Consider the following 115,343-nt stretch of genomic DNA (forward strand, 5'->3'; position numbering starts at 1 on the left):
TTTTGTGAAAATTTGGGAGATTTTTCCATCCTATGGAGCGGGGGCATGCTCTGCCGCTCTTCCCGTCGATGTCGTTCCGGTGTCGGGTCAGCAGCAGGCCTGACTTCGTGGTTCTGGTGTATCCATGGCTGGAGGGCATGGCGATCGGTTCGGATGGGCAATCGCAGTACTGCCGCTTCCTGCGCGCCAAAGGACTATGCGCAATACCGTCCGATTGGGGATGTTCGCCGCGGGTTTCCGCCCGCATTCATTTATCATACGACGGCGGACAAGTTGGTCTCGGCGGATGGGATCGTGCGGTTTTGCCAAGAACTTGTGGCAGCTGACGTGCCAGTCGCAATGCACATCTTCGCGAACGGGCAACACGGGACCGGTCTTGGTGGTGCCGATCCGGCTCTTTCGCTTTGATACCGGTGCTGTCGACCAGAAGGTGCAACGCTCCCGAACCGGGTTGGCGGGGAACCTCGACAAGCAAGGTCTTCTGCCTACGGCTCAGGGTGCTATGGTCGGATACCGCTCGAGGATCGCACTGGTCACGCCGTTGGTCCAACCGAAACCATCCTGCAGCGGGTATTCCCCGCCGCCGCCCGGCCGCTGTTCTTCCACGTCGTACTTCTCCAGCATCTTGCCGGTTTCGTTGTACGTGACGCTGACCGTCTTGATCCACCGGCCGGCGATATCCCGCGCCAGATCCTGTTCGTCATACCGGCCGAGCCCGTCAACGGCGACCCATTGCAGCGGTGCCCAGCCATTTGGCGCATCCCATTGCTGGCCGGTATGCGTGCCGGTAGTGCGCAGGCCGCCCGGCGCCACCAGTTTGCCACGCGTCGTTGCTGCGACGGCTTTGGCCTGAGCAGGAGAGGCCATGCCTACGAACAAGGGGTAAAGCGCGGCGCTGGAGAGTACGGCCGTCGGCTTGCCGTCATCGCGCGACCAATCGGCGTAACGGCTTTCCTTCGCAAGCCAGAGATAGCGGTCGACCGCCGCCTTGCGGGCGTCGGCGCGCCTGGTGAATTCGCGCTGGCAGGATTGGTCTGCCGCCTCTGCACAGCCCTTGGCGATACGCGTTTCCATCGCCCATATCAGCGCATTGAGATCGATGGGAACGATCGCTGCGGTCCGGATCGTGGCGAGGTCTTGCGGGTCGGTCAGCCAACGCGAACTGAAGTCCCACCCGCTTTCGGCCCCTGCGCGCAGGTCCCGGTAGGTGTCGGCTGCCGGACGGGAGGAGGCCTTCGCGGCGGTTGCACGGTCTTCGGCGAAGGATTCGTCGCGGGGCGTGTCACGATCGTCCCAGTAGCGGTTGAGCAGGCTACCATCCGGCATCGGAACCACCCGCGCGCAAGGCTTCTTGCCGGTTTTGGCGCAGGCCTCACCCGCCATCCAGTAGGCATATTCCTTGCGAAGCGCGGCAAGGCGGCGGGCGCGGACGGCAGGATCGGCCTGTTCGGACAAGTCGAGCATGAGCGCGAAGAACGGCGGCTGCGAACGGCTGAGGTAATAGGTGCGCGCGCCGTTCGGGATATGACCGTAGCGTTCGATGAGGCTGACGAAATCATCGATCATGCTCTCGACGAGGTCGCGGCGGCCGTCGGCCTTCAGGCCCAGCATGGTGAAGTAGGAATCCCAGTAGTAGGGCTCGCGAAAGCGTCCTCCGGGAACGACATAGGCGGCGGGCAGCGGCAGCGCGGAGGAACCGGGGGGCGGCGTCAACGGCGGGCGGGTCAATTGCGGCCAGAGCGCGGCGATATGGGCGCGCAGCCCGAGGCGCTCGTCGGGGCCCGGCGGAACATCGAAGTGGCGCCGGACGAAGGCGCGCAGCGCTTCGGCGCCCTGGGGGCGTTCGCTGCGCCAGGCAGCGAGAATGGCATCGGCATCCTCGCGCGGGACCGCGTCGACGAAGGTCTTGCCATCGGGGAAGATGCGCATGCTCTGCACCGCTTCGAACAGCGGGCCGAACAGGACTTGCGGGCTTTGGGGGGCGTGCTGGCTTTGCGCGTTCGGGGGAGTCTGCCCCTGGGCTGCCGCACCCGGCAGGACGAGGGCCAGCGCCGCCGTCAGGGCAGCGGCAAGCGTGCGCCGACGGCGTCGCGGGATCGGCAGGGGAGCTGGCGGGCAAATGGGCAGGCGAGCAGGCACGGGCGGTGTTCCTTGGTAGCAGGAGGCCTCAGGGGATCGGCGGGATGCGCGCGCAGGACTGGCGCACGGCGGCGCGCACGGCGTCCAGATGGCGCAGGTTTTCAGCCTCCGACATGGCATCGAGCGTCGGGCTGTAGCCACGCGCGCGGATGCCCTGCCCCGTCATCACCGCGAACCAGCTGGCGTCGCGGAACAGATCCTCGCTCGTCAGCATGATCCGCCCCGACCCTTTGTACTGGGCGATCCGGTACGCCAGGGTGTCCGGCGGCGGCGCGGACTGGCAGTGCTGCCACATCGCCTCGTTGCGGCCATTGGTGAAGTGATAGTGCATCACCAGGAAGTCGCGCACGTCTTCCATCTCGCGCGTGAAGATGCGGTTGTACTGTTCGGCCAGCAGCGGATCGCAGCCGGCACGCGGGAACAGGGACAGCAGCTTGCCGATGCCGGTCTGGATCAGGTGGATGCTGGTCGATTCCAGCGGCTCCAGGAAGCCGCTGGAGAGGCCGATGGCGACGACGTTGCCGATCCACGCGCGCTTGCGGCGACCGGGGGTGAAGCGGATAAGGCGCGGCTCGGCCGTCGGCTCGCCGATCGCGGCCAGCAGGGTCTCGCGGGCAGCCTCGGGAGACTGGAAGCGGCTGGAAAAGACATAGCCGTTGCCGACGCGGTGCTGCAGCGGAATGCGCCAGCGCCAGCCGGCCTCTTGCGCGATGGCGCGGGTATAGGGCACCGGCGCGGTATTGGCGGGGGTGGGGGCCGCCCAGGCGCCGTCGCAAGGCAGCCAGTGCGACCAGTCCTCGAAACCGGCTTGCAGATGCTCTTCGATCAACAGCCCGCGCAGGCCCGAGCAATCGATGAACAGGTCCGCGCCGAGGCGTTCGCCCCGGTCGGTGGCGAGACTGCGGACAAAGCCGGTTTCAGCGTCCCGTTCGACCTCGGTGACTTTGCCTTCGTGGCGCCGCACCCCGCGCGCCTCGGCGTGTCGGCGCAGGAACGCGGCATAGAGCCCGGCGTCGAAGTGATAGGCATAGCCGAGCGTGGAAAGCAGCGAGCGCGGATCGCTGACAGGCGCGGTGAAGCGGCGCTGGCGGGCGAGCTGGGTGGTCAGCGAATAGTCTTCGGGACTGGCTTCGAGCCCGCCAAGCCAGGCCCGGTTCAGCCGGTGCGGGAACGTGGTGGCATCGCCGGGGCCGCCGTAAGTACCGAAGGGGTGGAAATAGGCATGGCCATCGCCTTGCCAGCCCTCGAACTCGATGCCGAGCTTGTAGGTCGCCTTGGTGGCGGCCATGAATTCGGCTTCGTCGAGGCCGACCAGCTGGTTGAACCAGTGGATCGTCGGGATCGTCGCCTCGCCCACCCCAACCGTGCCGATGGCGTCGGATTCCACCAGCCGGATCGTGATGCCGTGCGCTTCCAGCGCCTTGGACAGGGCGGCGGCGGTCATCCATCCCGCGGTGCCGCCGCCAAGGATGACGATGGAGCGGATCGGTGCGCGCTCTGCCGCCGCTCCTGTCATTGCCCGCATCCGGTGCCCGGGGCGGGGCGCTGGACCGCGAGGTAGACCGTGCTCCACAGCTGCGCGGCGTTGGATTCGTCGACATCCGCGCCGCTCGCACCGAAGGGCACGATACGGTAGGCTCCGCCGGCATGGTCCCACGACCACAGTTCCGAGCTCTGCACGCTGCGGCCGGCGGCAATCGCGTTCCACAGGGTGTCCTGTGCTTTCAGCAGCCGGCGGCAGACCGCCTCCGGCAGGTCGCGGCGCGCGATCTGGCGGGCGAGCCCGGCAGCGGCAAGCGCCTGTTGCCAGGACCAGACGACGGTGCCGTGATAGGCATTGCGGCCGAACCTGGCCTGTTGCTCAGGCGATGCAAAGACCGGGTTGGCGACCAGCATGCCCGCGCCCGTCATCAATCCGGCAGGGAAGGCATTGTCGATCGTCTGTGCGGCGATGGTCAGCTGGTCGGCGCCGGGATGCGAGAACATCAGCGCAAAACCCTCGTCCGAATTGACGATGGGCACCGGCTGTCCGGCGCGGTCGAGAGCGATGGCGTGATAGCGGATCGGACGGCGGGCCGCCTCCAGCGCGGCGTCGGCCGGCACGTTTTCCCGCTTTGCGTAAGCCGTGATCGCGGCGCGGGCGGCAGCAGGCTGCACCGTCTGCAGGAACAGCGGCGGGGCTTTCTCGCGCCAGATCCGGGCGGTGCGGGCAAGGCCGGCCAGCAGCGCCTTGTCTTCGGCACTGGCATAAGCGTCGAGCAGACCGGCGCGGGCCAGCGCGTCGGCGGCATCGAGCGCGGCGGGGACGAGTACGGCGTTGACGTCGTAGGGATAGCGGCCAAGACCGAGCCCGTCGCTGCTGTCGCGCCATTCGCCGACGTCCATGCCGTCATGCAGCGCGATCAGGTTCTGCCAGCGCGGATCCTGCGCGAAGGCCCGGGCCTGCCGCGCGACGAAGCGGATATTGGTCATCAGCGCGGCCCCCAGCGGGCGCCCCTGGTCCTGCTGCGCGAGGAACGCCGCTGCCCCGGCCATGCCGCGCGGATCCTCCAGCAGCCAGGCCTGGGTGACCGGGGCCAGCATGAAGGCGCTGTCGATCATGGCGTAGTTGTAGGTCGGTGCGGCCGATTGGCCCTCGCCCGTCCGCATGTGATCGAGCACCGCGAATTCGCCGATGTCTTCCTCATGGGCAACGTCGCCATCGGCCGAGAGTCGTTCGAGCACCGCGCGCAGGCCGGTTTCCACCGCCTGCGGCTGCAGCGCCGGCATCAGCATCCGCACCGACATCAGGGTATCGCGACCGAAATAGGTGTTGAACCTCCAGGAACCCGCCATGAACTTCTCATGGTAGCTGAGGAATTGCAACGCGGCGCGGGCGGCGGGATCGGCGGCGGCCTTGCCGGTCAGCAGGGTCTCGGGGGTATAGGGCGTCAGCGGCTGCTCGCCGGTCAGGGCGGTCACGGCAAAGACGATCCGCCCGTCCGCACCGGCGGTGATCCGGTTGCCCGAGACGCTGCCGTGTTCCACGGTCAGGGCAAGCTTGTAGCCGGGGGCGCCGTCGAGGCGGTCGCGGGCCCAGACCAGCGTGTTGGCCTGTGTCTGTCCGGGCACGAGGACCTGGGCCGGAGCGGTGCCGAGACCCTGGTAGTCGCGCAGCACGCGCACGCTCGACAGCACGGCCTGCCGCACGACCAGCTGCGAGGCGCGAATTTCAGCGCGGAAGGTGACGCCGTGCAGTGGGCGGCCTTGCGGATCGGTTTGGGTGACGGCTTGCGGCGAACCCGTCATCGACCATTCGGCGGCCTCGGGGACTTTCTCGAACCAGAGGCCCGTGCCGCTGTTGCCGGCAGGAAACGCGACGATCACGCGCGGCTCGTTGCCGGAACGCAGCAGCACATGCGCCGCGACCGGGCCTTCCTGGACAAAGCTGTTGAGGTTGAGCCCTTCGCGCAGCGTCTCGGCGCAGGCCTGGGAGGAAAGGGCGAGCGGCGCGCAGGTCAGCGCCAGCGCGGCCAGAGTGCGGAACAGGGGAGACATCGCAAAGCTCCATGCAAAAGGGTGAAAGGCCGCGCTCCCGGAGGAGGTGGGGGGGAGAGCGCGGCCTTCCGAAGCCAGCGGATCGACGTTTCTTAGACGGTAACCGCTGGCTTCCTGTCAGGCGAAGCCGGGATCAGAACGCGTACGTGACCGAAGCCAGCGCGTTGCGTCCGGCGATCGCGCGGCCGTAGAAGTAGCCGTTGACGATCGTCTGGGTCTGGCCCTGGCGCGGGTTGCCCTCGGTGAAGCCCTTGGCGTTGGTCAGGTTGTCGACGCTGACACTGACGTTCACCTTGTCGGTGACGTTGAGGTTCGCACCGATCGAGAAGACGTTGTAGCTGGGCAGGGCGACGCCGTTGCCGGAGTCCGCATAGATCTTGCCGATGTATTTCCAGCGGCCATAGATCTCGCCGAGGCCGCCCGGCAGCGTGAAGGCCGGGGTGATGGTCAGCAGCTTCTTGGGCGTGCGTTCGGGCGTATTGCCTTCATACTGCGTCTGCACGACGCCGTCGAAGCGCAAGTTGCTCAGCTTGGGGTCCTGATAGACGCCGGTCGCGGTGATCGCGAGGAAGGGCAGCGGCCGGATCTCGGCATCGAGCTGGATGCCGTTGGTCTTGTTGTTGGCCAGCGCATTGGCCGCCTCGGTGGGATCGCTGGGGTCGATGAACTGGTACGACTGGTTCTTGAACACGGTGCGGAAGCCGACCAGCGAGGCGTTGAACATCCCGGATCGGAAACGCACGCCGCCTTCGTAGAGCGTGAGGTCGGTCGGCTTGTGGGTGCCCCCGGTGTCGCCGCCATTGGTCTGGAAGCCCTTGGCGCCGCGCACGTAGAGCGAGACATTGCCGGTCAGCTCGTAGTTGATGCCGGCCGTATAGGCCCAGTCGTGATAGGTGGCGCTGGAATGCGTGTAGGTGCCGTCGAAGGTGCTGCCCACGGTCTGCGCAAGGCCGGGGGTGCCGGCAGGCACGGCTTCGTTGACGGCGGCGGTATTGCCGATGTTCACGCCGACGTGCTGGTGCTCGTAACGGGCGCCGAAGTCGATGTGGAGCTTGTCGTTGATGACCAGTTCGTCGTTGAAATAGGCCGAGGCGGAAGTGACCTTGTCATTGAAGATGCCCTGGCCCCAGTCGCCGTAGCTGAGCATGCCGTTGTTGGTCAGCTGCCCCACCACGTTGCCGCCGGCATCCAGCGCGACGAGGTCGTAGATGTGCGAGTTGTTGGTCACGTCGTTGATGACCGAGGTGACGGCCGACTGGTTGTTGCGGCGGCGCACGTTGTAGTACATGCCGCCCAGCGTCAGCGAGTTTTCGAAGCCGTTGCCGCTGGCATTCCACTTCAGGCCGAAATCGCTGCCGAAGTCCTTGGTCGACAGGGTCTGGTGGTTCAGCACCGTCTGCTGCAGCAGGCCGTTGCCGTTAAGCGCGTTGAGCGTCGCGGTATCGGCGGCCGAGATCACCTGGCCGGTCTGGACGTCGCGGATGCCGAACTGGGTGGTGCCGGCAAAAGCGGCTTGCCCGGCAGCGAGCAGGCTGGACACCGGCGATACGCCCGGCGTCAGGTAGTCGGCGGCCGAGGCCAGCCCCGACGTGCCCGCGCCGCTGCCCGGGAAGATGCCGTTGAAGTCGTACTTGCCGTCGAGATAGCGCGCGCGGCCGAACAGCTTCAGGTCCTCGCTCAGCGGCTTCTCGAAATCGAGGCGGAAGGTGTTCGAGGTCGTATGGATGCCGTTGTCGCCGCGGAACGGACGGATGGTGCGTCCGGTCGCCGAGGATACCGGCACGCCGACATACTGGAACGCGCTGCCCAGGATGTTGTCGTACTTCATGTCGAGGCCGGGGACCGAGCTGATCTTGCCCGAGGAATCGACCGCGAAGGGCATGTCGGCGTAATAGGGATCGGTCTCGTCGCGGCGCTGGTAGCTGACGCGCACGAAGCCGCCGTCATCGAAGCGCTTTTCCAGCGCGCCCTTGATCTGGAAGCTGTCGTAGCGGAACGGCGACTTGCGCTGGCCCTTCTGGCTCCAGAAATAGCCGGTGGCCGCGAAGGCCAGATTGTCCGCCAGCGGGGCCGAGAAGTAGCCGTCCACGCGGTAGTCGTCATAAGTCGTGCCGGTGGCGCGGATCGCGCCGGTCGGCTTGTCGTAGCTCAGCTTCTTGGAGACGAAGTTGATCGTTGCCCCGGCGCCGTTGGGCGCAAGGATGCCCGAGGTGCCGCCGGCGACCGCTTCCATGCGCTCCACCGAGAGATCCTGCTGGAAATAGAAGTCCGCGCCGCCGCCGCCGTAGAGGATCGGCATGCCGTCCTGCTCGATGGTGATGAAGGTCTGCGCGCCGCCGCGCAGGCCGCGCACCGAATAGTTGTTGGAGGCAGGACCGGCGGTCGCCTCGACGAAGATGCCGGGAACCAGTTCCAGCGATTCCGCCATCGAGCGCGGCGCCTTGCGCTGAAGGTCTTCCTTGCTGGCGAGAGTCACGTTGGAGGAGGAGTTGAACAGCGTGCGGCGACCCGAGGTGCTGCCGGTGACGATGATCTCCTTGAAACTGTCGTCGCTGGCGTCTTCGGAGCCCTGGGTGTCGGCCTGCGCCGTGCCGCCTGGCGCGGCGGTGGGCAGGGCAGAGGCGGGCTGGCCATAGGAGGCGCTGGTCAGGCCGGTTGCGGTGGGGGCGCCCTTGCGCTCGGCCAGCACGGCGGTGCGCCCGTCGAACGAGACCACCCGCAAGTCGGAGGCGCCGATCAGCCGGCGCAGGCCTTCCTGCACGGTATAGCGGCCGCGCACTTCACTGACCTTGCGTCCCTGCGTGGTGGCGCCGGAGGCCAGCACCTGGATTCCGGCCTGCTGGGCGAAGGTGAGGATGCCCTTGCCCGCGTCCTGCGCCGGGATGTTGAACGTGTGGATCTGATCCTGCGCCAGCGCGGGGGCGCTGGCGATCACCGAAACCGCAGCGACGCTTGCCAGCAGCGCGGATTGCACGTGAAAACGACGGACGGATCGCATGGTACCTCCCCTTTTTTCGACCGGACAATTCCGGCCGTTTTCAGGAAAGATGCGCGGCGATCCCGCTTCCGTCAGTGCCGCGAAAATAATTATGGGATGATACGAATGGCCTTGTCGTCGCGAACCACCCGTCCGCCGACCATGGCCGCGCTCGCGGCGGCGAACCCGTTGATGTCGTCGGTGTGGAAGGAGCCGATCACGCGCCGGTCGGCAAAGGCGGGGTCCACCACGATCTGTTCGACATGGTAGCCGTTGAATTCGGCCGCCGCCTCAGACAGCGGCACATCGTCGAAGACGATGCGCCCGTCGCGCCAGGCCAGTTGCCGGTCCGCCGCCTCGCCGTCGAGCGCTGCCACGGTGACCCCGGCATCGGTGATGCGCGCGTGGTGCCCGGCGGTGACGAATTCTCCTTCCGGTGCCCGGTCGGACCAGACCTTGACGGTCCCCTCGGTGACGATCACCTCCGTCGCCAGCGTGCCGCGGCGCACGCTGAAGGCGGTGCCCACGGCCTGCACGTTGACCGGGCCGGCCGTGACGGTGAACGGGCGGTCCGGCATCTTGGCGACCTGGAACCAGGCTTCTCCCCGGGTCAGGGCGACGTCGCGGCGCTGCTCGGTGAACGACAGGCGCAGTTCGCTGCCGGAATTGATGACCGCCAGCGAACCGTCGGCGAGCGGCATGCGCCTGATCTCGCCGGTATCGGTCCCCAGCGTGGTGGCGCGCGGCCAGAGCGAGAAGGACAGCGCCGCAACCAGTGCGGCGGCAATGCCCGAGCCGCCGAGCGCCAGCATCCGGCGGCGGCCCAAGGGCGCGCCCGCGAACGGCGCGGCGTCATCGTCATTGCCGGCGCGGTTCTGCTGCGCGGCGTCGCCGGCGCCATCGGTGCCGGCCAGCACGCGGCACCGGTCGAGCACGCTCATCGCGGCGCGCGCGCGCAGCAGCGCGCCCTGGTGGCGGCGATCCTGCGCCAGCCATGCGTCGAGCCGCGCCTGTTCGTCATTGTCGAGGCCGCGATCGATGGCGGCGGCCCATTGCGAGGCGATGTCGTCGATCATGGCTGCTTGCGGACCTCGCGCCGGAGCCGGGCAGGTTTGCGGCGCAGCGGCATCTCGCTCTGCTCGTCTTCGGTCATCTGCTGCAGGATGCGGCGCAGCCCGCGCGCCACTTCGTTTTCGACGACGTTCTCGCTCAGGCCGAGCCGCGCCGCGATCTCGCGCTGGGGCACGTCCTCGATCTTGCGCAGGCGGAAGATCTGCCGCGCGCGTTCGGGCAGGGCGTCGATCAGCCGCTCCACGCGCTGGAGGGCGCTGCGCCCGGCCGCGATCCTCTCCGGCGAGAATTCATCCACCAGCACGTTTTCCATCTCGACCAGTCCGCTGGCCGCCTCGATCCGCACCACCCGCTCTCGCCGCAGCTGTTCGAGCACGATGTTGCGCGCGGTGCGAAACAGGTATCGCGCCGGGTCGTCGATGTGATCGACACGGTCCAGCTGGGAAATGCGGCAATAGGCCTCCTGTACGACGTCATCGACATCAATGGTCGGGAAGGCCGAACGCAGCCATTTGCGTAACGGCCGCTCATGGGGAAGTATATGACGGCCTACCCATCCGACCAGATGAAGCAGCCGTTCCTCTCCGTCATCCGTCATGCTGAAAAATCCGATTGGCCCGGCGCTGCGCGTGTCGGGCTTGGCGCCGCGTGCTTCCTCTATGCAAGGCAGCGGAGCGGTTCAAGCCCGCTCGGCATGCTTTGCGGGCAAGGACAGCATGCGCACGGGGACGGCATGCGCACGGGGCCGGGCCTACGGGCGGGAGCGGACGGTTGACGGCGCCCGCTCCCCGGTTCGTCACTTGCGCAGCGTGAACGTCAGGCCAAGCGTGCGCGGCCGGAACGTGGTGTAGAGGAGCGGTGAGGTGTACTGCTCGTATGTGGCGCAGGCCGCGCCGCTGCCCGCCGCGCAGCCCGTCCGGCCGTTCGAGCGGCCCAGTACGTCGGAGGAATTGAACAGGTTGTCGGCGAAGACCGACAAGTCCCAGCCATCGCGGCCGAAGCCGGCGCGGGCGGTGACGAAGTCGGTGGCGCCGACCTGCCAGGTGTCGGGGTAGTAGCTCGCCGTCTCGGGCCCGGTGCCGTTCTGGTAGCTCGACGCGTGCTGATAACCGGCGCGCAGATAGGCTTCGAAACCGCCCACTTCGCGGGTGTAGTCGAGGTTGAGGTTGAGCCGGTAACGCGGCACCGGCAGCTTGTCGCCCTTGGCCACGTAGAGCGTGTTGCCCGGCGCATCACCGACAACGGCGCGGTCGTAATAGGCGTCGGTATAGGCGAATTCGCCGCTGAGCGTCAGGCCTTCGAGCGGGCGGACGGCGCCCTGGATGTCGACACCGCGCGAGACGGCCTTGCCGCCGTTGATGACATAGCCGAAACCGCACGTCGGCAGGCCGTAGGAGACCTGGATGCGGCTCCAGTCGATGTAGAAGGCATTGGCGTCGAACGAGACCGCGCCGTTCGCGCTGCGGCCCTTGACGCCCGCTTCATAGCTCCACAGGTGGTCCGACTTGTAGGTGCCGGGCGTCGAAGTGATGCCGAGCATGTCGAGGTCGGCCTCGCAGCGCGCGGCCGGCGGCGGCTGGTTGACGCCGCCGACGCGGAATCCCTTGGAGGCAGTGGCGTAGAACATCGTGCGGCTGTCGAACTGGTATTGCAGGCCGAAGCGCGGGGTGACCGGGGTTTCCTTGACCTTGCCGTCGGTCAGGCCGCCGTTCGCGGTGGTCGGCACGGTATAGCCGGCGAAGAGCCCGGCCGTTTCCTGATGGTAGCTGAAGCTCTCGCGCGAGACGCGGGCGCCGGCGATGACCTTCAGCTTGTCGGTCACCTGATAGTTCACTTCGCCGAAGCCGGCGAGCGACTCTTCCTTGAGGTCCTGATCGCGGTGGTAGGTCACATTGCCGGGTTCGACATCGACGCCGAACACGTCGACCGGATCGATGCCCCAGACCGCCTGCGTGAGATCGGCGACATTGGCGACGATGTGGTAGTTCGAATTGTTCTTGTAGTGCGAGAAGAACCCGCCGACGAGCCAGCCCAGCCGCGATCCGGGCTTGCTGGCCAGGCGCAGCTCCTGGGTGAAGCCGCTGCGGGTGTTCTCGTAGACCGGGGTGGAACTGTAGAGCGCCAGGTTGTGCACGAAGGGATAGCCGCCCTGGAAGTTGGCGGGCTCGACATAGGAATAGTCGGCTTTACCCGTGGTGCGGTCATCGATGGTGGAGGAGATCGAGGTCACATCGGCAAAGCCGAGATCGCCCTCGACCTTGAGCGAGGGCACGAAGAAGCGCTGCTTGCGCGGCTGCTTTACGGAGCAGATCGCATTGGCGGCGTAGTCGTCCCCAACATTGCAGTTGTTGCCGCTCTGATACTTGCCGAACGTCGCGGCAGCATAAGTATAGCCGTCGATGGTAGTCGATGGGATCGAGGACCACTGCGCGTCGGAATCGTCCGAATGGTCGTAGGAGTAATAGAAGCTGGGCGTGATCTTCAGCCCCGCATCGGGTTCGAACAGCAGCGCGGCGCGGTAGGACCCGGCCTGCGCGCTGTTGGTGTTCTTCTCGATCACGTCGCCGGTGAAGCGGCTCACGTGGTCGATATAGCCGGCGGTGTGCTGCACATCGCCGCTGACGCGCAGGGCGAGGGTGCCGGGGATCAGCGGGTAGCTCATGGCCACCCCTTGACCGAAGCTGACCCCGCCCGACTTGGTGCTGGCCACTTCGGAACGGGCGTAGAGCGTGACTTTTTCAAGATCCGGTTCGGGCGTGATGAAGCGGATCGCGCCGCCTAGCGACGAGCCGCCGAACAGCGTGCCCTGCGGGCCGCGCAGGACTTCGACGCGTTCAAGGTCGAACAAGTGGGGGATCGGCGTGCCGCTGCCGGAGATGCCTATGGCATTGCGCTTTTGCAGCGGCACATCGTCCACGTAGATGCCGGTGGTCGCCGCGCCGCTGGACGAGGCGATGCCGCGGATCGAGATGTTGGGAATGCGGTCGGCCGAGGCGTCGCTCTGGATCGACAGACCGGGAACCACGCGCACGATATCGGCAAAGCTGCGGATGTTCGCCTGGTCCATGGTGTCCTGCGACAGCACGGAAATGCTGATCGGCACGCGGCTGAGCGGGGTGCTCTGCTTGGTAGCGGTGACGACGATGTCCATGCCGGTGCTGTCCGGCGCGGATGGCGCATCGGCAGCCTGGGCGAAACAGGGCGTGGAAACGAGGATCGTGGTGGACCCGAGCAGGGTCTGGAGCAGGCGATAACGCAGGCGCATAGCAAATCCCTCATGCAGATGAGCATGCCCGAAGGCGGACGATATGTTCCTGCTGCGCCCGGGAAGCGTTGTGGCCGCTTCTTTCCGGAAATCTCTGGTTTTTATGGATTGGCGACCGCTGTGAGTCGCAGGATTAAGTTAACGCGTTAAATGGTTTGCGCAAGGGGCAAACTGGCGTCGGCAGTGCCGGAAATGGCGTTTGCGCGGGGGGTATCGTCTGCGCTCACTTCCGCCAGGCGGCGGCGATATTCCTTGAGGCCGATGCTCAGGAGCAGGACGGCGAGCGGGCCGACCGCCAGCGCCGATACCGACAGCGACAAGCCCAGCGCGTGCTCGTCGTGCAGCACGAAATCGTTGATGAGCGCGGGCAGCACCGGACCAAGCGTGACACCGACAACGCCTGTCGTGAACAGGAACAGTGCGCCAAGCTGGCCGCGCAGCCGGTCCGGCGCGACGATCTGGATCGCCGCCGGGATCAGCACCGGGGTGAAGCCGCCGAGGAACTTGAGCGGCAGCAGCATGAGCCCCATCGCAAAGCCATTGGGCAGCAGCGGCATGGCGATGGCGGGAACGGTCGCCAGCGCGGCGGACCATGCCGTCAGCCGCAGGCAGGCGTCGCTCCGGCCGCGCGCGATCATCCGGCTCGACAGCCAGCCCGCCGCCAGCATGCCGAGCGGTCCGGCGGTCAGCGAGGTCACGCCGTTGACATGCCCGGTCTGCGCCGCGTCCCAGCCGAGCTTGCGGATGAACAGCTCGGGATACCACGCATCCATGCTGCTCAGCACCGAAAGCACGGCCGAGCCCAGGAACAGCGAGATGGCCATCAGCGGGTAACGCCGCAGCAGGGCCCAGATCGCGGCGGGGGCGGAGCGGTCGCTTTCGCTGAGAGCGGGGCGGCGCGCGGGTTCGCGCAGCGTCAGCATCCACAGCGACACCAGCAAGCCCGGCGCGCCGACGACAAGGAACACCAGATGCCAGGACCGCGTGGCGCCGAGGATCGGCAACACCACGTCGGGAGTGCGATGGATGGCCTCGACGATCGAGCCGCCCAGCATCATCGCCGTGCCCGCGCCGATGTAGATGCCGATGGCATAGAGGCTCATCGCGCGGGGCAGGCGGGAACGGTCGAAACTGTCGGACAGCATAGAGTAGGCGGATGGCGAGAGGGTCGCCTCGCCCACGCCCACGCCGATGCGGGTGAACAGCAGCGCCGGGAAGGTCCGTGCAGTGCCGCAGAGCATCGTCATCAGGCTCCACAAGGCGATGCCGCCTGCGATCAGCTTCTTGCGCGAAACCCGGTCTGCCAGCCAGCCGATCGGCAGGCCCATCACGGTGTAGAAGATGCCGAACGCTCCGCCTGTCAGCATCGCGAACTGGGTGTCGGTGATGGCGAGGTCGGCCTTGATCGGGCCGACCATCAGGTTGAGGATCTGGCGGTCGAGGAACGAGAAAGTATAGGCCACCATCAGGACGGCGGTGACGTACCAGCCGTAGCGGGGCGTAGCGGGGGCGTTCGCGTTCGTCATGATGGACAGTTTCCTTCTCAGACCGTTTCCGGTTCGCCAAGAGGATTGGCGGGCACTTCGAAGCCGATCGGCACGAAATCGTGGATCAGCCCCCATGGACTGGGCATTGCCCCCACGGTAACGGTGATGAGGGCAGGGCCGCCGCGCTTCTGTGCCTCTTCAAGGGCGTTCAGCAGGCCTTCTGGGCTGTCTGTGTTGCACTCGGGAATGCCGTAGGCGCGGGCCAGCAGGGCGAAATCGGGGTTGGTGAGTTCGACCGCGAATTCCTTGCCGAACGTGGCGTTCTGGATGCGGCGGACATTGCCGTAGTGCCCGTCGACAAAAACGACGATGGAAATCGCGCACTGGTCGCGCGCAGCGGTCGCCAGTTCCTGCATGCCCCAGGCGAAACCGCCGTCGCCGTTGATCGAGACGACGCGGTTTTCGGGATTGCCGTGCGCAGCGCCCAGCGCGGTGTTGAAACCATAGCCCAAGGTGCCCTGATAGCCCGGCGTCACATAGCGGCGGGGACCATGGACGGGAAAGCCGATGGTCGAATAGTAGCCGATCTGCGTCAGTTCGCTGACGAGGATGTCCTCGTCCGCCATGCCTGCGCGCAAGGCCTGGGCGAAGCTCCATTGCGGCTGGATTTGCTGCAATTGCTCGGCGGCCCAGCGTTTTACCGGCGCGCCGCGATCGGTTGCAGCTTGGTGCTTGCGTTCGGGCAGGGCGGCCAGCAGGGCTTCGGCAGTCAGCCGCACGTCGGCGGCGATGGAAAGGCCGTCGCTCCGGGGCCCGCTTGCGTGGCCTTCATCGAGATTGACGTAGATGTAGCGCGTTGCCTCAAGGGCGTAGCTGGCCTGCCCCAAAGCATTGACGAAACGGCTTCCGAGCACCAGCACGACGTCGGCATGGGGCATCACCGCGCGCCCGCCGAGCGTTGTCAGCGCCAGCGGATGGCGATCGTCGAGCACGCCGCGACCGCCTTCGGTCATGACCACGGGGGCCTGAAGCTGCTCTGCCAGGGCGCGGATGGCCTCGCTGGCGCCCGCCGCCGCCGCGCCGCCGCCGGCCTGAATGACCGGGAAGCGGGCGTTGGCGAGCAGTGTCGCGGCCTGTTCGATCCTATCGCTGTCCGGAGCCGTGGGGGCTTCCGGCGCGCGCGGATAGGTCAAGCTGGCCGCCACGGCCTGCAGGACGTCCGCCGGAAGTTCGATGGCGACGGGGCGAGGGTGCCCGCTGCGCAGTTCGGCGAAAGCTTCATGTACAAGGCGCGCAACGTCCTCGGGGCGTTCGGCAAGGGCATGCCACTTGCACAGTCCGCGCAGGATCGCGCTCTGGTCGGGCAATTCGTGGAGCAGACCGTGCCCCTTGCCGATCGCGCCGGAATCGATCTGGCCAACGAGGAACAGCACGCGCGAGGAGCAGGCATAAGCCGTGGCGATGCCGGACAGCGCGTTGAGCATGCCGGGTCCCGGCACCACCATGCAGACCCCTTCCTTGCCGGTGGTGCGGGCATAACCATCGGCCATGTAGGAGGCGGCCTGTTCGTGGCGCGGCACGACGAAATCGATGCGATCCGCGTTCGCGCGCAGCGCCTCGACCGCCCAGTCGAGCTGGATTCCGGGAATGCCGAAGACCTTGGTGACGCCTTCCGCGATCAACTGCTCGACCAGCGCCTCACCGCCTGTGCGCATGCGATGGCTGGTGCTATTGCTAGTATCGAAGTCCATTTTCATACCTTTTGCCGGGCTGCTGCGTGCACTTCGTCAAGCGCGGCGAGGAAGCGGTCGGTCTCTGCGGGCAGGCCGATCGACACGCGCAGCCACTCCTGAAGGCCGTAGCCGTCGACCGGGCGGACGATCACGCCCTGTCGCATCAGCCGATCCGCCAATTCCGCCCCGGCGCCGACATGCAGCAGCAGGAAGTTGCCCGCCGAAGGCAGGAAGGCGATGTCGCGGCGGGTGAGTTCGAGTGCGAGGCGTGCCCGTTCCTGGGCATTTTCGATGCGTGAGCGTTCGGCAAAGGCGGTGTCGGCCAGTGCGGCGACGGCAGCGACCTGGGCAGCGGCGCTGACCGAGAACGGCACCTGCAGGCGGCGCAGCACTCCGAGCAGGTCCGGATCCCCCAGCGCATAGCCCACGCGCAGCCCGGCCAGGCCGTGGATCTTCGAGAACGTGCGCATCACCAGCAGGTTGCGGCGGCGCCGGAGCGCCGCGACGGAATCGAAACGCAGCGCGGGCTCGACATATTCGCAGTAGGCATCGTCGATCACCAGCAGCACGTGTTCCGGCAGCGCATCGACGAAACGGTCGAGCGCATCCGGCGCGATCAGGGTGCCGGTCGGGTTGTTGGGCGAGGCGAGGAACAGCACGGTGGTGCGCTCGGTCACGGCATCGAGCAGCGCGTCGAGATCGACGGCGAAATCCTGTGCAGGCACGAACAGGCCTTGCGCGCCCACCGACATGGCCGCGCCGATATAGGCCTGGAAGGAGTACTGCGGGATGATCGCTGCGCGTCCGGGTTCCAGGAAAGCGCGGGCGACGAGCTGGATGATCTCGCTCGATCCGGCCGCGGGCAGGACCTGGGCCGGTTCGACGCCGTTCGCAGCGGCGAGGGCATGAGTCAGTTCGTAGCAGTCGAAATCGGGATAGAGGTTCACGCCCGAGGCCAGCGCGGTCAGCGCCTGGCTCACCTTGGGCGAGCAGCCGAGCGGGTTTTCGTTGGAGGCGATCTTGACGATGGTCGCCGGGGCGAGACCGAACTCGCGCGCGACATCGTCTATCGGGCGGCCCGGCGGGTAGGGCGGGATTGCCCGGACATGCGGCAGGGCCGTGTCGATCTTGGACATTGTGAAGGGCTCCGTGTCATTCGCGGGGCAGGGCCAGTCCCTTCGTGGGGACGCCTGCATGCACCAGATACATTTAACACGTTAATCAAAATGAGGTGGCAGGCAAGGGGAAATTTGGGCCTTGGTTCTCTTCCCGCCGTCCACCTGACCGCCAGCGACAAAATGCCCGGATTGGCTATTGATTAACGCGTTAAATTACATAACAACTACGTGATTCGTATTAAGGAGGGCCGGTCTTGCGTCTCGTTTCGCCGCTCGTTTTCGGGAGCCTGCTTTGGGCGGGGGGCGCTGCTGGAGCGCCCGTTTCAGCCCCGGTTCCGGCCCCGGTTCCGGCCCCGGTTCCGGCATCGTCAGCAGAGATCCGGGACGTCGTGGTCACGCAGCACACGATCCAGCTTCACGGGAAACCCCTGAGCTATCGAGCGGTGGCGGGCAGGCTTCCGGTTCGCCTTGCCGATGGGGCGGCGGCGGACATGTTTCATGTCGACTACATCGCACCCGGACGCGGCGGGGAGCGCCCGGTATTGTTCCTGTTCAATGGCGGCCCCGGTTCGGCCAGTCTCTGGCTCGATCTTGGCTCGTTCGGTCCGCGCCGGGTGGAAACCCGCAGCCCGCAGCCGACACCCGCATGGCCGATCCGCATCGTCGACAATCAGGAAACCTTGCTGGACAGCGCTGATCTCGTCTTCGTGGACGCAGTCGGCACCGGGTTTTCGCGCGTGGCTGAGGGCACTGCGCCGAATGCGTTCTTCGGCGTCGATCCCGATCTTGAATCGTTTGCAGCCTTCGTATCGGAATGGCTGACGCGTAGCGGGCGCTGGTCGTCGCCGCGCTACATCCTTGGCGAGTCCTACGGGGCAACGCGGGCGGCGGGACTGGCCCAGGTCCTTCAGCATCACGGCGCGGCGCCAAGCGGGGTCGTGCTGCTGTCCTCGATCCTCAATTTCTCGGACTATCATCCCGGCATCGATCAGGGTTTCGTCAACGCCCTGCCGAGCATGGCCGCCACCGCCTGGTATCACCACCGCGCCGGACAGGACGCGGCGGATCTGGCCAGTTTCGTCGCCGCCGCGCGCGACTTTGCAGCGGGCCCTTATGCGGATGCGCTGCGACTGGGGGACCGATTGCCGGCGGAGCAGGAGGCTGTGGTGCGGGCAGGGCTCGCGCGGTTCACCGGGCTTTCCGAGGCGCAGTTGCAGCGCACCGGCCTGAGGCTGGATGTCGGCCAGTTCGTGCGGCTGCTGACCGGAGACGGACGGATGGTGGGCATCTACGATACCCGCGTCACCGCCCGGAATACGGACGATGCCGCTTCGGCCCCCTCGTTCGACGCGGCGGATACGGTTGTCGCCACGGTCTTTCCCGCCGCGAACAGCCAGTATCTGGCCAATGAACTGAACTACCATGGCGATGGGCCTTACCTCGCCACGGTGCCGGGCCTTGATAATCGCTGGAACTGGTCGACCCGTGCGCCGGGTTCGGGCGAGCCGCGCAGCTCTCCGGCGATGCAGGACAACCTGTCTGCCGCCATGCATGAGGACCCGACGATGCGGGTGCTGTCGCTGAACGGCTACTACGACCTCGGCACACCGTTCTTCGGCACCGAAAACGATCTGGCGCATATGCTGCTGCCACCGGAAATCCGCGCGAACCTGGCGTTCCGCTATTACCCCGCCGGGCACATGCTCTATCTCGATCAGGGCTCACGCGTGGCAGCCGCTGCAGAGGTCCGCTCCTTCCTTCGCGCCGGTGCAGGAGAAACCAAGTGAAGCTGTCCCGCCGCTTTAAGGCCCTCCTGGTGGCCTCCAGCCTTGCCGTGAGTTGCGGCAACGCCGCGCGCGCGGACGAGGCCGTCGTTGCCGATGCTGCCGAGCGTCAGTCCAGCGCCCGCGAAGTGCTCCGCATCGGCAAGAGCGCCGTGCCTTACCGCGCCGAGGCGGGCACACTGACCATCCGCGATGACGAGGGCAAGCCGACCGCGAGCATGTTCTACGTCGCCTACCTTGCCGATCGGAAGCCGGGCAGCGAGCGGCCGCTCACGTTCCTGTTCAATGGCGGCCCCGGATCGGCGAGTCTGTGGCTCAATGTCGGCGGGTTCGGGCCATGGCATGTGCCGGGCAATGCCCCGCACGCCATGCCTGCCGCGCCCTATCGTTTCGAGCCCAATCAGGCGAGCATCCTCGACAAGACCGACCTCGTGTTCATCGATGCGGTCGGCACCGGCTATTCACGCGCCATGCCGGGGATCGATCCGGCGAAGAGCTTCTGGGGCGTCGATCAGGACGTCGATTCCTTCGCCCGCGCCATCACCCGCTACATCGCCGTGAATGAGCGCTGGAATGCGCCCAAGTTCCTCTTCGGCGAATCCTACGGCACCACCCGCGCCGCGGCATTGGCGCTGCGGCTGCACAATCAGGGCATCGACCTCAACGGCGTCGTCCTGCTTTCGACGATCCTTAACTTCTCGGACGGGCTTTCCGGGCGCGACGAAGGGCCGATCGGCCTCCTGCCGACATGCGCCGCGATCGCCTGGTATCATGGCCGCGTGGCGGACCGACCCGAGCAGCTATCGGCGTTTCTCGACGAAGTCCGTGCCTTCGCCATAGGCCCTTACGCCCGCGCGCTTGCCAAGGGCGACCGGATCGCGCCGGACGAGGAACAGGCCGTCGCGGCACAGCTCGCACGCTATACCGGACTGCCGGTGAGCTATCTCGTGCAGAGCCACCTGCGGATCGACATGGAGCGTTTCCGCAGCGAACTCCTGCGCGACAAGGGCCTCATCACCGGGCGTTTCGACGGCCGCTTCATCGGCGCTGCCTCGCGCATAGACGAGAGCGTGGCCGTCGATCCGGCCACCAACGATCCCGCCACGGCGGGCGTCAGCAGCGCCTTGCTCACGACCTATCGCGATTACCTGTCGCACAAGGTCGGCTTCCACAGCGACCTGCAGTATCGCGCGCTCTACAATTCCGTGATCGAGCCGGCCTGGGACATGCATCACCGCGCGCCGGGGTATGGCCATCCGCTGAGTTCGCCGAATACCGCGCTCGATCTCGCCTCGGCGATGCGGGCAAATCCGACGATGAAGGTCTTCGTGATGAACGGCCTCTTCGATCTCGCGACGCCGTTCTTTGGCACCGAGTACGACTTTGCGCATATGCAACTGGCCGCCGGCCTGCGCGATAACGTACGGTTCGGTTACTATGAGACTGGCCACATGGCCTATGTCGATGCCAGCGCCCTGTCGGCCATGAAGCGCGATCTCGACGGGTTCTACGCAGGTGCCGTCCGGCCCTGAACCATCAGGGCGTTTCGGACAGGATTTCCGCCAGGCGCTCCATCGTGGTGTTCAGGCGCTGGAGATCCTTGATGCCCAGTTCGCGCTCGATCCGTTCGTAAAGCGGATCGAACTGAGGTACGATTTCGCGTACCAGTTTCATGCCATCCGGCGTGATCGAGTGGAGGTAGCGACGCGCGTCCTCCTTGCTGGCACGACGCAGGATCAGGCCGCGCTCGGACAAATCGCGGACAATCCGCGAAAGGCTTGGGCCGAGCAGGAAGGCACGGGTGGCAAGGTCTGCCGCATCGATTTCGTCTTCAATGCTCAGCAGGCGCAGGACCCGCCATTGCGGATCGGTCAGATTGTAAGGATCGAAGATCAAGCGCATGCGTGTGGCCATCGCATCGCGCGCCCGGTGCAGCAGGACCGGAACCTGCCGCGCCTCCGTATGGCCTGCCCCCTGAAAAGGATGGGGGTACGACCGTGCAGTCTGTATCTTGTCGTCCGGGGCCGGGATCGTCGGCTGCATTGCGGTGCTACCTCGCTCTATATCCAGCGTCTATACTGGCTGCATGGTGCCGGGGATAGTCCGGCTTGCGGTATCGCATGATGTTTGGATGGGGCAAAATGTGAGCGCGTCCTTGGGCGCGTCTGGACAAATTCCGCATTGCACGGTTGCCCTGAAATCTGGCGGGCCCTGGCGCGCAAGGCGCTCGACAGGGCCTGCCGTCGGCCGATACCTGAAGTCTGCGGACGTTCAGCGCAGTGGGGCGCGGGCGGCCAGGAATTCCACGAGCAGGCGTGCCGGGCCGCTCAGGCTGGCGGCGTCGGCGGCGAGGAGCATCTGCCGCTGCGCCCAGGGTTCGTCGAGTTCGACCAGCTTGAGGCCCATCGGCACGATGAAGTTCTTGGCCGCCTCGCTTGGCAGGACGCCGATGCCGAAGCCGGCCTGGATCATCCGGCACACGGCGTCGTAGCTGTCGACCGCGGCGCGCAGGCGGAAGGGCCAGCCCTGTTCGTCGGCGGAGCGGGCGAGCAGGCGGGTATTGGCGGTGTCATAACCCATCTGCACGAATTCGTGCTCGGCCAGGTCCTGGAAACGCACCGAATGGGTGCCGAACAGCACATGCGGCGGGGCGACGACGGCGAGGCGGTCGCAGCGGTATTTCCAGGTGTCGAGCCCAAGCGTGCCGGGCTCTTCCATGATGACGCCGACTTGCGCCTCGCCCGCGCGCAGGCGGCCGACGATCTCGGAGGAATAGACTTCCTGGATGTTGAGGCGGATCTTGCCATTGTCCTGGCCGAAGGCGGCAAGGTCGGCGGGCAGGAACTGGGTGATCGCCGCCGTGCAGGCGAGGATGTCGACGCTGCCTTTCAGCCCCTTGGCGTAGTCCGACAGGTCGGAGACCGCGAGGCCGACTTCGCGCATGATCCGGTGGGCATGGACCAGCAGCGCATCACCGGCCGGGGTCAGCGCCACGCCGCGCCCGTTGCGGACCAGCAACTGGACGCCGAGTTCGTGTTCCAGCTGCGAGAGACGGCGGCTGATCGCGCCGATGGCGAGGTTGGCATCGTCCGCCGCGCGCGACAGGCTGCCCAGTTCCGCTACGCGGATGAACAGCTTGAGGGTCGTCAGGTTGAGCATGCAGCGTTGCTTGTATCGGCCATCTCTCGGCTTCCATACGGTGCAATGGTCTCAGCGGCGAGGCTTCAGCGCTTCTTCTTGGTGATCGGCGCGGTGAAGTCGGGATCCTTGTTGGCCACCCAATCGACGAACTTGCGCACGGCCGGATTGTCCAGCAGCCCTTCGACGTTGGTGCCGTGGCGCTGGAGTTCGGAATTGGTGAAATTGGCGATCAGCGTCTGCTGGCAGATCGAGTGCATCGGTACCACATCACGCCCGCCCCGGCTCTTGGGCACCGGATGATGCCACACGATGGTGGTGCCGGTAGGGCGCCCGCAGAGCCAGCAGGGGACGGGCGGCGGCGCCGCTTCCTCTTCGTCATGCAGGTCTTCGAAGGAATCGTGCTTGGAATGCTTGCGGGCCATGGCTCTGCCGGAATTGTCTGTGACTGCGGCGCTCCCCCTATCCGAGAGAGCGCCGCATGACCAGACGCCGTGTTCAGGCGCCGAAGCCACCGTCGATGGTCTGCATCGATCCGGTGATCATCCCGGCATGGGGGCCGGCGAGATAGGCGGCGAGCTCTGCGATTTCCTGGGGGCGGGCATGGCGCTTGATCGCGATGAAGCTGTGCATCGTCGCCGCCATCGGGCCCTCGGCCGGGTTCATGTCGCTGTCGGTCGGTCCCGGCTGGATGCTGTTGACGGTAATGCCCCGGTCGCCGAAATCGCGGGCGAGGCCGCGCACCATGCCCTGCACGGCCGACTTGGTGAGCGCGTAGGCGGCGCCGCCGGTAAATGGCATGCGGTCGCCGTTGACCGAGCCGATGACGATGATGCGGCCGTTGTCGTTCATCGTGCGACCGGCCTCGACGGCGGCATGATAGGGTGCGCGCACGTTGACGTCGATCATATGGTCGACCGCGTCGGCGTCGAGCGTCAGCGGATCGCCCAGCACCAGCGTACCGGCGTTGATGACCAGGACATCGAGCGCGCCGCGGGCCGCGACCGTGGCGACCAGCGCATCGCGCGCGGCGCTGTCGGCCTGGATCGCCTCGGCGCCGGTTTCGGCGGCAAGAGCCTCGGCGGCACCGAGCGACCCGGCGTAGGTGAAGGCGACGTTGGCGCCGCCCTGTGCGAAGCGGCGCACGATGGCGGCGCCGATGCCCCGGCTGCCGCCCAGGACCAGTACGTTCTTTGCGGTGAATTCGTCCATGTCAGATCTCCGTTCTCAATAGGGTGTTGCGTGGGTTGCTGTTGGCACCCGTTCGGTCGGGAGCCTCTGGACGGGAAGATGCTATACGGGCATCGTTCGAACTAGCCGGAAGAATTGGAACCTTGTCGACGGGATTTCCGAACGATGATGAAGCTCGATGGCGTGGTTGCCTTTGTCACCACGGTGGAAGCTGGCTCGATCAGTGCGGCTTCGCGGCGCCTTGGCCTTGCCAAGTCGGTGGTGAGCGAGCGGCTGGCCGAACTGGAGCGCACGCTGGGGGCCACGCTGCTTCAGCGTTCCACGCGGCAACTGTCGCTCACCCATGGCGGGCAGACCTTCCTGCCGCGCGCGCAGCGCATCCTGCGCGAGGCGGAAGAGGCGGCGGCGGAACTCGCCGCGCGCAGCGGCACGCTGGCGGGGCCGCTGCGGCTTTCCGCTCCGGTCGGCTTCGGCATCCTCCATCTGGGCGCGGCGCTGGCGCGGTTCCTTGAGGGTCATCCGCAGATCGAGGTCTCGCTGGAACTCGACGACGGCTTTGTCGATGCGACGTCGGGCGGTTTCGACGCCGTCTTGCGGCACGGCGCGGTGGGTGACGGCAGGCTGATCGCGCGGCGGCTGGCAAGAAGCCGCCGCCTGCTGGTGGCCGCGCCGGCCTATCTGGAAAGCGCTGGGGTTCCGGCATCGCTGGCCGATCTCGAGCGCCATCGTGGCATTCTCTATGCGAACCGGTCGGGCGACTGGCGCTTTGCCGCACCGGGCGGATGGTCGGTCGTGCGGCCGGTCGCCGCACTACGGGTGAACAACGGGATCGTCATGCGGGACGTGGCCGCAGCCGGGCTCGGAATCGCCCTGCTGCCCTCGTTTTTCGTGCACGAGGCGCTGGCGCAAGGGACGCTGGTGGAGATCGATGTCGGGCTCGAGGCCGAGGGCGCCGAATTGTTCCTGGCCTATCCGCGCGATCACGGCGCCTCGGTCAAGATCCGGGCGTTGGCGGACAGCCTGCGCTGCAGCTTTGGCGATCCGCCATATTGGGAGCGCTGATGCGTCAGGCGTGACGGATAGCCGGGGCCAGACCCGAGCGCGAGGCCCGGGTCTGGCTGCTGGGGGGGTATCAACTCACGAGCACTTGGTGAACTGGCCCTTCTTGGGACCGGACGAGAAGCGGCACTTGCCGTCCTTGCCCTTGGCGACATTGGCTGGGGCGGCCTTCTTTTTCACCGGAGCGGTCTGGCACTTGATGAACTTGCCCTGCGCATTGCGACACGTGCTGGCAGCCATGGCCGGCGTTACGCCCATCAGGCTGGCAATGGCGGCAGCAGCAACGATTTTGCGGAACATGTCTGTTTCTCCTTCTGCGTTTGCGCGCACCCGCAGGTTGCCGTTGTGCGCGGAACGCTTTCTGGAGGCTGAACCTTGCCTTGTGTTATTCAGCGGGGGTGGGGGGCTGTGGCGACGGCGGAAGTCCATCACCAGCCACGGCAAAGCCCTCTATCGCTTGGCGGCAGGCGACTGGCTTTGCAGATAGGCGATGATGTCGGCCCGGTCGAGCGCGTCGGGCACTCCGGAAAACTGCATGGCGGTGCCGGGAACGACCGCTTGCGGGTTCTTCATCCAGCGCTCGAGGGTGGGCGCGTCCCATCGGCCACCGGCACTGCGCAAGGCGGCGGTGTAGCCAAAGCGCTGGCTGGTCTGGCCCATTGGCTGGCCGTAGACGCCGTAGAGGTTGGGGCCGCCCAGGTCGGGGGCGCCGGGTGTCGTGCGGTGGCAGGCGGCGCATTGCCCGAGCTTGCGTGCGCCGAGATCGGCGTCGGCGACGGCCAGCAGCCTTGCGAGGGTGGGGCGGGGACCCGCCGCGCGCAGGCGTTCCTCGCGGCGGTCGTCCTTGCACCCGGCGAGCGTGGCGGTCAGGCACAGCGCGGCAAAAGTGATCACGGGAAGGGCGATCGTGGGCAGGGGTCTGTTCGCGGCCATGCCCGGGCGGTTAGCGGGCCGTGGGGACCGTGACCAGCGGACGATTTGTCCAACCGGCCACGGCCCTTTCTGCGCGCCCGCCTATCCGGCGCGCTTGCCGAAGCGGGCGTAGAGCGTCGGCAGCACGAACAGCGTCAGCAGCGTGGCCGAGATCAGTCCGCCGATGCCCGATAGCGCGGTGAAGCCCACTGCCGCGGAGATCGAGAATGGCATGCCGCGCAGGAACAATGCCAGCGCTCCGCCGACGAGGGCCAGCGGCACTCCGGTGAAGACGATGGCGGCATCGCGCAGGCTGCGCAGGGCACCGTAGAGCAGCATGATGAGCGCGAAGCAGGCGGGCACCACCACCATCAGCCGGTCGCGTGCGGAGGCGAGGTTCTCGAACTGGCCGCCCCAGGTCAGCCAGATGCCCGCGGGCAACTCCACCTCGCGGGCGATGGCGCGGCGAGCCTCGGTGACGACGCTCGACACGTCGCGCCCGCGCCCGTTGGTCTGCACCACGACGCGGCGCTTGCCGTTCTCCCGGCTGATCTGGTTGGGGCCGCCGGTTCAAGTGCAACGTGGATGGCGCGCGCGGCGTGAAATGCGGAGAGGTCAGGGTCATGGCTGGCGGGTGCACTCCTCCCGCATCCAGTCGCGGAAGGCGGCGAAGGCCTTCGTCTTGGGGCTGCCTTGCGGGAATGCCAGCCAGTAGCTGCGTGCATCGCCGGGCGGCATCTCGGGGGACGGGGTTTCGAACGGGATCACCAGTTCGCCCGAGGCCAGTTCGGGCTCGATCAGGAAACTGGGGATCAGCGCGGCGCCGCCGCCCGCCTTGACGGCCTGTGCCAGCATCAGGAAGTGGCTGATGCTGGGCATCGTGCCGGCGTCGGGGGCGTCGAGACCGAAAGGCCGGAGCCAGCGCGACCAGGCGTCCTTGCGCTGGGACTGGACGAGCAGCGGAACGCGCAGCAGGTCCTTCGGGCGGCGGACTTCGTGTTGATCGGCCAGCGCGGGGGAGATGACCGGCACGACATGCTCGCGGAACAGCAGGTCGTGCTCGGCGTCCGGCCAGTCCGGATCGCCCACGTGGATGGCGGCGTGGAACGGTTCGCGGGCGAAGTCGAACAGGTCGACGCGCGAGGCGATGTTGATCACCAGATCCGGGTGCTTCTGCGTCAGCCGGGGCAGGCGCGGGGCCAGCCAGCGCATACCGAAACCGGGCAGGACGGCGAGTTCGATGACATGCTCGGGCGCGGGTTCGAGGAAGCGCCCGGTGGCGCGGCGGATCGCGGCAAGGGCGGGGGCAAGGTCGTCGAGATAGTCCTGCCCCTTGTCGTTGAGGGCGACACGGCGCCCATGGCGGTCGAACAGCGCGGTGCCCAGCCATTGCTCGAGATTGGCGACATGACGGCTGACGGCGCTTTGCGTGAGGTTGAGGGCCGCACCTGCGCGGGAGAACGAGCCGAGCCGGGCGGACGCCTCGAAGCAGTGGAGCATCGCCATTGGCGGCAAGCGCCGCCGGTCATCGTAGTTCATTCTAAAAACTCATGAGGACATGCGTATTATCGGTCTATTTAATGCGTTCCGGATCGGAAATCATGTGAAATATGCATGAGGAGATGCCCGTGACCAATTCCGTCCTGCCCGTCTACAATCCCGCACCGATGAAGCTGGAGCGCGGCCGCGGCGTCTGGTTGTTCGACGAGCAGGAGGCTGACTGGCTCGATTGCGTCGCGGGCATTGCCACCAATGCGCTGGGGCACTGCCACCCGCGTCTGGTTGCGGCGCTCACCGAGCAGGCGGGCAAGCTCTGGCACGTGTCGAATGCCCTGGCGATTCCGGGGCAAGTGGCGCTGGCGGACAAGCTGACGGCGGCCTCGTTCGCCGATTATGCGTTCTTCACCAATAGCGGCGCCGAATCGATCGAGGCCGCGATCAAGATCGCCCGCCGCTATCATGCGGTGCGCGGCGAGCCGCAGCGGATCGACGTGATCGGGTTCGCCGGCAGCTTCCACGGGCGCACTTACGCCGGCATCAACGCGAGCGGCAGCACGGCGCTGCTCGACGGGTTCGGGCCGCGTCTGCCGGGCTACCTTCAGCTTTCGCTCGACGATCATGCGGCCTTTGCCGAAGCCGTCGCACGTCCCGGAACGGCGGCGGTCATCGTCGAGCCGGTGCAGGGCGAGGGCGGTGCGCGCGCGCTTTTGCCGGAAGAGCTGCTGCGCCTGCGCGAACTCACCCGCCGTCACGGCGTGCTGCTGATCCATGACGAAGTGCAATGCGGCATGGGCCGCACCGGGCGCCTGTTTGCCCATCAGTGGGTCGAGGGCGCCGAGCCCGACATCATGGCGCTGGCCAAGGCGCTGGGCGGCGGCTTCCCGGTCGGCGCCTGCCTTGCCTCGGCAGAAGCGGCGCGCGGCATGGTGTTCGGTTCGCATGGCAGCACCTTCGGCGGCAATCCGCTGGCCATGGCGGTGGCCCAGGCCGCGTTCGACGAGATCGCACAGCCGCAGCTGATGGCGCACGTGGAGGCGATGTCGGCGCGCCTGCGCGAAGGGCTTGAGGGGCTGCGCCAGCGTCATCCCGGCGTGATCGAGGCCATTCGCGGCAAGGGGCTGCTGGTCGGCGTGCGGTTGGCGACACCGAACAAGGAGTTCATCGTCGCGGCGCGCGAACACCGCTTGCTGCTGGCGGGTGGCGGCGACAATTGCGTGCGCCTGCTGCCGGCACTGGTCATCACGGCCGAGGAAGTGGATGAAGTGATCCGCCGGTTCGAGGCGACCTGCCGCTCGGTCGAGGGCGCAGGCGCCGACGCGGCACTGGTGGCCGGCTGATGCTTACCTCCACTTGCCCCGCCACCGGCGCGCTTGTCTGGGAAGGCCGCAGCGATGATGCCGATGCGGTAAGCCGGGCGATCGGCGCCGCGCGACGTGCGTTTGAGGACTGGTCGCAGACGGACCTCGAACAGCGCATCGCCTGTATGCGCGGTTATGCCGGCAAGCTCGAGGAAGCGGCCGGCGATCTGGCGCGGATGATCGCGCGCGAGACCGGGAAGCCCGTGTGGGAGGCGCGTCAGGAAGTCGCCTCGATGATCGGCAAGGTGGAGATCTCGATCCGCGCCCAGGCCGAGCGCGCGGGCTACCGCGAGGAGCCGCAAGGCTTCGGGCAGGCGGTGCTGCGGCACCGTCCGCATGGTGTCATGGCGGTGCTGGGGCCGTACAATTTTCCCGGCCACCTGCCCAACGGGCATATCGTTCCGGCGCTGCTGGCGGGCAATACCGCGGTGTTCAAGCCCTCGGAAGAGACCCCGGGAACCGGCGCGATGATGGCCGCGCTGCTGCAGGCATCGGGACTGCCTGAAGGCGTCCTCAGCCTGGTCCAGGGTGGGCGCGGGACGGGCGCGGCGCTGATCGCGGGCGACATCGACGGGCTGCTGTTCACCGGCTCCGCTGCGACCGGCACCCTGCTGCGCCAGGCCACCGCCGATCGGCCACATGTGATCTTGGCGCTCGAACTCGGCGGCAACAATCCGATCGTCGCCTGGGACGGCGATGCCGGTGCGGCGGCGTCCATCGTCGCACAGTCGGCCTTCGTCACCGCCGGCCAGCGCTGCTCCTGCGCACGCAGGCTGATCGTGCCGGATGGGGCTGCGGGCGAGCGTATCGTCAAGGCGGTGGCCGCTATCGCGGCGCGGATGCGGATCGGTGCGTGGGACGCGGTGCCGGAGCCGACATTCGGTCCGCTCGTCTCGGTCGCTGCGGCCGAGCGGGCGCGCGAGGATGTGCGCGCGCTTCTGGCCCTCGGCGCGCGGGAGGTGCTGCCGCTGCGCGATCTTCACGGGCTCTCGCCCGCCTTCATGGCGCCGGTCATGCTCGACGTGACCGGGATAGCGGTGCCGGACCGCGAGATCTTTGCGCCGGTGCTGCAGATCCGCAGGGTGGCCGATTTCGACGCCGCGATCGCGGCGGCCAACGACACTGCCTACGGCCTTTCTGCGGGGCTGGTCTCCGAGGATCCGGCGCTGTGGCGCCGCTTTGCCGCGCGAGTGCGGGCAGGCGTGGTGAACTGGAACCGCCCGACCACCGGCGCCAGCGGGGCGATGCCGTTCGGCGGCCTCGGCGCTTCTGGCAATCACCGGCCGAGCGCATACTATGCCGCTGATTACTGCGCCTACCCGGTCGCCAGTTTCGAGGCAGGGGCGGTCGTCGATGTGAGCGGCGAGATTCGCGGGCTGATGCCCGCCCGGCAGGAAAGCGGTGTGAACGAGCATGCGTGAGATCAACTTCGACGGTCTGGTCGGGCCGAGCCACAATTACGCGGGGCTTTCGCTGGGCAACATCGCTTCGGCCACCAATGCCGGCGGGGTTTCCGCCCCGCGCATGGCGGCCTTGCAGGGCATCGCCAAGATGCGGCGGATGCTGGCGCTGGGCCTGCCCCAAGGCCTGCTGCTGCCGCATGGCCGTCCGGATGCGGACTGGCTGCGCACGCTCGGTTTTGCAGGCGATGACGATGCCGTGTGCCGCGCCGCCTGGGCGCAGGAACCGGCGCTTCTGCGCAATGCCTTCTCGGCCTCGGCGATGTGGACCGCCAATGCCGCGACCGTTTCCCCTGCGCCCGATACCGCCGATGGTCGCTGTCATTTCACGGTCGCCAATCTCTCGACGATGCTCCACCGCAGCGTCGAGCACACCGAGACCTTGCGCCAGCTGCGGCTGGCCTTTGCCGACGAGCGCCATTTTGCCGTCCACGCGGCCCTTCCCGCCGGCCTCGGCGACGAGGGTGCGGCCAATTTCATGCGGCTGAGTGCCCGTCACGCCAACCCCGGCCTCGAACTCCTTGTCTATGGCGAGCGTCATGCCGCCTCTCCCTTCCCCGCCCGCCAGCACCGTGCGGCGAGCGCGGCACTCGCGCGCCGTCATGGCCTCGCCGACTTTGCCCTTGTCCGCCAAAGCGATGCCGCCATCGCTGCCGGGGCCTTCCACAACGATGTCGTCGCGGTTGCCAACGAGCATGTCCTGTTCACTCACGAACAGGCCTTTGCCGACCGCGACGGGCTCTATCGCCGCATCCGTGAAAGCCTGCCCGGAGCGGTGATTGTCGAGGCGCCTGCGGCGCGGGTCAGCCTCGATGCGGCGGTGCGCTCCTACCTGTTCAATTCGCAGTTGGTCACCTTGCCAGATGGCGGCATGGCGCTGGTGCTGCCGCAGGAAGCCCGCGAGACGCCAGAGGTTTGGGCCTGGCTGGAGGACGTGCGGGCCGGCGACAATCCGATCCGGCACCTGGAAGTGGTCGATGTGCGCGAATCGATGCGCAACGGCGGCGGCCCGGCCTGCTTGCGCCTGCGCGTGGCGGTGAGCGAGGAGGCCCATGCCGCGATCGACCACCGTTTCCTGCTCGACGAGGGCAAGTGCGACCGCATCGCGGAAGTGGTCGAGCGGACATGGCCCGAGCGCATCGCGCCGGACGACCTTGGCGAGCCGGACCTCTGGCAGCAGTGCCGCACCGCACGTGCCGCGCTGCTCGGTGTCCTCGGCTTTGCGGCGGGCGAACTGTGAGCGCATTGCCTGCAGGGCGGCCCTTTGTCCGTCCCGTGCGCGAAGACGATCTCGATTCCCTGCTGGACCTCGCGGGCCTGACCGGCGGCGGCATGACCAACCTGCCGCCCGACCGCGCGACGCTAGCCGAGAAGATCGCCCGCAGCGAGGCGGCGCTCCGCGCGCAGATCACTGCGCCGCAGGATGAATTCTACCTGCTGGTGCTGGAATCCGCGCAAGGGCAGGTCGTGGGCACGGCCAGCCTGTTCTCGCGGCTGGGCGCGAAGTGGCCATTCTACAGTTACAAGGTCAGCCGTGTCACCCACGTCTCGCGCGATCTGGAGCGCACGTTCTCGACCCGCATCCTTCACCTCGTCAACGACTTCGACGGGGCATCGGAAGTGGGCGGGCTGTTCCTTCATCCCGAGGCGCGCTCGGGCGGGCTGGGCGCGCTGCTGGCGCGCAGCCGCTACATGTTCATCGCCCAGCACCGCCAGCGCTTCGGCGAGGTGGTGATCGCGGACTTGCGCGGTTGGGTGGAGAACGGCACCAGCCCGTTCTGGGACGCGGTGGCCGGGCCCTTCTTTGGCAGCGGCTTCCTCGAGGCGGACCTCCACAATGCGGTCCACGGCAACCAGTTCATCGCCGACCTGATGCCGCGTTATCCGATCTATACCAGCATGTTGCCCGAAGCTGCGCGTAGCGCCATCGGCAGGCCGCACGAAAGCTCGGTGCCCGCGCTGCGGATGCTTCAGGCTGAGGGCTTCGCGCATGAGGGGTACTGCGACATCTTTGATGCCGGGCCGACCGTTCAGGCCCGTACCGACCGAATCCGCACCTTCAGCCTGTGCCGCCCGGTCGCGGCCGCGCTGCCGACCTTGCGTACCGACGAGCCGCGGGCGCTGCTGGCGCAAGGGCAGGGCGCGGGCTTCCGGGTCTGGCAAGAGGCCGATTGACCTGTCGAGGGGCCGTCCCGGACGCTGCACTGCACAAGCGGCGTTGACGCGGTGGTCATGCTGGGCAATGTGCGACAGGGGCTGCCGGTCGAGCGGCCGGTCGGCCAGACGGCCCAGCGGGGTGAAATGAGAATCGTCATCATCGACGACAGCGGCTTGCGCGCGACGGTGCTCGAAGAGGGCCTGCGCGAGGCGGGCTACGACGATATCCATATCGTCCCGCCGCGCGGCGCTTTCGTGGCGCGGCTGGAGCGCATGGCCCCCGATGTCGTGCTGATGGACCTCGGCAGTCCGAGCCGCGACACCCTTGAGGAAATGCTCACCGTCAGCCGCGCGCTGGCACGGCCCATCGCGATGTTCGTCGACCAGTCCGACGAAGCGATGATCGGCGCCGCCATCGATGCCGGGGTTTCTGCCTATGTCGTCGACGGGCTGCGCAAGGAGCGGGTCAAGCCGGTGCTGGAACTGGCGGTGCGCCGGTTCAACACGTTCTCGCGCATGCAGAGCGAGCTGGAGGAAGCGCGCACCGCGCTCGCCGATCGCAAGGTGGTGGACCGGGCCAAGTCGATCCTGATGAACCAGCGCGGGCTGTCGGAGCAGGATGCCTACAACCTCTTGCGCACCAGCGCGATGAACCAGGGCAAGAAGATCGTAGACGTGGCGCAGGCGCTGATTACCGCCAGCGACCTCCTGGGAGGCGGATTATGACAACAAGCCTGCGTATCGCCTTCCTGCCGCTCAACGATGTGGCAGTGCTGGCGGCCGCCCGTGAACGCGGTTTCGCCGAAGACGAAGGAATCGCGCTCGATCTCGTGCGTACGACGAGCTGGGCGACCTTGCGCGACCGGCTGGTCTACGGGCAGGTTCAGGCCGCGCACATGCTGGCGCCGCTGGCGGTGGCGGTGACGCTGGGCCTCAGCCAGCAACCGGCGGCGCTGGCCGCGCCCTTCAAGCTCGGCGTCAACGGCAACATGCTGGTTATGGCCCGCGATTTCGCCGCCGCGCTCGATCCCGATCCGGCCCGGCGCCTGGCCGATCCGCTGGGCACCGCGCACGATTTTGCCGCGGCCATCGGCCTCTGGCGGCGCAAGCCGGTGATCGGCGTCGTCCATCGTTTTTCCAGCCACGCCCTCATGCTGCGCTACTGGCTGGCGAGCGCGGGCATCGACCCCGACCGCGACGTGGTGCTGCGGGTGCTGCCGCCCTCGCTGACGGTCGAGGCGATCCATGCCGGGGAGATCGACGGGTTCATTGCCGGCGAACCGTGGGGCGGGGCGGCGATCGCCTCGGGGCGGGCCGAGGCCGTCGCCATCGGCGAGCGGATCTGGCAGCGCGGGGTCGAGAAGGTGCTGGCCTTCCGCGAGCCCTGGCTTGAGGAAAACCCCGATACGGTCGACCGCCTGCTGCGCGCGCTGGCGCGGGCGGCGGCCTGGTGCGACGAGCCGGACAACCGCGAGGTGCTGGCCGACATCCTGTCGCACGCCGACTATGTGGACCAGCCGGCGGACCTGATCCTGGGCGCGCTGGGCGGGCGGATCGTACCGCGCGCCGGGGATGCGCCGCTCGATTGCCCCAATTTCGTGCTGTTCTCGCGCGAGGCGACGCCGTTCCCCTGGCGCAGCCAGGCGCTGTGGATCTACTCGCAGCTGCTGCGCTGGGGCATGGTCGAGGCCTCGCCGCAAGCCGCCGCGCAGGCCGCTGCGGTGTTTCGTCCCGACGTGTTCCGCCGGGCGCTGGCCGGCAGCGACGTGCCGATGCCCGGCGCCAGCATGAAACTGGAAGGCGCGCTGGAAAGCCCGCTGGCGGTCGGCTCGCGCAAGGGCGACCTCACCCTGGGGCCGGACCGTTTCTTCGACGGGCGTGTCTTCGATCCCGAGCGGATCGAGGACTATCTGACGGGCTTTTCGCAGTTGCGCTGAAAAGATTGCGAATTTTGTGCCTTGCAACATCGGGCGAATCACGGAATTATATGAACACCGTGCGATGAAGCACGACCATACCGGATAGGCCGTTCCAAGGGCGGGACGCCATCCTCACCGATATTCGCAGCAAAGCCGCTGACCGGGCTCACCGCAAGGGTGACGTCCGGCCTGCGGCTTTTTTCGTGTCCGTTTTATGGGGGACGTTCGATGGCATCCGCATACTGGGAACGTGATGGAAAGGCCGATCCGGCCGAAAATGCACCGATGAGCGCAGCGGCGACCAGCTTCTGGAAAGCCGGTCACACGCCGACGCTGATCGCCGCCTTTCTGTACTTCGACCTCGCCTTCATGGTCTGGGTCCTGCTGGGGCCGCTGGCGCCCGAAATTTCCAAGACGCTGGGCCTGACGCCCGCTGAAAAGGGCCTGATGGTGGCCGTGCCGACGCTCGCCGGCGCGCTGCTGCGCGTCGTCAACGGCCTGCTGGTGGACCGCATCGGTCCCAAGCGTTCGGGCGCGATCAGCCAGCTCATCGTCATCGCCGGACTGTTCTTCGCCTGGTTCACGGGCGTCAGCAGCTTTGCCGGTACCCTCGCGCTCGGCGTGATCCTCGGCTTTGCCGGCGCCAGCTTCGCGATCGCCCTGCCGCTCGCCAGCCGCTGGTATCCGGCCGAGCACCAGGGCAAGGCGATGGGCCTTGCCGGCATGGGCAATTCGGGCACCGTGCTCGCCTCGCTCTTTGCCCCGATGCTGGCCAAGATGTTCGGCTGGAACGCGGTGCTGGGCCTTGCCTGCATTCCGCTGAGCGTGGTGTTCGTGGTCTACATGCTGATGGCCAAGGATTCGCCGAACCAGCCCGCCCCGCGCAAGTTGGTCGATTATTTCGAACCGCTCAAGCAGGCCGATGCCTGGTGGCTGATGGGCTTCTATTCGGTGACATTCGGTGGTTTTGTCGGTCTTGCCGCCTCGCTGCCGATCTACTTCACCGACCAGTTCGGCTTGACCACGATCACCGCCGGCTACTGCACCGCGGCCTGCGTCTTCGCCGGTTCGCTGGTGCGCCCGATGGGCGGCGCCCTGGCTGACAGGATCGGCGGCGTGAAGGCGCTGATGATGGTCTACACGGTCGCCGCGATCGCGCTTGCCGGGGTGGCGCAGGCCCACTCCCTGCCGGCCGCGCTCGGCATGTTCGTGCTCGCCATGCTGGCGCTGGGCACCGGCAACGGCTCGGTCTTCCAGCTCGTGCCGCAGCGTTTCCAGGCCGAGATCGGGGTGATGACCGGCCTGGTCGGCATGGCAGGCGGCATCGGCGGGTTCTACCTCGCCAGCTCGCTGGGCCTGGCCAAGCAACTGACCGGCAGCTTCGCCCCCGGGTTCCTGATCTTCGCAGGGCTTGCCGTGGTGGCGCTCGCTGCGGTGGCGCTGGTCAAGAGCCGCTGGCGCGCGACCTGGAAGACCGTCGCCCGCATATAATGGGAGAGCAGCGCGGCGTTCCGGCCTGACGGCCGGGGCGCCGCCATCCTTTGCCCCCCAGGAGATCATTCGAATGCGATACTTGCTTGGAACGGTGGCCGCGCTGGCCGCCGCCGGGTCCGCTCATGCCGAAGAAGTGGACCTCAAACCCATTGTCGAAGCGCGGGCGCGCTACGAACATGTCGATCAGGACGACATCGACAAGGCCGCCGATGCCCTGACCTTGCGCCTGCGCGCCGGTGCTACCGCCACAACCGGCGCTTTCAGCGCCACCGTCGTCGGCCAGGGCACGCTGGCCGCGGTGGATCGCTACTATGACGGCCTGAACGGAGTGGCCGACCGGCCGCTGGTGGCCGATCCCCAGGACATCGCGCTCTACATCGCGCAGCTTCAGTACAAGACGAAGGGCGTGACGCTGACGGCAGGCCGCCAGAAGATCATGCTCGACGATGAGCGGTTCGTCGGCAATGCCGGTTTCCGCGACAATGCGCAGACCTTCGATGCCGTGCGCGCCGAACTGACCCCGCTCAAGGGACTGAAGCTCGACGTTTCCTATGCCTGGAGCGCCCGCACCATCTGGGGCATCGACGGCCACGGCGCCCGCCAGCAGGCGGTGAGCGGCGACAATGTCTTTGCCAACGTTTCCTACGTGACGCCGGTGGGTACTCTTTCGGGCTTTGCCTATCTGGTCGACCAGGACGAGGCGGCGGTGCAGGGCTACCGCCTTTCGAGCCAGACTTACGGTACCCGTCTGGCCGGCAGCCATGCCTTCGGCAAGGCGGCCAAGCTCTCGTGGCAGGCGAGCTATGCGCGCCAGTACGACTGGCACCACAATCCCAACGACTATCACGCCGACTACTGGCTGGCCGACGCCCTGCTCGACGTGAAGGGCTGGAAGCTCAATGGCGGCTATGAAGTGCTCGGCGCCAGCAGCGGCGCGGCGCTGACCAGTTTCCAGGTCCCGCTCGGCACCAATTTCAAGTTCCAGGGCTGGGCCGACAAGTTCCTGACCACGCCGGCCAATGGCGTGCGGGACCTCTATTTCGGCGGCGGCTACGGGATGAAGCAGCTCGGTCCGCTGTCCGCGGTCGCGCTGCAGGGCACCTGACACCGGTTCGACAGCGATCGGCTGGACCAGCACTATGGCAACGAGCTTGATCTTATCGCGAGTGCGAAGGTCAAAAAGACGGCCATTGCGCTGCGTTATGCCCATTATGACGCCCGCCAGATGGCCGTGGACACCGATAAGTACTGGATTCAGCTGGACTGGGCGATCTGATCGCCGCGTGTGACGGAATCGCTTGAGCCTTCGGGCGATTCCGTTTATTGTGCATTGCAAAGGACGACGTTGTCCTTCCTACATCACCGAAGCGACCCACCGGCGGGTCGCGGAGGCCCATACGATGGCAAGGCCGCCATCCAGACTTTCGGTTTAGAACCGAGGGTCCGGATGGCGGCCTTTTTCTTTTTCTCCCTCGAATTTCAGGAGATGCGGGGATGGAATTTCAGGACGGGATCGACGCTTCGGCGGATTACGAGGACAGGCTGATCGTGCCTTCGACCGATGTGAGTGAGCACCTCGTTGTTGTCGGTAACGGCATGGCGGGCTGCCGCGCGGTGGAGGAACTGCTGGCGCGTGACGCCGGGCGCTACCGGGTCACCATCTTCGGCGCCGAACCGCACGTGAACTACAACCGCATCATGCTCTCGCCGGTGCTGGCGGGCGAGAAGACCTTCGACGAGATCGTCATCAACAGCCGCGAATGGTACGACGAGAACGACATCGACCTCATCACCGCTGATCCCGTCACCGCGATCGACCGGGCGGCCAAGACCGTCACTTCGAAGTCGGGCCGCAAGGTCCACTACGACCGGTTGTTGATCGCCACCGGTTCCGATCCCTTCATCATCCCCGTCCCCGGCAAGGACTTGCCTGGCGTCATCTCGTTCCGCGACATGAAGGATGTGGACACCATGCTGGCCGCAGCCGAGGCAGGCAAGGCCGATGGCGCCAGCGAGGCGGCGGCCAGCGCGGTGGTGATCGGCGGCGGCCTGCTCGGCCTCGAAGCGGCGCACGGCCTCACCTTGCGCGGCATGAAGGTCACCGTCATCCACCTGATGCCCACGCTCATGGAACGCCAGCTCGACGAGGCGGCGGGCTACCTGCTCAAGACCGCGCTGGAAGGGCGCGGCCAGACGATCCTCACCGGCGCCGATACCGCCGAGATCTATGGGCAGGACAAGGTCGAGGGCGTGCGCCTCAAGGACGGGCGCGAGATCCCCGCCAGACTGGTGGTCATGGCGGTCGGCATCCGCCCCTCGGTCGCGCTCGCCCGCGAGGCGGGACTTGAGGTGGGCCGCGGCATCAAGGTCGACGATCACATGGTGACGAGCGACCCTGCCGTGCTCGCCGTCGGTGAATGCGTCGAGCATGACGGCAATGTCTACGGCCTTGTCGCGCCGCTCTGGGACATGTGCCGCAGCCTCGCCGATGGCCTGACCGACCGCCACACCGGCTACAAGGGCTCGGTCACCTCGACCAAGCTCAAGGTCGCCGGGCTCGACGTGTTCTCCGCCGGTGACTTTTCGGGCGGCGAGGGCTGCGAGGACATCGTCCTGCGCGACGCCGCGCGCGGGGTCTACAAGCGTGTGGTCGTCAAGGAGGACAAGGTCGTCGGCGCCGTGCTCTACGGCGACACCGCCGATGGCGGCTGGTACTTTGACCTCCTCAAGAAGGGCGAGGACGTTTCGGAAATCCGCGACCTCCTGATCTTCGGCCAGGCCTTTGCCGCCGGAGGAGCCGGGCTGGACCCTAAGGCCGCCGTTGCGGCGCTCCCCGCAGATGCGGAAATCTGCGGCTGCAACGGCGTCTCCAAGGGACAGGTCGTGGCCTCGATCGAGGGCGGCGCCTGCAACCTCGATGCCGTGCGCGCCACCTGCAAGGCCTCGGCCAGCTGCGGTTCGTGCACCGGCCTCGTCGAGACGCTGCTGGCACTGACGCTGGGAGAAGAGGTGCAGAACGGCCCCAAGACCCTGTGCAAGTGCACCAGCTTCACCCACGACGACGTGCGCCGCGAGATCGTCGCGCAGGGCATGAAGTCGATCCCCGAAGTCATGCAGCAGCTCCACTGGTCGACGCCCGACGGCTGCTCCTCCTGCCGCCCTGCGCTCAACTACTACCTGCTCTGCGCGCTCCCCGGCGAATACGTCGACGATCAGGCCAGCCGCTTCGTCAACGAGCGCATGCACGCCAATATCCAGAAGGACGGCACCTATTCGGTGGTCCCGCGCATGTGGGGCGGCCTTACCAATCCGAAGGAACTGCGCGCGATCGCCGACGTGGTCGAGAAGTTCAACGCGCCGATGGTCAAGGTCACCGGCGGCCAGCGGCTCGACATCTTCGGGATCAGGAAGGAGGACCTGCCTGCGGTTTGGGCCGATCTCAACGCGGCGGGCATGGTCTCGGGCCACGCCTACGGCAAGAGCTTGCGCACCGTGAAGACTTGCGTGGGGTCCGAATGGTGCCGCTTCGGCACGCAGGATTCGACCGGCCTCGGCGTCCAGATCGAGCGGATGACCTGGGGCTCGTGGATGCCGCACAAGTTCAAGATCGCCGTTTCGGGCTGCCCGCGCAACTGCGCCGAAGCCACGATCAAGGATTTCGGCGTGGTCTGCGTGGATTCGGGCTACGAACTCCATGTCGGCGGCAACGGCGGCATCCATGTCCGCGCCACCGACCTCCTCTGCAAGGTCGCGACCGAGCAGGAGGCGATGGAGGTCTGCGCCGCCTTCATCCAGCTCTACCGCGAGGAAGCGCGCTATCTCGAACGCACCGCGCCGTGGATCGAGCGCGTCGGCCTCGATTACGTCAAGGGCAAGCTGCTCGAAAGCCATGGCGCCCCGGCCGATGCCATCGCGACCTATGCCGCACGCTTCCACTTCTCGCAGAGCTTCTCCCAGGAAGACCCCTGGGCCGAGCGCGCGAGCGGCGAGCGCGCCGACCTGCACCAGCACCTCGAACCTATCGCAATCGCGGCGGAGTGACTGACATGACCCAGTGGATCGAAATCGGCATCCTCACCGACATCCCGCTTCGCGGTGCCCGCACCGTCCAGATCGAGGGGCAGAAGGAAATCGCGGTGTTCCGCACCGGCGACGGAGAGGTATTCGCGCTCGTCAACGAATGCCCGCACAAGAAGGGGCCGCTCAGCCAGGGCATCGTCCATGGCCACTCGGTCGCCTGCCCGCTGCACAACTGGAACATCGCGCTGCGCACCGGCGAAGCACAGGGAGAGGACAAGGGCTGCACCCCCACCATCGCGGTGAAGCTCGAGGGTGACCGCGTGCTGCTTGCCCTTCCCGAACGGGTGGAGGAGGCCGCCTGATGCGCGCTGCGATCCGCACGACTTGCGCCTACTGCGGCGTCGGCTGCGGCATCGCGGCGACGCCCAATCCGGACGGGGCCGGCGAACGCACGGTCGCGATCAGGGGCGATGAGGCGCACCCCGCAAACCAGGGCCGCCTCTGCTCGAAGGGCACGCACCTGGGGGAGACCGTCGCCCTCACCGGCCGTCTCCTCACCCCGATGATCGGCGACAGGCGCGCCTCGTGGGACAAGGCGCTCGACCTCGTCGCCAGGCGCTTTGCCGACACCATAGCGCGCCACGGGCCCGACAGCGTCGCCTTCTACGTCTCGGGCCAGCTCCTCACCGAGGACTACTACGTCGCCAACAAGCTGATGAAGGGCTTCATCGGCTCGGCCAACATCGACACCAATTCGCGCCTCTGCATGTCGAGCGCGGTCGCCGGTCACATGCGCGCCTTCGGTGAGGACGTGGTGCCGGCGAGTTACGAGGACCTCGAACTGGCCGACCTCGTGGTGCTGGTGGGCTCCAACACCGCCTGGTGCCACCCGATTGTCTACCAGCGCATCCAGGCCGCCCGCGCCGCGCGCGGCGCGAAGCTGGTCGTCATCGACCCGCGCCGCACCGAGACTTGCGAGGGCGCGGACCTTCACCTCGCCTTGCGCCCGGGCAGCGACGTGGCGCTGATGAAGGGCCTGCTCGCATGGCTCGCGGCCGAGAACGCGCTCGACCGCGAATACCTTGCCCGCCATGTCGAAGTGCCCGAGGGCTTCTGGGAAGAGCTCGAGGCGACAGCCGACCTGTGGACCACCGCGAAGACCTGCGACCTCGATCCGCAGGCGCTGCTGCGCTTTTTCGAACTGTTTCGCGACAATCCGCGCACCGTCACGGTGTTCAGCCAGGGCATCAACCAGTCGATCCGCGGCACCGATCAGGTCAACGCGATCCTCAATGTTCACCTTGCCACCGGCCGGATCGGCAAGCCCGGCGCGGCGCCCTTCTCGATCACCGGCCAGCCCAACGCCATGGGCGGGCGCGAGGTCGGCGGGCTCGCCTCGACGCTGGCCTCGCACATGGATTTCGCGCCCGAGAACGTGGCGCGCGTCGGCCGTTTCTGGGCCGCGCCGCAGATGGCCACCAAGCCCGGCCTCAAGGCGGTCGACCTGTTCCGCGCCATGGGCGAGGGCCGCATCAAGGCGGTCTGGATCATGGCGACGAACCCCGCCGTCTCGCTCCCCGATGCAGGGCGCGTGCGCGAGGCGCTGGCCAAGTGCCCCTTCGTAGTGGTCTCCGACGTGATTGCCGAGACCGACACCGGCGCCCATGCCCATGTCCGCCTGCCCGCCGCCGCCTGGGGCGAGAAGGACGGCACCGTCACCAATTCCGAGCGTGTGGTGAGCCGCCAGCGCCGCTTCATGGTGCTTCCGGGCGAGGCCATGCCGGACTGGTGGATCATCAAGGAAGTGGGGCGCCGCATGGGCTGGAAGGGCGAGTTTGCCTATGACCACCCGGCCGACATCTGGCGCGAACACGCGCGCCTCACCGCCTATCAGAACGACGGCCCCGCCAACGGTGGCCGCGTCCTGAACCTCGCCGGAAAGGCCGCGATAGGCAACCAGGCCTACGAGGACATGGAGCCGTTCCGCTGGGGCAACTGCCCCGATGACCGCGGGCCTTTCGCCGACGGGCAGTTCTCCACCCCCTCGGGCAAGGCGCGCATGGTCCCGGTCGTTCAGATGGCGCTGCAGGATCCGCTGCGCGACTGGCCGCTCACGCTCAACACCGGGCGCTACCGCGACCAATGGCACACGATGACGCGCACCGGCCTTGCCCCCAAGCTGGCCCGCCACCGCGAGGAACCGCTGGTCGAGGTCAACCCCGGTGACGCCGAAGTCATGGGGCTCGGGAGCGGCGATCTCGCGCGGGTTTCCACGCCGCAGGGGGAAAGCCTGTTCCGCGTGGCGCTGTCGGACGGCCAGCGTCCGGGCGAGATCTTCACCCCGATCCACTGGACCGACCAGACCTCGACCGGCGGGCGTACCGGCCTCTTGCCGCGCCCGCTGGTCGATCCGCACTCGGGCCAGCCGGGTTTCAAGTCGACGCCCGCGCGGCTCGCCAGGGTCGAGACCCAGTGGAAGGGTTTCCTCATCCTGCGCGGCGAGCAGCCCGTGAAGGTGCCCTGCCTATGGGCGACGAAAGTCGCGGTGCCCGGCGGTGCGCTCTACGAGATCGCGGGCAACGGCGATCCTGCCCGGATCGAGGCCTGCCTGCCCAAGGGTGAACGCATCGAGGCGATCGACCAGACCCGCGGCAGCCGCCGCGTCGCCGTCATCGTCGAGGGCCGTCTTGCGGGTGTGCTGTTCCTGACCCGCACCGGCCTGCTGCCCTCGCGGGACTGGCTGATCGGCCAACTGGCGGCCGAGGGCGTGGGGGCTGCCGTGCTCGCCGCGCGCGGACCCGGTAGCCAGCCGGACAAGGGGGCGACGATCTGCGTCTGCTTCGACATCGGGCTCAACCAGATCGTTGCCGCCATCCGCGAGCAGGCGCTGGTCGACGTGCCTGCCATCGGCAAGGCGCTGGGTGCGGGAACCAATTGCGGCTCCTGCCGCCCCGCGCTTGCCAAGATCCTGGTCCAGACCAACGAGGAGGTTCTCGATGCAGCCGAATGACCTGATCCAACCGGGCGAAGTCTGGCTGGTGGGCGCGGGGCCGGGCGATCCCGACTTGCTCACCCGCAAGGCCGAACGCCTGATCGGCGCGGCCGATGTGGTCTTTTTCGATGCACTGGTCGGCGCCGGCGTGCTGGCGCTGATCCCGGCGGGGACCGAGCGGGTCAGCGTCGGCAAGCGCTCGGGCCGCCACAGCAAGGCGCAGGGCTCGATCAACGACCTGCTGCTGGAAGCGGCGCGGGCAGGCAAGCGCGTGGTGCGGCTGAAGGGGGGCGACCCCTCGGTGTTCGGACGTTCGGCCGAGGAGATGGACCACCTTGCCGCAGGCGGCGTGGCGGTGCGGATCTGCCCCGGCGTCACCACTGCGAGCGCGGCGGCGGCCAGCGCGCAGGCCTCGCTCACCTTGCGCGGTGTCGCCCGCGGGATCACGCTGGTGACGGCCCATCTCAAGGCCGGCGAGCCGCTGCAGCTCGACTGGGCGGCGCTGGCGAGCCCCGGCGGCACCCTCGGCGTCTACATGGGCCGGGCGGCGGCGGGCGAGATCGCGCGCGGGCTGATCGCGGCGGGGCGGCATCCCGATACGCCGGTGATGGTCGCGGTCAACGTGTCGATGCCTAACGAGCGGCTGATCCGGGGCAAGCTCTCCGCGCTGGCGTTCCTGGTCGCCACCATCAGCGACGACGATCCCACCCTGCTGCTGATCGGCGAGGCGGTGGCCTCGCGCGCCCCTGACGCGGCCCGTGCCGCCACCGGGGCCGCCACGGATGCGTCGATCCCGGCGGCGACGCCTGCCGCGTGATCCAGGATTGTTCGCCCGCCCGGCTCGGCTTTTCCGAGGCGTTCGCAGCGATTTCCGCCCGTGTCCTGCCGCTTGGATGCGAAACGGTGGCAAGCCACGCGGCGAGCGGGCGTATCCTCGCCGAGCGGGTGTTTGCCCAGCGTGACCATCCACCGTTCGCCATGGCGGCCATGGATGGCTTCGCCGTGGCCCGGGAGGACGCGGGCGGCTCGGGCGAGCGCCACTTGCGCCTGGGCGCGCCGCAATTCGCCGGCGACCGGGCCGAGCCGCTCTCGTCCGGCGAAGCGCGGCCGATCTATACCGGCGCCGAAATCCCGCCCGGCGCGGCGGCGGTGCTGGTGCAGGAACGGGCCAGGATCGCGGGCGCCTCGCTCCTGCTGGCCGAGCCGCTTGCGGACAACCTCAATATCCGCAGCCGGGGCGAGGATGCCCGCTGTGGCGAATGCATCGCGCCCGCCGGGCTCCGGGTAAATCCGGCGATCGTCGGCGCGCTGTGCAGCTTCGGGATCGCCGAGGTCCGGGTGCGCCGGATGCCGCGCGTCGCGCTGGTCACGACCGGGGCGGAACTGGTCCCGGTCGGGCCGGCAGCCGGCGGCGCGGTGATCGACGCCAATGGCCCGATGATCGCCGCCCTGCTGGCCGAGGCGGGCTGCCTCCTGACGGGGCGCCATCATGTCGCCGACGACGAGGCGGCGCTCACGGCCTGTCTTGCCGCCTGCCGCGATGGCGGGGCGGACATCATCGTCACCACCGGCGGCGCCTCGGTCGGTGCGCGCGACCTGGTGCGGGCTGCTGTGGAGGGGGGCGGCGCGGCGGTGCATTTCCACGGCGTCCACATGCGCCCGGGCAAGCCGGTGCTGTTCGCCTCCCATGCGGCGGGGCCGCTGGTCTTCGGCCTGCCCGGCAATCCGGTGGCGGCGCTGGTCGCGGCGCGGTTTTTCCTGCTCCACGCGGTGCGCGCCCTGCAGGGGCGCGAGGCGGAAGCTCCGCTCACGCTGCTGCCGGCTTCAAAGGTCGGCGACGGCTGGAGCGAGAACGGGCCGACGCGCGTGCTCAAGGCCCGGATGAGCGGTTATGGCGCCGATGCCCGGGTGGAAATCCTGCCGGGCCAGCAGTCGCACCGGCTGCGTCCGCTGCTGGAGGCCAATGCCTGGCTGGTCACCGGCGGCGGTCTGCCCGCGCGCCTGTTCCCCCTGTTCGATCACGCCTGATCCGCGCAAACCGCCCCGATCCACTGCCGTCTGAGCGGAACTCTCTATAAATCAAACGTAAGTGCGAATAGAGTGGTGGAATGAATCATGGGCACGCGCCATCGTGGTCCGGCATGGTGAAGGGCACGGTGCTGACCAGTCTGCTTGCAGGCATCGGTTATTTCCTGCTGGCAGCGGGCACGATCCACCTGACCAGCAATGGCCGTGACATCGCGACCGTGTGGCCCGCCAATGCGGTGCTGCTTGCCCTCCTGCTCGATCGGCCCAAGCGGGGCTGGGGCGCGATCCTGGTGGCCGGGTTCATCGGCAATGCGGCGGCCAACCTCGTCACCCGCGGCACCATCGAGGCGCCGCTGCTCTATGGGGTCGCCAATATCGTCGAGGTGGTGATCGCGGCTCTGGGCCTGCGTGCCAGCGCCGATGAAGGCGGCATAGTGCATCGTCCTGCCAATGTGTTTCGCCTGTTCCTCTGGGGCGGGCTGCTGGCACCGCTGGCCAGCGCCTTTCTCGGCGCGGGAACCGCCGTGCTGGTGTTCGACGAACCGTTCCTGCGCTCGCTGATCACCTGGTATGCCAGCGATGCGCTGGGCCTGTTGATCTTCACGCCGCTGCTCTATGCCCTGTTTCGCGGGGATTATGGCCGGAGCATCTATGAAATGCGGCCCCGCCAGCGGCTGGAGATGGGCGGCGTGCTGCTGTTGACGGCGGCGACCTGCATCGTCGTGTTCCGTTCGCATCAGCTGCCGATCCTGTTCCTGGTCGCGATGCCGATCACGCTCACCAATTTCCGGGTGGGGGCGCTGGGCACCAAGCTGGCGATCCTGATCACCGCGGTCATCGGCGCGCTCTACACGATGCACGACGTCGGGCCGATCACGCTCGCCTCGTCCGATCCGCGGTTCCAGGCGCTGTTCTTCCAGTTCTTCCTGGCCTGCCTGCTGCTGGGCGAATTGCCGGTGGGGGCCGCGCTGGCGGCGCAGCAGAGCCTGCTGCAGACGCTTGCCGAACGCGAGCGGGCCATGCGCCTCATGGCCTCGCAATCGCCCGACCTGCTGCTCAGCTTCGACGAGCGCGGCATCTGCCGCTACGCGCTGGGGGCGGCACGGTCGCTGCTGGGCGATGTTCCCAAGGCCTTTATCGGGCAGGGGATTGAATGCCTGACCGCCGACCCGGTGGTGCTGGTGGAAGCGTCGCAGCAGGCGCGGGAGGACCGGCAGGGGGTCTACCTTGCCGAGTTCCAGCCGCGCAACAAGCCGGACCTTCATCTGGAGGCCTCGTTCCGTGCCACCGTGGACGATCGCGGCAATTTCCTCGGCACGCTGGCCTCGATCCGCGACATCACCGCGCGCAAGCAGCAGGAGCTGACGCTGGTCCGCTATGCCCAGACCGACGACCTGACCGGGCTGCTCAACCGCGCCGGTTTCCTCCAGAAGCTGGGCACGGCGATTGCCGGGGACGAGCGCGGCGATATCTGCATCGCGCTCATCGACATGGACCATTTCAAGCGGATCAACGACAACCGCGGTCATCAGGCCGGCGACGCGGTGTTGCAGGAAATCGGCGCGCGGCTGTCCTCGCAGGTTCGGGCCACCGATGCGGTCGGACGGCTGGGCGGCGACGAGTTCGTGGTGCTGATGCCGCGCTGCGGCTGGGATACCGCGCGCGAGATCGGCAACCGGCTGGTCGCGGCGGTCGGCCGCACGCCGATCGTGCTGCCGGACGGCGGCCCGGCGGTCACCGCCAGCATCAGTTGCGGGATCGCCCGCTACCGCAAGGGCTGGACGATGGCCCAGTTCCTCAGCGAAGCCGACCGGGCGCTCTACGAGGCGAAAGGCGCCGGCCGCGACCGCATCATGTGCGCGTGAGGCGCGATCGCGGGAGAAAACCCCGGAAAGACGGGAAAGGCCGGGCGCTCATGAACCCATAACCGGCGGCTATCATTCTGTGAACCAACGCATTCGCAGCGGCTCGCGGCGTTGACAAGCGCACGGCGAGGCCCTTGTGTCGCCGCGGATCGCGGAGGCACGATGGACGTTACAGTGATGAATGGCACCGGCGAAGAGGCACAGGCGGCTTCGGCCCCGGCTGCAACAGCAGGTCCGGCGCGGCGGATCCTGGCGCTCTACCTGTTGCTCGGATTTTCGGCGGGCCTGCCTTTCTACATGTTCAACGCCGTCCTCACGCTTCGCCTTGCGCGGCACGGTGTGGACATCGTCGTCATCGGCTTCTTTGCCTGGGTGGCGCTGCTGCCGACCTTCAAGTTTGCCTGGGCGCCGCTGCTGGACCGCTACGACATTCCCGGTTTCTCCCGCTTCTTCGGGCGGCGGCGCGGCTGGATCATGCTTTCGCAGCTCGGCATCTTCACGGCCATGGTGGCCATGGCGCTGACCTCCGGCGACACCAGCCTGCCGCTCACCGCGCTGTTCGCCATCCTGCTCGCCTTCTGGACAACGACGCTGGAAGTCGCCGCCGACGGCTGGCGCATCGAACTGGCGCCGACGCAGGCCGAACAGGGGCCGGTGGTCGCTGCCAATCTCTGGGGCTACCGGGGCGCGATGGTGGCGGCGGGCAGCGGGGCGGTGTTTGCCGCGGCGCGGCTGGACTGGACCTGGGCCTACCTGATCATCGCCATCGCCGCCTTCCTGCCGTTCCCGATCCTGGCCGCGATGCGCCCCGATCCCGAGGCGCGCGGCAGGCGTTCGGCGGCGCTGGCGGGCGGGCTGGCGACGAGCGCGGCGATCCTGACGCTGAGCGCGCTGGCCACGGCCGCGGTCGGCTGGGGCGTGCTGGCGGCGGCGGCGGGGGCGGGCTTTTCCTCCAAGACCAATGTCACGCCGGTCGTGCTCGGCATCGCAATGCTGCCGTTTGCCGCGCTGGCGATCGCCCTGCCGCGCATCCGGCGGCTTCCCGCCGGGGCGGACCGGTCGATGAACGGTCTCGTCGCGCCTTATGTCGAGCTGTTCTGGCGCTACGGCTACACGGTGCTGCCGGTGCTGGCGTTTGTCTCGTTCTACCGCATGGGCGACGTGCTGACGCTGACGCTGTCGCATCCGCTGTGGAATGCAGCGGGCTATTCGCTCGAACAGATCAGCATGGCCGACGGCGCGGTGGCGCTGGTCTGCAGCATGGCGGGCGTGGCACTGGGCGGACTGCTGGCGGCGCGGCTGCCGCTGGTCGCGGCGCTGGCGATCGGCGCCGTGGCCTCGGCGATCAGCAACTGGATCTTCGTGTGGCTGTGGTGGCAGGAACCGTCTTCGGCGGTGCTCTACATCTCGGCGGGCATCGACCAGTTCGGCCACGGCTTTGCCGGGGCGATCTTCGTGGTCTACCTCTCGATGCTGGTCAGCCCGCGCTATCCCGGCACGCAATATGCGTTCCTGTCGGGCTTCGCGTTCCTGCTGCCGCGCCTGCTGGCCGGTGCCGCCGGCGCCATCCAGACGCGGATCGGCTACGACGGTTTCTTCATGCTGTCGGGCAGCCTCAGCCTTGCGGCGGTGGTCTTCCTGCCGGTGATCGCGCGGGCCCGTGCCCGCCGCACCGAAGTGCCAGAAGGAGAAGAGGCATGATCGAGGACGTCTGCGACGAGGCTTTTGCCGCCGCCGCGCGCCATGTCGCGGACGGGCGGATACCCGGCGCCGCGCTGGGGCTCGTCACTGCCGATGGCGCCCGCGCGGTGCGCCTTGCCGGACTGGCCGCGCGCGAGCCGGAGCCCGAGGCGCTCACCCGTGAACACTGGTTCGACCTTGCTTCGGTCTCCAAGGTCATCGCCACCACCACGATGATCCTCAGGCTTGCCGAGGCGGGCAGGCTCGATCTCGACCGGCCGCTCACCGATGCCATTCCCGACTTGCGCCAGTACGACCCGCTCGGCGCCGCCGAACGCCAGCTGACGTTCCGCGATTGCCTGGCGCATCGCACCTTTTTCCCGGCGGTCGAACCGATCTACACTTATGGCGATGACCCTGCGCGGCTGCGCGCCTTCGTGCTCCAGCGCGAATGGCGCCATGGTCCGCCGGTCTATTCCGACATCAACTTCATCCTTCTGGGCATCGCCATCGAGCGGATCACCGGCGCGCCGCTCGATCACTGGCCGCAGGGCGAGTGGCCGATGGGCGAGGGGCTCTGCTACGGCCCGCCGCCGGGCGCGGCGGCGGCGACCGAGCGCTGTATGTGGCGCGGGCGCATCCTCAAGGGCGAGGTCCACGACGAGAACGCCGCCGCACTCGGCGGGCGCCCCGGCCATGCCGGCTTGTTCGGCACCATCGACGGGGTGCTGGGCTTTGCCGAGGCGCTGCTGCGCGGCGAGGTGCTGGGGCCGGCGATGCTGGAGGAGATCCGCACCGCGCAGTACGAGCATCGCACCTGCGGCTGGGAACTGCCGTTTGCCGGATGGTCGGGCGGGCAGGCCTGCTCGCCGCTGACGATCGGGCACACCGGCTTTACCGGAACCGGCCTCTGGGTCGATTTCGAGCGCGGGCTGGCCTGGACGCTGCTGACCAACCGCGTCCACCCGACCCGCCATTTCGACAGCGGCATCTTCGTGCTGCGCCCCGAAACCGGCGAGGCAGTGGTGCGCGGCTTCGACCGGCGCGGCTGAACCGGTGGTGGGGCCCGTCCGTCATGCCTTGCCTGCGGACGCACATAACCTCAGGGTATGAATGCAGAATCAGGCGCTTGCGCGGGGCCGCCGGGCCGCCCTAGTCATGCGGCATGACACGTTCCTCTCTTGCCTTCGGGACCGCGCTGCTGGTGCCGTTTGCCGCGCTCGCCGCAGCCTTGCCGGCACTGGCGGCCAGCTCCGATCCCGACACCATCGCAGCGCCAGCCGCGCCGGACATGCTGGAGGCCAACCTGTCGCTGCCGCTTGCCAGCGGGCTGACCGGGGCGGCCAAGGCCCCGGTCTTCGCCTGGGTGGAGAACCGGGCAGGCGTGCGCAACGTCTGGCTGGGCGGGCCGGGCACGGCGGGCCGGTCGCGCACGGCCTACCGCGAGGATGACGGGATCGAGATCTCGGGTCTCGCGTTCAGCCCGGACGGCACCCGGCTCGCCTTCGTGCGCGGCGGCGACGCCGAGTTTCCCGAGGACAAGCTGCCCAATACCGGCACGCTCCCGCAGGGCCCGCGCCAGACGCTCTATGTGCTCGGCACTGAGGGCAGCGCGGCGCCGGTGGCGATCGGCGAGGGGTACGGCGCGGTGTTCAGCCCGGACGGGCAGCAGCTTGTCTATACCCGCGAGGGCGAAATCACCCTCTGGGCGCAGGGGGCATCGCCGCGCCGGCTGGCCAAGGTCAGCGGGACGGTGGGCGATCTCGGCTGGTCGCCCGATGGCCGCCTGCTGGTGTTCCGCGAATGGCGCAGCGGCCACAGCCTGGTCGGCCTGCTCGACGTTGCAGCGGGGAGCCTGCGCTATCTCGGCATGACGCTGGGCCACTCGGCCGATCCGGTGTTTGCGCCGGACGGGCGCTCGGTGGCCTTCATCCAGCTGCGCGATCCGCCCGCCGAACTGCCGGACAGCCGCGCCTCGTTCTGGTCGCTGCGCGTCGCCGATGTCGCCACCGGCGCGGTGCGCACGGTGTGGAGCGCGCCGGAGGGCGAGGGCGGCCAGTTCTACGGCACGCGCGGGCGCAACTTGTTCTGGACGCCGACCGGGCACTTGCTGTTTCCTTCCGAGCGCAGCGGCTGGCTGCACGTCTGGAGCGTGGCGGCCGATGGCAGCGGCGCTGCCCGCGATCTCACCCCCGATGCCAACGAAGTGGAGAATTTCCGTCCTTCGCCCGATGGCCGCAGTCTCGTCTACTCGGCCAATCCCGGCGATCTCGACGCGCGGCAGATCTGGCGGGTGGCTATCGCCGGTGGCAAGCCGCAGCGGCTGACGCCGCCCGACCGCTTCGCCTTTTTCCCGGTCTATGGCGGCAACACCCTGGCCGCGACAGTGACGGACGCCACCCACCCGGCCTATCCGGTCGCGGTGGAAGGCATGAAACCGCTCGGCCCGGTCGCCTCCGCCCGTGGTTTCCAGCGGCCTGAAGTCGTGGTCTTCACGGCGGCGGACGGGGTCAAGGTCCATGGCCAGCTGTTCCGCGCGAAGGGCGCGGGCAAGCACCCGGCGCTGGTCTTCGTCCACGGCGGGCCGCGCCGGCAGATGCTGCCGGGCTTCTCGACGATGTACTATTACAACAACGCCTATGTGCAGAACCAGGCCTTTGCGGCGGCAGGCTACACGGTGCTTTCGGTCAATTACCGCAGCGGCACCAACTATGGCCGCGCCTTCCGCGAAGCGCCGGAGACCGCGCGCGGCGGGGCGTCGGAATACCGCGACGTGCTGGCGGGGGGGCAGTGGCTCGCCGCGCAGGCCGATGTCGATCCCGAGCGGGTGGGCATCTGGGGGGGCAGCTGGGGCGGCTATCTCACCGCGCTGGCGCTGGCGCGCGACAGCGCCCTGTTCAAGGCCGGCGCCGACTTCCACGGCGTGCACCAGATGGTGCGCCCCACCGAGCGCACTTTCGCGCCCGACGCGGTGCTGGCGCAGCAGCGGTTGCAGTGGCAGTCCTCGCCGATGGGCGCGATCGAGCGCTGGCGCTCTCCGGTGCTGATCGTCCACGGCGACGATGACGGCAATGTCGACTTTGGCCAGTCGCTGTTGCTCGCCCGCGAACTGACCGCGCGCGGCGTGCCGTTCGAGGAACTCGCGATCCCGAATGAACGCCATGATTTCTTCCGTTATGCCAACTGGTTGACGAGCTACCGGACAATGGCCGGATTTTTCGACCGTAACCTGAAGGAGCGCCGATAATGCGCCGCCTGCCTTCCCTTTGTGCCCTGATCGCCGGTCTCGCGACCCTTTCCGGGGCCAGTGCCCTGAACGCCGCCGATGGCGAGGCCGCGCTGCTGATCCGGGGGGCGCGGGTGTTCGACGGCACCGGCGCTCCGGCGGTCACGGCCGACGTGCTGGTGCGCGGGGATCGCATCCTCGCGGTCGGCCCCGCCCTCAAGGCGCCGCGCGGCAGCCGCATCGTCGATGCGCACGGGGAGACGCTGCTGCCGGGCCTGCACGATCTCCACACGCACTTGCGCTCCCCCGGCTACAACGCGCCCGAAGATCTCGGCAAGGCCTATGCCGGATACCTTGTGCGCGGGATCACCACGGTCAACGACTACTCGGTCTCGGCCGAGATGCTGCAGCCGATCCGGGCGATGATCCGCCAGCCCGGCGGCATCTGGGCGCCCCATCTCAACCTCGCGATCCGCACCGGCGTGCCGGGCGGCCACGGCACCGAATATGGCTGGGGCGACTTCTTCACGATGAAGGCCTCCACCCCGCGCGCCGCGCATGGGGTGATGGCCAGGGCGCTGCCCTACCGGCCGGACGAGATCAAGGTCTTCACCGATGGCTGGCGTTATGGCCGGGGCGGCGACCTCAACTCGATGAACGAGGAAACGCTCGCCGCCATCGTCAGCGATGCGCACAAGGCGGGCATTCCCGTGGTGACCCATACGGTGACGCTGGACGGGGCCAGGATCGCGGCAGCGGCGGGGGTCGATTCCGTGGTTCACGGGGTCGGCGACGCCCCGGTCGATGCCGACCTGATCGCGCGGATGAAGGCGCGCGGCACCGCCTATGTCTCGACCATGGTGGTCTACGAACCCCAGCAAACCCGCGTGTTCACCCCTGCCGAATGGGCCAGCCTCTCGCCCGGCGAGCAGGCGCATGAGAACGACCGGCGCGCCGAGGCCGAGCACGAGGAGGCGGGCGAGGACGGCGCGGGCGCTGTCGCTGCCTACGATGCGCGGCGCTGGGCGATGTTGCAGGGCAATCTGAAGGCCATGCACGCCGCTGGCATCCCGATCGGCATCGGCACGGATTCGGGTATCGGCGGCGTCTATCACGGCCCCGCCGCGATCCGCGAGATGGTGCTCTATACCCGCCTCGGTTTTACCCCCGCCGAAGTGCTTGTCGCCGCGACGAGCACCAGCGCGGCGATCATGGGGCAGGCCAGGGACCACGGCACGATCGCGCCGGGCATGCGCGCCGACCTTGTGCTGGTCGATGGCCGCCCCGACGAGACCATCGAGGACATCTGGAAGGTGGCGCGGGTCTGGGTCTCGGGGCGCGAAGCCCCGCTGGGCAAGCTGCGCGGCGAACTCGCCAGCCCGGCGATGACGCCGCTGCCGAGCGTGCGCATGGCCGGCCCGATCTGGACCGGCACGCGCGCCGACGGGCGCACCGATCTCGACACTCTGCCGGTCGATGCCACCGATTCCGGCGCCGATCACAGCCATATCACCTTTGTCCATCCCGAAACCGGACCGGCGGGCGAGCGCCCGGTGTTCATGGCCGCGCAGTTCGGTGCGGCGCCCCGGCCGTTTGCCGAACTGGTGTTGCCGCTGACGCGCGGTGCCATCGATCTGGCCGATGCAAGCGGGTTCACCGGCATCGCCTTCACGGTGAAGGGGGCGGGGGACTATCGCCTGCGGCTGGAAAGCTACGGCCTTGATGCCGGGCACTGGTTCGCGGCGCCGTTTTCCGCGCATGAGGCGGCGGCCGAAGTGCGCCTGCCGTTCTCGGCCTTTGCGGGCGCGCCGGGCGCCGATGGCCAGGCACCGCGGCTCGATCCGGGCGCCTTGCGCGCCTTGCGGTTCCAGCTTTCCGGTACGCCGGGCGGCACGGCCTGGCTGGAACTGGGCCAGGTTCGTTTCTACCGAGGTTCCTGATGCGATCGTTGTTGTTCCCGTTCCTGCCGCTCGCCGCGTTAGCGGCGCCCGTTCACGCTGCTGCGGCCGAGACGTCGCCGGTCGCGGCGCCAGCGGCGCTGCGCTCGTCCGCTTTGCCTGTTACCGCGCAGGACCCCAAAGTGCGCGATGCCGTGGAGAAGGCGCTGGCGTCAGGGCCGGCGGGAACCCGCTACGGTATTCTCGTCACCACGCTGGAGGGCCGGGAACTGCTGGCCATCGCGCCCGACCAACGGTTCATGCCCGCCTCCAACACCAAGGTCTTCACCACCATCACCGCTTATGCCGGCCTGGCCGCGCTCGATGCGGCGGCGCAAGGGACCGGGGTGGCACTGGAAGCGTCGGGGCACGGCGCCCCGGATGCGGCGCTGTTCGGGCGGGGCGACGCGCGGCTCTCGAGCGCGGAGGACTGCACGCGCGATTGCCTGGCGACGCTGGCCGATGCCGTGGCGGCCCGGACCCGCAAGGTGCGCGACGTGATCGGCGACGATACCTGGTTTGCGGACGAGCGCTGGAGCCCGGGGATGAGCTGGAACAACATCCCCTCGCGCTACGGCACCGGCATTTCCGCGCTGACGCTGGACGACAACGAAGTGGCGGTCGTGATCACGCCGGCGGCGGCGGGGCAGGCGGCGGTGGTCGGGCCTGCGGCGTTCTACAGGGTCGAGAACGGCGTGAAGACGGTGCCCGGTAGCGGCAACACGCTTGAGCTTTCACGCCTGCCGATGAGCGATGTGCTGGTGCTGACCGGCACGATCGGGGCAGAGGCCGCACCGGTGACCCTGCATCTGGGGATCGACGATCCGGCGCGCTGGACGGCCTGGCGGTTCCGCCAGTTGCTCGAAGCGCGCGGGGTTCGGGTGGGCGGGGAGGTGCGGGCGCGCCACCGTGCGCCGCAGGCCGATCCCGCCGCCGCCGCGCCGCCGGCGATGCTGGCGCAGCTGCCGCCCTTGCCGCTGGCCGAGGACATGCGCATCATCAACAAGCTCAGCCAGAACCTCCATGCCGAACTGATGCTGCGCCGGGTCGGCCGCGTGGCGGGCAACGGTTCGATCGCCGATGGGCAGGCCGCGCTGCGCAAGGTCATGGCCGAGGCCGGGGTGCCGCAGGAGGGGTTCTTTTTCGCCGACGGCTCGGGCATGTCGAGTTACAACCGGATCTCCCCGCGTGCGGCGGTGACGCTGCTCGGCTGGGCGGCGCGCCAGCCCTGGGGCATGGCCTGGCGCGAGACGCTGCCGGTGGGCGGCGTCGACGGCACCCTGCGCGGCCGGTTCCGCGACACGCCGCTCGGCGGCAAGCTGTTTGCCAAGACCGGCTCGCTCAACGCCTCGCGGGCGTTGTCCGGCTATCTGGTCGCGGCGCGGGGGCAGACGCTGGTGTTCTCGACGATCGCCAACGACGTGCCTGACGAGCGTGACGGCGAGGCGACCGCGGCGATGGACAAGGCGCTGCTGGCGATCGCGGCGGCTTACTAAACTGTCTTCCGGGTCATCGGGGGAATGACCTGATGACCCGGAAAGCGCTTAAAACCAAAGTCCTAGAGCAGTTTTTGCCCGCTGAGGATCGGCAGGGCGGGCAGTCCCTTAAGCCGGAACGATCTGCAGACGGCTCATGGTGGCGGCGCGCACGGCGTCGGCGGAGAACGGCAGCTTCTGCATCGTCCCCGAGAGCCATGGCTGGTAGAAGTCCCGGTAATGCGGCGAGGCGGGGTCGGCGGACTGGCCCGGCAGCAGCAGGAAACGCGTGTTGTCCCAGTCTCCGACATCGGCGACCATCAGGTAGCTGGCACCGTGGCGCACGGTGTAACCCTGTTTCGCATTGAAGCCGCGCGCCATCACGGTTGTCCCGTCGCCGCCCGAACGGCCTCCCGAAATCGGCGGATAGGCCGCCGCGATGGCCGGAATGTCGGCCAGCGGATGGCGCAGGGTGACGCGGTGGAGGTCGCCCCAGCGCCACTGTGCGGGATCGCTCCCGGCCAGTTGCTCGGCCTTTGCCCAGCCCGCCGCCAGCGCGGCATCGACCAGCGCGTCGCGCGCCGCCGCCGGATCGGCGCCAAGGCGCGGGTCGGGCAGGGCAAGGGCATGGAGCATCTCGGAAAGGTTGACCGAGGTGAGCAGGTCGCGCGCTTCGGCGGGGATCACGGCCTTGCGGAAGCGGTCCGAAAGTTCAGGCACGACGAGTTCGTAGAGCAGCGCGGCGTTGCTGTCCGCGCCGATCCTGCCGTCCCAGCCCTGTAGCAGCGCGGCGGCGGGGGAGGGGCGCGGCGGCAGCAGCTTGCGCAGCGCCCGCGCGGGCAGCGATTGCACGTCATGCTGGAGCGCGACGCTTTCCTCGATGGAGTGGGGGCCGGGCGCGCGCAGCACTTCGGCGATCCGGTCGTGGCGGAAGGGATCGCTCCAGGAAAAGCTGATGATCCGTTCGCGATAGGGATAGTCCGGCGGCAGGTTCATGGCATTGGCCGAGGCGATCCAGCCCTGCTCGGGATTGTAGAGGCTGGGCATATCCTCGACCGGGAGGATGCCGGTCCAGTCGAACGCGCCGTCGCCGGGGGCGGGGAACAGGCCGTCATGGCGCGGGCGCCTGGGCGTGAAGCCGATCGCCTGCCAGCCGGTGTTGCCCTCGATGTCGGCATAGTGAAGGTTGGTCGGTGAGACATGCAGCCTTGCCGCTTCGCGCAAGCTGTCCCAGTCCGTGGCGAGATTGAGGGCGATGATCGCGAACTGCATGTTGGCGCCGGGCAGCATCGCCGCGGTGGCAAGCGCGATGGCCCGCCCCTTCAGCGGATCCTGCGCCACGACCGGGCGCCCCAAGGCATAGCGCAGCGTCACCGTCCGTGCCGGCTCGCCCTTGACCGCGATCGTCTCCTCGTACGTTTCGAAGCGCTTCCATTTCCCCTCATGCCAGTACTCTTCGGGATCTTCCGGCCGGGTGCGCAGCACGAAGAGGTCGGTCTGGTCGATGTGGAAATTGGTGCGGCCGAACGCGAAGCGGTCGGTATGGCCCTGCATGATACCGGGCAGGCCGGGATAGCCGGCACCGATCACGTCGAGCCCCGGCGCGCTCAGGTGGATCATGTGGCGCGGGCTTGCCCCGCCGATCGCGAGGTGCGGATCGTTGGCAAGGATCGGCCGTCCGGTGGTGCTGCGCGATCCGGCGATGGTCCAGGCATTGCTGCCCTGCGCGGCATGGTCGCTGCGGCTCACGTCGCGGTCCCAGCGCGCGAGTTCGGCCTGTTCGAAGGGCAGCGGCTTGCCGAGGTCCCGCAGGAAGCCGAGGTCGGCAACCGAGACCGCGGCGCAGTCCAGTCCGTCGGGCACGGTGAACGACCAGGCCGGGCGCAGCGGGTCCATGTAGTGGTCGAGGTCGAGCTGTCCGCGCGCCTGCAGCATGGCGCGGCGCACCTCGTCGTCGGCATCGCCCGCCCCGGCCCCGCGCGTACGCAGCATGTCCTCGATGGACCAGCGCAAGGGGCGCATTCCGGTGATCGCATATTCGGGAGGCAGCAGCGCGGGGTCGGCCTCGGTCTCGGCGATCCGCGCGTTGATGCCGGCAACGTAACCACGCGCGCATTCGACGACCTCGGCGGGCAGGGCGGCGAGTTCGGCGGAAAGGTCGCCGCGATAGTGGAAATGGCGGGCGATGCGGTCCGCCTCAGCGAATTTCGGGCCGAACACTTCGGCCAGCCGCCCAAGCTCGCGCCGATTGTCGAAATCGAGCTGGAACAGGCGGTCGCGGCAGGCCAGATAGCCTTGCGCGAAGAAGGCGTCGTGGCGGGAACGGGCCTGGACATGGGCGATGCCCATGCGGTCCTCGCGGATGTCGATGGGGGCGCGGGCGCCGGCAAGCACCGCCTTGCGCCTTGTCCCGCGCACCTGCGGGGCCGCTCGGGCCAGGCGGATCGAGGAGAGGGCCACAAGGGCGGCGGAGGCCATCAGCAGGGCGCGTCGCTGCATCATTCGCACGGGTTTCCGGGATTTTTGCTTTGGAGTGAGGACCCTAACCCGCCCAGCCGGTTTGCGCGCATAGTTTGGCGCAGGAAGGGCATAGCCCGCGGTTATCCCCTGCCAATTCGGCCTCCGGCAGCCGCCGCAGCTGCATGAAAGCCCGCATCTGCGCGGAGATTTCAGTTCCCATGCCCTCCGGCTATACCTTTGCTAAGTCATGGAAAGGCCCGGCTATTGACCCGCAAGTCCGGGCCTGTACCGTTCTGACCTGAAAATGTCATCAACCACTGCGGTGGTGGTGTTTTCCCACCAATCAGGCCGCGCGATCAGGCCATGAGGGACTGTCGCGCAAGGTCGTCCGGAGAGGGGACTGGGAAGATAACGGCGCCGTTCGCACCGAGCGGCGCGCATGAAGTTTGAATACGGCCTGACCGGCACCGAGCGGCATTGCGATGACCCGTCACGTGGGTTGGCATGCTGCCGGGCGTCCGGCGTCAAAGGGGGGTTTCGATGTTCGATCTGATACGAGTCAACAAGGTCACTGTGTCCCGTCTCGCCATGGGGGCGGCATTGGGCATGACGGCAAGCGCCTGGTGCGCACCGGCTTTCGCGCAGGACGCCGCCGCGCCGGATGCCGAGAAGGCGAAAGAGGAAAACGTCGTCATCGTCACCGGTTCGCGCATTGCCCGCCAGGGCTTTGAATCGCCGACCCCGCTGACGGTGATGAGCAAGGAAGACATCCAGAACCAGTCGCCGTCGAACAACCTGGCGGACTTCGTCAACCAGCTTCCGGCGCTTGCGGGCAGCACCCGTCCGTCGAACTCGCGCTTGGCGCTGAGCTCGGGCCTTGCCGGGATCAATGCGCTCAACTTGCGCAACATGGGCGAGATCCGCACCCTGGTCCTGCTCGACGGTCGCCGTTCGGTCGGTTCGAGCGTGACCGGCCTGGTCGACATCAACACTTTCCCGCAGCAGCTGGTGAAGAGCGTGGAAGTCGTGACCGGCGGTGCCTCGGCGGCCTATGGCTCGGACGCGGTGGCCGGCGTCGTCAACTTCGTGCTCGACAAGAAGTACGAAGGCCTCAAGCTCAGCGCCGATACCGGCATCACCCAGTACGGCGACGGCGCGAACTATTCGTTCCAGGCCGCCGGCGGCTTCTCGTTCGGCGGCGGGCGCGGCCATGTCCTGCTGAGCGGCGAGTACGCCCATACCGATGGCATCTTCAAGACCTCGCGCAAGTGGAACGCGCATGGCGATCGCATCATCGCCAACCCGGACTATACCGCCACCAACGGATTGCCGCGCTACATCACGGTCTCGCCGGGCGGCACCAACAACGCGCTGCCGGGCGGCATCATCAACTCGTCCTCGGGCACCACGGCCAATTCGCTGCGCGGCATCTACTTCGGCGAAGGCGGCTCGGTGAACCACTATGACTACGGTTCGCTCTCGACCTCGTCGGTGTCGGTCGGCGGCGACTGGGCTCTGTCGGACAACGGCCGCAACATCGGCCTTGGTGCGGAGGACGACCGCCGCAACGTCTTCGGCCGCGTCAGCTACGACGTGGCGGACTGGATCTCCGTCTGGGGCGAGGCTTCGTACAGCTGGACGCGGTCGATGTTCAACGCCGGACCGCAGCTCTCCTCGGCGCGCACGCTCTCGGCCAGCAATGCCTATCTGATCAATGCGCTGGGCGCCGATGCGCTGGCGGGTGTGACCTCGGTATCGCTCGGCACCACGGCGTCCGACCTGCCCTACCGCGTCACCAACAACCAGCGTGACGTCCAGCGCTACGCCCTCGGCGCCGAGGGCGAGTTCGAGATGTTCGGCAAGTCGGCGGTGTGGAGCGCCTATGGCCAGTACGGCGTGACGCATACTCACGAGAAGATGCGCAACATCATGAATACCGCGAAGACGACGCTGGCGTCGGACGCGGTGTTCGACAGTTCTGGCAACATCGTCTGCCGCTCGACGCTCACCGACCCGACCAATGGCTGCGTGCCGGTCAACTGGCTGGGCACCGGGGTGATGACGCAGGAGATGGCCGACTACATCCTCGGCGATCCCTATCGCAACCAGAAGCTGGAGCAGACCACTGCGGGCGTGAACCTCTCGGTCACCCCGTTTGCCACCTGGGCGGGCGACGTCAGCCTTGCCATCGGCGGCGAATACCGGCGCGAGGAAGTCTCCGGCTACGTTCCCACCGAGTACCAGAGCGGCTGGTCGGTCGGCAACTTCCTGCCCACCTTCGGCAGCTACAACGTCAAGGAAGCCTACCTCGAAACCGTGGTGCCGCTGGGCCTCGGCCTCGAATTCAACGGCGCCGTGCGCGCCACCGACTATTCGACCTCGGGCTACGTGACCACCTGGAAGGCTGGCGCCACCTGGCAGCCGATCCCCGACTTCCGCCTGCGCGTCACCCAGTCGCGCGATATTCGCGCGCCCAACCTGTCCGAACTCTATGCGGCGGGTACCTCGCGCACCAATACGCTGACCGATCCCAACACCGGCACCGTCTACACCTTCCTCGAGACGACCACCGGCAATCCCAACCTGAAGCCGGAAAAGGCGGATTCGACCGTGATCGGCGGCGTGCTGACGCCGCGCTTCCTGCCGGGCCTGTCGTTCTCGGCCGACTGGTTCCAGATCAAGCTCAAGGACGCGATCAGCCAGTATTACTCGCAGGACATCTACAACCGCTGCATCGAGGGCCATACCGACTTCTGTGCAGGCTATACCGCTGATCCGAGCGGCCAGCGCGATTACCTGTTCACGGCCAGCCCGTTCAACTTCAACCGGATCACCACGCGCGGCATCGACTTCGAGCTTGGCTATCGCCGCCCGCTCGGCGACGGTGCGATCTCGCTGCGGGCGCTGGCGACGCATTATATCGACAACGTGGTCAACGACGGCATCACCACGCCGCTCGATACCGCAGGCACCAACGGCGGCTCCGGTCCGCCGAGCTGGATCTACCGCTTCTCGGCCACCTACGACACGCCGACGTTCAGCCTGACCGGCACCGCGCGCGGCATCAGTTCGGGCCGCTATAGCGCCAGCTATACGGAGTGCACCTCCAGCTGCCCGGCCTCGACCACGCTGGTCTCGACGATCGACGACAACCATGTCTCCGGCACGTTCTACGTGGATGCCAATGCCACCATCAAGCTGGGGGATTCGCTGCTGGGCAAGTCCGAGTTCTTCCTCAACGTGACGAACCTGTTCAACGCCTCGCCGCTGCTGCTGCCGGAAAGCGGCATGGCTGCGAACACCACTTACAGCGACATGCTGGGCCGCTCGTTCCGCCTGGGCGTGCGTTTCGAACTGAAGTGATCGGGCCTGCCGGGCCGGGCCGGGCGCAGGCGCCGCCCGGCCCGGCAGGCGATTGATGCCAAGCTGCAGTGATGCGGACGCACCACTGCAGCTTGGTACGCTCGGGCGCCGCCCGGGCTTAGAGCGTTTTCCGATCTGATTGAATCAGATCGGGCTCTCCAGATTCTTTGTTTTCCGCGTTTTTCCGAGTCACTGCGTGTTCCACTCCGTTCGAAAAACGCTCTAACCGACCTGCGACAAGTCAAGCTTATCGCAGGTCGGTATCACCGCCAATTTCCCGAGCCTTCGGGGTCGCAAAGCACCGGTCGGCGAGAGCATCGCCGGCCGGTGCTTTTTCGATGTGCGCGTGGGGAACCGTTGCGGCGGCATGCGCGGAGCCGGGGCGCGCAGATAGCTGGCGCTCACGCCGCCCAGAGCAGCCTCCGATCCGATTGCATCGGCCTGTCGCCAGTTCACGAAAGCGGTGTTTGCCTTTCTCGAGCGCGGCCGCGTCGGCCATGGAGGCGGCCCATGCCTGTGGTCCCGTCAGTTCATCTGGCCGCGAAGGAAGGCGATCAGCTTCGGATCGCTGCCGGTGCGCTCAAGGACAGGCAGGATGATCCGCCACCCGTTATCGCTGTTGGTCAGGATGACGATCCCGTCACCGCTCACGCGATCGATCGCGGCAAACGTGAAGGCTCCAGCATCCTTGCCGGTGTGCAGCATCGTCGTGCCATCGGGAAAGCCAAGGAGCTGCCAGCCGAGGCCAAAGCCGGTCCAGGATGGACAGGTGGCTGCTTTCGTTCCGGCACATGTCTCGGGCGTCAGGTCGGCCTGCGATCTGCTGCGCTGTGCCGATACCGTTGCGACCAGCCCCCGGTCGTTACGGGCATCGATGAGGAAACGCGCATAGTCGCGCGCCGTCGCGTGCGCCAGATCGGCAGCGTTGTAGCGCGTCACCGGCTCGGCCGGCAGGGGCTTGCCGGCATCGTCGTATGGCGTGGCGATCGGCTCCGTAGCGCCTTGCGCCGAGACATAGCCCGAGGCGCGCATGTGGGCAGGGGTGAACAGCCAGCGGCCCGCAAGCGCCTCGAACGACTGGCCGGTGCGATGCTCGGCGTAGCGGGCTGCATATTGATACCCCTCGCCCGAATAGCTGGTGGTCGTGCCGGGATCGTGATCGAAGGCCAGTCCCGTTGCATCGCGCCAGTTCGGCAAGCCGGTGCGGTGGCTCAGCGCCATGCGGACGGTCAGCTTCATCCGCCGCGGATCGCGGGACAGGTCGGGATCGCTCCAGTAACGATCCATCGGTTCGTCGAGCGACAGCTTGCCGGCCGACACCAGCCGCAGGATGACCTCTGCCGTCAGCGGCTTGGTCAGCGACGCGAGATTGTAGGGCGTGGAGACGGTTGCCGCGCGGTCAGGCCCCGCCATGCCCCAGGCCCCGGTCGAGACGATCCGTCCCTTGCGGATCACGGCGATCGATGCGCTCTCCACACGCTGTTCGTGCAGGGTCGCGGTCATATCCGGCAGCGCGTGGCTGGTCCTGGCGTCTGCCATCGTCGAGGCGCAAGCCACCAACACGCCGCCGTAAACTATCCGCTTCAGAACGCCGGCTGTTTTATTCATGAGCAACAGCTAGCGGTGTCGAAGTCTGGCCGCAACTTGGATTGTATATTTCCATTGGCGCGGTGAACGCAGGCCTTGCAGTGCTTCCTGTTTGCGTCCGTTACCGTGCCGGACAGTCCTTTGGCGCGGGGCGCAGCAACACGCGCCCGGCGCTCGTGCCGGTGGTCTGGCTGTCGGATACGGCGAGCTTGCCGTTGACGAACAGTGCCTTGACCCCGGTGCTGAGTTCGCGGGGATGGACATAGTCGGCGCGGGGGGCGAACCGGTCGGGGGAGAAGACCAGCACGTCGGCGAAATTGCCGGCCTTCAGGTAGCCGCGATGGTCCAGCTTGTAGATGTCGGCGACGCGCCCGGTCGACTGGCGCACGAAAGTGCCCAGATCGATGGTGCGGCGCTGCTTCACATACTTCACGTACTTTTCGGGGAAGGTCGCGTACATGCGCGGGTGGCCGTTGGACCCGTCCGACGAGGTCACGATCCACGGCTGCTTCATGAACAGTTCGACATCGCTTTCGGCCATATTGAAAGAGGCGACGTCGGTGCCGCCGCCGCCCTTTTCGGCGCTCTGGCGGATGATCTTCAGGGCGGCCTCGATCGGATCGATCTTCCATTCGGCCGCCATCTGTTCCAGCGTCTTGCCGGTCCAGGGGTAGCCCTGCGCGGTCAGCAGCAGCGAAGGCGCGCCGCCGCGGCGGCGCAGGTTCTCGACCATCTCGGTGCGAATGCGGGCTGCGGCCGCCGGATCGTCCAGCCGGGCGAGCAGCGCCTTGTCGCCGCCATCGACCGACCAGCGCGGCAGGAGCGAGGCATCGAGGCTCGATCCGGAGGCAAGCCAGGGATACTGGTCGGCGGTGACGTCCTGCCCAGCGGCGCGGGCCTTGTCGATCCGCGCGATCACGGCCGCCGCCTCACCCTGGACGTCGACGCCCAGCGCCTTGATATGCGCGAAGTGGACCGGCATCCCGGCCTCGCGCCCGATCCGCAGCACTTCGTCCACCGAGCCGAGCAGGCCGATGGAATAGCTCGATTCGTCGCGCTGGTGGGTGTCGTAGAGGCCGCCGCGCACGGCCGCCTCGCGGGCGACGGCGATCACTTCCTCGGTCTTTGCAAAACTTTGCGGGGCATAGAACAGCCCGGCGGAAAGGCCGGTCGCGCCCTCGCACATGGCCTTGGCGACAAGCGCCTTCATCCGCGCGAGTTCGGCGCCGTCGGGCGCGCGGGCATCATCGCCCAGCACGCGCTGGCGTACCGCGCCGAAACCGACAAACGGCACCGCATTGGTGCCGATGCCCGATGCTTCCAGCGTGCGGGCATCTTCCGCCACATCGGGCGTTCCGCCACCGTCGACGCCGATCATCACCGTGGAGACGCCCTGGTCCAGCCAGGCGGCATTGACGCGCTGGGCGGGATCGGCCGAGCGAATGAAGACGTCGGCATGGGTGTGGGCATCGATGAAGCCGGGGGTGACGATCATGCCTTTCGCGTCGATGATCCGGGCTCCCTTGCCGGGCGCCCTGGGCCCGACATAGGCGATCCGGTCTCCTGCCAGCGCGACATCGCCGACAAAGGGCCTGGCCTCACTGCCGTCGTAGATCGTGCCGCCGTGGATGACGATGTCGTATTCGGCGGGGGTTCCCGCTCCCGCACCGGACCCGATGGCCAGCAGCGAGGCGGCGGCCATGAGCCGGAACAGCAGGTGACACGGACGCGCAGCGCGGCGGGAAGGGGGCATGGGCTGTTCCAATCTGTTTGACGCGACCTCACGGCGGCCGCCCGCCGAGGCGAACGGCGCCGAAACGTGCTCAACTCATCAGGCAATTCGTCAAGTCAGTCCAGTTCTTCGACTTTTTCTGACCATAGCCGCAATGCATGGCTGTCCACCCACAGGGACTTGCCTATAGTGCCGTGCCTGCGCGAGGCTCCGGTGCGCCCTCCAGCCCCACAAGTGGCCCCGCCCTCTTCATACCCAGTTGCAAGGCCCGTTTGATGAACCTGCGCCAGATCGAAGTCTTCCACGCCGTCTACCTTCACGGCACGGTCAGCGCGGCGGCGCGTTCGCTCGGAGTGTCGCAGCCCTCGGTCACCAAGGTCCTGCGCCATGCCGAAAAGTCGATCGGCATGCCCTTGTTCGAGCGTGCCAAGGGCCGCCTGATCCCGACCCAGGAAGCGCGCGCGCTGTTTGACGAAGTGACCGAGATCCAGGAACGGGTGCGCTCGCTGCGCCACGCCTGCCACAACATGCGGCAGGGACGCGGCAGTCTGCTGCGCATTTCCGCGCTGCCCTCGCTGGGGCTCGGCGCGCTGCCCGATGCGGTGGCGCGGTTCATGGGCGGGCACGAGGACATCCTGTTCGACTTGCAGACGCTCCACCACGACGAGATGGTACGCAAGCTCTACGAGCAGGAAACCGACATCGCGATCAGTTTCGAGGTGCCGCCCGCCGCGCCGGTTGCCCACCAGGTTATCGGTGAGGGCGAACTGGTCGTGCTGTTCCGCGAGGAGGATATTCCCAATGCCCCCTCGCGGCTGCACCTCAACGAACTGTGCGATCACAAGTTCATCTCGCCGGTGCAGAGCGGGCCGATCGGGCAGATGCTGGCCAGCGAACTGGGGCGGCTCGATGTCGTGCTCGACGAGGTGGTCTCGGCGCGCACCTACTATGTGGCGGCGGCGCTGGTGCGGGCCGGGGTGGGCATGGCGATCGTCGACAATTTCACGGCCGCCGCCTGGAGCGAGCCCGGCCTTGCCAGCCGCCCGCTGCAACCGGCGCTGACGTTCGACATCAACGCCGTCTACCTGCAGGACCGCCCGCCTTCGCGCGCGGCGGCGGATTTCCTGCAGATGCTGAGCGAGGTGATCGAGGAACTATAACCCGCTTCTATAGGGTCCGTGGCGTTGGATATTGGGGGCTTGGCGAGCCATTCGATAGAAGAGGGGCAAGACGCAAAAGCAGAGCGAAAGCCACATGATTGCAACGCCCTATCTTCTCTACCTTGGCCATTCCAGCGATGACATCGGAATCAAGACCTCGCGGGGCCTTGCGGTGTTCCGGCCCGACATTTGCGTGGGGGAGTTCCGCCACGACGATTGTCCGCTCACCCTTGGCCTCGCACGGATGGACTTCGCCAAGGCGGTGCGCGCGGGCGCCCGCACGCTGGTGCTCGGTATCGCCAATGCCGGCGGCACGCTGGGCGAGGACCTGATCGCGGATTCGATCGCGGCGATGGAGGCCGGGCTCGACGTCGCCTCGGGCCTGCACAGCCGCCTCAAGGACGAACCGCGGCTGGTCGAGACCGCAGCCCGCACCGGGCGCATCCTGCATGACGTGCGGGATCCTCAGCCCGGCATTCCGGTCGGCAATGGCCGCCCCCGCGGCGGCCACCGCCTGCTGACCGTGGGCACGGATTGTTCGGTCGGCAAGATGTACACCACCTTGTGCCTCGCCCGGGCGATGGAACGGCGCGGGATCGCCGCGGACTTCCGCGCCACCGGGCAGACCGGCATCCTCATTGCGGGCAGCGGCGTGCCGCTCGATGCCGTCGTGGCCGACTTCATCTCGGGCGCGATCGAGCAGATCGCCCCGGCACGAGAGGACGGCGGCTGGGATCTGATCGAGGGGCAGGGCTCGCTGTTCCATCCCTCGTTCGCCGGGGTTTCCACCGGTCTGCTGCATGGTGCCCAGCCCGAAGTGCTGGTGATGTGCCACGATCCCGCCCGGACCTCGATGCGGGGCCTGCCCGGTCGCGCCCTGCCCGGCCTTGCCGAATGCATCGCCGCCAATCTGGCCGTGGCGCGGCTGACCAGCCCCGACGTGCGCATCGCCGGGATCGCGCTCAACACCTCGGCGATGGCGGAGGAGGCCGCGCTGGCCCTGTGTGCCGAGGTCTCGGCCGAGACCGGCCTGCCTTGCAGCGACCCTTACCGCATGGGCGTGGAGGCGATCCTCGATGCCGTGCTGGATCCGGCGTTCGCGCGCGCGGCCTGAGCAGAGCCATGGCCCGCACCTTGCGTGTTCTCGCCGAGACGTTCCCGCTCCTGCGCCCGTTCCGCATCTCGCGCGGGGTCAAGACCGAGGCCCAGGTGGTGACCGTCGTGCTCGAAGCGAACGGTGTGATCGGGCGCGGCGAATGCGTGCCCTATCCCCGTTATGGCGAGAGCGTCGAGTCCACCCGTGCCGCCATCGAGGGGCTGCGCGGCGCGGTGGAGGCGGGCGCGACCCGCGCCGATCTGCTGCGACTGCTGCCTTATGGCGCTGCCCGCAATGCACTGGACTGCGCGCTGTGGGATCTGGAGATGCAGCAGGCCGGCACCGGCATCGGCGCCGCGCTGGGGTTGCCGGCGGTGTTGCCGCCGGTGGCGACGGCGCTGACCGTCGGCCTCGATACGCCCGAGCGCATGGGTGCGGCGGCGCGCGAACTGGCACGGGTGCCGCTCATCAAGGTCAAGGTCGATCGCAGCGATCCTGCGGCGCAATTGCGCGCCGTGCGGGAAATGGCGCCGCGCCCGCGCCTGATCGTCGATCCCAACGAGAGTTGGACGATTGACGAGGTGGCGAACCTGCAGGGGTTGATGGCGCAACTGCGCGTCGACCTGCTCGAACAGCCGCTGCCGGCGGGCGAGGACGGGGAACTGGCCGGGTTCTTCTCGGCCATTCCGATTGCCGCGGACGAATCCGTGCACGTTGCCGAGGATCTTGAAACCCTTCCCGACGGCTACCGCGTGATCAATATCAAGCTCGACAAGGCCGGCGGGCTTACCGCCGCGCTGGAACTGGCCGAGGCCGCCAGAGCGCGCGGGCTCACGCGGATGACCGGCTGCATGGTCTGTTCCTCGCTGTCGATTGCGCCCGCGCTGGTCATAGCTGCGGACAGTGCCTTCGTCGATCTGGACGGGCCGGTCTGGCTCGCGCAGGATCGCCAAGGCGGGGTGGCATGCGAAAGCGGCATGTTGCTGGGGCCCGAACGTGGTTTCTGGGGCGGGCTTGAAGGCGCGCCCCAGGGCACTGCAGGCTAATTGCCAGGGGTCGCGGGTCACGCATTGGAGTCTGGATGAAAGCCCTTTTTCGAAGCTGGCTGAACGTGCCGCTGTGGCGCCGCGTGATGATCGGGCTCGCCTGCGGCGTGGCGATCGGGCTGCTCTGGCCGGTGGCGGCGCCGTGGATCGGCTGGATCGGCGAGCTGTTCGTGCGGCTGATCCGCATGCTGGTGGTGCCGATCGTCTTTGTCAGCATCGCCTCGGGGGTGACCGCGCTGGCCGACCCGCGCAAGCTGGGGGCGGTGGGCGCGCGCACGGTGCTGCTCTTCGCGGCGACCACGGCCTGTGCGGTGAGCATCGGCATGATTGTCGGCCTGCTGGTCGAACCGGGGGCGGGAGCGGCCATCGGCGACGCGCAGGCCCATGCGCTGGGCACCCCCAAGTCGGTCCACGACCAGCTCATGGGCATCGTCCCGGTCAACATCGTCCAGTCGCTCGCCGATGGCGACATGCTGGCGATCATCTTCTTTGCCATGGCCTTCGGCTTCAGCACGGTGCTGGCGGGCGAGCCGGGCAAGCCGGTCGCGGCCTTGCTGCAAGCGGCAGGGCGGGTGCTGTTCCACCTCGTCACGCTGGTGATGGAAGTCACGCCGCTTGGCGTCATGGCGCTGATTGCCGGTGCGGTGGCGGAAAACGGCGTCGCCGTCTTCACCAACATCGGCATGCTGGCGCTCTGCGTCGTGCTGGGGGTGATCGCGCAGATCGTGCTGGTGCACCTGCCGCTGATCAAGCTGGCGGCACGGCTTTCCGTGCGCGGCTTCTTCCGCGCGGCGTTCGATGCACTGGTGGTGGCGTTTTCCACCGCGTCCTCGGCGGCAACCCTGCCGGTGGCGCTGCGCATCGCGCTGGAGGACCTAGCGATCGAGCCGGGTGTCGCCTCCACCGTGCTGCCGATCGGCGCCAGCATCGGCAAGGACGGGACCGCGATGTACGTGGGGCTGCTCAGCGTGTTCAGTCTCCAGGCGCTGGGTGTCCATGTCGATGCGGTCACGCTGGCGCTGGTCCTGCTGACCGGATCGCTGGCCGCCTTCGGTACCGCGCCGATCCCTTCGGCCTCGTTGTTCATGCTGGCGGCCGTGCTGGCGGCGGTCGGCGTCTCGGCCGAGCAGACCGCGCTGGTGGTGGGCTTCGTGCTGCCGTTCGACCGGCTGCTCGACATGACCCGCACGGTCGCCAGTGCCAGCGCCAACCTGACCGTGACCGCCACGGTCGCCAGGCTGGCGCGGGATGAGGCGACCGCCCGGCCATAGAGCAGTTTCCGATCCGATTGCATCGGACCCACTGCTCTATGATTTTGGTTTTACGCGTTTTCCACCACTTGGGCGGGCAGGAGGGCAAGGGTCTGGATCGCCGCCAGCCCCCACTGCGCGGCGCTGTTGGTGGAAAGCCCGGCGATCTCGACTTGCCCTCCTGCCACGGAGCGTGCCGTAAGCCGGTCCGGCAGTTCGCCCGCGTGAAACTCGCTCCAGGCCCGCCGTGCCAACGCCGCATCGCCCAGTGCATGGGCGGCATAGGCGGTGAGGCGTGAATGGGCCTGCCGCAGGTTGTGGCCGCGCGGCGGTTCCCCGAAGCGGCGTTGCCAGTCCGCGGCGGGGGCATTGTACCAGGCGCAGTAGTCGATCCAGGCGGCGCGGTAGCGCGGCGCGTCGATCAGTGGCAGCACCTCGGCCATGATCTCGACCACGCCGAACACGGCATTGAGATGGCTGACGCTGATCTGCTCGCCGCCGGAGACGAAGCGGCCGCTGGTCAGGTCGAAATTGGCGCCGCCTGCCCACCACTGGCGCGGCAGGGCGGCGATGCTGTCCATCCCGGCCAGGATACGGTCGCGCCAGTGGCGCTCGCCGGTGCGTTCCCACTCGGTGAACCAGGCGGCGACAAGGCTGCCCCAACTGGTTCCGAACTGGAGCTGGATCACGCCTTCGGGCAGTCCCTGGGGCCGTGTCACGGCGCCGATGCCGCCGGGCGGCAGCGATTCCGGGGCGCGGTCCGCCACCTTGCGGCCGATGTCGACGGTCTGGAGCGCCCGGTCGGAATGGACCAGCGCGCGCATCAGGTCGCCTACACGCTCGTCGCCGGTGAGGTAGTAATAGATGCGGCGGTAGGCGGCGTTGGAGACGCGCGGTTGCTTCGAGCTGTCGCTCCAGTGCTGGACACCGTGGCGGGTGCCGAGCCCGGCCCATGGCCCGGCGTGGTAGACATCGACTTCGCCGGTATGGCGCGTCATCGCCTCGGCCATGCGGAACAGCTCGGCGCGGCCGGTTCGCAAGTAGCTGTACCAGAGCCAGAGGTCGGTCGAGAGCTCGCTGTTGTCCCAGGCATAGCCGCCGATGTCGTAGCGCCACTGGTGCCGGTCGGCATCGTAGGTGTGCATGACATCGCCGTGGTTCCAGAAACCGTACCAATGCCGCCGCTCGATCTCGCCCTGGTAGTGGCCGAGCAGCAGGTCGTTCTGGCGCTCCACCGCCTCGGCGGCGGGGCCCGTGGCGGCGGGCAGCGCCCAGTCGCCGAACACCCCGGCGGCGCGGATCTGCGAGGGTGCCACCTGAAGGCGCGGGGGGCGGGCGACATGGGCGGCGTAGCCTTCCAGCGTCGCTGTATCGGGCGTGGCGGGTAGCGCCCAGATCCAGAGCTCATTGGTGCGCGCGATGCCCCTGGCCGCATCCCAGCCCGGCTCGTAGTCCTCGTAAGTCACGTCGAGACCCCGGTTCTGCGCCGGATAGTCGGTCATGCCCATGACGTTGCGGTAGGAGCGCATGTCCATCGCCGGGGCATCGGGCGCCCAGAGCCATGCGGTGAGCCGGGCCTGGTCGCTGGCCGCTTCGGCAATGTCGAGCTGGACCGGATGGCGTTTCCAGAAGTCCGCCATGCCGATCGCCGCGCCGCCTTGTGGCGAGCCGACATAGGCGAGGCCGCGCGCCCGGTGGCCTTCGAGCGACTGGATCGGCGCGCGGCCCTTGCCGGTGCGCTTGGTCAGCACAAAGCCCTCGGACGAGCCCTGGAACAGCCGGAAATCGCCCCAGGCGGGAATGCTCTCCAGCAGCGGCGCGAACTTTTCGGGCAAGGTCGCCAGATCGGGCACGGCGCGACCGTCGATCTGCGCCTGCCGGAACGCCTCGCCGGGATCGCGGCGCAGGCCGGTCAGCGGGCGCACGGCTTCGGCGAAAAGGCCCTCTTCGGTGGCGAGGCGGACATGGCGGTCGTGCAGGGCGCCGCGCATCGGCACGTGTGCGGTGACGCCAAGGCCCGAGAGGAAGTCGTGCTCGGCATCGCCGTCCCAGATCACGCTGTGGACGATCCGCACGGCCTCGCTGCCGCTGGTGAAATAGAGCCTCAGGCTGAACGGCAGCCATGCGCGCACCGCGCCGGCGTGGACGCCGTCGATCTTGAGCACGGCGCGGACCGGGCCGGTTTGCTCCGTGGTCACACTGTCGATGCGGCTGGTGAAATGCTGCTGCGAGAGGGTATCGGCCTCTTCGCCCGAGGCGGCGTCCTGCGCGCGGGCGACCAGCGCCACATCGCGCAGCAATACCCGGCCCTCGCGCTCGGCAGAGGCGATCACTGCGCTGCCGGTTTTCGGCACCCGCCAGCGGGTGGGGCCAACCGTGACGATCACGGCTTCGGCCTGCTGCTCGACCGAGACCGCTTCGGCCGGGTTCGCGGGGCGTCCTGCGATGATCTCAACCTGCTCCGGCGCATGACGCCCCGCAGGGAGCGCATGGCCGCTCCACTTGATCGAACCGTCCGGCCAATAGGCCAGCGGCCAGCTCTGGACCGGCAGCGGCGCGCCGCCTTCCGCACGCGCGGCAAGGCGACCGGCCTGCCGCAGCGTGCCGCGCGGCCAGGGCACGCCGAAGCTCTGCCCGGCGTCCCATGTGGGCGCGGTGCCGTCCAGCCAGCGCAGATCGATGCCCGGTGTGTGCGCGGGCGCGGCAAGCACGCGCGCGGGCAGACAAAGCGCGCCGCCGCCAAGGAGGGCGGCACGCAGCACGGCACGACGAGAGCAAGGCATGGACATTCCTCAGATCAAGCGAGGCGGGAGACGGTGAAATTGCGCAGCCGCAGATGGCTGGCGGTGGTGCGCAGCGCGAAGTGGCCGCTGGTGAGGGGGCGGGGATCGTCGAAGGCGAACAGCGCCTGCCCGTCGCGGAAGAAGCCGATGCGCGGTCCGTCGGCGGTCAGGCGGATGCGCTGCCAGCGGTTGGCGGTGAGCATGTCCGCCGCGCCGCGCCGGTCGTTTTCCGGCAGCAGCGGCCGCACGCCGGGCGTGCCGACATAACGGCGAAAGCGCGTGGTGGAATTGCCGTTGCCGCCAAGGCCGACATAATAGGTTTCGAGGTCGTCATAGTCCTCGAACTTGCCCGAACGCGGGCGGGCCAGCGCATCGCCTGCGGGTGCGGCGGGATCCTGCGCCATCCAGAAGCAGTTGAGGTCGCTCACCCGGTCATGCGCGCCGCCCGCCGAGACGGCCAGCGCCTCGTAGTCGATGGCGATGCGGCCCTCGAGGCGGGGCAGGAACCACAAGGTCAGCCCGGCGGGCGCCTCGACATCGAGCACGCCGCGTGCTGCGCGTAACCCGCGCCGGGGCCTCCGCCTCGACCCGCCACAGGCCGAGGCCGTGCCGCAAGTCGTCGGCAAACAGCTTGCGATCACCACCGCGTGCGAGGGCCGGGACCGGCAGGAGACAGGCTCCCGCCAGCCCCGCGACCACCGCGCGCCGGGACAGTTCCGGAACCGTCACAGCTTGGCCCGAACGCCGAAGTAGATGCGGCGGCCATAAGTCTCGATCACGTTGCGGCGATAGACGCTGTTGGCGTTCTCGATGCGCGTGGAATCGGTGAGGTTCACGCCTTCCAGGAACACCGAGACATGCGGGTTGATGATATAGCTGGCCGAAGCGTCGAACTGGCCGAAAGCCTCGCCGAACGAGGGGTTGTTGCCGCGGTCGACCGCATTGATCAGGTAGCGGCTGCGCCAGTTGTACGACCCGCGAATGGCGAAGTGCCCGTCGTCATAGAACACCGAGGCATTGTAGCTGTTGCGCGAGACGCCCGGGAACGGCAGCGAGGCGCCGGTGAAGTAGTCCTTCCCTTCGTAGCCGCTGTCGGTGTTGAAGGTGTAGTTGGCCGTCACGCCGAGATTGCCGAGCAGCCCCGGCAGGAAGTCCAGCCCCAGCTGCGCGCCTGCCTCGAAGCCCTGGATGGTGACGTGCTGGGTGCCGTTGATCGGCATCTTGATCGTGTAGACCTGCCCGTCGATCTCTTCCTCGTGGCTGGCGGTGTCGATGAACGACTTGATGTCCTTGCGGAAGCCGGTGATCGAGACGTAGTTCGTGCGCGAAATATAGTATTCGAGCCCGAGGTCGTACTGCCACGCACGGTAGGGCTTGAGGCCCGGATTGCCGCGCGATCCGGTGAGGCCGACCGAGTCCAGCTTGACGTTGGGGGCCATCTGCGAAGGCGCCGGGCGCGCCAGCACGTCGGACGCGGTGGCGCGCACCACCAGCTTGCGCGGGATCACTTCGGCGCGCAGGTTCAGCGAGGGCAGCAGCACGGTATACGCACCGGTATAGCGCGCAGGCGTGATCACCCCGTCGGTGCTCTGGCTGCCGGTCGAGACGGTGCTGGTATGCACCAGCCGCGCGCCGACAACGCCGGTGAGGTCGAAGCCGAGGTCGGCCTTGAACGCACTCTGCACGTAGCCGGCGACCGTGCTTTCCTTGACCCGGTAGGTGTCGAGCGGCGAGATGCTGGTGTAGGGATCGGGAATGCCCACGGCATTGGCGAGACTGCTGCCCAGGTTCCACCACCGGTCGATGCCCGAGAAGCCGAGATCGCCGGACTTGAAGAAGCTGCCGTCGCCCATGCCGCCATAAGTGTTCAGCAAGTCCTGAATAGTGGCGAGCTGCGCGGCCGGGGTGGTGGTGGCGAGTACTTGCGTGCCGGTCACGCCCGAGCGGGTCAGCGTGGTCTGGCCGGTGATGCCGTTCAGCGTATAGACCGCGTTCTGGAAGCGGCTGCTGGACACCAGCTGGTTCAGTTCGATGCCGCTCTTGAGCGAGGTCAGGAAACCATTGCCGTCGGGGCGGTACTCGGCATCGAACTTGCCGCCGGCCTCATGCTGGCGGTTGAGGCGCGGGCGGGCCTCGACGGACAGCGTGTTGATGCCCTCGGTCGTGGTGGTGTCGATCGGCAGGATGATCTGGGGGCCGTGCTGCGGGTTGTCGTAGTCGATGGTGATCCACGGCAATGCATCCTTGCCGGAGACCGAGGCGGTGACGTCCACTTCGTCGTTGAGCACGCGCGAGGCGGCATAAGTGCCGCGGGCGGAGAAGCGGAACTTGCCGGTCGTCCATTCGGCGCCGAGAATGCCGTTGAAGGTGCGGCGGTTGAGCGTGCCGATCACGCTGCGATAGTTCACGCTCGGTCCTGACCCGGCCTTGGAGCCGTTGACGAACGTCACGGTCTGGGCGGTCTCGTCCTGGATGACGACGCCGGTGGGATCGATGCCGCCGTTCGCCACCGATTGGGTGGTGCTGAGCTGGAGGTACTGGTCGTCCGAGGTGGTGTCGCTGCGGGTGTAGGTGCCTTCGACATAGGCGCGGAAATTGTCGTTCGGGCGCCATTCGAGAATGCCGTTGAGCGCATAGCGCTTGGTCGGCTCGGTCGCGGTGATGTAACGCGGGATGTCGGGGTAGAAATCGCCGAAGCCGCTGCCGTCAAGGTCGACGCAGCGCGCCTGGTTGCGGCCCGAAAGGCAGTTCTGCGCGGCGGGCGTCGCGGGCTGGGTGGTCTCGACCTGGCGCCAGCCGGTGGTGCGCGCCTGATCGTAGCGGATCGTGCGGTTCTCGTAAGTGCCCGAGAGCAGCACGCCGATGGTGTCGTGCGCGAAGAGCTTCGAGCCGATCAGCGCGAACTTGGGGTCCACCTTGTCGGCCAGTTCGTTGTAGATGCCCTGCGCGGAACCGGCGAGATAGCCGTCCTTGCTGTCGAACGGGCGGCGGGTGATGATGCGCACGGTGCCGCCAAGGCCGCCTTCGGTCATGTCCGGCGTGGCCGATTTCAGCACTTCGAGACGCGAGACGAATTCGGCGGGCAGGTCGCGGAAATCGACCGCGCGGTTGCTGCCGTTGCCGGCTGCTGCTGCGATCGAGGTGGAGAGCGCCGACTGGCCGTTGATTTCGACGCGGTTGAGCGAGGGATCGGCGCCGCGGATGGTGATCGCCGAGCCTTCGCCGCCGCTGCGGGTGATCTGCACGCCGGTCACGCGCTGGAGCGCTTCGCCGATGTTCTTGTCGGGGAACTTGCCGACGTCCTCGGCCGAGATGGCATCGACGACCTGGGCGGAATCGCGCTTCACGGCCAGCGAGTCGGCCAGGCTCTTGCGGATGCCGGTGACCATGATCTCGGCATGTCCGGCAGGATTTTCAGAAGCATCGGGAGCGGTTTGGACTGGCGCCTGCTGGGCGAAGGCGGACGTGCTGGTGAGCAGGAGCACGGCGGCTCCGGTGAGACGATACAAGATACGCACCCCTTTTTGTCGGACTAATCCGGGTGCGCATCGCTAATCTCCACCGATTTAGTTGACAATAAAGTTTTGCTATCCGCGCCCCAAGTTGGCGGAAATCCGGGAGAATTGCCGCAGAGCACGGCCTTGCTCAGCCGGGAAGGTCGTCCACTTTCGGGGCGGCGGCCATGCGGTCTTCCCAGGATGCGCGGCTGGCGAAACAGACATGGGCATCGGGCGCATTGGCGATCTCGTCATCGAGACTGCCGGCCGGAACCACTAGCAGGGCGCCGTCCCTATGAACGCCTATCTGCAGGCAGGGCACCGGCGATCCGCAGAGCGAACAGAAGCTGCGGGCGTGCCGGGTCTCGGGGAGTCGATAGTGGGTGATCCGCTCGCTTCCGGCGCGCCAGACGAGGCTGGCGGATGCGGAAAACAGGTTCGCGGCATGGGCGGAGCCGGTGTCCTTGCGGCAGCGGGAGCAGTGACACAGGAAGAAACGCTCGAACGGCCCGCGGATCTCGAAGCGCACGGTGCCGCATAGACAGGAACCGGAGGTGAGAACGGTCATCGCCGTGCCTTTCATCCTTTGGGGAAAGAGGCAGGCTGCGGCGGATCGCCGGGCAAGTACAGCCTGGCCAGCCGGTCATCGGCCCGTCAGCGCTCCGTTTGGGCTCAGGCGAGCGGGAAGGGATCGCTGGTCGAGTGGCGGCCTGCCATGTCGATGCGGCCTGCGAGTCGGCGCCGCCATGCCGATGGCCCCTCGGCGGTGACCTCTACATCGTACCAGCCCTCGGTTTCACGCAAGGAGATCGCGGCATGGCGCGTCATGACCTGTTCCCGGCGGCGCGCCGCAGACGGCACGGCGGCCGCGACGCGCAGCGCCTGCGGGCCGACTGTCTCTGGATAGGCGGCCTGCAGGTCGAGGCGGCGCGGGGCCAGCTGCCAGGTGAGGGTGATCGGCGGGTCGCTGCGGTGGCCGGCGAAGTGGCGGTGAAAGCCGTTCGGGCCGAGCACCCACAAGTCATAGCCGCCGTTCTCGTCCCAGTGCCACTGCCCTTCGCTCTCGTGCCCCGCCCCCAGCGTGTAGCGGCGCGGCGGCGCGGTCAGATTGCACCGGTCGTAGACTTGGAAGACCGCGCCGGCGCCCTCGGCGGCAAAACGCAGCACCGGGCCCTCGCTGCCGATCCGGTCGGTCACCTCGAGCCGGTAGGGCAATGCGCGCGAACGGCGCAGCCCCGGTTCCTGGTGCGGGCCATCGGCATCGGGGCGCGGGGCCGGGTCGGGCTGGTGCGTGATGCGGCTGGCCCGCGCGGCATCGGCGGCGGGATCGGGCAGCGGGGCGAAGGGATCGCGGTCCGGCGCGGTGAAGTCGAAGGCGGAAGTGAGGTCGCCGCAGATCGCGCGACGCCAGGGCGAGATGTTCGGCTCATGGAAACCGAAGCGGGCTTCGAGGAAGCGGATCACCGAAGTATGGTCGAAGACCTGCGAATTGACCCAGCCGCCCCGGCTCCACGGCGAGACCACGTACATCGGCACGCGGGGGCCGAGGCCATAGGGACGCCCGCGCAGGTCCGGCCTGTCGATCTTGTCCTCGCCGGGGGCGGGATGGCGGTGGTATTCGCCCGCCAGATCGACGGTGGAGCCGCCCAGCAGTGCGCCGTCCGCTGTCCGCGAGGGCGGCGCGGGCGGCGGCACGTGATCGAAGAAACCGTCGTTCTCGTCGAACATCACCAGCAGCACGGTGCGGGCCCAGAGGCGCGGATTGGCGGTCAGGGCATCGAGCACCTTGGCCGTGTAAAGCGCGCCCTGTGCCGGGCTGGAGGGGCCGGGGTGCTCGCTGCCCTGCGCATCGGCGACGATCCAGCTGACCTGCGGCAAAGTGCCCGCCAGCACGTCCGCGCGCAGGCGGTCCAGCGCCTGGGTGGTGAGCGCGCGCTCTTTCAGCGCCGCGTCGCCTCGGCCTCGATTCGCCTCGCGGTAGGCGCGGAAGCCGACCAGCGGGTTGTCGGTGAAGTTGTCGGCCATGTCCTGATAGATGCGCCAGTCGATCCCGGCGGACTGGAGCCGCTCGGGCACGGTGGCCCACAGGTAGTCGTCGGCCGCGCCGCCCTGTTCTGGGAAATTGTCGTGCGAATTGCCGATGGCGGGGCCGCCGTGGGTGCCTTCGGGATCGTTGGTGCCGGTCCACAGGAACAGGCGATTGGTATTGGTGCCGGTCTGGATCGCGCAGTGATAGGCGTCGCAGAGGGTGAAAGTCTCGGCGAGTGCGAACTGGAAGGGAATGTCCTCACGCCGGTAGTGCCCCATGGCGCGTCGGGTCTTGGCCTCGGCCCAGTTGCCCATGCGTCCCTCGTCCCATGCGGCCTGCGCATCGGGCCAGGTATGGGGCGTCCCGGCGACGCGCATGACGTCGAAGGCGGCGCGGGTGTCGAGATGGAAGGGCTGGGTAAGGCGGGGCGCGCCGCCGCCGGGCCGGTCGAGCTGGTCCCAGACCCTGCGCGGCTTTTCGTCAATCGGCGCTAGCGGGATCGGGAAGCGATCACCGAAGCCGCGCACGCCGCGAAGGGTGCCGAAGTAGTGATCGAAGCTGCGGTTCTCCTGCATCAGGATCACGACATGGGCGACGTCCTCGATCGTGCCCTTGCGCACGTCCGGCGCGATCGCGGCGGCGCGGGCGATGGCGGCGGGCAGGCCGGCCAGCGCGGCGGCGCCGAGCAGGGAGCGGCGGGTGAGGTCGGCCATGGACGGTCCTTCAGGAAACGACATACGCGCCGCACCCCAAGGTACGGCGCATATGGGATTACAGCGCTATTGTGGTGATCAGAAGTCGAAGGTGAGCGATGCCGTCACCGTGCGCGGGGCGCCGAGGAAGGCCGCACCGCCGCCACCGCCGCCGAGGTAGCGCTTGTCGGTGAGGTTGGTGGCCTGGATCGTCACCGAAGCGCCGCTCAGCTGGTCGGAAATGCGGTCGAGGTCCATGCCGATATAGCCGTTCAGCAGGGTGTAGTGCGGGGCGACGTCGCCGCCGACATCGTCGATGAAGCGGTTGCCCACGTACTTGGCGGAAAGCCCCGCCTTGAACACCGAGCGGCGGTAGTCTGCCGAGAGGACCCACATGTTGCGCGGCGAGCTGCTGACCTGCACGCCGGGCGTGATGCCGACGTCTTCATCCTGCGCGGTATCGCCGGTGCCGATGTAGACGGCGTGGTTGTAGCTGTAGCTAGCCGAAAGCGTCAGCCCCATCGGGAAGCGATAGGCCAGCGCCGCCTCGATGCCCTTGGAGCGGATGCCGCCGACGTTGAGGTAGACGCTGTCCTGCTCTTCCAGATAGTCGATGCCGGTCACCAGGTTCGACGAGATCGAGACGATGTGGTTGTCGAACTTGATGTCGTAGGCGGTGAGCGAGGCCTGCAGACGCGGCGTGCTGTAGCGGGCGCCGATCTCGATGCTGTCGGCGGTTTCGGGCTTGATGCGGTCGATCACTTCCTGCGCTTCGCCCAGCAGACCGTTGCCGATCGACGAGAAGTTCTGTGCATAACCGGCAAACAGTTCCAGCCCCTCGACCGGGGTGGTCCAGGTCAGGCCCGCCGAGATCAGCGGGTCGGAATGCGAGTTGCTGCGTGTGCGCGGCTCGCTCACCAGTAGTTCCTGGCGCTTCTGGTCGATGAAATACTGCTTCACGCCGAAGGCGGCGGTGAGGTTGCCGTATTTCACCTGGTCCTGCACGTAGTAGACCAGCTCGTCGGTGTTGTAGTCGACGCTGAACTGCACCCAGTAGGGCTGGGCGTCGTAGGCGGTGCCGAGCAGCGGGTTCTTGATCTTGTGCCAGTCGCGCAGCTGGTTGGCGGTGATGTTCTCGTACCAGGCGCCCGCCCGCAGGCTGTTGGTCACATCGCCGAACTCGTGCGTCCAGTCGGCATCGGCGGTGAAGCCGAAGCGGTTGTTGCGATAGTGCGTGTGGCGATAGGACATGACGGCGGTGGCATCGTCGGCATAGCAGGTCGGCGAATAGGCGGCGGGAACGCCTGCCGTGCCGGTGCAGCCGGTGATCATCGTCGCCGCCGCGCCGGTGGGCGTCACGTAGTAGATCTGGCCGAGCGACGAACCGCCATAGACGGTGGAGCCGCCGGCATATTCGCTTTCGGTCGCACCCGTGCCGTCATTAGTGACGTTGACGAGGTAGGGCGGCATCCAGTCGCCCCGGCCGCGCATGCGGTGGTAGTAGCCGGTCAGCGAGAGCTTCACCTCGCCAAGATCCGCCTTGCCGCGCAGATAGCCGAACAGGTTCTTGCGCAGCGCGCGCGAGCCCGAACGGTAGTTCTGGTCGATATAGGGCAGGCCGGTCCAGGTATCGGTATAGACGTCGTGATTGGGATCGTTCTCGAACGAGGCGACCGAGACCGAGCCGAATTCCGCTTCGTCGGCGTCGTCGTAGGACAGGAAGCCGGTGAGATCGATGTTCGAGATCCGGCTGGTGATCTTGGCGCTCAGGTGATCGCGGCTGGTCTTGCCGGCGCCGCCGATCCAGTCATGCGCTTTCGCGTGCGAGGCGCTGATATAGGCCTTGGTGTCGGGCGCGATCTCGCCGGTGTCGACGCGGGCGTAGAACTTCTGCGCGCCGAAATCGCCCGCCGCACCGGACAGGCGCACGCGGAAATCGCCGAGCGGGTCGGCGGTGATGTAATTGAGCGTGCCGCCCAGCGCCTCGTTCGAGCGCGAGGAAATGTCGGCGGTACCTTGCGAGACTTCCACGGTCTTGAGGTCCAGCACATCGATATAGCGGTTGGCCTTGGAGCCGCCGCCGTAGCCCGATCCGCCGTTGGGCAGGCCGTCGATGGTGGTGCCGATCTGGGTGAACCCGCGGATCGAGATCTGTGTCGCCCAGTCGGACGAGCCGAAGGCGTCGCCTTCCGAAACGAACACGCCGGGCAGTTCATTGATGACGTCGTTGACGCTGGTGAGTGCCGATTGGCGCTCGATCATCTCGGGCGTCACGCGGGTGTTGGCGAAGTGGGTGGCGGTGCCGGTGACGACGATATCCTCGTCGGCCTGGGTGGCGGTGTCGGCGTCGGAGGCCGCATCGGCTTCGGTTGCGCTGCCTCCGGCCTCGGTCCCCGCGTCGAGGGTCCGCATGGTCTGGGCCTGGGCATGCGTGGTCCCTGCCGCGATCGCCAGGATCGCGGTGCCGATCATCCAAGTCTTCATCAATGTTCCCCTGCGTGACGATTTCGCCATGGAATCGGCTGCTTGCCGATCCGCCGGACTGTCAGCGGCGAGCTAGGGCCCGGGAATTACGGTTGTGTGACATAATGTGGATTATCGTCTTAACAGTGGAGTTAAATGTGGGTTTGTGTGGTAAATGCCACTTGAAACCATGAGAAATGCGGCCCAGTGTCGGCCGGGAAGCGGGGGCTCCGCGTACGGCTAGGGGAAAACGACGTGATACAGGCCGATCGCATTGCCGCGATTCTTGCCGCGCTGGAAGAGCAGGGCTCGTCCAGCATCGCCGGACTGGCGGAACGATTTGCGGTTTCCGAGGAAACCATCCGCCGCGATGTCCGCCAGCTTGAAGGCGCGGGCCGGGTGCTCAAGGTGCATGGCGGGGTCACGCTGCCCTCGCCCAGGCTGGAGGCGCCCTATCGCCGCCGCCTGCGCGATCAGGTCGAGGTCAAGCGGGCGATTGCGCGGCTGGCGGCGACCTTCGTGGAGGAGGGCACGACCGTTTTTGTCGATTCGGGCACGACGTCCTACTGGGCCGCGCAGGAACTGGGCCATCTGCGCGGGCTGACGCTAGTCACCAACAGCCTGGAAGTGGCGAGCGAGGCGCTGGGGCGCGGGGATCACCGGGTGTTCCTTGCGGGCGGGGCAATGAACGCCGACTACCGCTCGGCCTTCGATGCCGATGCGATCGGCTTCGTCCGCCGTTTCGTGCCCGACGTGGCGATACTGTCGATGGCGGCGATCGAGGCGGAGCGGGGTTTCCTCGATCTCGATCCGGCCGAGGCGGCGTTCAAGCGGGCCGTGCTGGACCGGGCGCGGCGGCTGGTCGTGGTGGCGGACCATGGCAAGTTTTCGCGGCAGGGCACCGTGCATGTCGCCGATTTCGGAGAGGTCCACGACCTTGTCACCGACCGCGCGCCGCCGCCGCATATCGGCGATGCCGCCCGTGCCGGCGGCACCGCGCTTCATCTCGTCACCCCCGCCGCCTGAGAAACCAGAGGAGCGAGATCGGCGCCGAGATCGCCAGCAGCACGCTCGTTGCCAGGCAGCCGTTCGCGTAGACGGCGGCGGCCTGGGCCTTGGCATGTGTCTCGCCGCCTGAACTGTAGACCAGCATCAGCGCGAAGCTGCCGCAGTAGCCGAAGGCGTCGGCCAGATAGATGAGAAAGCCGGCATTGCCGGGGTAGCGGGTAAAGGCCATGATCCGTTCGAACAGCACCACGCTGAACGGGGCATAGGCGAGATAGAGGCCGGTACCGCTCAGCGTGATCCAGGCGACCGGTCCGATCAGGCCGAAGCGCCAGGCCAGCGTCGAGACACCGAGGATGGCGGCGCCGCTCAGGATCAGTCCGTAGACCGCGACCAGCGCCGCACGGTTGCGGCGGATCCAACCGATCGCGGCGAGCCCCAGCAGCACCGACAGGGTCACCGGGATCTCCGTTTCGATGAACAGGCCGGGCGAGCCGCCGTGGCCCAGTTGCTCCCAGATATCGGCGGCAAAATTGTCGCGATAGTCGCGCAGCGCCACCAGCAGGCCGTATCCCGCCAGCAGCAGGCCCAGCGGCACGGCGTGGAGCATGACGAAACGTCGCCTCGCGGCGCCGTCCATGGGGACACGGGTGCCGCGTGCGCGTCGATCCCGTTCGTCCGGGGGTGGGATCCGCGAGAGGACATGCAGTGCGGCGACCAGCAGTGGCGCAAAGAGCAGGCCGGTTGCGGCGGGCATCCACACCGCGGGCACGCCGGAGGCCAGCAGGGCGCTGCCGGCGGCTTTGACCACACCGGACGAGACAATGAAGCTGGTAGTCAGGATCGTGGTCAGGATCTCGGTCAGCCGCCGTCCTTCCAGGTAGCTGACGACCAGCCCCCAGATCATGCCGAGCGGCAAGCCATTGAGGATCATGCACAAGGGTGCCCAGCGCGCGGGCAGCAGGGCAAGGCCGAGCAGTGCGACCCAGGAAGCGGCGATCAGTCCCAGGATCAGTTCCTTGCGCCGGTTGCCGCGCTGCGCCGAGACGACGCGGATGCCGATGATCTTCGAGCAGGCATAGCCCAGCGCCTGGGCCATGATCAGCGCGGTCTTGAAATCCATCCCCCAGAGCGGCGGCTCGCCCGCGAAAGTCGCCACCGCGACCGGCTTGCGGAACGCATACATCGCCAGGTAGACCCAGAAGGCGGCCAGTCCTGCCGCGATCAGCCCGCGCTGCAACGGCCCGTCCGCAGTGGAGGCTTGCGGGCAGGAATCGCCCGCGCGCGGCCCGTGTGGGCTGTGGGGCCGGACTTGCAGCCGGCTGCTGGAAAGAACTCTCGGCGGCACCCGCCCGGCGCTAGGACAGAGTCTTGACGCTCTTATGACCGGGCGCGCAAATCCAGCGCGGGGCTGGCGCGCGAAATCAGAGCGCGCCGACCTTGACCTTCGATCCGTCCACCAGGCGTGACAGGCGGAAATGCGAGGCGTCGACGGCAAGGCTCTCGTTCACGGCCATCTGGGCGACCAGATAGCCGATGCCCGGACCAAGGCCGAAGCCATGGCCCGAACATCCCGCCGCGAGGTAGAGCCCCGACAGTGCATCCACCGGCGAGACCACCGGCACGGCATCGGGCGTGCAATCGACAAAGGCGCCCCAGGCATGGTCGATCTCGACATCGGCGAGTCGCGGGAACGTGCCGCGCACGTTGTCCATGATCGCCTTGACCAGACGGCGCATCGGGGCGGGATCGACCGCCCGCGTCCCAGTGAAGACCGCAGGATTGTCGGACAGCAGGGCAGAGGCCGAATCCGGGCCGGTGATGAAGGACTTGCCCAGCCCCACCTGCACGGCTTTCAGGCGCTGGATGAACTGGGGCATGAACTCGCGCGCGAAGCGGATGCCTTGCGGGGTAAGCTCCAGCGTGGCGCGGCCGCTGATCGCCAGCGTGTAGCTGCCGTCGAGCCTGCGGGTCATCGCGAAGTCGGAGGAATAGAGCACTTCGCCGACATTGGCGGTGGGCTTGGTGCGCAAGGCGGTCTGGCGCACGCTGGCCTGCGGGAAGACGATCCCGTGAGGGCGCAGGAAACGCGAGGCCCAGGCCCCCGCCGCGCAGATCACCGCGTCGGCGCGGATGAGGCCCTGTTCGGTGTGCACGCCGGTCACGCGCCCGTTGGTGACGTCCAGTCCATAGGCCGCGCAGTTCTGGTGGATCGTTGCCCCCAGCGCCCGCGCGCCTTCGGCGAGGATCGGTGCGGCAAGCGCAGGCTCGCCTTTCCCGTCCGCCACCGAATGGAGCCCGCCCACCCATTTGCGGCGGGTTTCCGGAATGCGCTCGGCTGCCTGCGCGGCATTCAGCATGTGCGTGTCGACGCCGAATTCCTCGGCGACGGGGCGCCACGATGCCCAGCCTTCCAGCACTTGCTCGTCATCGGTCGCATAGATCAGACCGGTGCGGCGAAAACCGAGGTCCTTGCCGATTTCCGGGGCGAGCCTGTCCCACAAGTCCATCGACAGCACCGAAAGCGGCATCTCGCGGCGGTCGCGGTTCTGCTGGCGGCACCATCCCCAACTGCGGCTGGATTGTTCGCCGGCGACGTGGCCCTTTTCGATGAGGGCCACCGAGAGCCCGCGCTGCGCCAGATAGAACGCCGCAGCGCATCCGACGATGCCGCCGCCGACAACCACGACGTCCGCCGCTTCGGGCAGCACGTCGTCACTGGGCAGGCGGTGGACGGCAGGGTTCATGCGAAAGGGCCTCGGTTCACGGTTTCCGGTTGCTCATAGTCTTTGCACCGCCGGCGCGGAAGATTGCGCCGAATGATGCACGATTTCGGCATGGCGGCTGCGGTTTGCGGCGGCTCTCCTGTCCATTGCCGCAGGTTATGCCGCGCTACGCTGGCAAGTATCCGGGGGCGCGGCGGCACGGGCGCAAGTTCCGAAGCTAATGCCGGAGCGCAGGGGCTATCCCGGATAGGCCAGACAGCACTGCACGGAGATCATGGTGACCGCTCAGACACCCGCGAACTGCCCCACATTCCTCGATCTGAAGGCCTTCTCGCAGGACGTGCCCGCAGGTGGCAGCGATGATCCGCTGGGCGGCGGCGCCCGCATCCTGCCGGTGCGGGCAGGCGACTGCGAAGTCTTCGTGAGCGGTGTCGCGGCCGGTGAAGGCCTACACCGCGAAGCGCGCGGGGATACCTGGGTCATGGTGCTGGAAGGGGCCCTGCGCTTCCTGAGCGCAGACGGCGAGTTCGACCTTGCCGAAGGCGAGAGCCTGGTCATTGCCCGCGGGGCGCAGGTCGGCTGGCGCGCTTCGGCCCCGGTCAAGCTGGTGGGCATGCGGTATCTCGCGGCGCCGGATGGGGATGCGGGGGTTCACCGGATCGACAACGAGGCGCCGCTTGCGCCCTCCAATCCTCCGGCCGACGATGTCCTGCTGGGCGAAAAGCCTTCGTGCCGCTCGGGCAATCAGTTCACGTCGGTGGACGCGGTATTCAAGTGCGGGATCTGGGATTCGACGCCCTATCGCCGCTTGCCGATCCATTTCCACCACAGCGAACTCATGCACCTGCTCGCCGGATCGGTGACGTTCACCGATGCCTCGGGACGCACGGCCAGCTTCGGCAAGGGCGATACCTTCATCATCGAAAAGGGGGCCGACTGCAGCTGGGACAGCCGCGACTACGTCGCCAAGGTCTACGCCTATTACCGGCCCTGAACGGGAGGCGGCGTCAAGCGGAGCGGGCAGGGCGCGTGCCCGCCCTCCGCTAGGTCGTAAACTCATAAACGGCACCATCGAGGCGCCCAAATGGCGAACAGATCGGGCCGAAGTTGCCGCCGGGCGGGCTGGTTGCCCGTCCAAGGCAGCTTCGGTTCGAGATGGAAGCCATTTGGGCGCCCCTTCGGGGTTTGACCAAAATGGCCCAGCGCTGCGTCGGGAAGTCTTGAAATATCGACATATTCCAGCGCCTTCCCTCCTGTCGCTGAGCCATTTTGCCTCAAACCTCGATGGTGCCGTTTATGAGTTTACGACCTAGATCACGCGCCGCTGTCCGGCGTGAAGAACTTCTGGATCACGTCGCGGGCAAGGCGGGCGGGGCGCTTGGTATCGGCATCGATGCAGCACCAGCTGGACTTGACCTCGGCCAGCACTTCCTCGCCGCGGCGGATCACGGTTTCGTAGAACGCGCGGGCGCCCTGGACCTTTTCGAGCAGGACCGTGGCGATCACGTCATCCTCGAGAAAGGCGGGCTTGCGGTAGGTGATCTCGTGCTTGATCGCGACCCACAAGTGCTGCGCGATCGCTTCTGCCGGGGCGAGCGCCCGCCAGTGATCGAGCACGGCCTCCTGCACCCACTTGAGGTAGCTGGCGTTGTTGACATGACCCATGAAGTCGATGTCACCCGGATCGATGCCGATCGGAAAGCGGTGGGGAATGGCCTGGTTCACGTATACGTCAATACCACGGAGATCGGCTGCGAGATAGCGCAGATCGCAACCGTTACGGTGAATAATTCAACCGGCGCAGGGTGTGCGGCTCGGCGCCCTATTGCGGGCGGGCGCTTTGCCCCGCATGAACGTCCGGCAGATGGCTGCCATGGCCGCCGAAGGGGAGCACAAGATGATATCGAAGCGCGGTTTTCTGGCCGGGGCGATGGCCAGCGCGGGCATGGCCTTGGCGCCGCGCCTCCAGGCGGCGGCATCGCCGCTCCCGGTGCTTCCCGCAGGCGCAGAGGTGAAGCCGATCTCTCCCGAAGAGCATGCGGCGCGGATCGCCAGGCTGCAGGGGCTGATGCGCGCGGCGGGCGTGGGCGCGATGATCGTCGAGTCGGGGTCGACGCTGCGCTACTTCACCGGCATCCAGTGGTGGCGTTCCGAGCGGGTGACCGCCGTGGTGATCCCCGCCGAAGGCGATGCCGTGGTCGTGACCCCCGCCTTCGAGGAACCGAGCGTGCGCGAAACCTTGCGCATTCCCGCCGAAGTGCGTCCCTGGAACGAGGACGAGGATCCCGAAGCGCGCATGATCGGCGTGCTGCGGGACCGCAAGATGGGCGGGCGCAAGCTGGCGATCGAGCCGACCACGCGCTTCTTCATCGTCGATGCCCTGAAGCGCGATGCGCTCGACTGCGAGATCGTCTCGGGCGAGGCGCTGATCGCGCAGTGCCGGCAGATCAAGTCGCCGGCGGAACTGGCGCTCATGCAGCGCGCCAACGACATTACGCTGGCGGCGCTGCGGCATGTCCACGGCGAAGTGCGCGCCGGGATGACGCAGCAGGACATTGCCGACCTGATGGACAAGACCTCGGCAGCGCTGGGCGGCCCGCCCGAGTTCTCGCTGGTCCTGCTCAACGAGGCGAGCGCCTATCCGCACGGCTCGCACAAGCCGCAGGCAGTGCGCGAGGGGTCGGTGATCCTCATGGATTGCGGAGCGCAGGTCCATGGCTACCAGTCCGACATTTCCCGCAGCTGGGTCTTCGGCGAGCCGACGGCGCGCCAGCGCAAGGTCTGGAACACCGTCCGGCGCGGGCAGGAGATCGCGCTGGAAACCGCGAAGATCGGCGTGCCGGTGGGCGCGATCGACGATGCGGTGCGCGCCTATTACGCCAGGGAAGGCTGGGGGCCGGGTTATCGCCTGCCGGGGCTGTCGCACCGCACCGGTCACGGGATCGGCCTCGACGGCCACGAATCGGCCTATCTGGTCCACGGCGATGCGACGCCGCTGCAGGAAGGCATGTGCTTCTCGGACGAGCCGGGCCTCTATATTCCCGGCGAATTCGGCATTCGCCTGGAGGACTGCTGGTACATGACCGCAGGCGGGCCGAAGCTGTTCACGCCGCTGGCCAAATCACTCGATCAGCCGATCTGATCCGCAACCGCAACCGCAACCGGAACCGGAACCGGAAACGGAAACGGGGCGGGGGATGCTGGATCCCTCGCCCCGTTTGCGTTTGTGTCCCGTGTCGCGCCCCGCTTTTCAGGGGCGGTCCGCCGGCAGGGCACGCCCTGCCGGCAGCAACCGTCAGAACTTGAACTTCACTTCGCCGCCGATGATGCGCGGTTCGTTGACCATGCTCGTCAGGTTGTTGAAGTCGATCGCGCCGATGATGCGGATCTGGTTGGTGATGTTGCGGGCAAATGCCGCCACTTCGACGCCCTTGGCGTTGTCGCGGAAGCCGAGGCGCAGGCCGCCTTCGAGCGAAGGCTTGCCGGTGAACTCGATCGAATCGTAGAGGAACAGGTTCACCGAGCTGCGATAGGCCCAGTCGGTATAGGCGAACACTTCCTGGGTGTCGCTGACCGGGATCGTGTAGCTGGCGGTCCAGTTGGCGATCCAGCGCGGGGCCTGCGGCAGGCGGTTGCCGTCGATCGAGACGAAGGAGGTGCCGCTCACGACGGGGTCGAGTACGGTGCAGCCGCCCGAGCACGGCGCGACCATCAGATCGCGGTCCTTCAGCTTGGTGAAGTTGTAGCTGCCGCCAGCCGTCAGCGCGAGGCCTTCGACCGGGGTCAGCGTCATTTCACCTTCCACGCCCCAGCCGATCGCCTTGTGGGCGTTGATCAGCGTCGTGGTGTTGGAGGAGCCGCCGACGGCGGTGAGCTGGATGTTGCGGGTGTTCATGTAGAACACGTCGGCCGAGTAGCTGACGAGGCCGCGTTCGTTGCCCTTGAAGCCGGCTTCGAACGAGGTGGTGGTCTGCGGCTTGGCCTTGGTGGCGACACCGGCGGTGACGTCGTTCTTCAGCGAGGCGCCGAGGTAGCCTGACGCGGCGCGGGCATAGACCGAGTGATCGGTGTCCAGCTTGTAGGTCGCGCTGGCATCCCACGAGAGCTTCGAGCCCTTGGCGTGGCCGTCCGACAGCAGCACACCGTTGACGTTGTTGAGTTCGCTGTACTTGCGGTCATGCGACCAGCGCAGGCCGCCGCGCAGGATCAGGGCGTCGATCGGGGTGTATTCCACCGAGCCGAACACCGCGTAGGTCTCGTTGTCGAGATGGCTGGTGTTGCCGTTGGTCTGGACGTTGGTGGTGTCCCAGCTGTAGGCGCCGGTGTCGAGGTTCTGGTTGAAGTAGTAGGCGCCGGTCTGGAAGCTGACGTCGCCGAACTTCTCCGAGGCGAAGCGCACTTCCTGCGTGAATTCACGCGGCTTGGCGCTGCTGCCGGTCTCGACCGAGAAGGGCACGGCGGCGGGGTAGCTGCCGTCCACGTCCCCGCGCGAGAACACGCTGGCGCGTTCCCAGCCGGTGATCGAGAACAGGGTGCCGAGACCGTCGAAGGCGTAGCTGGCCTGGACATTGGTGCCCCAGCTGTTGAGACGCTGCGGGTTGGCGCCGTTCTGGGCGGTGTGCTCGACGTCGAAGCCATCGACGAAGTCGTTGGTGCCCGGCTTGATCGAGTTGCCGCGGAACACGCGGGCCGAACCGCGCAGGCGGCGGCCATGCAGGTTGACCAGCACGTTGAGCGGGCCGCTGTCGTATTCGAGCAGGGCACGGCCGGCCATGTCGTTGTAGCCGTCGAAGCTGTGCTCGTTGAGGGTCTGGGCGTAGTCGTTCTTCACCCAGTCGTCGCGGTGCTGGAGCAGGCCGGCGACGCGGAAGCGCAGGGTGTCGGTGATCGGGCCGCTGAGCGCGACTTCGCTGTTCACCGTGTTGTAGGTGCCCCACGAGGCGCTGGCGTGGCCGGTGTAGTGATCGGTCGGGCGCGCCGAGGTCAGCTTGATGACGCCGGCCGGGGTGTTGCGGCCGAACAGCGTGCCCTGCGGCCCCTTGAGCACTTCGACGTTCTCAAGGTCGAACGCCGGCATGGCCTTCAGGAACGGGCTTTCCAGCGCGATGTTGTCGTAAACGACCGAAACCGGCTGCGCGGCGTCCGACGAGAAGTCGGTGTTGCCAAGGCCGCGGATGTAGAAGCGCGGGAAGGTGCGGCCGAACGAGGATTCCGCCAGCAGGCTGGGCACGCGGCCCGAGAGGAAGCGGATGTCCTGACCGCTGGAATTGATGACGGCCAGCTTTTCGCCCGAGAGCGAGGAGACCGCGATCGGCACGTCGACCGCGCGTTCCTCGCGGCGGGTCGCGGTGACGACGATGTCGGTGCTGGAGGCGGTTTCCTGTGCGGACGAAGCGCTCTGGGCCTGTGCGGCGACAGGAAGGGCTGCGATAGCGGCAGCAAACGACGCGGTGCACAGCACCGTGGTACGGTAGGCGTTCATGCGAGTCCCTCGATGTTTCCCTGGAGTTTTTTATGCGCGGCCCGCTAGAGCGGGGCGGTTGCTCGCACAAGCAATAAAATGTCCTTTATGACATTCGGCGTCATGAGTGTTGCAGTATGGTTGCGGTCTCGCGGGCCCGGAACGCGGCCGGTCGGGACAGGGCGCGGCGAATGCTGCGATGCAGCATTCGCCGGATTCCGATGCGATTATGCGGCTCCTTGGTTTCCGCCTGTTCCCGGCGTGAACAGCACGCTGACATGGAGGCCGGGATTCCCCTCGCGCATCTCGAGCCGCGCGCCCAGCCGCTCGACGGTCGCCTGCACGATGGCGAGACCGAGGCCGCTGCCGCTAGGGCCCTGTTCGCCCTGCAGGCGCACGAAGCGGGCCTTGGCGCGTTTCCGGAGCGGGGCCGGGATGCCGGGGCCGTCGTCGGCGACGGTCAGGCGGGTGGTGGCGCCGTCGGTCTCGAGCACGATGGCGGCGTGGCCGCCGCGCCGGTTGTAGCGGATCGCGTTGTCCACCAGGTTGGAGACCATCTCGAACACCAGCGCCCGGTGGCTCTCGACTTCGAAGGGGCCTTCGTGGTCGGTATCGCCGATGCACTCGAGCGTGAGGTCGACTTCGGCCTCGATCGCCTGGTGGATGCGCCGGGTGATGACCCGCTGGCTCACTTCGCGCAGGTCCACGCGCTCCAGCGGCGGCAGGGTGCCCGCCTCATCGGCGCGGGCGAGCGTCAGCAGCTGGGTGAGCAGGCGTTCGAGGCGGTCGCTGGCTTCCTCGATCTCCTGCAGGGCCTCGGTCGAGCCGCGCCGGGCGAGGGCGACCTGGACCTTGAGCACCGAGAGCGGCGTGCGCATCTGGTGCGAGGCATCGGCGGTGAAGCGGCGCATGCCGGTGGTCGCATGGTCGAGCCGGGCGAGCAGGCTGTCGAACGAGCGGGACAGCGGTTGCAGTTCGATCGGCAGCGGGCCGGTCTGGAGCGGCGAAAGATCCGGTGAGGCGCGGGTCTCGCGCGCCTCGATCGCGGTGCGCAGGTCCGCCAGCGGGCGCAGGCTCCAGCCCAGCGCCGGGCGGATCAGGGCCAGCGCCGCCCTCAGCAGCACCAGTTCGCCGAGCAGCAGCGCCGTCATCAGCCGCCAGCGCAGCGCCTCGCGGTTGTCGAGCGTCTCGGCCACCTGCACCACCACCGGCGCCGCGACGCGTGGCAGCGCGCGCAGGGTCTCGCCGATGCGGATGCGCTGGCCGCGATAGTCGGCATAGCGGAAATGCGGCTCGTCGGCGGACAGCGCGGCGATGTCGGGCGCGGGAAGGTCGGCATAGCCGGTGAGCAGGCGGCGGCCCACGGCGATGCGGTAGTAGACGTTGTCACGCTCGCTGTTTTCCAGCATGCCGAAGGCTGCGGGCGGCAGGTCCAGCGTCACTTCGCCGCGTTCCACCTGCACGGTCTCGGCAATCGCGCCGAGGGCGCCGCCCAGCACCCGGTCGTTGGTGCGGCGCACCACGTCGGCGACCAGCGCCCAGCCGATCGCGCCCAGGGCCAGCGCGGCAACCACCAGCGGGCCGAGCATGGCGATCGCCATGCGGCGGCGTAGCGGCAGTGCCCGTTGCGGTGAGGGAGCCGATGTCACGGACGGTCGAGCATGTAGCCTACCCCGCGCACGGTGCGGATCGCCGGGCCGTCCGGCGCCAGCTTGCTGCGCAGGCGGGTGACGTTGACTTCGAGGGCGTTGGAGCCGACCGGATCGTCAAACCCGAAGACTTCGGCCTGAAGCGTCTCGCGCGAGACGATCTGGCCGGCGCGCGCGGCAAGCGCCTCGAGCACCGCCCATTCGCGGCGGCGCAGTTCCACCAGCCGCTCGCCCACCTCGACGCGCCCGGTCGAGCGGTTGATCGTCATCGTGCCGATCCGCATTTCCGGCGCGGCCTCGCTGCCGCCGCGCCGCCGGCCAAGCGCGCGCACGCGGGCTTCCAGTTCCTCCACCTCGAACGGTTTGCGCAGGTAGTCGTCGGCGCCGAGGTCCAGCCCCCGCACCCGGTCGTCGAGCCCGTCGCGCGCGGTGAGCATCAGCACTTGGACCTGGTCGCCGCGCGCCCGCATCCTTGCCAGCACGTCGAATCCGTCGATGTCGGGCAGGCCGACGTCGAGGATGACCAGCGAATAAGGCTCCGTCGCCGCCACCGAGAGCGCTTCCTCGCCATAGGCGACATGATCCACCGCATGGCCCGCCGCCCGCAGCAGCGAGGCCACGCCGCGCGCGAGCTGCGCGTCATCCTCGACGATCAGGATGCGCACGGAACGTCCATGGGCGGGAAATTTGCATGAAAGGCGCCGTGAAAGGTGAGTGACAGCTTCGGATCGTAGATCATGGGGCAGAGCTTATCCGCCATCGAGACGCGGAAAGCGAGAGGATACGGGATTGCGCAAGATCATCACCATTCTGGCATTTGCAGGCGCGCTCGTCTCGCCTGTCGCCACGGCTCCGGTGCTGGCGGATCGGCCTTCGGGTTATCCGCGCTCCTACGAGAGCCTGATCGCCGATGCCCGCGCCGAAGGCACCGTGCGGATCTATGCCAATGCCGACAAGGCGGAGATGGTGCCGGTGGTTTCGGCGTTCCGCCGTGCCTATCCCGGCATCCAGGTGCTCTACGCCGATCTCGGCTCGGCCGAACTCTATCGCCGTTATACGGCGGAGACGCGGGCGAGGACCTATTCGGCGGACATCGTCTGGTCCTCGGCGATGGACCAGCAGATCAAGCTCATCAACGATGGCTATGCGCAGCAGTACGCCAGCCCCGAAAAGCCCGCGCTGCCCGAGGCAGCGGTGTGGAAGAACATGGGCTTCGGCGTCACCGCCGAGCCCATCGGCATTGTCTACAACAAGAAGCTGGTTCCCGCGGCCCTGGTACCGCAGAGCCACCAGCAACTGGAGCAGCTGCTGCGCCGCCGCCGCGCCGCCTTCACCGGCAAAGTGGCGACCTTCGATCCGGCGCGCTCGGCGGTCGGCTATCTCTATCTCTCGCAGGACTTCCAGATCACCCGCGACACCCGCAGCCTGATCGAGGCGATGGCGGCGACGCGGCCGGTGCTGGCCATGCACACCGAGGACATGCTGCAGGGCGTGGCCTCCGGCAAGCTGGCCATCGCCTACAACGTGATCGGCTCCTACGCGCTCGAACGGGCGCGGCGCGATCCCAATATCGGTGTCGTTTTCCCGCGCGACTACACCATCGTCACCTCGCGCATCGCCTTCATCTCGCGCGAGGCGCGCCATCCGGCAGCGGCGCGGCTGTTCCTCGATTTCCTGCTTTCCCGTGCCGGGCAATCCCAGCTTGCCCGGCACAGCCTCTGGCCGGTGCGCACCGATATCGCGGCGCACCGGCTGCCTGCGGGACAGGCGCGCGCCGTGCGTGTCGGCCCGCAGCTTCTCGTCAATCTCGATCGCCTGACCCGTGCGCGCTTCCTGCGCGACTGGAACGGCATCCTTGCATCCGGACGCACTACTCGATGAAAAACCTGACTTTGGGGACGGCCCTTCTCGCGCTGGTCGCGGGGACCCCGGCGCTTGCCGAAACGCCGAGCAAGGAAGACCTCGCCGAACTGGTGCGGGCGCAGGCCGCCGAGATCGCCTCGCTGCGCCAGCGGGTGGAGAAGCTGGAGGCCGAGCGTTCGGCACCGGTCGTGGCCGCCGCGTCGCAGGCTCCGGCGGTTCCGGCCGCTGCCGCCGCGGTGCCGCAAGTCGCCGTCACGCAGCCCTATGCGCCGCAACTGGTGCCGCCGGGCCCGGCCGAGCGCGATGTGGAGCGCGTGCGCGCCGCGGCCGTCGCCGCTTCGGGCGTCAGCACGGAATGGGGCGCGGGCCTGCCGGTGTTCCATTCGGCGGACGGCATGTTCAGCTTCAAGCCGCGCGGGCGCATCCTGACCGATGTCAGCACCACCACCGGTTCGAAGTATTCCGGCCGCAACCTCACCACCACCGGCATGCGCGCGCTGCGCCTTGGGCTTGAGGGCACGGTCGGCACGCACTTCTTCTACCAGTTTGAGACCGACTTCTCGGAGAACGAGGTCGATATCGTCACCGCCTTCATGGGCTGGCGCAACCGCATCGCGCCGGGCATGGACTATGACGTGCGCGTCGGCCACTTGTTCAACGACCGCAGCTTCGAAGGCTCGACCGGATCGGATTCGACGCCCTTCCTCGAACGCACGGCGGTGGCCACCGCGATCATTCCGCAGCGCGGTTTCTACGGCCTCGGCGTGATGCCGCGCCTGTTCTGGAAGACCGGCCACGCCTCGCTGACCGTCACCGGCGACCGGATCGACGGCGACCAGAGCACGTCGGACAACCGCACCGTGCTCGCCCGTGCGCACTGGAACCCGATCAAGTCGGACCGCCAGGTGCTCCACCTCGGCATCTGGGGCTTCGACGAGCACCTGCAACCGGGCAAGAACGTGCTTACCCGCAACACCGTGATCGGCGGGCGCTTCAACGGCGCGCTGCGGCTTTCGACCGGCACGCTGATCGGCGGCACCGGCACGACCGGCTACGGCGTGGAACTGGGCGGCTATTCCGGCCCGGTCTGGCTGATGGGCGAAGCGGGCGAGCGCCATGCGCGGCTCGACAACGGCCGCCCCGATTACGTGACCCGCGCCTGGAGCGTTTCTGGCGGCTGGTTCCTCACCGGTGACCTGCCCCCTTACAACCCGCGCCTCGGCAGCTTCGGCCAGCCCAAGGTGCTGCACTCCGTCTTCGACGGCGGCCCCGGCGCGATCGAGCTGACCGCCCGCTACGAAAACCTGGAGTTTGACGACATCGTCACGCCGGCTGAAGGCTGGGCGGCGACGCTGGGCGTGAACTGGTATCTCAACAGCTTCACCCGCTTCCAGGTCAACGCGATCCACTGGAACACCCAGAACACCGCCGGTGTCTACACCGGCAACGACAATGGCGAGACGCTCAGCGCGCGCGTCGGCGTCACGTTCTGATCCCTTTCGAAAATCCATGACAGACATTCGGGGACAATCATGAGTCTCGCCCTTATCGGCTTCCTGATGGTGGCCACTTTCATGACGCTCATCATGACCAGGCGGATGACCCCGCTGGTCGCGCTGGTCGTCGTGCCCACGGCGTTCGCCCTGCTCGCCGGTTTCCACGCGGGCCTTGGCGACATGATGATCGAGGGCCTGACCAAGCTGGCGCCCACCGGCGTCATGCTGCTCTTTGCGATCCTGTTCTTCAGCACGATGACCGATACCGGGCTGTTCGATCCGCTGGTGGGCCGCCTGATCCGGCTGGTCCACGGCGATCCGATGCTGATCCTGATCGGATCGGTGGTGCTCTGCGCGCTCGTCAGCCTCGATGGCGACGGGTCGACCACCTACATCATCACGATGGCCGCCATGCTGCCGCTCTACAAGCGCTACGACATGAACCGGCTCTACCTCGTCTGCCTCTTGATGGTGACGAGCGGGGTGATGAACCTCACCCCCTGGGGCGGGCCGACCGCGCGTGCGGCCAGCGCGCTGAAGCTCGACCCTTCCGCACTGTTCCTGCCGCTGATCCCCGGCATGATCGCGGGCCTTGGCTTCCTCGTACTGCTGGCGATCCATTTCGGCCGCAAGGAACGCCGCCGCATCGGCCGCGTCGAGAAGGCGACCCCGCGCGAGCTGGAGGACTTTGCCGTCTCGCAGTGGCCCGAGGCGCGCCGCCCGAAGATGATCTGGTTCAACGCCGCGCTGGTCGCCGCGCTGCTGGTGCTGCTGGTCTGGGGCGTGCTGCCGCTGCCGATCCTGATGATGCTGGCCTTCGCCATCTCGATGATCGCCAACTACCCGCAGGTGAAGGAGCAGAAGGAGCGCATCGCCGCCCATGCCGGCAATGTGCTGGCGGTCGTCTCGCTGATCTTCGCGGCGGGCATCTTCACCGGCATCCTGTCGGGTACCGGCATGGTCGAGGCGATGAGCCGCGAGGTGGTGAACTTCATCCCGCCGTTCCTCGGCCCCTACATGGCGCCGATCACCGCGCTGATCAGCCTGCCGGGCACGTTCTTCATTTCCAACGATGCCTTCTACTTCGGCATGCTGCCGATCCTGGCGGAAGCGGGCGCGCATTACGGCGTGGAGCCGATGGCCATCGCCCGCGCTTCGCTGATGGGCCAGCCGGTCCACCTGCTCAGCCCGCTGGTCCCCTCGACCTATCTGCTGGTCAGTCTTGCCGGTGTGGACCTTGCCGATCACCAGCGTTTCACGCTGGTTCCGGCGGCGCTGTGCTGCCTGGTCATGACGATCGCGGGCATGTTGTTTCTGGCTTTTCCCTTCGTGGGGTGACAGGAGGCGCGCATGACAGGCCCGGACCCCCGCGAACAGATGACTGCGATCCTTCACAGGCGCGCGAACCGCCGGTGATCGACAGTATCGCCAAGCCCGGCCTGACCGGTCTCGGCTGCCCGGGGCGTGAGGACGAAGACAGTCTATCCACCATCGCTGCAGCCGCTTGTCGCTGGAGCTATTCCGATTTCCTCGTGGCGACCGCGCGCGGCGCCTGGACCAACAGGACTATTTTCGCATGATCGACTTGTGGCAGCACATCGTTGCCGATTTCTCCAACCTCGGCTCGCCGGCCGCGCTTACCGCGTTCGGGCAGGTCGTGCTGATCGACGTGATGCTGGCGGCGGACAATGCCATTGTTGTCGGCGCGCTCGCCGCCGGCTTGCCTGCGGCGATGCGCCGCAAGGTGATCCTCATCGGCGTGCTGGCCGCGCTGGGGCTGCGTATCGTCTTTGCTCTTGCCGTCACCCAGTTGATGCAGTTGGTCGGTCTCGTCTTTGCGGGTGGGCTCCTGCTGGTTTGGGTGGCCTGGAAGATGTGGCGCGAGCTGCGCGTCGAGGCGGGCGAGGGCGATGAGGCAGACGTCGTTAGCGCGACCGTGCCGCGCTCCTTCGCCGCTGCGGCATGGGCCGTGGCGCTCGCCGATGTCAGCATGAGCCTCGATAACGTGCTCGCCGTGGCCGGTGCTGCCCGGGAACATCCGGGCATCCTGGCCATCGGGCTGATTCTTTCGGTTGCGCTGATGGGCCTTGCCGCGAATGCCCTCGCCCGTGTGATCGAGCGGTATCGCTGGATCGCCTATGTCGGTCTTGCGGTCATTCTTTGGGTCGCGGGCAAGATGATCTGGGAGGGTCTGTTCGATCCCGCCCAGGGCCTTCTGGCTCTGGTCTGAGCGCTGGTCTGAAGTCCTGAAAAAGCAAGCGCAGCGGGCGTTATGCCCGCTGCGCCGCTTGAGCCGTTGGGGGGGCAAGGCGGCTCAAATCGGGATCGTTTCCAAAAGGTATGGAAGGTCCTGCAGCAGGGGAAATTCTGGTGCAGCACGCCGCGCACCCGGACAAGCGACCGGGCAGGGCGTGGATACGCTCGGAGACGCCTGCGCTTTCGTGGCCATTGCCGGAACCCTCGCAAAGCCCGTTCGGGCGTGGAATGCACACAGCATCGGCTACGCGCACATGCTTTCCAGAGCGGCTCGCGATCCGGTCTTATCGGATTCACTGCTCCAGGATTTTGATTTTCCGCTTTTTTCGATTCATCAGGTGTATTCACCTACTTGAGAATCGCGTAAGTCGTTATTCATAAGTTATTTTGATAATGTGATGAACCATTTTTGAAAAGTTCATCCGATCAATGCTGTTGTCGCAACACAAAATGTTGTTGCGGTTTATCAAAACTCTGTGAATCTCGATGCTGTCTATAGCTGTGAGCTGAGGAATATTTTCCCCGCTCTGCCCGATGCGTCTGAAAGCAAAGTTGCCTATCAGTTGGCGGGTTGTCAAATGGGCCAAATTGCGCACTGCATTCTTAGCGTGCGTCTCGAAAATACCGGAAAACGGGGCGCAGCGTCTGGCAGGCAAGCCCTATCCGCGCCGGATGCCGGGGGGAGGGCATCCGGCGGGTGTGGCTGCATATAGCCAGCCGCACGGGCTTCAGCTTGGAAGCGCGATGTTCTCTTCGTTGCGACCCGAAGGAGATATGACGATGCGGTTCCAGCATCCGTAATGTTCCCTGGGCCGTCGGCCCAATCACAATTCATCGGTATTCCATAAAGCCCCCTTATGGCCGGGGCGTGCAACCGTCGCGCGTGGAGGCGAGACTCGCCGCGATTTTCGAGGATTCGTTCGAGGCGGCACGGACACGGGAGCCGTGCCGCGACCTGAAGCGCGGCAAAGGGCTCAGTGCCATTTTCGAAGTCCCGCATTTCCAGCGTGATGCGCGGTTGGCGGCACGGCCGCGTCCCCCGCTTGACGGCACCTGATTCTCCCACTAATTAGAATAAGCATTCCGGTTTTATATAAGGTGCGGCCAGCACGGTACGCGCCGGTATGGGAGAGAGAAATGAGACTGGCATTCGTGCTTCTTTCGACGTCGGCGCTGGCCGTGCCCGTAATGGCCCAGGCGCAGGCGGCAACCGACGCGCCTGCGACCCAGGAAGCCCAGCAGCAGGAACAGGGTTTTGGCGAGATCATCGTGACCGCCAACCGCACCGCATCGTCGGCGCAAGACACTCCGATCGCGCTCAACGTCTATTCGGGCGACGCCTTGCGTGACGCCGGAGTCTCGTCGGTGCGTGATCTCGCCGCCATCGATCCCAGCGTGAACATCTCGCCGTCGGCAGGCGCTGCCTATGTCGCCGTGCGCGGCATCGCGTCCACCGACGTGACCGAAATCGGCGACCCTTCGGTGCCGATCGCGCGGGACGGGTTCTACACCAACCGTCCGTTCTCGATTAACGCCTCGATGTACGACCTTGCCCGCATCGAAGTGCTCAAGGGCCCGCAGGGCACGCTCAACGGCCGCAACTCCACCGGCGGCCTGATCAGCCTGATCACCAACCGTCCCGCGTTCACCAATGGCGGCTACAGCACGGTCGAAGTCGGCAACTACGGCACTTTCAACGGCGAGATGGGCGCCAACCTGGCGCTCAGCGATCACTTCGCGGTGCGCGCGTCGGGCACGTTCATCACGCATGACGGCTATCGCAAGCTCGACGGACCGGCCAAGGAGGGTGACGACGAGAACTTCGCCTCGGGCCGTATCCAGGCACTCTACAAGAACGGCGGGTTCTCGGCCTGGGTGTCCTACCAGCACGATTCCCGCAGCGTGAACGGCGATGCGCAGCTCAAGTCGACCCTGGGCGGCCCCAAGCCCTCGTTCAAGGACCTCGATGCGTTCCCCAACAACACGCCCACCTCGACCCGCCTCGAGGGTGACCGTATCCGCTGGGAACTGGCCTATGCGACGCCGGGCAATCTCAACTTCGTCTATGCCGGCGGCTACGATAAGCAGCACTGGACCAACGTGCTCGATGCCACCGGGCCGTCCTATCCTGCCAACCGCCAGTTCCGCCAGAGCGAGACGCCCAAGACCTGGAACCACGAGTTCCGCGTCAGCAACGATTCCGCCTCGCGCCTGTTTGTCCAGGCAGGCTACTTCCGCTTCGAGGAAAACAATACCGTCGATTCCGGGCTCTACAACCTGGACATGACCGGAGACTACGCTGTCGGCGGTCCGCTTGAGAGCTTCGGTCAGCCCGATCAATACGGCATCAAGTTCGACTACAAGATCAAGACGCGTTCACAGGCGGTATTCGCCCAGGCCGAATACGATCTTACCGATCAGCTGGAGCTGAGCGTCGGTGGCCGCTACACCTGGGACAAGAAGTCGCGCGCGGGCCAGGCCGTGCTGTTCCTGCCTGCACTGGCCAGCCCCTTCGCGCCGGCGCTGACCCTCACGACGCCGGGTGACGGCAAGCTCAGTGAGAACCAGCCGACCTGGCACGTCGGCCTGAACTATCGTCCGTCCGCCAATTCGATGATCTATGCCAAGTACGACCGCGGCTACAAGTCGGGCGGGTTCAACTCGAACGGCAGCGCGGCCTCGGTGCCTTATGGGCCGGAAAAGCTCGACGCCTTCGAACTGGGCACCAAGAACTCGTTCATGGGCAACACGCTGCAGGTCAATGCCGACGTGTTCTATTCGGACTACAAGGGCTATCAGGCCTCGCAGACGTCCGGCGTGATCAGCGGCGGCAGCGGCATCTTCAACGTCGGCAGCGCGAAGATCCTCGGCGCCGAGGCGGAAGTGAAGGCGCTGCTGGGCGAACACACCCGCGTGGGCATCAACGCCGCCTACCTACACACCAAGTTCGGTAGCGGCATCGTGGCCAATGACGGTGACGGCAACCCCGTCGACATCAGCGGCAATCGCCTGCCCAATGCACCGACCTTCACCACCACCGCGTCGATCGACCAGGACTTCGCGCTGGCCGGCGGCAAGGTCACTGCACACCTCGATGGCAAGTATTCGTCGAGCTACTACTTCTCGGTGTTCAACGTCGAGGACATCAAGACTTCGTCGTTCTTCATGGCCAACGCGTCGCTCAGCTACGAACCGGAAGTCGGCGGCTGGAAGGTACAGGCCTTCGTGCGCAATATCTTCGACAAGAACGTGCTGGCCTATGCACAGCAGAACTTCGTGTCCTATAGCGATAACTACCAGTTCCAGCCTCCCCGCACTTACGGCGTGCGGGCAAGCGTGAACTTCTGATGATCTGATCGAGGCGGCGCGCAACCGGGGTGTTGCGCGCCGTCATTCACCTCTCAAACGCGGGCCTCTGTATCCAGCAGCGCCTTGGCGCGGTCCGGGAAGGGGAGCGGGCCTTCGAAAGCCCTTGCGGCGCGTACGCTCGCGCGTGCCTCGAAACGCTCCGAGAAGCGGGCGAGGGCATCGAGTCCGGCCAGTGCCTCGCCGAAATGTGGCAGATAGCTGACAAATACGCCGAGATAGGCATCGGCAATCGTGAAACGATCCCCCACCAGCCAGTCATGCGCGGTCAGGCGCTGTTCGAGCGGCGCATAGGCTTCGCGCAGGCGCTGGCGGGCAGCCTTGCGGATACCCGCGTGTGCGGCAGGATCGTCGGAATAGAGATGCGGGCGATTGCCCACGCGCTGGGCGGCGCCGTGGATTTCAGAATTGATGTAGCCGATCCACGACTGGATCTCGGCACGCTCGATGGTTCCCACCGGGGCGAACAGCTCCGTGCCGGGGGCCAGGTCCGCGAGGAGGGGCAGGATCGCGCTGTTTTCGCCGATCACCTTGCCATCGGCGAAGCGCAGCGCGGGGATGCGGCCATGCGGCGTCAGCGCCTTGAGATTGTCGCCGTCGGGGCCGAGCCGCAGCAGCACGACGTCGATCGGCAGCGCCAGTTCGCGGATCACGACATGGGCAGGCAGGCTGGTGGCACCGGGCGCGGCAAGCAGTTCAAGCGGCAGTTCGGCGTGCTGGGTCATGCATGGCTCCTTCGGTCGGTGAGCGCAGGGCCGGGTGCGCTGTCGGCGGCGCCGTCGGCGGAGAAGCCGTCCGCCGGGCGGGCAAGGCCAAGGTTCTCGCGCAGCGTGCGCCCCTCGTATTCGTGGCGGAACAGACCGCGCCGCCGCAGTTCGGGCAGGACCAGTTCGATCACGTCGTCGAGGCCCTGCGGGAAAATCGGGGCGAGGATGTTGAACCCGTCCGCAGCGCCGCTCTCGAACCATTCCTCAAGCTGATCGACGACTTCGGCCGGCGTGCCCACCAGCACCAGATGTCCGCGTGCGGCGGACATGCGCGAGACCAGTTGGCGTACCGTAAGTCCTTCTTCCAGCGCGAGGTCATAGAACAGCTTCTGGCGGCTCTGCCAGCCTTCGGTGAACGGAGGCGGGGGCGGCGGCGCGTCGAGATCGGCACCGGTCAAGTCCCACTCGAGGAAAGTCCTGATACTCTGGAGGGCCCCGCCCATGTCGACAAAGTCGTGAAGCCGCGCGAGTTTGGCCTCGGCCTCTTCGCGCGTCGGGGCGACGTAGATGGTAACGCCCGGCAGCACGAGCACATCGTCGCGGGCACGGCCCAGCGCTTCGGCCTTGTCCTTCAGCCCTTGCACGAAGGCGCGCGAGGCAAGGCGGCTCTGCTGGGCGGTGAAGACCAGTTCGGCGGTGGCCGCGGCGAGCTTCTGGCCGTCTTGCGACGAGCCAGCCTGCACGATGACCGGATGGCCCTGAACTGGCCGGCCGGTCTGCAAGGGACCGCGCACGCGGAAATGCTCGCCCTCGTGGTTCACGAGGCGCAGCTTTGCCGGATCGTAGAAGCGGCCGCTGGCCTTGTCGGCGATCACCGCGTCATCGGCGAAGCTGTCCCACAGCGCCTTCACCACTTCGACATGCTCGGTAGCGATCTGGTAGCGGTTGTCGTGGCTGAGCTGGCGGTCGAGGCCGAAGTTGGCCGCTTCCGCGTCGCTGCCCGAGGTCACCAGGTTCCACCCGGCGCGCCCGCCCGACAGCTGGTCGAGCGCGGCGAACTTGCGGGCGACATGGTAAGGCGCAAGGTAAGTAGTGGAAACCGTGGCGATCAGGCCGATGTGGCTGGTGTGCGTCGCCAGCGCTGCAAGCAGCGTCAGCGGTTCGCCGGTGTAGACCGGCGGTGTATAGGCGATGGTCTCGGGCGAGCTGCCGAACAGCGCCACGTTGTCCGCCAGGAACACCGCGTCGAATTTGGCCGCCTCGGCCTTGCGGGCAAGGTCCAGCCAGTAGTCGAAGCGGAACGGTGCCTGCGGGTCGACATCGGGGTGGCGCCATGCGGCGGCGTGGTGGCCGACGCCGAACAGGAAGGCGCCGAGGCGCATCTGGCGGCGGGGTCTTGCTGTGTCTGTCATCGGTCAGAACTTTCGCGAGATGGTGATGCCGTAGGTGCGCGGATTGCCGAAGACTTCGGTGATCGGCGCGGAGGCCGAGGCCGAGGAATAGGCTACGGCGTAGCGTTCGTTGGTGAGGTTCTTGACCCAGACCTGTGCGGTGAAGCTGTTGTCCTGCGTACGCAGGCCGATACCGGCATTGGTGAGCGCCACCGCGTCCTGCCAGCCGTAGATCGAGCGCGGGTTGATGAGCGCGACCTTGCTTTTCCAGCTGGTGTTGACGTAGCCGGTGAGCACCCAGGTGTCGTCGATCGGCTGGTCGAGGTCGATCCCGCCCTGCAGCGTCCATTTGGGGGCGCCGACGATCTGGTATCCGGTCAGGCTGAGCGGCACCGAGGCGCCGCCGTTGGCGACCTGATACTCGACCGGTGCCGGGGCATCGTCGTAATCGAGGTACTTGGCGTCGTTATAGGCGGCGTTGGCGTTCAGGCTGAGCGCGGGGACCGGGCGCAGGGCGGTTTCCAGTTCGAAGCCGCGCAGGCGCACCTTGCCGACATTGGCAAGGTAGCTGCCGAAGGTGGCGTTGGTGCTGTCGACCCGGCTCGCCTGATAGTCCTTGATGGTGTTGTTGTAGAGGTTGAGGTTGACGGTGGCCTTGCCGTCCAGCCAGCTGGTCTTGATGCCGCCTTCGAAGTCGGTCGACTTTTCCGGCCTGGTGATGACGAGGCTGGCCTGCGAGGCGGTGGCCGAGGTATTGGCGGCGCCCGACTTCTCGCCGTAGCTGGCCGAGGCATAGAGCAGCACGTTGGGCGTCACCTGCCAGGCGGGATTGACCAGCCAGGCGAAGGACCCGCGGTTCACCGAATCCGAGATCGAATAGCTACCCGCCGCGCTGCCCGAGGTGGCGCCGAGGTTGTTGAGCAGGGTGGTGCGGTAGGCGGCCAGCGCCGATGGCAGGGTTGCCCCGCCAAGGCTGTAGCCCTCGACGTCGACCGACTTCTTCTCGTAGGTATAACGCAGGCCGCCGGTCACCGAGAGGGTGGGGGTGACGTGGAAGGTGGCCTGGCCGAAGCCGGCGATGCTGTCGATGTGGAGGTGGCCGTCGCGGTCGTACTCCAGCCCGTCGGTGACCGCGGCGGGCAGCGCGGGCGAGAGGAAGAAGGCGGCGGAATCGGATCCGAAGATCGTGCGCAGGTTGCTGCGCAGGTCCTCGTGCAGGTAATAGGCGCCGATCTGCCAGTCGAGCACGTCGCTCTGCTTCGAGGCGAGGCGCAGTTCCTGCGAGTACTGGTTGACGTCGACGTCGTAGCCGGCGCGGTAGATGTCGTAAGGGGTGTAGTCGCTGTCGTTATAGGGGCGGAAATAGAGGCGCCGCCAGGCCGATACTGACGTCAGGTTCACGCCGCCGAGGTCCCAGTTGATCTCGTTTGACACGCCGTCGGTGCGGGCGACAAGCCGGTCCTGGTTGTTGAGATTGGCGTTGTGCGGCGCGTTGAAGTCGGGCGTATAGCCGAAGGCATTGGCCAGCTTGCTCGACCAGCCGCTGCGGGCAGAGACGACCGCGCCGGTGTTCGGATCGAGGTTCTGCGTCACGTCGCCGATGGCCGGGTAGAAGTTGTTGCGTTCCTGGCTGTCGTAATGCTCGACGATCAGGCGCGAGGAGATGTCGCTGGTAGGCGTGAACAGCAATTGGCCGCGCAGGGACCAGCGGTGATTGTCGAGCAGCTTGTCGCCGTTGTACTGGTTGGTTACCCAGCCGCCGCCATAGCTGTTGGCAAAGGTCAGGCGGTAGGCCAGCTTGTCGGCGATGATCGGGCCGGTGGCGTTCAGGCGGATCTGTGCGGCGTCGTAATTGCCGTAGGTGCCGGTGACGGTGAGCGAGGGATCGAAGCTCGGCTTGGCGGTCTGCACGATCACCGCGCCGATCGTGGTGTTCTTGCCGAGCAACGTGCCCTGCGGCCCGCGCACGACCTGGATGTTCTCGAGATCGACGAAATCGAGCCAGGAGAAGCCGACGTGGGTGAAGAACACGTTGTCGACGATGAGGCCCACGCCGCCCTCGGCGCCGTCGTTGCTGGCGTTGCCGCCAAGACCGCGCACGTAGAGCCCGGATACGCGGGTGTTCTGCTGCAGCGCGCTGAAGTTGGGCACCTTGATGGCGAATTCGCTGACGCGCTCGATGCGCTTGGCGGTCAGTTCCGCGCCCGAGACGGCCGAGATCGCCAGCGGCACTTCCTGCAGGCTCTCCTCGCGGTGGCGGGCGGTGACGACGATGGTGGTGCCCTCATCGCCCGAGCCACTGTCGGTGGCCGGTTCGGCGGCAGGTGCGGCGATTTCCTCGGCATGGGCCACGGCAGGCAGCGACAGCGCGCTGGAGGCGAGAAGCAGTGCGCCGATCTTCGCGTGGTAGCGATCAGCCAGAATATTCGACATCTTCGTGTAAACCCCAAGTCGGGCACGCGCCTGCGCTCCGCCGGCCGCGACTATGCGGGAGGCGGGCATCGCAGGGCACGCGCCGCGCATTCCTTGCGCGGCTGCTGGCCCGTGAATTTGCATGTATCGTGCGGTGCGCCGTGGCCGGCGCACAGGTCGGCGGGGGAGCGGCCCCCGCGCGTCATCGCGGTGTGGTCTAAACCTGGATACGCATCGCATCACCCCTTGCTGGTGGGGAACACGAAGCCTGGCGATGTCGCCTTAGCGTCGCGCGCTTTAGCCGTTGGTGACGCGGAGCAAGCTGCTTCCCGATCAAAAGCCGCGGACTGGAGAAGGGCCTCACGGCAGAACCGTGTGGGCATGACGAGCCAGTATCCCCTCGTCCTGTTTCTCAACTTATTTAATTGACATTGGGCCGTCAAGCGGGCGGTGCCGCTCCGGACCCGCAAGGGCCCAAACCAATTCTATGCCGGGTTCAAGGTGACCTTATCGCCAGTCCTTGGCCTGTGCCGCTTTCTCTTGCGCAGCGTCGAGCGGGTCGCCGGCCATCAGGTCCTGCGCGGCGGCCATCAGGCTGGCCTCGGCAGACCCTGCCTGCCGGTACGCGCCGGTCTGCGCGGGACCGCCCGTCATCGTGCGTTCGAGCAGCCAGTTGCCGTCCTGCTTGCAGGCGATGCCGGACGTGGCAGCCCCGGCAAAGACGCGGCAATAGCGGCCGTCCTGGCGCCTGAAGCTGGCGAGAATGCGCATGTCGGCGGCAGGTTCGGCCGCAGCGAGTTGGCGGTCAAGCCCGCGCGCCAGCGAACCTGAGGCGACCAGCCCTGCGCTTGTCTGGGTGATCGGCCCGCTGCCGCCGTGGAGTTGGGCCCCCAGCATGAGGCCTACCACCAGCGAGGCGGCAATCGCGAAACCCATGCGGCGATCCGCGAAGATCGGCACGCGGGGACCCTTGGCAGCGCGCTTGCGGGCCTTTTCGGCTTCGTCCCGGCGTGTCCTTGCGGCGGCGAGATCGACGACCTCGGCCGGTTTCGGGTGGCCGGCGCTGGTCGCAGTTTCGGGCGCGCCGTGCGCGCTGTCCTCGGCCGCGGTGCGGGCGATCAGCGCGGTCAGGGCAGCGGGCACCGGTTCGTCCGCCACCGGATCGAGCTGGCCGCGCAGGGCGGCGCGCAAGGATCGTTCCGCTTCCAGTCGCCGGGCGAGGGTGGGATCGGCGGCAACCGCGGCTTCCACGCGCGCGGCCGCTTCGCCGGACAATTCGCCGTCGGCCAGGGCCATGAGCTCTTCGGGGGTCACGCTCATGCGGGTTCTCCAAGTTCCTTCAAGAGTGCCTCGCGGCCGCGGCCGAGGCGGGAGGTCAGGGTGCCTTGCGGAATGCCGATGATCTCTGCCGCTTCCTTGTAGGCAAAGCCTTCCACCAGCACGAGCACCACCGCTTCGCGTTGCTCGGCGGGCAGCCGCGCCAGCGCCCGGTCGACATTGCCGAGTTCCACGCGGTTTTCCGCATCGCGGTCGCCCGCCACGCCCACGTTCGCGCCTTCGTCCTCGTGCACGAACGTCTGTGCGCGGCGGCTGCGGGCCCTGGTTTCGTCGATCCACTGGTTACGCATGATCCGGTACACCCAGGCATCGAGCCGCGTGCCTTCCTGCCACTGGCCGCGCGCCACCAGGGCGCGCTCGACGGTCGTCTGGCACAAGTCGTCGGCGTCCGCCGCGTTCTGTGTCAGCCCCCGTGCGAAACGCCGCAAGCGTGGCAGCAATGCCGTCAATTCGTTGCAGAAGTGGTGCGTACTCATCGAAATATCGTTTCCGTGAGGATGAAACGTCCCGATGGCACCGTTTCATCCTTGAGCGCTACCGATTTTTGCTGTGGGAACGAGGAATGGGTCGAAGGTCTGAAATGTGTGCGGGGCTGGCCGCGCTGGTTATGGCGGCATTTGCCGTCCCCGCCGGTGCGCAACTGGGCCTGCCGGGCGGGATTGATCCGCTGGCTGCGATCGATCGCACACGGGGGGCGGTGTCCGGCGCTGCAGAGGACGTGGTGGACCGCTCGCTTTCTGGCGTGTCGTCGATTGTCGGCGATGCCCGCCAACTGGCGCAGGACCGGCTCGGACGGCTGCGCGATTTCGTCTCCGCCCGGCGTGGCAGCGTGGATTGGGATGACCGGCACGAACCGGCCCGTGCAGGCGAATTGCTGCTGCTCGACCCCGATACCGAGAGTCTCGCGCGGGCGGCGGACACGGGTTTTGCGCTGATCGAACGGGGCGAGGTCGAGGGCCTTGGCATTGCTTATGCCCGTTTGGCGACCCCGCAGGGCGAACCGCTTGCGCGCGCCATCGCGCGGTTGCGCCGCGCCTTGCCGGGGCGTGAGATCACGGCGGACCAGTTGCATTTCCCTTCGGGCGGCACCACGACAAGGACTGGCGCAAGCCCTTCCGCAATGGGGTTGCCCACGGGCGGCACGGTGGGCGTGATAGACGGCGGTATAGCCGGATCAGACCGGCTGGCGGGACAAGGCGCCTTTGCCACGGGTGCGCCCAAGGCGAACGACCATGCCTCTGCCATTGCCTCGCTGCTAAAGGGTGCGGGTACGGCGCGGATCTACGGCGCCGATGTCTACGGCACCGATCCGGCTGGCGGAAACGCGCTGGCGATCGCCCGCGCGCTCGGCTGGATGGCGGCGCAGCGGGTGCCGGTGGTCTCGATCAGCCTGGTCGGCCCAGCCAATCCCTTGCTTGCCCGCGCGGTCGGTGCGGCGCGGGCAAGGGGCATCGTGGTCGTCGCCGCCGTTGGCAATGACGGCGCGGCGGCACCGCCGGCCTTTCCGGCATCCTATCCCGGTGTCGTTGCCGTCACCGGCGTCGATGGGCGCGGGCGAGTGCTGATCGAGGGAGGCAAGGCGTCCCATCTCGACTATGCGGCGCCGGGTGCGGACATGACGGCGCTGGTGCCGGGCAAGGGGCGGATCGGCCTGCGCGGAACCTCGTTTGCTGCCCCGCTTGCAGCGGCTCGGATCGCAGCGCGGATGGGGCAGGGCAAAGATGCCGGAGCGGCCTTGCAGGCGGCCAATGGCGAGGCACTGGCGCCGTCGCGGCGGACCGGGCGCGGGGTGCTCTGCATGATCTGCCGAACAGGCGGATAATCCGTATCCTCGAATTTTTTCGCGGCACCGACGGATGAAACCGGACAGGCCATCCGTTCCTCTCTCAGACCCACCGCAAGGCGCTTCGGCACAGCGGCGGACAGGACGAGTAGAGGAAAGGAACCGGAACGATGAAGAGCATCACTCTTGGCAAGGCGAACCTCGGCGCGGCTCTGGCGGCTGTCGCAATCGCCATGGCTCCCGGCGCGGCGCAGGCCCAGCTTCTGGGCGGAGGCGGCGGCGGCCTTGGTGGCAGCCTTGGCGGGGCGCTGGGCGGCTCGTTCGGCGGCGGTATCGGCTCGGTCGGTAGCACGCTGGACGGCATGGGCAGCGCAGCCGGCGACATGAGCGTCACCCGCAGCGCCCGTTCGGCTACCGCGTCGGGCTCGGGCAGCGGCCGGGCCAGCAAGAAGGTGACCACGCCTGCCGTTTCGGCGCCCGATACTTCGGGGGCAAGCGACGCCGTTTCCAACGCGCGCACCGCGACCAGCGGCCTTGCCGGTTCGGCGGTCTCGGGCGCAACCTCGCGGGCGGGGGCGGCGCAGGGCACGTTGGGCTCGCTTGCCGGCAATGCAGCGGCTTCGGGGAGCGGTGCGGCTTCGGGCGCGGCGAGTCATGGCGCTTCGGGCACGACCGCGAACGGCTCCGCCGCCGGTAACGGCACGTCGAGCGGCAACCTGACCGCCCCGGCGCTGCCCGATGCCAGCGCCACGGCAAGCGGTGCAGCCTCGCGTCTGGCCGGGGCCGCCGGATCTGCCCGCGATGCGGCGGTGAACCGTGCATCGAACGCCGCTTCTACGGCGCAGGACACGGCTTCGACCGCCAATGCGCAAGGTTCGGGCAGCGGTTCCGGCACCGCCTCGGCCGGAAAGCACAGTGCGGCGGCAGCAGGATCGGGCTCCGGCTCTGCGTCCAACAGCGGCGGCTCGATCAGTCTGAGCGCTTCGGCCAGCGGTAACTGAGCCGGTACAGACCCCCCGCGCACCGTCGTCGCTACTCCCGCAAGGTTCTGACACCCCAAGGTCAGCTGCGCATCAAGGGGGCCCCATCCGACGAGATGGAACGGCGGTGCGGAGCCCGCGAAAGCCTTACCCGGCTTTCGCGGGCTCTTTCTCGTGTTGCCTCCTGCGGTCCGTCGCCGCATAGGCGGGCCGTGGAGCGAGATCAGTCTACCGAGAACAATCGCCGAGAGATCTTGAGGATCGCGACGGCGCACTTTGCCGACAAGGGCTTTGCAGGCGCGCGCGTGGACGAGATCGCCGCCGCTACCGCGACCTCGAAGCGGATGATCTATTACCATTTCGGCAGCAAGGAAGGCCTCTACCGCGCCGTCATGCGCGAGGCCTATCGCGGCATCCGCTCCGCCGAACTCGACGCCGGGCTGGAGGACATGTGCCCGGTTGCCGCGCTGGATCGGCTGACGGCGCTGACGTTCGACTATCACTTCCATCACCCCGAACTGGTGCGGCTGGTGATGGACGAGAACATGCGCCGCGGTCCGCATGTCGGCGCGGTGGATGAGGCGAAGAACGACCTCGTACTGCCGCGCACGCAGGCGCTGATCGATCGCGGGGTTGCCGAGGGCACCTTGCGCGCGGGGCTCGAGGCGGTGGACCTGCATATGACGATCAGCGCGCTGGCGTTCTACTTCGTGTCCAACCGCTACACCTTCCGCGCGCTGTTCGACGTCGATCTGACGAGCGAGGCGGTGGCGGAGCGCCGCAAGGCCCAGGTGGTGGAAACCGTGCGGCGCTATTGCCTCGCGCCGTGAATGGGCGCGAGGCTGATCTTCAAAACGTCATGCGCACCTGACAGCCCAGCGCCAGAGCATTGGGCGTCGAGCGGAAGCTGAACGCGCCCGGCTCGACGATATACTGTACGTCCGGCCGGATCAGCAGCCAGCGATTGGCCTGGAATCCGTAGCTCAGTTCGATGGCGGTCTCGCCCGCGGGCAGCGAGGCGTAGCTGCCGGGGACCGGCGCGGTGTCGACATGGAGGCGCCGCAGGCGCGGGTCCACCACGGCGTGGGTCACGCCAAGACCGATGCTGTCCGCATCGCGGCCCTTGAAGGTGCCGGTCTTGACCAGACCGCCGGCGTACCAGCGGGTGATCTGCCCAGAGACTTGCGGATTGGCGGTGAACTGGCCGAACAGCGAAAGCCCGCGATTGCCGGTGCCCTCGCGCCAGATCATCTGGTCGGCGAGAATGTAGAAGCCGTGGCGCCCCGTAACGGTACCGCCGCCGCCCTGCTTGGTCACGCGCGAGGTGTCGTAATAGAAGCCGATCTTGTAGTGGCCCGGGAGTACCCGGCTGCCCTTCGTCACGCCGGGGTCGTATTCGACTTCGACGGGCAGCACGACGCCGATGGTGCCGCCCGCGAAGGGATCCCAGGCATTGTCCTCGTCGTTGAGGCGCGGATTCACCTGGTAGACGCCGGTGCGCAGGATTACGTCATGGCGCAGTTTGTAGCGCACCGCCGCGCCCCAGCGCGCATTGGGATAGTTGTACCAGCCGCTGTCGCCCGACATTGACAGGGGATGTGCGCAAAAGGCGGCGTTCACGAAAGTGCAGCCGATCGGCATGCCGCCCAGATCGTTGCCCATCGCGAAATAGCCGAGCCGCAAGTTGAGCTTGCCGTCCATCAGGTTCTGTTCCCAACTCGCCTCGGTAAGGCGGGCGTAGTAGCCGCCGGCGGCCTCCTGAATGGGCAGGCGGTTGCCCACGAAGTCGGACGAGATGCCGATGCCGCGCCGGTCGTTGACGGTGAGGTGGATGGTGGCACCCTCGACCCCGGCAAGCCGCTCCATGTCGAAATCGGCACCGAGCCGGACTTGCTGGACGTAGCTGGTGCCGCGTCGCTGTCCGCCATCGACCGCCGAGAAGGTCTCGGACACGTAGTCGCCCCGGACCGTCACGCCTGCCTGCTTGAGCGAGGTGCGCAGTCCGCCCCAGTCGCCGGTCAACGTGGCTCGGCCGCTGGCGGGTGGGGCGGCGGGCTGGGTGGTCGCTGCAGGCACGGCGACAATGGGCGCCGGGACCGGCGCAGGCTGTTCCTCGCCCGCTTCGGTGTCTTCGGCGCGAACCGTGGTCGCCGTGAAGGGCAGGACCAAGGCGAGACCGCCGGCGGCGAGCGTGAGAGTGTGGATACGCTGGGCCAAGGCCCCCTCCTTCCCGCCGCCTTCACCGGCGCGGGTCTATTTGATGTGGAACAGGACGTCCGGGGACGGAGTTGGGAATCCGCCCCCGGACCGGTCACCGGACCGGCGTGATGGAGGCTCCGGGAGCCCTCACTTCAGTGCGTAAGCGATTACGTAATCGCCGCGGTCGGGCGACTGACGCGCGCCGCCGGCGGTGATCACCACGTACTGCTTGCCGGTCTTCGGCGACTTGTAGCTCATCGGGCCGCCCTGGCTGCCGACCGGCAGGCGGGCTTTCCAGACTTCCTTGCCGTTCGCCGCGTTGAAGGCGCGCAAGTAGTAGTCTTGCGTACCGGCGATGAAGACGAGGCCGCCCTGCGTCGCCAGCGTGCCGCCCAGCGTCGGCATGCCGATCGGGATCGGCAGGCCCATCTTGACGCCCATCGGGCCGGTGTCGCGCACGGTGCCGACCGGAACCTGCCACTTGATCTGGCGGGTCTTCATGTCGATCGCGGTGAGCGTGCCGAACGGCGGGGCCTGGCAGGGAATGCCGAGCGCGGAGAGGAAGCGGTCCTTCACCACCGAATAGGGCGTGCCCTTCAGCGGAACGCTGCCCATGCCGGTGTTGATCGCTTCACCGGCGGCGCCGGACTTGCCCTGCTGGGCCTTGGTCTGCGGGAACATCTGCACCCAGAGGCCAAGGCGCATGTCGTTGGCGAAGATCGTGTTGGTGGTGGGATCGATCGAGAGACCGCCCCAGTTCATGCCGCCCAGCGATCCCGGGAAGCTCAGCGACTTGTCGGTGCCGGGCGCGGTGTAGAGCCCTTCGTAACGCATGCCCTTGAAGGCGATGCGGCACAGCAGCTGGTCGAACGGCGTGGCGCCCCACATGTCGGCTTCGGTCAGCGTGCCGGCGCCGATCTGCGGCATGCCGACGGACTTGGGCTGGGTGAGCGCATAGGGCTCGTTCGGGATGTTTGCGGCCTTGACCTTGACGTTCGCCACTTCGGTCAGCGGCTTGCCGGTCTGACGGTCGAGCACATAGAGCTGGCCGGCCTTGGTGCCGAAGACCAGCGCGGGCACGGTCTTGCCGTCCTTCCGGTAGTCGAGGAAGGTCGGCTGCATCGGCACGTCGAAGTCCCAAAGGTCGTTGTGGACCGTCTGGAAGTGCCACTTTTCCTTGCCCGTCGTCGCATCGAGCGCGAGCATCGAGGCGCCGTACTTGTGGTCGAGCGAGGTGCGCGGCACGCCGTAAAGGTCGACCGAGGAACTGCCCACCGGCATGAACACGGTGTTGGACGCCGGGTCGTAGGACATCGCTGACCAGACGTTGGGGGTCGAGCGGGTATAGGTCTGGCCGGGGGCGGGCATGCCGGTCAGCGCCGGGTTGCCCGGATCGAACGCCCAGCGCAGCTTGCCGGTGACGGCATCGAAGCCGCGCATCACGCCGCCGGGCATGTCGGTCTGCACGTTGTCCGCCACGCGCCCGCCGACGACCACCGTGGTTCCCGCCAGCGTCGGCGCGGACGTCAGCTGGTACTGCGGATCGGGCGCATTGCCGAGACCGGCCTTGAGGTCGACGCGGCCACCGTTGCCGAAGTCCGTGCAGAACTTGCCGGTATCGGCGTCGAGCGCGATCAGTTCGGCATTGATGGTGTTCATCAGGATGCGGCGCTGGCACGGCGCGCCTTCGGGCACGGTGACGGCGGTGACGGGCGTGGAGCCGGGCATGGTGGGCTGCTGGACCGGCGCCTTGGCGTCGAAATAGGCCAGGCCGCGGCAGCGGTTCCACACCGAGGCGCGCGCGTCGATCCGGGCCTTCCACTTCTCGCGGCCGGTATCGGCATCGAGCGCGATGACATTGTTGTGCGGGGTGCAGATGTAGACGGTGTCGCCCACTTGCAGCGGGGTATCCTGATCCTCGGCGCCGTTACCGTCGCTGATCGCCACGTCGCCGGTGCGGTAGGTCCAGGCGACCTTGAGGTCCTGCACGTTGTTACGGGTGATCTGGTCAAGCGCGACGAAGCGGCTGCCTCCCGGGGTGTTGCCGTAGGCCTGCCAGTTCTGCTGAGCATGGGCGGGATCGACCGGCACCAGCGCGCTTTCGGTGCCCGTGAAGGGAACCGTGGGATGCGGCACGAACATGCCGGCAAAGCCGGCGGCGGAACCGAATCCGACCACGGCAGCGACGGCCAGAGCGGGCTTCCAGTTGGGAGCGAGCCCTTCGGCGCGGCGCAGCAGGGGATAGGACAGCGCAACGACGGTGCCGCCGACTCCGATTGCCAGCAGGCGCGAGATCAGCGGCCAGAAGGTGAGGCCCACTTCCCACAGCGACCACAGGACGGTGCCGAGGAACACCGCGCCGAACAGCAGTGCTCCGGCGCGCTTGCGGCGGATGAGCAGGACGCCCGAGGCCAGCAGGACGAGGCCGGCGATCAGGAAGTAGAAGCTGCCGCCCAGGCTGACCAGCTTGGCGCCGCCCAGGGTGAAGAAAAGGCCGGCGGCAACGATCACGCCGCCGAGCAGCCAGAGCCAGGCCCTGGTGGCTATTCCGGTGCGGGCTGGGCCTGAGCCCGGTGTACTGACATGCTTGTGTGTGCCTGACATGCGGCACCTCCTCATGTTTCTATGTACGTGCAGGAGTGTGCCGCCAATCGGGGGACGACGGCAAGCCTGCATCGAATGATACGAAGTAACGAGAGCGGTCATGCCGTCATCGAATGTGTGTACCAGTTAGTACACAACGCTTGCGGGCACAAGTTTGACCGGAAATTCGGATCTAAAAATCTGATATATATCGATGTTTTAGGCCGCCTCGCAGGCTGGGGCCGCGAGTCGTTGGGTCGCCACGGCAGGCTTGGGATCGGTTTTGCAATCCCATGTGTTGCTATTGCGAATTGGTTGCATTAATTGCCGCGCCGGTGCGACGGATTCGATGCGGCCCTTAGGAGGCTGTACGGTAGCCGCGCCGGGTTGCGAAAATCGGGGTTTGGGCCCCGCCGATGGGGCACGATCGAGTTGGCGCGCAGGGTACTGTTTCAAATCCACTGGTTCCTCGGCATCACCGCGGGTCTTGTCCTTGCGGTGATGGGAATCACCGGTGCGACGCTGAGTTTCGAGAACGAGATCATGCGGGCGCTGAGCCCCGGCGTTGTCCGACTTGCGCCGGATGGCCGCGCGGCGCTGTCGCCGCAGGAGGTGCTGGCGCGCGTTCAGGCGCAGCGTCCCGGCGAGCGGGTGGAGCGGTTCACGGTTGCCGCGGATGCCGGCAGCGCCTGGGAAGTCCGCTTCGCCGCGCACGAAAAGGGCAAGCGGGGCGAGCGCACCCGTGTCGATCCGCGCGATGGCCGCCTGCTCGGCAAGGCGAGCGGCGAGGGCTTTTTCCAGACGGTCGAGAATATCCACCGCTGGCTGGCCTTGCCCGAGGGACCGCGCGGGATCGACCGCCAGATCACCGGATTCGCCGCGATCTCGCTGCTGTTCTTCGCGCTTTCGGGTCTCTATCTGCGCTGGCCGCGCCGTGCGCTCGACTGGCGGGCGTGGCTGGTGCTCGACTGGCGCAAGAGCGGGCGCAATCTCTACCGCGCGCTGCACGTTGTGATAGGGACTTGGGTGGCGCTGGCCTACCTGCTGTCCGCGCTGACGGGTCTATGGTGGTCCTACGAATGGTACCGCGAGGGCGCGCAATATGTGTTGACCGGCAAGGTGTCGGATGGCGGCCATGAAGGCCGGCGGCCAGCTGGTGGGATCGAAGGCGAAACGGCGCCTGCCGCGACTTCGCTGGCGCGCGCCTGGCCGACACTGATGACGGCGACGGGCGGGCGGTTCGATGCGGTTCAGGTGACGATGCCCGAGACCGGATCGGAGGGACGTTTCCGGGTGCTCCTGCCCTGCGCGCGGCACGACCGGATGACCGACGACTACAGCATCGACCTTGCTGCCGGTCATGTGCTCAAGGCCGAACGCTATGCCGACAAGCCGCTTGGCACTGTTGTCGCCACCAGCATGTACGAAGTCCACCGCGGGGCGATATTCGGCCTGCCCGGGCGTATCGTTATCCTGATCACAAGCCTGACGATGCCGCTGTTCACGGTGACCGGGCTGCTGCTCTATTTCGCCCGCCGCCGTCGCAAGCGTGCGGCACAGGCGGAAGGCACCGCGGGGCTTGCGGGCGCGAACGGTACGACACTGGTCGCCTACGCCAGCCAGACCGGCGGCGCGGAGCGCCTTGCGCGGCAGACCGCGGCGGCCCTCGGCGGGGCAAGACTGGTGCCGCTGGCCTCGCTCGACGAGGGGCAACTGGCCGGTGCGGAGCGCGCGCTCTTTGTCGTGAGCACTTATGGCGAGGGCGAACCGCCGGACACCGTGCGCCGCTTCGCCCGCCAAACCATGGCCGTGCCGCCAAGCGCGGCGCACCTCGATTATGCCGTGCTGGCGCTGGGCGACCGCGAATATGCCGAGTTCTGCGCGTTCGGCCACAAGGTGGACGGCTGGCTGCGCTCGGGCGGTGCGACGCCGCTGTTCGAGACGATTGAAGTCGACGGCGAGGATCCTGCGGCGCATGGGCGCTGGCAGCACAACCTTGCCCTCCTTGGCGCCCGCGAGGATGCCGGGGCCTGGGCCGGCGAGACGGCCCGCCCCTGGCGCCTGGTCGAACGCGAATTGCTCAACGCGGGCTCGGCAGGCGGGCCGGTCTACCGGGTGGCACTGGAGCCTGCAGACGGCAATGCGGCTGAATGGCGGGCGGGCGATATCGCCGAGGTGCTTCCCGGCGGGGCGGTGGAGGGTGCTCCAGTCAGCCACCGCGAGTATTCGATCGCCTCGATCCCCGCCGATGGCCGCATCGAATTCATCGTTCGTCAGGTCACTCGCAGCGACGGCATGCTCGGGCATGGTTCGGGGTGGCTGACGGTCCATGCCGGGATCGGCAGCACGACTGCGATGCGCCTGCGTTCGAACAGCGGTTTTCATACCCCGCAAGAACCTCGCCCGTTGATCCTGATCGGCAACGGTACCGGTATCGCCGGCCTTCGC

78 protein-coding genes and 3 pseudogenes (1 of these 81 running past the window's edge) are annotated in these 115,343 nt (G+C 67.4%); 40 read left to right on the forward strand and 41 right to left on the reverse strand.

Annotated features, from left to right (window positions below; translation table 11 throughout):
• Positions 1-397: 397 nt before the first annotated feature.
• The 11 genes and pseudogenes from OKA11_RS15190 to hisC all read right to left on the reverse strand — a co-directional run.
• Positions 398-517, reverse strand: a pseudogene (locus OKA11_RS15190) (transposase); the annotation flags it as partial.
• Entirely contained in the window at positions 493-2,037 is a 1,545-nt protein-coding gene (treF, locus tag OKA11_RS15195) for an alpha,alpha-trehalase TreF (protein WP_379489388.1), read from the reverse strand. The pseudogene OKA11_RS15190 and the gene treF, both read right to left, overlap by 25 nt.
• Before the next feature lie 130 nt (positions 2,038-2,167).
• Positions 2,168-3,655: a tryptophan halogenase family protein gene (locus OKA11_RS15200; protein ID WP_267221795.1), complete on the reverse strand. Its 1,488-nt coding sequence runs from the start codon at positions 3,653-3,655 to the stop codon at positions 2,168-2,170.
• Positions 3,652-5,676 carry a hypothetical protein gene (locus OKA11_RS15205; protein WP_267221797.1) on the reverse strand — a complete coding sequence of 675 codons (2,025 nt, stop codon included), beginning with the start codon at positions 5,674-5,676 and terminating at the stop codon, positions 3,652-3,654. The genes OKA11_RS15200 and OKA11_RS15205 overlap by 4 nt, the downstream gene beginning before the upstream one ends.
• Positions 5,677-5,809: 133 nt before the next feature.
• Positions 5,810-8,674, reverse strand: a complete 2,865-nt coding sequence (locus tag OKA11_RS15210; RefSeq protein WP_267221800.1) for a TonB-dependent siderophore receptor — start codon at positions 8,672-8,674, stop codon at positions 5,810-5,812.
• Between the two features lie 89 nt (positions 8,675-8,763).
• Entirely contained in the window at positions 8,764-9,729 is a 966-nt protein-coding gene (locus OKA11_RS15215; protein ID WP_267221802.1) for a FecR family protein, read from the reverse strand.
• Positions 9,726-10,322 carry an RNA polymerase sigma factor gene (locus OKA11_RS15220; protein ID WP_267221804.1) on the reverse strand — a complete coding sequence of 199 codons (597 nt, stop codon included), beginning with the start codon at positions 10,320-10,322 and terminating at the stop codon, positions 9,726-9,728. Before OKA11_RS15220 ends, OKA11_RS15215 begins: the two co-directional genes overlap by 4 nt.
• 198 nt (positions 10,323-10,520) lie before the next feature.
• Positions 10,521-12,989 carry a TonB-dependent receptor gene (locus OKA11_RS15225; protein ID WP_267221806.1) on the reverse strand — a complete coding sequence of 823 codons (2,469 nt, stop codon included), beginning with the start codon at positions 12,987-12,989 and terminating at the stop codon, positions 10,521-10,523.
• A gap of 146 nt (positions 12,990-13,135) precedes the next feature.
• Complete coding sequence (locus OKA11_RS15230) at positions 13,136-14,515, reverse strand: MFS transporter (RefSeq protein WP_267221808.1); 1,380 nt, start codon at positions 14,513-14,515, stop codon at positions 13,136-13,138.
• A gap of 17 nt (positions 14,516-14,532) precedes the next feature.
• Positions 14,533-16,227, reverse strand: coding sequence for a thiamine pyrophosphate-binding protein (locus OKA11_RS15235; protein WP_267221810.1), 1,695 nt, complete (start codon positions 16,225-16,227; stop codon positions 14,533-14,535).
• A gap of 2 nt (positions 16,228-16,229) precedes the next feature.
• Entirely contained in the window at positions 16,230-17,345 is a 1,116-nt protein-coding gene (gene hisC, locus OKA11_RS15240) for a histidinol-phosphate transaminase (protein WP_267221813.1), read from the reverse strand.
• A gap of 371 nt (positions 17,346-17,716) precedes the next feature.
• Here hisC and OKA11_RS15245 point away from each other — a divergent pair, with 371 nt between their 5' ends.
• Both OKA11_RS15245 and OKA11_RS15250 read left to right on the forward strand, forming a co-directional pair.
• Entirely contained in the window at positions 17,717-19,114 is a 1,398-nt protein-coding gene (locus OKA11_RS15245; RefSeq protein ID WP_267221815.1) for a S10 family peptidase, read from the forward strand.
• Positions 19,111-20,643, forward strand: coding sequence for a S10 family peptidase (locus OKA11_RS15250; protein WP_267221817.1), 1,533 nt, complete (start codon positions 19,111-19,113; stop codon positions 20,641-20,643). Before OKA11_RS15245 ends, OKA11_RS15250 begins: the two co-directional genes overlap by 4 nt.
• Before the next feature lie 4 nt (positions 20,644-20,647).
• On the opposite strand, the gene OKA11_RS15255 is transcribed toward OKA11_RS15250, so the two are convergent.
• From OKA11_RS15255 to bdcA, 4 genes are all read right to left on the reverse strand, one after another.
• Positions 20,648-21,154 (reverse strand): MarR family transcriptional regulator, encoded by a 507-nt coding sequence (locus OKA11_RS15255; RefSeq protein WP_267221818.1) that lies wholly within the window; start codon positions 21,152-21,154, stop codon positions 20,648-20,650.
• 228 nt (positions 21,155-21,382) lie between these two features.
• Complete coding sequence (locus OKA11_RS15260; protein WP_267221821.1) at positions 21,383-22,270, reverse strand: LysR family transcriptional regulator; 888 nt, start codon at positions 22,268-22,270, stop codon at positions 21,383-21,385.
• Between the two features lie 65 nt (positions 22,271-22,335).
• A complete protein-coding gene (locus OKA11_RS15265) occupies positions 22,336-22,674 on the reverse strand; it encodes a hypothetical protein (protein WP_267221824.1) in 339 nt (112 codons plus the stop codon).
• 73 nt (positions 22,675-22,747) lie between these two features.
• On the reverse strand, positions 22,748-23,461 hold the full coding sequence (gene bdcA, locus OKA11_RS15270; protein ID WP_267221826.1) for an SDR family oxidoreductase: 714 nt from the start codon (positions 23,459-23,461) through the stop codon (positions 22,748-22,750).
• A 144-nt stretch (positions 23,462-23,605) separates the two neighbouring features.
• Here bdcA and OKA11_RS15275 point away from each other — a divergent pair, with 144 nt between their 5' ends.
• Positions 23,606-24,502, forward strand: coding sequence for a LysR family transcriptional regulator (locus OKA11_RS15275; RefSeq protein WP_267221829.1), 897 nt, complete (start codon positions 23,606-23,608; stop codon positions 24,500-24,502).
• Between the two features lie 75 nt (positions 24,503-24,577).
• Here the strand turns inward: OKA11_RS15275 and OKA11_RS15280 are convergent, their stop codons facing one another.
• The 4 genes and pseudogenes from OKA11_RS15280 to OKA11_RS15295 form a co-directional block, all read right to left on the reverse strand.
• Positions 24,578-24,799, reverse strand: a complete 222-nt coding sequence (locus OKA11_RS15280; protein WP_267221831.1) for a hypothetical protein — start codon at positions 24,797-24,799, stop codon at positions 24,578-24,580.
• A gap of 150 nt (positions 24,800-24,949) precedes the next feature.
• Complete coding sequence (locus OKA11_RS15285; protein ID WP_267221833.1) at positions 24,950-25,432, reverse strand: c-type cytochrome; 483 nt, start codon at positions 25,430-25,432, stop codon at positions 24,950-24,952.
• An 81-nt stretch (positions 25,433-25,513) separates the two neighbouring features.
• Positions 25,514-25,975, reverse strand: a pseudogene (locus tag OKA11_RS15290) (efflux RND transporter permease subunit); the annotation flags it as partial.
• A gap of 57 nt (positions 25,976-26,032) precedes the next feature.
• Positions 26,033-26,950, reverse strand: coding sequence for a LysR substrate-binding domain-containing protein (locus tag OKA11_RS15295; RefSeq protein ID WP_267221835.1), 918 nt, complete (start codon positions 26,948-26,950; stop codon positions 26,033-26,035).
• Between the two features lie 83 nt (positions 26,951-27,033).
• On the opposite strand from OKA11_RS15295, the gene OKA11_RS15300 reads away from it, so the two are divergent.
• The 19 genes and pseudogenes from OKA11_RS15300 (at position 27,034) to dacB (ending at position 54,543) form a co-directional block, all read left to right on the forward strand.
• Positions 27,034-28,248 carry an aspartate aminotransferase family protein gene (locus OKA11_RS15300; RefSeq protein ID WP_379489386.1) on the forward strand — a complete coding sequence of 405 codons (1,215 nt, stop codon included), beginning with the start codon at positions 27,034-27,036 and terminating at the stop codon, positions 28,246-28,248.
• Entirely contained in the window at positions 28,248-29,690 is a 1,443-nt protein-coding gene (gene astD / locus OKA11_RS15305; RefSeq protein WP_267221839.1) for a succinylglutamate-semialdehyde dehydrogenase, read from the forward strand. The genes OKA11_RS15300 and astD overlap by 1 nt, the downstream gene beginning before the upstream one ends.
• A complete protein-coding gene (locus OKA11_RS15310; RefSeq protein ID WP_267221841.1) occupies positions 29,683-30,969 on the forward strand; it encodes an N-succinylarginine dihydrolase in 1,287 nt (428 codons plus the stop codon). Before astD ends, OKA11_RS15310 begins: the two co-directional genes overlap by 8 nt.
• A complete protein-coding gene (locus tag OKA11_RS15315; protein WP_267221843.1) occupies positions 30,966-31,904 on the forward strand; it encodes an arginine N-succinyltransferase in 939 nt (312 codons plus the stop codon). The genes OKA11_RS15310 and OKA11_RS15315 overlap by 4 nt, the downstream gene beginning before the upstream one ends.
• A 126-nt stretch (positions 31,905-32,030) precedes the next feature.
• Positions 32,031-32,612 (forward strand): ANTAR domain-containing response regulator, encoded by a 582-nt coding sequence (locus OKA11_RS15320; RefSeq protein WP_142639370.1) that lies wholly within the window; start codon positions 32,031-32,033, stop codon positions 32,610-32,612.
• Entirely contained in the window at positions 32,609-33,823 is a 1,215-nt protein-coding gene (locus tag OKA11_RS15325) for a CmpA/NrtA family ABC transporter substrate-binding protein (protein WP_267221845.1), read from the forward strand. Before OKA11_RS15320 ends, OKA11_RS15325 begins: the two co-directional genes overlap by 4 nt.
• A gap of 210 nt (positions 33,824-34,033) precedes the next feature.
• Positions 34,034-35,296, forward strand: coding sequence for a nitrate/nitrite transporter (locus tag OKA11_RS15330; protein ID WP_267221846.1), 1,263 nt, complete (start codon positions 34,034-34,036; stop codon positions 35,294-35,296).
• A 73-nt stretch (positions 35,297-35,369) separates the two neighbouring features.
• Positions 35,370-36,575: pseudogene (locus tag OKA11_RS15335) on the forward strand (hypothetical protein).
• Positions 36,576-36,793: 218 nt separating this feature from the next.
• On the forward strand, positions 36,794-39,340 hold the full coding sequence (nirB, locus tag OKA11_RS15340; RefSeq protein ID WP_267221848.1) for a nitrite reductase large subunit NirB: 2,547 nt from the start codon (positions 36,794-36,796) through the stop codon (positions 39,338-39,340).
• 5 nt (positions 39,341-39,345) lie between these two features.
• On the forward strand, positions 39,346-39,681 hold the full coding sequence (nirD, locus tag OKA11_RS15345; protein ID WP_267221851.1) for a nitrite reductase small subunit NirD: 336 nt from the start codon (positions 39,346-39,348) through the stop codon (positions 39,679-39,681).
• Complete coding sequence (locus OKA11_RS15350) at positions 39,681-42,329, forward strand: nitrate reductase (RefSeq protein ID WP_267221854.1); 2,649 nt, start codon at positions 39,681-39,683, stop codon at positions 42,327-42,329. The genes nirD and OKA11_RS15350 overlap by 1 nt, the downstream gene beginning before the upstream one ends.
• Complete coding sequence (cobA, locus tag OKA11_RS15355) at positions 42,316-43,128, forward strand: uroporphyrinogen-III C-methyltransferase (RefSeq protein ID WP_267221856.1); 813 nt, start codon at positions 42,316-42,318, stop codon at positions 43,126-43,128. The genes OKA11_RS15350 and cobA overlap by 14 nt, the downstream gene beginning before the upstream one ends.
• On the forward strand, positions 43,125-44,339 hold the full coding sequence (locus OKA11_RS15360) for a molybdopterin molybdotransferase MoeA (RefSeq protein ID WP_267221857.1): 1,215 nt from the start codon (positions 43,125-43,127) through the stop codon (positions 44,337-44,339). The genes cobA and OKA11_RS15360 overlap by 4 nt, the downstream gene beginning before the upstream one ends.
• A gap of 80 nt (positions 44,340-44,419) precedes the next feature.
• The gene (locus OKA11_RS15365) at positions 44,420-46,204 is read left to right on the forward strand and encodes a sensor domain-containing diguanylate cyclase (protein ID WP_267221858.1); all 1,785 of its coding nucleotides are present in this window, start codon (positions 44,420-44,422) and stop codon (positions 46,202-46,204) included.
• Positions 46,205-46,366: 162 nt separating this feature from the next.
• Positions 46,367-47,905: an MFS transporter gene (locus tag OKA11_RS15370; RefSeq protein WP_267221859.1), complete on the forward strand. Its 1,539-nt coding sequence runs from the start codon at positions 46,367-46,369 to the stop codon at positions 47,903-47,905.
• The gene (locus tag OKA11_RS15375) at positions 47,902-48,936 is read left to right on the forward strand and encodes a serine hydrolase domain-containing protein (protein WP_267221860.1); all 1,035 of its coding nucleotides are present in this window, start codon (positions 47,902-47,904) and stop codon (positions 48,934-48,936) included. Before OKA11_RS15370 ends, OKA11_RS15375 begins: the two co-directional genes overlap by 4 nt.
• A 113-nt stretch (positions 48,937-49,049) precedes the next feature.
• Complete coding sequence (locus OKA11_RS15380; RefSeq protein ID WP_267221862.1) at positions 49,050-51,131, forward strand: S9 family peptidase; 2,082 nt, start codon at positions 49,050-49,052, stop codon at positions 51,129-51,131.
• Positions 51,131-53,050, forward strand: coding sequence for an amidohydrolase family protein (locus tag OKA11_RS15385; RefSeq protein ID WP_267221863.1), 1,920 nt, complete (start codon positions 51,131-51,133; stop codon positions 53,048-53,050). Before OKA11_RS15380 ends, OKA11_RS15385 begins: the two co-directional genes overlap by 1 nt.
• On the forward strand, positions 53,050-54,543 hold the full coding sequence (dacB, locus tag OKA11_RS15390) for a D-alanyl-D-alanine carboxypeptidase/D-alanyl-D-alanine endopeptidase (RefSeq protein WP_267221864.1): 1,494 nt from the start codon (positions 53,050-53,052) through the stop codon (positions 54,541-54,543). The genes OKA11_RS15385 and dacB overlap by 1 nt, the downstream gene beginning before the upstream one ends.
• Before the next feature lie 108 nt (positions 54,544-54,651).
• Here dacB and OKA11_RS15395 read toward each other — a convergent pair whose 3' ends face one another.
• Positions 54,652-57,024 carry a penicillin acylase family protein gene (locus tag OKA11_RS15395; protein ID WP_267221865.1) on the reverse strand — a complete coding sequence of 791 codons (2,373 nt, stop codon included), beginning with the start codon at positions 57,022-57,024 and terminating at the stop codon, positions 54,652-54,654.
• A 498-nt stretch (positions 57,025-57,522) separates the two neighbouring features.
• On the opposite strand from OKA11_RS15395, the gene OKA11_RS15400 reads away from it, so the two are divergent.
• Positions 57,523-60,345, forward strand: a complete 2,823-nt coding sequence (locus tag OKA11_RS15400; RefSeq protein ID WP_267221867.1) for a TonB-dependent receptor plug domain-containing protein — start codon at positions 57,523-57,525, stop codon at positions 60,343-60,345.
• A 525-nt stretch (positions 60,346-60,870) separates the two neighbouring features.
• Here the strand turns inward: OKA11_RS15400 and OKA11_RS15405 are convergent.
• Entirely contained in the window at positions 60,871-61,953 is a 1,083-nt protein-coding gene (locus OKA11_RS15405; RefSeq protein WP_267221868.1) for a serine hydrolase domain-containing protein, read from the reverse strand.
• A gap of 100 nt (positions 61,954-62,053) precedes the next feature.
• Positions 62,054-63,634 (reverse strand): N-acyl-D-amino-acid deacylase family protein, encoded by a 1,581-nt coding sequence (locus OKA11_RS15410; RefSeq protein WP_379489389.1) that lies wholly within the window; start codon positions 63,632-63,634, stop codon positions 62,054-62,056.
• Between the two features lie 305 nt (positions 63,635-63,939).
• Between OKA11_RS15410 and OKA11_RS15415 the strand changes: the two genes are divergently transcribed.
• From OKA11_RS15415 to OKA11_RS15430, 4 genes are all read left to right on the forward strand, one after another.
• Complete coding sequence (locus OKA11_RS15415; protein ID WP_142638398.1) at positions 63,940-64,824, forward strand: LysR family transcriptional regulator; 885 nt, start codon at positions 63,940-63,942, stop codon at positions 64,822-64,824.
• 94 nt (positions 64,825-64,918) lie between these two features.
• Positions 64,919-65,938, forward strand: a complete 1,020-nt coding sequence (gene dgcN, locus OKA11_RS15420; RefSeq protein WP_267221873.1) for an N-acetyltransferase DgcN — start codon at positions 64,919-64,921, stop codon at positions 65,936-65,938.
• Between the two features lie 8 nt (positions 65,939-65,946).
• Positions 65,947-66,966 (forward strand): N-acetyl-D-Glu racemase DgcA, encoded by a 1,020-nt coding sequence (dgcA, locus tag OKA11_RS15425; protein ID WP_267221875.1) that lies wholly within the window; start codon positions 65,947-65,949, stop codon positions 66,964-66,966.
• Positions 66,967-67,001: 35 nt separating this feature from the next.
• On the forward strand, positions 67,002-68,237 hold the full coding sequence (locus OKA11_RS15430) for a dicarboxylate/amino acid:cation symporter (protein WP_267221877.1): 1,236 nt from the start codon (positions 67,002-67,004) through the stop codon (positions 68,235-68,237).
• A gap of 50 nt (positions 68,238-68,287) precedes the next feature.
• Here the strand turns inward: OKA11_RS15430 and OKA11_RS15435 are convergent, their stop codons facing one another.
• From OKA11_RS15435 to OKA11_RS15460, 6 genes are all read right to left on the reverse strand, one after another.
• A complete protein-coding gene (locus tag OKA11_RS15435) occupies positions 68,288-70,999 on the reverse strand; it encodes an exo-rhamnogalacturonan lyase family protein (RefSeq protein WP_267221879.1) in 2,712 nt (903 codons plus the stop codon).
• 14 nt (positions 71,000-71,013) lie between these two features.
• Positions 71,014-71,544 (reverse strand): DUF6250 domain-containing protein, encoded by a 531-nt coding sequence (locus tag OKA11_RS15440; protein ID WP_267221882.1) that lies wholly within the window; start codon positions 71,542-71,544, stop codon positions 71,014-71,016.
• A 180-nt stretch (positions 71,545-71,724) separates the two neighbouring features.
• Positions 71,725-74,517 (reverse strand): TonB-dependent receptor, encoded by a 2,793-nt coding sequence (locus tag OKA11_RS15445; protein WP_379489387.1) that lies wholly within the window; start codon positions 74,515-74,517, stop codon positions 71,725-71,727.
• A gap of 127 nt (positions 74,518-74,644) precedes the next feature.
• On the reverse strand, positions 74,645-75,064 hold the full coding sequence (locus tag OKA11_RS15450) for a GFA family protein (protein ID WP_267221888.1): 420 nt from the start codon (positions 75,062-75,064) through the stop codon (positions 74,645-74,647).
• 104 nt (positions 75,065-75,168) lie between these two features.
• Complete coding sequence (locus OKA11_RS15455; protein ID WP_267221889.1) at positions 75,169-77,238, reverse strand: phosphocholine-specific phospholipase C; 2,070 nt, start codon at positions 77,236-77,238, stop codon at positions 75,169-75,171.
• A 78-nt stretch (positions 77,239-77,316) separates the two neighbouring features.
• Positions 77,317-79,701, reverse strand: a complete 2,385-nt coding sequence (locus OKA11_RS15460; protein ID WP_267221890.1) for a TonB-dependent receptor — start codon at positions 79,699-79,701, stop codon at positions 77,317-77,319.
• Positions 79,702-79,935: 234 nt separating this feature from the next.
• Here OKA11_RS15460 and OKA11_RS15465 point away from each other — a divergent pair, with 234 nt between their 5' ends.
• On the forward strand, positions 79,936-80,706 hold the full coding sequence (locus tag OKA11_RS15465; protein ID WP_267221891.1) for a DeoR/GlpR family DNA-binding transcription regulator: 771 nt from the start codon (positions 79,936-79,938) through the stop codon (positions 80,704-80,706).
• On the opposite strand, the gene OKA11_RS15470 is transcribed toward OKA11_RS15465, so the two are convergent.
• On the reverse strand, positions 80,690-81,925 hold the full coding sequence (locus OKA11_RS15470; protein ID WP_267221892.1) for a DUF5690 family protein: 1,236 nt from the start codon (positions 81,923-81,925) through the stop codon (positions 80,690-80,692). The genes OKA11_RS15465 and OKA11_RS15470 overlap by 17 nt on opposite strands.
• Positions 81,926-82,109: 184 nt before the next feature.
• Positions 82,110-83,432, reverse strand: coding sequence for an NAD(P)/FAD-dependent oxidoreductase (locus OKA11_RS15475; RefSeq protein WP_267221893.1), 1,323 nt, complete (start codon positions 83,430-83,432; stop codon positions 82,110-82,112).
• A 253-nt stretch (positions 83,433-83,685) separates the two neighbouring features.
• Here OKA11_RS15475 and OKA11_RS15480 point away from each other — a divergent pair, with 253 nt between their 5' ends.
• Positions 83,686-84,405 (forward strand): cupin domain-containing protein, encoded by a 720-nt coding sequence (locus tag OKA11_RS15480; RefSeq protein WP_267221895.1) that lies wholly within the window; start codon positions 83,686-83,688, stop codon positions 84,403-84,405.
• A gap of 320 nt (positions 84,406-84,725) precedes the next feature.
• Here the strand turns inward: OKA11_RS15480 and OKA11_RS15485 are convergent, their stop codons facing one another.
• Positions 84,726-85,136, reverse strand: a complete 411-nt coding sequence (locus OKA11_RS15485) for an acyl-CoA thioesterase (protein ID WP_142638425.1) — start codon at positions 85,134-85,136, stop codon at positions 84,726-84,728.
• 124 nt (positions 85,137-85,260) lie between these two features.
• Between OKA11_RS15485 and OKA11_RS15490 the strand changes: the two genes are divergently transcribed.
• Positions 85,261-86,553 carry a M24 family metallopeptidase gene (locus OKA11_RS15490; RefSeq protein WP_267221896.1) on the forward strand — a complete coding sequence of 431 codons (1,293 nt, stop codon included), beginning with the start codon at positions 85,261-85,263 and terminating at the stop codon, positions 86,551-86,553.
• 153 nt (positions 86,554-86,706) lie between these two features.
• On the opposite strand, the gene OKA11_RS15495 is transcribed toward OKA11_RS15490, so the two are convergent.
• The 3 genes from OKA11_RS15495 to OKA11_RS15505 all read right to left on the reverse strand — a co-directional run bounded on the left by OKA11_RS15495 (position 86,707) and on the right by OKA11_RS15505 (position 91,186).
• Positions 86,707-88,893: a TonB-dependent receptor gene (locus OKA11_RS15495; protein WP_267221897.1), complete on the reverse strand. Its 2,187-nt coding sequence runs from the start codon at positions 88,891-88,893 to the stop codon at positions 86,707-86,709.
• A gap of 206 nt (positions 88,894-89,099) precedes the next feature.
• Positions 89,100-90,473: a sensor histidine kinase gene (locus tag OKA11_RS15500; protein WP_267221929.1), complete on the reverse strand. Its 1,374-nt coding sequence runs from the start codon at positions 90,471-90,473 to the stop codon at positions 89,100-89,102.
• A 44-nt stretch (positions 90,474-90,517) separates the two neighbouring features.
• The gene (locus OKA11_RS15505; RefSeq protein ID WP_267221900.1) at positions 90,518-91,186 is read right to left on the reverse strand and encodes a response regulator; all 669 of its coding nucleotides are present in this window, start codon (positions 91,184-91,186) and stop codon (positions 90,518-90,520) included.
• A gap of 124 nt (positions 91,187-91,310) precedes the next feature.
• Here OKA11_RS15505 and OKA11_RS15510 point away from each other — a divergent pair, with 124 nt between their 5' ends.
• From OKA11_RS15510 to OKA11_RS15535, 6 genes are all read left to right on the forward strand, one after another.
• Positions 91,311-92,402, forward strand: a complete 1,092-nt coding sequence (locus OKA11_RS15510; RefSeq protein ID WP_267221903.1) for an ABC transporter substrate-binding protein — start codon at positions 91,311-91,313, stop codon at positions 92,400-92,402.
• On the forward strand, positions 92,399-93,877 hold the full coding sequence (locus OKA11_RS15515) for an OprO/OprP family phosphate-selective porin (protein WP_267221904.1): 1,479 nt from the start codon (positions 92,399-92,401) through the stop codon (positions 93,875-93,877). Before OKA11_RS15510 ends, OKA11_RS15515 begins: the two co-directional genes overlap by 4 nt.
• Positions 93,878-93,889: 12 nt before the next feature.
• A complete protein-coding gene (locus OKA11_RS15520) occupies positions 93,890-95,218 on the forward strand; it encodes a CitMHS family transporter (protein WP_288806271.1) in 1,329 nt (442 codons plus the stop codon).
• A gap of 74 nt (positions 95,219-95,292) precedes the next feature.
• Positions 95,293-95,460: a hypothetical protein gene (locus tag OKA11_RS15525; protein WP_267221905.1), complete on the forward strand. Its 168-nt coding sequence runs from the start codon at positions 95,293-95,295 to the stop codon at positions 95,458-95,460.
• On the forward strand, positions 95,457-96,110 hold the full coding sequence (locus OKA11_RS15530) for a YjbE family putative metal transport protein (RefSeq protein WP_267221906.1): 654 nt from the start codon (positions 95,457-95,459) through the stop codon (positions 96,108-96,110). Before OKA11_RS15525 ends, OKA11_RS15530 begins: the two co-directional genes overlap by 4 nt.
• 1,163 nt (positions 96,111-97,273) lie before the next feature.
• Positions 97,274-99,484 carry a TonB-dependent receptor gene (locus tag OKA11_RS15535; protein ID WP_267221907.1) on the forward strand — a complete coding sequence of 737 codons (2,211 nt, stop codon included), beginning with the start codon at positions 97,274-97,276 and terminating at the stop codon, positions 99,482-99,484.
• 53 nt (positions 99,485-99,537) lie between these two features.
• Here OKA11_RS15535 and OKA11_RS15540 read toward each other — a convergent pair whose 3' ends face one another.
• The 5 genes from OKA11_RS15540 to OKA11_RS15560 form a co-directional block, all read right to left on the reverse strand.
• Positions 99,538-100,227: a glutathione S-transferase family protein gene (locus OKA11_RS15540; RefSeq protein WP_267221908.1), complete on the reverse strand. Its 690-nt coding sequence runs from the start codon at positions 100,225-100,227 to the stop codon at positions 99,538-99,540.
• A complete protein-coding gene (locus tag OKA11_RS15545) occupies positions 100,224-101,621 on the reverse strand; it encodes an LLM class flavin-dependent oxidoreductase (protein ID WP_267221909.1) in 1,398 nt (465 codons plus the stop codon). The genes OKA11_RS15540 and OKA11_RS15545 overlap by 4 nt, the downstream gene beginning before the upstream one ends.
• Before the next feature lie 3 nt (positions 101,622-101,624).
• Positions 101,625-104,033, reverse strand: a complete 2,409-nt coding sequence (locus OKA11_RS15550) for a TonB-dependent receptor (protein WP_267221910.1) — start codon at positions 104,031-104,033, stop codon at positions 101,625-101,627.
• Positions 104,034-104,519: 486 nt separating this feature from the next.
• Positions 104,520-105,332 (reverse strand): anti-sigma factor, encoded by an 813-nt coding sequence (locus OKA11_RS15555; RefSeq protein ID WP_267221911.1) that lies wholly within the window; start codon positions 105,330-105,332, stop codon positions 104,520-104,522.
• A complete protein-coding gene (locus OKA11_RS15560; RefSeq protein WP_267221913.1) occupies positions 105,329-105,826 on the reverse strand; it encodes an RNA polymerase sigma factor in 498 nt (165 codons plus the stop codon). The genes OKA11_RS15555 and OKA11_RS15560 overlap by 4 nt, the downstream gene beginning before the upstream one ends.
• An 86-nt stretch (positions 105,827-105,912) precedes the next feature.
• On the opposite strand from OKA11_RS15560, the gene OKA11_RS15565 reads away from it, so the two are divergent.
• From OKA11_RS15565 to OKA11_RS15575, 3 genes are all read left to right on the forward strand, one after another.
• Entirely contained in the window at positions 105,913-107,172 is a 1,260-nt protein-coding gene (locus tag OKA11_RS15565; RefSeq protein WP_267221914.1) for a S8 family serine peptidase, read from the forward strand.
• A 131-nt stretch (positions 107,173-107,303) separates the two neighbouring features.
• Positions 107,304-108,134 (forward strand): hypothetical protein, encoded by an 831-nt coding sequence (locus tag OKA11_RS15570; RefSeq protein WP_267221915.1) that lies wholly within the window; start codon positions 107,304-107,306, stop codon positions 108,132-108,134.
• A 233-nt stretch (positions 108,135-108,367) separates the two neighbouring features.
• Positions 108,368-108,943: a TetR/AcrR family transcriptional regulator gene (locus tag OKA11_RS15575; RefSeq protein ID WP_267221916.1), complete on the forward strand. Its 576-nt coding sequence runs from the start codon at positions 108,368-108,370 to the stop codon at positions 108,941-108,943.
• A 19-nt stretch (positions 108,944-108,962) separates the two neighbouring features.
• Here OKA11_RS15575 and OKA11_RS15580 read toward each other — a convergent pair whose 3' ends face one another.
• On the reverse strand, positions 108,963-110,330 hold the full coding sequence (locus tag OKA11_RS15580) for a carbohydrate porin (protein WP_267221918.1): 1,368 nt from the start codon (positions 110,328-110,330) through the stop codon (positions 108,963-108,965).
• Positions 110,331-110,459: 129 nt separating this feature from the next.
• Complete coding sequence (locus tag OKA11_RS15585) at positions 110,460-112,916, reverse strand: glucose/quinate/shikimate family membrane-bound PQQ-dependent dehydrogenase (RefSeq protein ID WP_267221920.1); 2,457 nt, start codon at positions 112,914-112,916, stop codon at positions 110,460-110,462.
• A 411-nt stretch (positions 112,917-113,327) separates the two neighbouring features.
• On the opposite strand from OKA11_RS15585, the gene OKA11_RS15590 reads away from it, so the two are divergent.
• On the forward strand, positions 113,328-115,343 hold the 5' portion of the coding sequence (locus OKA11_RS15590) for a sulfite reductase flavoprotein subunit alpha (protein ID WP_267221922.1). It continues 363 nt past the right edge of the window; only the first 2,016 of its 2,379 coding nucleotides appear in the window; the start codon lies at positions 113,328-113,330; its stop codon lies beyond the right edge, outside the window.

This window comes from Novosphingobium clariflavum, from assembly GCF_026420865.1.
GTDB lineage: Bacteria > Pseudomonadota > Alphaproteobacteria > Sphingomonadales > Sphingomonadaceae > Novosphingobium > Novosphingobium clariflavum.

Bases quoted from the DNA above. Each gene is read 5' to 3' on its own strand.
- OKA11_RS15490 (WP_267221896.1), top strand. From the start codon at position 85,261: ATGAACGTCCGGCAGATGGCTGCCATGGCCGCCGAAGGGGAGCACAAG.
- OKA11_RS15585 (WP_267221920.1), bottom strand. From the start codon at position 112,916: ATGTCAGGCACACACAAGCATGTCAGTACACCGGGCTCAGGCCCAGCC.
- OKA11_RS15540 (WP_267221908.1), bottom strand. From the start codon at position 100,227: ATGACCCAGCACGCCGAACTGCCGCTTGAACTGCTTGCCGCGCCCGGT.
- OKA11_RS15280 (WP_267221831.1), bottom strand. From the start codon at position 24,799: ATGTTCCGCAAAATCGTTGCTGCTGCCGCCATTGCCAGCCTGATGGGC.
- OKA11_RS15255 (WP_267221818.1), bottom strand. From the start codon at position 21,154: ATGCAGCCGACGATCCCGGCCCCGGACGACAAGATACAGACTGCACGG.
- OKA11_RS15220 (WP_267221804.1), bottom strand. From the start codon at position 10,322: ATGACGGATGACGGAGAGGAACGGCTGCTTCATCTGGTCGGATGGGTA.
- OKA11_RS15320 (WP_142639370.1), top strand. From the start codon at position 32,031: ATGAGAATCGTCATCATCGACGACAGCGGCTTGCGCGCGACGGTGCTC.
- OKA11_RS15400 (WP_267221867.1), top strand. From the start codon at position 57,523: ATGTTCGATCTGATACGAGTCAACAAGGTCACTGTGTCCCGTCTCGCC.
- OKA11_RS15200 (WP_267221795.1), bottom strand. From the start codon at position 3,655: ATGACAGGAGCGGCGGCAGAGCGCGCACCGATCCGCTCCATCGTCATC.
- OKA11_RS15230 (WP_267221808.1), bottom strand. From the start codon at position 14,515: ATGACGAACGCGAACGCCCCCGCTACGCCCCGCTACGGCTGGTACGTC.
- OKA11_RS15545 (WP_267221909.1), bottom strand. From the start codon at position 101,621: ATGACAGACACAGCAAGACCCCGCCGCCAGATGCGCCTCGGCGCCTTC.
- astD (WP_267221839.1), top strand. From the start codon at position 28,248: ATGCTTACCTCCACTTGCCCCGCCACCGGCGCGCTTGTCTGGGAAGGC.
- OKA11_RS15515 (WP_267221904.1), top strand. From the start codon at position 92,399: ATGAAAAACCTGACTTTGGGGACGGCCCTTCTCGCGCTGGTCGCGGGG.
- OKA11_RS15365 (WP_267221858.1), top strand. From the start codon at position 44,420: ATGAATCATGGGCACGCGCCATCGTGGTCCGGCATGGTGAAGGGCACG.
- OKA11_RS15500 (WP_267221929.1), bottom strand. From the start codon at position 90,473: ATGGCGATCGCCATGCTCGGCCCGCTGGTGGTTGCCGCGCTGGCCCTG.
- hisC (WP_267221813.1), bottom strand. From the start codon at position 17,345: ATGTCCAAGATCGACACGGCCCTGCCGCATGTCCGGGCAATCCCGCCC.
- OKA11_RS15235 (WP_267221810.1), bottom strand. From the start codon at position 16,227: ATGGACTTCGATACTAGCAATAGCACCAGCCATCGCATGCGCACAGGC.
- OKA11_RS15380 (WP_267221862.1), top strand. From the start codon at position 49,050: ATGACACGTTCCTCTCTTGCCTTCGGGACCGCGCTGCTGGTGCCGTTT.
- OKA11_RS15435 (WP_267221879.1), bottom strand. From the start codon at position 70,999: ATGCCTTGCTCTCGTCGTGCCGTGCTGCGTGCCGCCCTCCTTGGCGGC.
- OKA11_RS15310 (WP_267221841.1), top strand. From the start codon at position 29,683: ATGCGTGAGATCAACTTCGACGGTCTGGTCGGGCCGAGCCACAATTAC.
- nirD (WP_267221851.1), top strand. From the start codon at position 39,346: ATGACCCAGTGGATCGAAATCGGCATCCTCACCGACATCCCGCTTCGC.
- OKA11_RS15530 (WP_267221906.1), top strand. From the start codon at position 95,457: ATGATCGACTTGTGGCAGCACATCGTTGCCGATTTCTCCAACCTCGGC.
- OKA11_RS15560 (WP_267221913.1), bottom strand. From the start codon at position 105,826: ATGAGTACGCACCACTTCTGCAACGAATTGACGGCATTGCTGCCACGC.
- cobA (WP_267221856.1), top strand. From the start codon at position 42,316: ATGCAGCCGAATGACCTGATCCAACCGGGCGAAGTCTGGCTGGTGGGC.
- OKA11_RS15455 (WP_267221889.1), bottom strand. From the start codon at position 77,238: ATGGCCGACCTCACCCGCCGCTCCCTGCTCGGCGCCGCCGCGCTGGCC.
- dacB (WP_267221864.1), top strand. From the start codon at position 53,050: ATGCGATCGTTGTTGTTCCCGTTCCTGCCGCTCGCCGCGTTAGCGGCG.
- OKA11_RS15565 (WP_267221914.1), top strand. From the start codon at position 105,913: ATGGGTCGAAGGTCTGAAATGTGTGCGGGGCTGGCCGCGCTGGTTATG.
- OKA11_RS15430 (WP_267221877.1), top strand. From the start codon at position 67,002: ATGAAAGCCCTTTTTCGAAGCTGGCTGAACGTGCCGCTGTGGCGCCGC.
- OKA11_RS15350 (WP_267221854.1), top strand. From the start codon at position 39,681: ATGCGCGCTGCGATCCGCACGACTTGCGCCTACTGCGGCGTCGGCTGC.
- OKA11_RS15265 (WP_267221824.1), bottom strand. From the start codon at position 22,674: ATGGCCCGCAAGCATTCCAAGCACGATTCCTTCGAAGACCTGCATGAC.
- OKA11_RS15325 (WP_267221845.1), top strand. From the start codon at position 32,609: ATGACAACAAGCCTGCGTATCGCCTTCCTGCCGCTCAACGATGTGGCA.
- OKA11_RS15275 (WP_267221829.1), top strand. From the start codon at position 23,606: ATGATGAAGCTCGATGGCGTGGTTGCCTTTGTCACCACGGTGGAAGCT.
- OKA11_RS15550 (WP_267221910.1), bottom strand. From the start codon at position 104,033: ATGTCGAATATTCTGGCTGATCGCTACCACGCGAAGATCGGCGCACTG.
- OKA11_RS15405 (WP_267221868.1), bottom strand. From the start codon at position 61,953: ATGAATAAAACAGCCGGCGTTCTGAAGCGGATAGTTTACGGCGGCGTG.
- OKA11_RS15535 (WP_267221907.1), top strand. From the start codon at position 97,274: ATGAGACTGGCATTCGTGCTTCTTTCGACGTCGGCGCTGGCCGTGCCC.
- OKA11_RS15460 (WP_267221890.1), bottom strand. From the start codon at position 79,701: ATGAAGACTTGGATGATCGGCACCGCGATCCTGGCGATCGCGGCAGGG.
- OKA11_RS15300 (WP_379489386.1), top strand. From the start codon at position 27,034: ATGCCCGTGACCAATTCCGTCCTGCCCGTCTACAATCCCGCACCGATG.
- OKA11_RS15415 (WP_142638398.1), top strand. From the start codon at position 63,940: ATGAACCTGCGCCAGATCGAAGTCTTCCACGCCGTCTACCTTCACGGC.
- OKA11_RS15395 (WP_267221865.1), bottom strand. From the start codon at position 57,024: ATGATGCAGCGACGCGCCCTGCTGATGGCCTCCGCCGCCCTTGTGGCC.
- bdcA (WP_267221826.1), bottom strand. From the start codon at position 23,461: ATGGACGAATTCACCGCAAAGAACGTACTGGTCCTGGGCGGCAGCCGG.
- OKA11_RS15285 (WP_267221833.1), bottom strand. From the start codon at position 25,432: ATGGCCGCGAACAGACCCCTGCCCACGATCGCCCTTCCCGTGATCACT.
- OKA11_RS15410 (WP_379489389.1), bottom strand. From the start codon at position 63,634: ATGGCCGCCGCCTCGCTGCTGGCCATCGGGTCCGGTGCGGGAGCGGGA.
- OKA11_RS15555 (WP_267221911.1), bottom strand. From the start codon at position 105,332: ATGAGCGTGACCCCCGAAGAGCTCATGGCCCTGGCCGACGGCGAATTG.
- OKA11_RS15215 (WP_267221802.1), bottom strand. From the start codon at position 9,729: ATGATCGACGACATCGCCTCGCAATGGGCCGCCGCCATCGATCGCGGC.
- OKA11_RS15205 (WP_267221797.1), bottom strand. From the start codon at position 5,676: ATGTCTCCCCTGTTCCGCACTCTGGCCGCGCTGGCGCTGACCTGCGCG.
- OKA11_RS15295 (WP_267221835.1), bottom strand. From the start codon at position 26,950: ATGAACTACGATGACCGGCGGCGCTTGCCGCCAATGGCGATGCTCCAC.
- OKA11_RS15370 (WP_267221859.1), top strand. From the start codon at position 46,367: ATGGACGTTACAGTGATGAATGGCACCGGCGAAGAGGCACAGGCGGCT.
- OKA11_RS15480 (WP_267221895.1), top strand. From the start codon at position 83,686: ATGGTGACCGCTCAGACACCCGCGAACTGCCCCACATTCCTCGATCTG.
- OKA11_RS15475 (WP_267221893.1), bottom strand. From the start codon at position 83,432: ATGAACCCTGCCGTCCACCGCCTGCCCAGTGACGACGTGCTGCCCGAA.
- dgcA (WP_267221875.1), top strand. From the start codon at position 65,947: ATGGCCCGCACCTTGCGTGTTCTCGCCGAGACGTTCCCGCTCCTGCGC.
- OKA11_RS15225 (WP_267221806.1), bottom strand. From the start codon at position 12,989: ATGCGCCTGCGTTATCGCCTGCTCCAGACCCTGCTCGGGTCCACCACG.
- OKA11_RS15330 (WP_267221846.1), top strand. From the start codon at position 34,034: ATGGCATCCGCATACTGGGAACGTGATGGAAAGGCCGATCCGGCCGAA.
- OKA11_RS15570 (WP_267221915.1), top strand. From the start codon at position 107,304: ATGAAGAGCATCACTCTTGGCAAGGCGAACCTCGGCGCGGCTCTGGCG.
- dgcN (WP_267221873.1), top strand. From the start codon at position 64,919: ATGATTGCAACGCCCTATCTTCTCTACCTTGGCCATTCCAGCGATGAC.
- OKA11_RS15210 (WP_267221800.1), bottom strand. From the start codon at position 8,674: ATGCGATCCGTCCGTCGTTTTCACGTGCAATCCGCGCTGCTGGCAAGC.
- OKA11_RS15260 (WP_267221821.1), bottom strand. From the start codon at position 22,270: ATGCTCAACCTGACGACCCTCAAGCTGTTCATCCGCGTAGCGGAACTG.
- OKA11_RS15385 (WP_267221863.1), top strand. From the start codon at position 51,131: ATGCGCCGCCTGCCTTCCCTTTGTGCCCTGATCGCCGGTCTCGCGACC.
- OKA11_RS15375 (WP_267221860.1), top strand. From the start codon at position 47,902: ATGATCGAGGACGTCTGCGACGAGGCTTTTGCCGCCGCCGCGCGCCAT.
- nirB (WP_267221848.1), top strand. From the start codon at position 36,794: ATGGAATTTCAGGACGGGATCGACGCTTCGGCGGATTACGAGGACAGG.
- OKA11_RS15495 (WP_267221897.1), bottom strand. From the start codon at position 88,893: ATGAACGCCTACCGTACCACGGTGCTGTGCACCGCGTCGTTTGCTGCC.
- OKA11_RS15450 (WP_267221888.1), bottom strand. From the start codon at position 75,064: ATGACCGTTCTCACCTCCGGTTCCTGTCTATGCGGCACCGTGCGCTTC.